Source organism: Xenorhabdus sp. PR6a (assembly GCF_028599065.1).
In the GTDB taxonomy this organism is placed as follows: domain Bacteria; phylum Pseudomonadota; class Gammaproteobacteria; order Enterobacterales; family Enterobacteriaceae; genus Xenorhabdus; species Xenorhabdus doucetiae.
Window position 1 is genome coordinate 1 of sequence record NZ_JAQRFJ010000004.1, and the last position, 115,058, is coordinate 115,058.

The window sequence follows — 115,058 nt, forward strand, 5'->3', positions numbered from 1 at the left end:
TAAAAAGTGATAATCCACTTTTCTATTGTTACCAAGCGATTAAGGTATCCTATGAATCGTTTTTAGGCTGTAGGATACCTATAGGATACCGTAGGCAAGTATTTTAGGTTATTTCTGGGTATTTATACAGTGATCGGATATTTTATAATTAGCTGAAAATTAACAATAAGTATAAATGAGTAGAAAGTTATACCCAGCCTCATAATCGCTTGGTCGCTGGTTCAAGTCCAGCAGGGGCCACCAGAATTATCAAGGGGTTGCATCAAAAGTGCGACCCCTTATTTTTTTCTAGGATACCTTCTGCTTCCCTAATCACCACTTGAATCCTCCTAATACCGGATTCAAGCATGAACCTGATTAATAACTAACGTTATCATTAATAAGCTTTTTATCACCCATATTACAAAATGTATATTCAGGCGATAAATAACGGCGGAAATTAATATTACCCGCCTAATTTCAAATCAGCAGAATAAATGGCTTTCGTCTTGCGAGCTGCAATTTGCAGTTTATAAGGTATAGCAGTATTGTAAGAATTTATTTAAACTATTTTGCGTAACATCACTATCTTACAATCTATCTCGTTTCATCTAATAAGAGAAAAATAATGAAAACTTCACATAAGCTATTAATCAGTCTGGCTTGCGTTGTCACGCTCGCGGGTTGTGCCCGTAACGTCCCCATATTAACTCCCCAAACCACTATCATGACCCAAAACTCCCTACCTTCCGTGAAAAAAGCGATTTTGGAAGCGGGTAAGAAACGTAAATGGATAATGGCAGAAGTCTCTCCCGGCGTTATTGATGGCTTCCTGAAAAATCGGGAACATGACGTCAAAATACGTATCAACTATACCGCCAAGACCTACTCTATCAATTATGTCAACAGCCATAACCTAAGAGAAAATAACGGAAAAATTCACCGTAACTATAACCGTTGGGTCAATAACTTGGATAGAGATATTCAGTTAAATTTGGCCCTACTGGCTAATCAATAAACATCCATGTTAAAGCCTATCCCGATAAATAAAACATCCTGACGTGGCGGGATAGGCTTTAGTTTGTCAATATACTTTCTGGCTATATGCTACCTATCGGATATATGGATATATGACCTCACCCTATAATTATGACAAAGATGAACTCAGTGCACTTGAGGCGATTACAGAGGCTCAACGCATTGCTTTTGCCCCTATGCTATTTCAAACTGCAATTGGGCTACGCGATTGCGGGATTCTATCTTTTTTGGATAAAAACCATAAAAATGGTGCAACCAAAGATGAGATTTGCAGAAATTCCGAGTTAGACAGCTACGGTGTGGGTATTTTGCTGGATATGGGATTGAGTGGAAGAATAATCATTCAACAAGGCGACCATTATTTCATCAGCAAGATCGGGCATTATTTGCTACATGACAAGATGACCCGCGTCAATATGGATTTCACTCAAGACGTTTGTTATCAAGGGCTATTTCACCTGAAAGAGTCTCTTTTGAAAAAGAAGCCTGCCGGACTAAAAGTGTTCGGTGAGTGGCCAACGATTTATCCTGCCCTAAGCCAATTACCTGAACCTGCAAAAACAAGTTGGTTTTCATTTGACCATTTTTATTCTGACGCTGCCTTTAGTGCAGCGTTGAAAACCGTTTTTTCCATGAATCCTAAAGTGATCTATGATGTCGGTGGCAATACCGGAAAATGGGCATTGCGCTGTTGCCAATATGACAGTAAAGTCAGCGTCACTATTCTGGATTTACCCCAGCAAATAAAATTGGCTGAAGAAAATATACGCTGTCAGGGTATGGCTGATCGTATTTTTGGTTATCCTGTTGACATGTTATCGGATAACAATTTACCTACAGAAGCAGATATTTGGTGGATGAGCCAATTCCTGGATTGTTTTTCTGACACACAAATTATAGGCATTTTACGCAAGATCTCCGCAGCCATGAAACCTGATGCACGAATTTGCATCATGGAACTGTTTTGGGATTGCCAGCCTTTTGAAGCAGCAGCTTATAGCCTCAATGCGACCTCGCTTTATTTTACTTGTATGGCAAATGGTAATAGTCGTTTTTACGGCATTGATGATTTTACCCAATTCCTTAATAAGGCTGGATTGGTAATAGAAAACCAAATTGATCAGTTAGGACTGGGTCATACATTACTGATCTGCAAGAAGCAGTAACGAATGGTATTTTATGAAATTGACATTGGATATTACAGACTGGCAAGCCATCGCCCCAGGGCTTTCTCTTACTGAAGAGTGGAAAGAATGGTCTGCGACATTACCCGCCACGATTGATAAATCACGGCCATTAGAAAAATGTGCCCAATTACCGATGATGACAGCCCGCCGTTTAAGCTCCGGCAGTCGTCTTGCCGTGGACTGTGGTTTAAGCATCCTGCGTCGCAACCAAGTCGATGCCATTGTCTATACCAGTCGCCATGGCGAGTTGGAGCGCAATTACCAGATACTGCAAAATCTGGCGCAACAAGAGAGTGTTTCGCCAACCAATTTTGCCATGTCAGTTCATAACTCCTCTGTCGGAAATTTAACCATTGTCGCTAAAGCGCCTCTGGTTTCCTCTTCCGTTTCAGCAGGTATTGACAGTTTCCAGCAAGGGTTGTTTGAAGCCTTGACATTGCTCCATGCAGGTCATCATAAGGTCTTATTTGTCGATTTTGAGGGTGAACTCCCCCGCTTTTATCACAATGTCATCGATGCCAATACCTCAACCTATCCATTTGCGGTAGCTCTGCTGTTGGCACAAGGCTCTGGGTTGAGCTGTACAAAACAGTCCTCCATAGAAACCGAACCCAGTCTTCCTCAAAGCCTCCAGTTTCTTCATGGCTGGTTACGAGGTGAACAAAGTTTCATTGTCTCAGGGGATCATTGTCAGTGGAACTGGAGCCGATAAGATGATGAAAAGGATTTCAGCCAATATTATTTCAGCCAATATTACTGGGCGCATTAACTGGCTCTGGCGTCTGCTCATGACCGGATTTTGTTTTGCCCTGTTTGGTATAGGTGGGTTACTACTCTCCCTGATTTGGTTTAATTTATTGCTGATTTTTCAACGCAATGAAGACAAGCGTTGCCATCTTGCACGTCATAGCATTTCATTCAGTTTTCGTCTGTTCCTCTTTCTGACCCGAAAATTAGGTGTACTGGATTACCATTTCAGGGGATTGGATAAACTCCGTGTGGATAAAGGTTGTTTGATTGTTGCTAATCACCCAACCTTGCTGGATTACGTTATTCTGGCATCGAAACTGCCCGATGTGGATTGTATCGTAAAAGCAGCATTGCTGCGTAACCCTTTTGTCAGCGGCGCAATCCGTTCAGCACGTTACCTGATCAACCGTGATGCAGAAACTTTGCTGCCTGTCTGCCGCGAGCGACTGGTTTCCGGTCACAATATCCTGATTTTTCCAGAAGGCACGCGCACAACGCCCGGCCATCCCATTTCACTGCAACGAGGTGCCGCCAATATCGCCGTGCGATGTGAGTGCGATTTACGGATCATCCATATTACTTGCAGCCAAAAGATGCTGGATAAAAAAAGCAAGTGGTATCAAATCCCACCGAAAAAACCCGTTTATACGATTACTATTGGTGATCAACTCACCAATGCAGATTTTGCGGTTGATACAGAAAACGGGCACGCCGTCGCTGCCCGCCAACTCAATCGCCAGCTTACTCAATTACTAACACCGTCAAACTAATAGATATCGGATACGATGATGCAAGAGTTATATATTGAAATAAAACAATTGATTATAGACACCCTGAATCTGGAAGATCTTACCCCTGCGGAGATTGAGACCGATGCCCCCCTGTTTGGTGACGGCTTAGGCTTAGATTCAATCGATGCTCTGGAGCTGGGGCTGGCAGTAAAAAATTGCTATGGCATCGTACTCTCCTCTGAAAGCGAAGAGATGCGTCAACACTTCACTTCTGTCGCTACACTGGCCGCTTACATCCAATCACAGCAAGCATAAGAGCAGGTGCCATCATGGAAAAACAAAAGATTTTTCAGGAAGTTTCTCAGTTATTGGTTCAGTTATTTGAACTGTCTGCCGAAGATATTACGCCTGAATCACGACTCTATGAAGATCTGGAACTCGATAGTATTGATGCTGTTGATATGGTTGTCCATTTACAGAAGAAAACCGGACGCAAAATCAAACCGGAAGCATTCAAGTCTGTCCGTACCGTACAGGATGTCGTGGATGCGGTAGAACAGTTGTTGAAAGAACAATAATCAGCCATAAACCATCAGCAAAACAAACAGCAAACATTTGGGTAGTTAATTGAAGTTATTGATTTTATTGCTCCGCATTGCCAATACCGTCATGTTAATCGCCTGGCCTTTCTTGGTCTTCGCGATGGTTAACTACGGTCAATTTCATGCCATGTTAATTGTCATTATTCTGTTTTTTGTTTTGCGACTATGGTTAAGCAAACATCAGACTCACAATCAGCCGAAAACCGGCTGGATATTGCCCATAGCAGGGATAATCTTGGGGCTGGCCAGTTTATTCCTGCGCAATCATCAACTTCTTATGTACTATCCCGTGGTTGTTAATGCTGTTCTGCTGATCCTGTTTAGCAGCTCTTTGCGTTATGGGCCACCTGTCATTGAAAGGATGGCGCGGATCAAAGAGCCTGATTTACCCCCAGAAGGCGTTATCTATACACGTAAAGTGACTTACCTCTGGTGCCTGTTCTTTATGTTCAATGGCACAGTCGCACTTGGAACTTGCCTGTATAGCGATATGACGTTGTGGACGTTGTGGAACGGAATAGTGAGTTACCTATTAATTGGGTTGCTCATTTCCATTGAATGGCTGGTACGCCAACGGGTAAAAAAATGATAAAAGCACGATCAATCTCCCAATGGCTATCGGAAGACAATTGCCCCAACAGGCGAGTCAGTTGGGGGGATCATACGATCGATCATACTATCAGCCTGAATAAACTTCGGCAGGATGTCACCGCGTTATATCTACGCCTGCAAAACCTGCACGCAGCTTCCCGCTGGGCCTTGTGTTTTAATGACAGCTATGACTTCTGTGTCGCGCTGCTGGCAACATTACATGCGGGTAAGATCCCGGTGATTCCGGGTCATTGCCGCGAAGCGCAATTGCAGGAACAACAACCGCTGTTTGATGGTGTATTGACGGATCTGCCGCTGACCTTGTCCTGCCCTTGCTGGCAGGTCACATCCTCTAATCCAGAGAGTGATGCGACAGAAAAAGCCCCAGCTAACATCATATTGCCAGCTATACCGCCTGATGCCACTTTAGTGATGTTCACGTCTGGTTCAACGGGCGTTCCTCAACAAATCCTTAAATCCGTGGCAGCCATGGATCTTGAATCCCAATGGCTGGCTGCTCTGTGGGGCGATAAGCTGCAATCCTGCGTTGTCAGATCCTCGGTCAGCCACCAGCATTTGTATGGTTTGACTTTCCGCATCTGGTTGCCCATGTCACTGGGGTTACCATTTGATCGCAAAATGGTGGAATTTCCCGAACAACTGACCCATAGCCCGCGCTGTGCCCTGATCAGTAGCCCCGCCTTTCTGCAACGGCTTGATGACAAACTTCCCGCCCCGGATTGCACTTTTGTCGTCTCGGCGGGTGGACCTTTGCATTTTGCCTATGCACAACGAGCAACGCGGTGGCTCAATACGCCTCCTCATGAAATTTATGGCTGTACCGAAACGGGCATCATGGCCTGGCGAAGCCGTAAAACGGACAACGCGATCTGGACGACATTTGCAGGTGTTTCATTTCAGGAGGATGCCCAAAAGCGTGTACGTGTTTCTTCGCCTCTACTGCCTGATCCCGCTGGCCTGACACTGGACGATCAGTTGGTCTTCGATGACCAAGGGAATTTTGCCTTATTGGGGCGTCGGGACCGTCTGGTGAAAATTGAAGAAAAGCGCATTTCCCTGTCAGAAATCGAACGCCGCCTGTGTGAAGTTTCTGGGATCACCGACGCTGCTGTATTGCCGATTAATCGGGGTAAACGCAATCACATTGGGGCGGTCGTCGTGTTAGAGCATGAAACCTACCAACATTATCAGCAGCAAGGCATTCGCGAGCTGGCAAAAGCGTGGCGTCACCAGTTAAAGCCTTGGCTGGAACCTGTCGCATTACCGCGTTATTGGCGAGTCGTCGAAACCATCCCCTTGAATGCCCAAAGCAAGCGCTCATGGCCTGCATTACAGGAGCTATTTAATGAAACCCATTGAAATTCACCGCGAGCAACCTGCTCAACATGAAGCCATGATACAACTGTATTTAGACCCCGCTTTGGATTGGTTCCGGGGGCATTTTCCCGTGCAACCCCTTCTGCCGGGCGTAGCTCAAATCGATTGGGTCATGCACTATGCCCAAACCTTGCTGGCACCGGGCTGGTCTTTTTCTTCGATTGAAATGGTGAAATTCCAGTTTCCCCTGCAACCCGGTAACACACTGTTATTGAAAATCAACTGGGATGAAAAAAAACACCTGCTGACCTTCCATTATGACCTGGCTCCCCAAAATGGCAGCGAAGGCCAGACTGCAAGCCAAGGAAAGATAAAGTTATGTCGTTGAGCGTGAATACAATTACGCCCTGCGTGGTGATTCCTTGTTATAACCACGGCAAAACCCTGCCTGCGGTATTGGAAAGGTTATCCCCTTATCATCTCCACTGTTTTATCGTGGATGATGGCAGTGAGCCAGAAACTCAACATCGCCTTGAAGATTTAGCAAAATCCACGCCTGATGTCACACTTATCCGCCTTGAACATAATCAGGGTAAAGGGGGAGCCGTCATGGCAGGAATGCAGGCAGCCGCGGATTTAGGGTATGGCCATGCTTTACAAGTTGATGCCGATGGCCAGCATTGTCTTGAAGATATTCCCCTGTTTTTGGCAAAGGCACAGCAGTATCCCGATCACTTAATTTCCGGCAACCCGAAATATGATGTTTCCGTGCCCAAATCCCGCCTTTATGGACGCTATATCACCCATTTTTGGGTTTGGATAGAAACGCTTTCTTTCTCTCTCAAAGACAGTATGTGTGGTTTTCGTGTTTATCCCTTGGCTCCTACGCTGCAACTGTTGGCGAATAAAGAGGTTGGCCGTCGCATGGATTTTGATATCGAGATCATGGTGCGGCTCTATTGGCAGGGAACAGAAAGTCAATTTGTGCCGACAAAAGTCACTTATCCTGAAAATGGCCTGTCTCATTTCGATGCCTTGAAAGATAACCTCAGTATCTCATGGATGCACACTCGCCTGTTTTTCGGCATGTTGCCACGCATTCCTTCATTATTATGGCGCAAGAAATTAGGGCGTAATCACCGTCATTGGTCAGATATTCAGGAACGCAAGGGGTTGACCGGCATGAAGTTCATGCTGGCAGTTTATCGATGGTTCGGACGCAAGCCCTTTGAGTGTCTGCTTTACCCTGTTGTTGGCTATTTCTGGGCAACCGGTGGATCACAGCGGCTGGCATCTCGTCAATACCTTGAACGGCTGAAACAGACCTTGCAGCACAAGGGCATCGCTATCCCAAAACACCTTAATAGTTATCGCCACTATCTGCGTTTTGGCAGAGCCATGCTGGATAAAATCGCAAGCTGGCGGGGGGACTTAATATGGGGAGAAAATATTTCGTTTGCACAGGGAGCAGAACAAACGCTTTTAGATGGCGATGCAAGCGGGAAACTGTTGTTGGTTTCACATTTGGGGGATATCGAAGTCTGCCGGGCACTGGCTCAACGAGCGGGTAAACAGACGATCAATGCACTGGTTTTTACTGAACATGCTCAACGGTTCAAACAGATCATTGAAGAAGTCTCACCACAGGCGGGGATCAATTTATTGCCGGTAACGGATGTCGGGGCTGATACCGCCATCCTGTTGAAAGAAAAAATTGATGCCGGCGAATGGGTAGCCATTGTCGGTGATCGGGTTGCCGTTAATCTTTCGCGAGCCAACACCCAGCGCGTTGTATGGAGTCAATTTCTCGGTCATCCGGCGCCCTTTCCGCAAGGGCCGTTTATCCTCGCTTCGGTGTTGCGTTGCCCGGTGCTGTTGATGTTCGCTCTCCGGCAAAATAACAAATTCAAAATTTATTGTGAGCACTTTGCCAATCCGCTGGAACTGCCACGTCAACAAAGAGAACAGGCGTTGCAGCAAGCGGTGGATCGCTACGCTTCCCGATTGGAACATTATGCCCTGCAATCCCCGCTTGATTGGTTTAATTTTTTCGATTTTTGGCAATTGCCATCTGCCCGGACAAATAAGGAATAAAAAATGCTGACTGACCCTCGTTTTACTGCTGAGGTTGAATTAACTGTGCCATTTCATGATGCTGATCCCATGGGCGTGGTGTGGCATGGAAATTACTTCCGCTATTTCGAAATTGCCCGCGAAGCCCTGATGAACCAGGTCAATTATGGTTATCGAGAAATGAGTGAATCCGGCTATGTTTGGCCGGTCGTTGACGCCAAAATCAAATACCGTGCCTCAGTGTTCTTTGAACAAAAAATACGTATCAGAGCCACCATTGAAGAGTTTGAGAATCGCCTAAAAATTGCTTATCAGGTTTTTGATGCCGCAAGCGGAGAAAAAACAACCACAGGCTATACCATTCAGGTCGCTGTTTCTAAAGAAACACGGGAAATGAGCTTTGTCAGCCCAGACATGCTATTTGAACGCCTGGGGGTCAAACCGTGAAAAAATGGCGCTGGATACTGCTGTTTCTGACAGCCTGTTTTATGACCATCAATAACGTGGCACAGGCCATTACCCTTGAGGCATTACAACAACGGTTTGCTCACCAGCCTGTCGTACGAGCACATTTCACACAAGTGCGACACATCCAAGGTATGCCTCAACCCCTGACTTCCAACGGTGAAATGCTGGTTTCACAATATAAAGGGCTATGGTGGCATCAGCAAAAACCGTTCCCATTGACATTGGTACTGGATGATAACCGTATGGTGCAGGTGATGTCGGGGCAAACACCACAAATCATCACCGCCGATTCCAATCCACAACTGTTTCAGTTCAACCATTTGATGCGGGCACTGTTTCAGGCCGATCGCGCTGTACTGGAGGAAAATTTCAACATCGAATTCAATGACTTCGGGCAGGAAAAATGGCGCCTGGTACTGACACCCAAAACGTCTCCCCTGGATAAACTGTTCACGGCGATTACGCTGAACGGTCAGGCTAACCTTGATGCTATTTTACTGACGGATCGCCAAGGTGATCGTACCGAGCTTGCTTTTACCCAACACCAATTAACGCCAGAGACGCTGAGTCATGAAGAAGAGCAACGCTTCACATTCTGAGCCACGTCTGCTGGCACTATTCTGGCTGCTAATATGCGCTATCTTGATGGTATTAATGGCAGTCCTGTTGCCCCAATCCCGTCTTTCCACCAGTGTACTGGCATTATTACCGGCACAAAGTGCGGGAAACATGCCACCCGCCTTGCAAGAAGAGTTCATGCAACGTCTTGATCGCCAATTGGTGTGGATGGTGAGTCCGGGGAAAAAAGAGGATAGCGCGCCCGCCCAATATTGGCTGACGCATTTGCAAAAAGCACCGTTTCTGACCCATGTCAAAGGGCCAATGACGGCAGAACAGCAACAGGCATGGGGGCGTTTTTACTATGAACACCGTAATGCGATGCTCGATCCTGCTACCCGTGCCAGACTGGCAGATGACGGCCATCAGCAAGCAAACTGGGTTTTGTCTCAGGTTTATTCTGCATTTTCCGGCGTCAGCGGGCAGGAGCTGAATAATGATCCCTTGATGCTGGTCAGAGGCTCACAACTGGCACTGCAACAGACATCCAGCCAATTGCGGCTCCAGAACGGCTGGTTAGTGGCCAAAGATCAAGCCGGAAGAAGCTGGTATTTACTTCACGGAGAGTTAAAAAACGCGTCCTTTGATATGCAGCAAGGGCATCACGCTGTCACTGAATTGAATAAGTTGCAGCAAGCGCTGAAAGCCCAATTCCCTGACGCCGAAGTGATTTCACGGGGAACCCTGTTTTACAGTGATTACGCGACCCAGCAGGCAAAACACGATATTTCAACCTTGGGCAGCGCCACCGTGCTGGGTGTCTTACTACTTATCTACGGGGTTTTTCGCTCCCTGAAACCATTGTTGCTGTGTGTGCTATCCATCAGTATTGGCGCGCTGGCAGGCACGGTGGTGACGTTGGGGATCTTTGGCGAACTTCATTTCATGACGCTGGTGATGAGTCTCAGTATCATCGGTATTTCCGCGGACTACGCCATTTACTATCTCACCGAACGCATGGTACATGGTCAGGAAGTGACGCCGTGGCAGAGTATGCGGAAGGTTTTGCCAGCCTTATTGATGGCATTGGTAACCACCGTCATTGCCTATCTCATCATGATGTTTGCCCCCTTCCCCGGCTTACGCCAGTTGGCGGTGTTCGCGGCGGCGGGTTTGACCGCTTCCTGCCTGACCGTCGTCTGTTGGTATCCCCGACTGGCTAAAACCCTGCCAGTGCGCCCTGTCCCCGCCATGATCATATTACTGCGTTGGCTGGTGTTATGGCGGCACAACCGGCGGTTTTATATCGGCCTGCCTGCCGTGCTGGCGATTTTTGCACTACTGGGCATGTTCCGTTTGCAAGTCAATGATGACATTGCCCAATTACAGGCGCTGCCACAGGATATCCATCAACAGGAAAAACGCATTGCTGCACTCACCGGACAACGAAGCGATCAAAAATGGTTCGTTATTTACGGCGATGACGCAGAAAAAACGTTGCAACGACTGGAATCCTTTATTCCTGAATTAGAGGCAGAAAAACAGCAAGGCCATATTAGCCATTATCAACGCTTCCCGCTCTCTTCTGTTGTTCAGCAAAACAGAGATCTTGAGCTGATCAAAGCCGCTACCCCCAATGTCATGGCTTGCCTGACAGAAGCCGGGCTGGCAATCAAGCAGCCGGATCTCCACCCCATGACCGTCACGCCAAATGACTGGCTCAACAGTGTGGTCAGTGAAGGCTGGCGTTTGATGTGGATAACCCTGCCAAATGGTCACAGTGGCGTCCTGCTGCCTGTTAACGGCGTTAAAAACAGTGTCCTGATGCGCCAGTTGGCAGAAAAACAGCAAGGCGTCAGTTGGGTTGATCGCAAGCTGGCTTTCGATGAGATGTTTCAATTTTACCGAACCCTGCTTGGCGGGTTGCTGGCAGCTTCTATTGTACTGATCGCCATCAGTTACCTCGTGCGACTCGGCTTGCGTCGCGGAACCATCAGTTTATTGCCGTCCCTGCTATCCCTTGGCTGTGGGCTGGCGGTGCTCGGTTTCAGTGGTCATAGCCTGAACTTATTTTCCATATTGGCTCTGGTTCTGGTGCTTGGTATTGGCATCAACTACAGCCTGTTTTTCAGCAATCCCCGTGGTACGCCGCTGACTTCACTCCTGGCGATCAGCGTGGCAATGTGTACAACATTGCTCACACTGGGCATGTTGATCTTCAGTAGCACCCAGGCCATCAGTAGCTTTGGCATTGTGTTATGCAGCGGGATCTTTACCGCTTTCCTGCTATCCCCACTGGCCATGCCTGAGCGCCAAAAAAGGAAAAAGCAATCATGATACGGTTATTCATCCTGTCCCTGACCTGCCTGCTGGCGGCTTGTACACACTCTCCGCAAGAGGGCACCCCCAGTGCGTGGCTGAAACCGGGTGTACGGGTTTCATTGCCGGAACCGACAATAACGCCGGTGATTAATGAACAGCAACTGTTAACCGCTACCGTAAAAGGCAAACAACAATCGTTGATTGTGCTGCTTAACGCCAATGAACAACACCTGTCGCTGGCCGGACTCTCTTCACTGGGTATCCGGTTGTTCAAATTGGATTACGACAAACAGGGTATTCATACCGAACAGTCCCTTGTCGTGCCGGAACTTCCTCCCGCCAATCAAGTTTTGGCCGATATTATGCTCAGTTATTGGCCTGTTTCGGCTTGGCAGAGTCGGCTACCCGATGGCTGGACACTTAGGGACAGTGATAATCTCCGCCAGCTACATGACAAAAATGGGAAATTGATCGCAGAAATTCATTATGATGCCCCAAATGGCAAACGACGCCCGACTCGCGTCCAGCAATTCATTTTTGGTTATGACATCGCCATTCAGCATTTGGAAGAGTAAAACATGATTTATATTTCTGCCGTAGGTATGCTCAATGCCTTGGGCGATAACGTGGATGACATTGCGCAGAATCTCGTGCTCGGTCAAGCCCCCGGCATGTATGAGCGCTCTGGCTGGTTACAACCTGACAAAACCTGCTGTCTGGGAGGCGTTGACGCTGAATTGCCCGCCATGCCTGACATGCTGTCTGAACACAACAGCCGCAATAATCGGTTGTTACTGGCTGCCTTGATGCAAATAAAACCACAAGTGGACGAAGCCATCGCCCGTCATGGTCGGGAGCGCATCGCCGTGATCATGGGCACCAGTACATCTGGCCTTGATGAGGGTGATCAACATGTCAGCCGCACGGTCTACCAGCAATCACATGGGTCTTACCACGATTACCACTACTACCAGCAGGAATTGGGTGATCCTTCCCGCTTCCTTGCCCGTTACCTTGCTATTGAGGGGCCTGCATTTACCCTCTCTACCGCCTGTTCATCCAGTTCACGGGCGATTATCAGCGGTCAACGCCTGATTGAAATGGGTCTGGTGGATGCCGCCATTGTGGGGGGGGCGGACACATTAAGCCGGATGCCAATCAATGGCTTCGATAGCCTTGAATCCCTGTCCCCAACCTTGTGTGAACCCTTTTGTCAGGATCGCCAAGGCATCACCATCGGAGAAGCCTCCACCTTGCTGCTACTAACGCGAGAACCTCAACCGATAGCCTTACTTGGTGTGGGAGAATCCAGTGACGCATGGCATATGTCAGCCCCGCATCCTGAAGGGAGAGGAGCCATTGCAGCGATCAATATGGCCTTGAAAAAGGCCGGGATCTCGCCGGCAGAGATAGGTTATATCAACCTGCACGGAACCGGCACAAAATTGAATGACCAGATGGAGTCGATCGTCATCAATCAGATTTTTGGTGAAAATACCCCATGCAGTTCGACCAAGTATTTAACCGGTCATACTCTGGGAGCCGCAGGTGCCTGTGAAGCTGGGCTTTGCTGGTTACTGCTGACACGTCACTTACCGCTGCCTGCCCAGGATTTTACCCGCTCAGGCATTGATATCGCCCTGCCGGCTTGTGGTTTGCTGACCCAATCACAACCACTGGAAAAACCGATTGTCATGTCAAATTCTTTTGCCTTTGGTGGAAACAATACCAGCCTGATATTGGGAGTGGCTTAATGCCTGACTATTTACCCGTGGATCGTTATCTTCCCCATGAAGCACCGATGGTGTTACTGGAACACGTGATCAACGTATCCGACAACCATGTTCATTGTCAGGTCACCGTCAGCCAAGACGGTGTGCTATCCCCCTTTCTCAATCAGGATGGTCACCTGCCGGGTTGGTTTGCCATTGAAATGATGGCTCAGGCCATTGGTGTCTGGTCCGGCTGGCACCGAAAAGCAAGAAAAGAAGCAGATTCCGCATTAGGCATGTTACTGGGCGGACGTGCAGTACGCTGCCAAGTGCCTGCTTTCACACAAGGCAGCGTACTGGATATTCAGATGAATTTATTACTGCAAGATGAAAAATTTGGCAGTTTTGAAGGTGAAATCAGTTGTTATGGCACTGTACTGGTGACAGGCCGCCTGAACACCTACCAACCTAACAAAACAGAACTCATACAATTAATAAATAAACAGGATGGAGTAGCATAATGCGTTCAGTTCTCGTGACCGGTGCCAGCAAAGGGATAGGCAGGGCGATTGCCTGCCGACTGGCGGAGGAGGGTTTTACGGTCGTCGTGCATTATCACCGCGATACCAAAGGCGCGAAAGAGACACTGGAACACATTCAGTCAAACGGAGGCAGTGGCCGTATACTGAATTTTGATGTTTCAGATCGCGCCACCTGCCGTGCAATGCTGGAAAAAGACATCGAAACCCACGGTGCTTACTATGGCATCGTCTGCAATGCTGGGATCGCCAGAGATGGGGCTTTCCCAGCTCTGGAAGGCGATGACTGGGATAGTGTCATTCATACCAATTTAGATGGCTTCTACAATGTTATCCATCCCTGCATCATGCCGATGATCGGCCTGCGTCAGGGAGGGCGTATCATCACGTTATCCTCCGTATCGGGTTTGATGGGCAACCGTGGACAAGTCAATTACAGCGCCGCTAAAGCCGGTATTATCGGGGCAACAAAAGCGCTGGCCATCGAATTAGCGAAAAGAAAAATCACGGTGAACTGTATTGCCCCCGGCCTGATTGGGACAGATATGATTCAAATGGAAGAAGCCGCGTTGAAAGAAGCGATGAATATGATCCCAATGAAACGCATGGGACAAGTGGATGAAGTGGCGGGTCTTGCCAGTTATTTGATGTCTGATATTGCGGGATATGTCACTCGTCAGGTCATCTCAATCAACGGAGGGATGCTATGAGCCATAATGCGACATTCCATCAGGAAAGGCCCCGCAGGGTAGTGATTACCGGCATGGGTGGCATTACCGCATTGGGACAGGATTGGCTATCGGTTTCCGCGGGATTGAAAGCGGGGATCAACGCCGTTCAACAGATGCCGGCATGGGCTGAATATGACGGGCTAAACACCCATCTCGGCGCACCCGTCACGGATTTTATTTTACCCGAACACTATACCCGCAAGCGCATTCGCTCCATGGGACGGGTTTCCCTGATGTCAACACGCGCCACAGAGCTGGCCCTGGAGATGGCAGGTTTGCTTGGTGATCCCATACTGACCAACGGAGAAACCGGCATTGCCTATGGCTCTTCGACAGGCAGTACCAAGCCCGTCAGCGAATTTGCAACCATGCTGACGGAAAAGCACACCAATAACATTACGGGCACGACTTATGTGCAGATGATGCCGCATACCACTGCCGTTAACACCGGCCTGTTCTTTGGCCTGCGTGGCCGGGTGATCCCCACCTCAAGTGCTTGCACATCCGGTAGCCAGGCGATTGGTTATGCGTGGGAAGCTATCCGTCATGGCTATCAAACCGTCATGGTGGCAGGCGGAGCCGAAGAATTGTGTCCATCCGAAGCAGCCGTGTTTGATACGCTATTCGCCACCAGCCAGAAAAATGCAGCCCCCAAAACCACACCGTCTCCGTTTGATGTTCATCGCGACGGGTTGGTGATTGGTGAAGGTGCGGGGACATTGATCCTCGAAGAACTGGAACACGCCAAAGCGCGGGGTGCCAAAATTTATGGTGAAATCATCGGATTTGCCACTAACTGTGACGCTTCCCATATCACCCAGCCAAAATCCGAAACGATGCAAATATGCATTGAAATGGCGCTGAAATCCGCGGGCTTACAGCCAGCCGATATCGGTTACATCAGTGCCCACGGTACTGCCACCGATCGGGGGGATGTGGCAGAGAGCCACGCCACCGCCAATATTTTTGGCAACCAAACACCTATCTCTTCACTGAAAAGCTATTTCGGCCATACCCTGGGAGCTTGTGGCGCCCTTGAGGCATGGTTAAGCCTGGAAATGATGAATGCAGGCTGGTTTGCCCCGACTATCAATCTCAACCAGATTGATCCCGCTTGTGGTGAGTTAGATTATATTATCCACCAGCCTCGTAACATCCAAACCGAGTTTATCCAAAGCAATAACTTTGCTTTTGGTGGGATCAATACTTCGATTGTGATCCGGCGTTGGGCTTAGTTTTAGTGCGTTAAGACCGCTGACAAAGCACCGGTTCAAAATCGGCGCTTTGTCAGGCTTATTATCCATTTTGGTAGCGACATGAGCCTCCAAACCATTTGTCGAAACCTCATCGTCATCGTTCCTTTATATTCCCTTTTTCCATAAATCTTTTCACTCATGAGTATCAGTTTTTCTCGTTGTATCTCTTTGTAAGAAAGGGCTATAGTCCGCACCACTCAAGGTTATTGAGTCACTGACCTACTGCTTAAATCACCAAGATATATGCCAGTCCTGGCCTATATCATGACCGCCATTCGGCAAGATCTTGATGAGAAGCAGCGCATATCTGGTTAATTTTTTTATGTGGAGACGACAGTAGTGAAACTGCTGCGCAACAATGACAGTGCATTTGTACCTGTCGCTGGCTTAACTGTTTTTGCCATTGCTTCTGGTTACCTCATGAGCTTAATTCCTTTGTCGATGGCAAGTTTCCGCATTGATACCGCTTATGCCAGTTGGTTAGCCAGTGCTTATTATGTCGGTTTACTGATAGGTTCTATGATGATTGAGCCTGTTATTGCCAAGATAGGTCACCGTCTGTCATTTATTGTTTTTTTATTGCTTTTATCAGTGACCGTTATTGCATTGCCGTTTTTTCCCAATAAAGAAATTTGGTTACTGGTGCGGTGTATGGCTGGCGTGGCGGTTGCCGGCGTTTTTGTCGTGGTCGAATCTTGGTTGTTGATTGGCGATAATCCCAAAGAACGCGCCAAACGCCTGAGCTTTTATATGACTTCTCTTTACGGTGGAACAACTTTAGGCCAGTTATTGATTGGGCCTGTCGGCACTCAGGGGATGATCCCTTTTATGGTGATTTCGGCACTGCTGTTTGTCGCTATTTTACCGCCATTATTCGTGCATCATGGGCAGCCTCCTGCACTCCGTCATCAAAGTATGTCGCTGAGAAAAATCACCGCATTCAGTAAACCGGCGATCGTTGGCTGCATGACGTCGGGTATTGTTATGGGCACTATCTATGGTCTGATGCCTTTATCACTCAGCCAAAGTCATTTCAGTACTGATCAAGTGGGTGTCTTGATGGCAGCCATTATTCTGGGCGGAATGGTGATACAACCGATTATCAGCAAGCTGTCCGTCATCATGAGCAAAATATTCCTATTGGCAATGGTCTCATTACTGGGTGTCTTCGCCATAGGAATCATGTATCTCTTTGAACATTATATTGTCATGATCGTGGCACTGGCTCTTTTGGGGATGTCGTCCTTTGCGTTGTACCCCATTGCTATCACCCTGGCTTGTGACAAGCTGGCTGCGTCCTATATTGTCGCGGCAAGCCAGGTCATGTTGCTAAGTTACAGTATCGGTTCCGCCATGGGCCCGCTGGTAGCCGGGCATTTTATGCTACAACATTACTTTAAAGTTCAGCACAATGGATTGATGAGTTTCTTTTTTATTGTCTTATTGGCAACTGCGCTTTATATGCTGCTGGCGAGCTTGCAGCGCAAAGGCCGTGTATTGGCAAGTTAGCTACGAAGTCATATTAAAAGAGTTTGTATGAAGCTTGCCCCCCAATCTTCACCCATCCAGTAACAACGCAAGTACACTTTGAAAACCTCAGAATATTAAGTTCTGTGGTTTTCTTAATAATGAATAGCGAAACTATTTAAAAACTATTTAAAAACTATTTAGTAAAAATGATAATAATAAAATTTAATGCGTGTGAAAAATAAATAAAATTAAACTAATGGAATGTTTTGTAAACATCCGATTAGAACTGGGTAAATCAATGATATAATGGATCCCTTGACATACCCGTTACCTTTCAAGTAGCAGCTTTGCTGTCTTGTTTTTATTTTATTGAGCTTAAGCATTAATGAATCATTTACAACCACCTACTTCTTCAGGAATGAAGTTATTTGCTGATCTTATCGGAAAACGTGTAACTCCCGGTGAACACTGGCACTCTTCCAGCAATCGCACCAAATTTGCCCTGCGCAGTCTCCTGACCCCCGTTTCTACCTTGAAACTGTTGAATGGCCTTGCCAGAACGCCTCGCTATTTGGATATCTTGAAAAAACAACCCAGTTTGCCTTGCAAATTACATCGCCCATACTTAAGCATTAATTTCAAGCGCAAGCAGATCGTTGGTGCCCTGAATGAGCACTATCAATTATTATTCAAACAATTAGAACCTACTGTTATTAGTCGGATCTTTGATATTCAGGCTTATTTACTAGCAACCCTTCAAGGGAAAAATGAAACATTTCTGATATATCTTGATTCGCTGGACAATCTGAATAAAGAAGGTGAACTCTCTTTATATATTACCACGGCGGAAAATGTCATTCTGGCCAAATGTGCATTTACGTTATTAACGATTGATGGCAAACAAACACTCTTTATCGGTGTACTGCAAGGGCCAGCAAAAGGAGATAATGCGCTAGAGATTATCCGCCATGCGACGAAAGAGTGTTATGGGTTATTTCCCAAGCGCCTGTTGATTGAGGCAATTTGTCGTTTTGCCGAGCATATGCATTGCGAGCAGATCTTAGCGGTCAGTAACGAAACGCATATCTACCGTAGCATTCGTTATTGGCATAAAAAGAAAAATCAGATGGTAGCCGATTATAACGCTTTCTGGGAATCGCTAAGCGGCGTCAGAAAGGAAAATAATGATTTCCATTTGCCATCATTCATAGAAAGAAAATCTTTGGATGATATCCCCAGTAAAAAACGCGCCGAATATCGCCGCCGCTATCAATTACTGGGTGATCTGGAAAACAATATTAAGGCCTCCCTTTCCGCCGCCTGATTTCCAGCCAAACAAAAAAGAAGACCCATCGGGTACTCAACGTGGCTTCGTCGTTAACCATATAAGATGCGTTTTAATGGCGGGCCATTCATTAAGGAGGATGCTATAAACACAAGTATCCCTTATCGAACCCTCTTTGCCGCGCAAGTGATGACGCAAAATACCGTCCAGTTTAGCGCCCAATCGTTCAATCGCTTTGCGGCTTTGGTGATTTAAAAAATGGGTACGCAGTTCCACCGCAACGCATTCCAATTCTTCAAACGCATGTTAAAACTTAATTCCGTCACTTTTATTTAGCATCATGGAAGAAGGGATTTACATAAAAATAACAATCCTGAAAGCAATCATCAATAAGTGACCGTTCTATCCTCAATAGATCTTCCATTAAGGTGTCATTGATGCGTTATTCCATGACATTTGTCACAATCAATTAACAAAGTAGTTCCAATAATGCCGGAACTGTCTAAATTTGATAATCATCTCATCCGACCACTTGGTTGTTTGTTTTTGGGCTTCCAACTATTTGATGGAGAATGCAATGAGCAATTACCCCCACCTGCTTACACCGCTGGATTTGGGCTTTACCACACTAAAAAACCGTGTATTGATGGGTTCAATGCACACAGGGCTTGAAGAATATCCTGACGGTGCCCAACGTTTAGCTCAATTTTATGCCGAACGGGCGGCGGGCGGCGTCGCATTGATTGTGACCGGCGGTATCGCACCAAATCCGCAAGGCGTGGTTGCAGCAGGGGCAAGCATCTTAAATAGTGAAGCTCAACTGCCGCACCACAAACTCATTACCGATGCAGTACATCAGGCTGGAGGGAAAATTGCTTTGCAAATCCTGCATGCCGGACGTTACAGCTACCAGAAAAATGCCGTCGCACCTTCGGCGATCCAAGCGCCGATTAATCCCTTTATGCCCAGAGAAATGTCTGAAGAAGATATCCAGCAAACAATCCGGGATTTTGCCCGCTGTGCCCAACTTGCCCAGCAAGCAGGCTATGATGGAGTGGAAATCATGGGGTCAGAAGGTTATCTCATTAACCAGTTTCTGGTCACGCGCACTAATCAGCGGCAGGATAAGTGGGGTGGAACTTTCGAAAACCGCATGCGCTTTGCTGTCGACATTGTCAACGCCGTCCGCGCCATCACAGGCGAGCGTTTTATCCTTGTCTACCGCCTTTCCATGCTGGATTTAGTGGAAGAGGGTTCTAACTGGCAAGAGGTCGAACAACTGGCTCTGGCGATTGAAAAAGCCGGCGCATCGATCATCAATACCGGTATTGGCTGGCATGAAGCCCGTATTCCAACCATTGCCACGATGGTGCCCAGAGCCGGATTCAGTTGGGTCACGCAAAAATTGATGGGAAAAGTCAGCATCCCTTTAATTACCACCAACCGCATTAACGATCCCCAAGTTGCTGAACAAGTGCTCAGTGAAGGCTACGCCGATATGGTTTCCATGGCACGGCCGCTTCTCGCTGATGCCGAATTTGTCCTGAAAGCCGAACAAAACCGCGCCGATGAAATCAATACCTGTATAGGTTGCAACCAAGCCTGTCTGGACAAAGTTTTTGTCGGCAAGCTGGCATCTTGTCTGGTCAATCCACGCGCCTGCCATGAAACCGAATTCATTGCTGCCCCGGTAAAAATTCCCAAAACTATCGCGGTGATCGGTGCAGGACCGGCGGGATTATCCTTTGCCGTCACCGCCGCCAGCCGGGGGCACCATGTCACGCTGTTTGAACGGGAAAATCAAATCGGCGGGCAATTTAATATCGCCAAGCAAATTCCCGGCAAAGAAGAATTTCATGAAACCTTACGCTATTTTTCCCGCCAATTGGCCTTAAACGGCGTTGAAGTTCGCCTCAACCAGACGGCAACGGCTGACCAGCTTGCAGCGTTTGATGAAGTTGTTCTCGCAACCGGCATCACACCACGCATTCCCAATATCGACGGCATTGAACATGAAAAGGTGCTGACTTACCTTGATGTCTTAAAACACAAGCGGCCGGTCGGCAAACGTATTGCCATTATCGGCGCGGGCGGTATTGGTTTCGATACCGCGGAGTACCTGAGCCAAAGCGGGCAAAGCACCAGCTTGAGCAGCCATGCGTTTAGTCATGAGTGGGGCATTGACCGGACCATCAGGCATCGGGGAGGACTACAGCCAGAAGGCGCGCAGGCCGAACGTTCCCCCCACAAGATTTATCTGCTGCAACGCAAGGACTCCAAGGTCGGGGAGGGTCTGGGAAAAACCACGGGATGGGTGCATAAGGCCAGCCTGTTAATGCGGGGCGTTACAATGTTAAACCGCGTGCAATACGTGAAGATTGATGATCAGGGATTACATATCCGCCGTGGCGATGAACAACAATGCCTTGACGTGGATAATGTGATTATTTGTGCCGGACAGGAACCATTGAAAGCCCTCTTCCCACCGTTACAGGCAATGGGAAAAAGTGTGCATATCATTGGCGGGGCAGATATCGCCGCCGAATTAGATGCCCGCCGTGCCATCGCTCAGGGAACCCGTTTGGCGCTTAAATTGTAAAGCAAGAACGGTGATAATTTATACTCAATTCATTATCACCGTTCCCACTTATAATTGGATTAACGTTGTGTCAATTGATCCGCGGCTATACGAGTCTCTTGTGCCTGACAAGCAGCGGCGGTAAACAGGACATCAGTGGAAGAGTTTAACGCAGTTTCAACAGAATCCTGTATTACACCGATAATCATCCCTACTGCAACAACCTGCATGGCAATTTCATTGGAAATACCAAACATGCTACATCCCAATGGAATCAATAATAAAGAACCGCCTACAACACCTGAAGTTCCACATGCGGCAACCGCAGACACTACGCTCAATAAAACTGCTGTTGGTAGATCAATATTGATACCTAATGTATTCACAGCGGCTAATGTCAATACGGTAATGGTAACAGCTGCTCCACCCATATTGATAATCGCTCCTAAAGGAATAGAAATAGAATAAGTGTCTTCATTTAAATTCATGCGACGGCACATTGCCATATTCACAGGAATATTGGCGGCTGAACTACGGGTAAAGAACGCGGTTATCCCACTTTCACGCAAACAATAAAAAACCAGAGGATAAGGATTGCGCTTAATCATCCAAAAAACAATCAAAGGATTAACGACTAACGCGACAAAAATCATACAACCCAGCAATACCAACAACAATTGTACATAGCTTAATAAAGCATGAAATCCTGTCGTAGCAATAGTTGCAGATATCAGTCCAAAGATGCCAATAGGAGCAAAACGAATAATCACACGTAAGACCTGTGTCACCGCTTCGGCCAAATCCTGAACCATAGACTTCGTTGACTCCTTTCCATGACGTAAAGCAATACCCAACCCCGTTGACCATGCCAAGATACCAATATAGTTAGCATTCAGTAATGCATCAATAGGATTGGCAACTACATTAAGTAGTACTCCTTTCAGGACTTCAATAATATCTTCTGGTGGTGATATTTTCATATTATTAACCACCAACTGTAATGTTGATGGGAACAATATACTACCAGCAACGGCTACACACGCCGCTAAAAATGTTCCAATGATGTAAAGGAATAAGATCGGGCGAACACTACTTTTCTGACCTGTTTTATGATTTGCAATTGAAGACATAACTAACAACCACACTAAAACAGGTGCGGCTGCCTTCAAAGCACCAATAAAAAGTGTTCCTAATATCCCAACTGGCTTAGCTACAGAAGGCGCCAGCCATGCCAGCAATATCCCCAATATTAATCCGATAGATATTTGTTTTACCAGGCTTCCTTGTACAAGGAGCTGCACAAAATATCGCACAAAGCCTTTTTGTTGTTTTTTCATAGCCTATCCATTTGGTATTTTGGCTCATCGAGCCTGATGTTTTTGTGTTTGCTTTCCCAACAAGGGAAATTAAGAGAACTGCAAAGATTATTCATTGCAATATACAGAAAAATCAACAATTGATAACAATTTGATTACATTTATGTGATCGAAAGCAATAAACACGGGTTATTTATCTGATATAAACGGAATAGGGTGGATTTTCATTATTAATCAATGGGTAATGGAAAATTTAACTGGCAATATACGTAAATTCACTCCATACAAATGATAAATAGCGCATTAATGCTATTTAATAAAATCTCATCAAACGATTAATTAACAGATATATCTCAATGAACTCACTTTTACATTGAGGTAAGTGTTCAATTACCCAACAAAATTTCCTGTCTGGATTCTGTCGATTTTGTTAAAGTGTGCCAGTCGATCTTTAGGCCATCTTGAAGGGATTTCGAGATCATTTTATGACAACTGATATTAATAACTTTATGCTTACAAAGTATTTAATAGAAACTAACCATAAATGACCATAAAAGTAAGATGTCATCCTTAATCCGCGTTTTAGGAACATTTGATGGAAATTGTAACAGACCTTATTTATGCACTCTGGCACCAAGATTACGAAACACTGGCTAATCCGTCGTTGGTATGGGCTATCTACATGCTGCTGTTTATTATCCTGTTTCTGGAAAATGGGGTATTACCTGCGGCTTTTTTACCGGGCGACAGCCTACTGATATTAGTCGGTGTCCTCATTGCAAAAGAGGCCATGAGTTTTCCTGCAACCTTAGTCATTCTCACCGCCGGAGCTAGCCTCGGCTGCTGGATCGGCTACCTTCAGGGAAGGTGGCTTGGCAATACGAAGTTAGTTCAGGGCTGGTTATCACATCTTCCCGCACACTATCATCAACGCGCACATCGCTTATTCCATCGTCATGGTTTATCTGCCTTGCTGATCGGCCGTTTCCTTGCGTTTATCAGAACCTTACTACCCACACTGGCGGGTCTTGCTGGGCTGAACAGCGGGCGCTTTCAACTCTTCAATTGGCTTAGTGGGTTCCTGTGGGTCGTTATTCTCACCACCTTAGGTTATGCGCTAGGTAAAAGCCCGCTGTTTTGCCAGTATGAAGAATACCTGATGAACTTTTTGGTTCTGTTGCCTGTTGGTCTGTTATTCATTGGGTTAATTGGCAGCCTGACGGTTATTTGGCGTAAAAAGCGCACGAATAAACCCCTGTCATAACACTTTAATTTTTCTCTGATTTCCCTGTGGTATTGTCGTAAAAGAGACCACAGGGCATCACTCTCTTCGTTCATCTGACCTTGCCCATTAAAATATATCGTGACAATTTTTCATCAATTCAACCTTTCCTCTCCTGATAAAAGCGTCTATGTTTGAAATTCATCCATCGTATATTTAAGGAGACTGGCAATGCCACAGAAGAAAAGCTCTGACGATCTACGGGCTGAATTACAATCCCTTGCCGATACGCTAGAAGAAGTCCTTAATAACGCCAGTGACAAGCCAAAGGCAGAACTGGAAAAGTTACGCAACAAAGCAGAAAAAACGCTGAAAGAGGCGCGTGTTACGCTCAGTGAAGCCAGTGATAAGCTGGTCGATCAAACCAAAGAAATTGCCGGCCATGCGGATAATTATGTGCATGAAAATCCGTGGACGGGTGTCGGTATCGGTGCCGCCATTGGTGTGGTATTGGGCGTTCTGCTTGCAAGGCGCTAACATGACTCAATTCCCCCACGCGAAAGGCCCTGGCAAAGGGCTGTTTGATACGGTACGGCAAATAGCCGCAATAATTGTTCATATGGTTGAAACCCGTCTCCAACTCGCTGCGGTTGAGTTGGAGGAGGGAGCAGCAACCCTGATAAAACTGCTACTGCTGGTAGGATTAACGCTATTATTCGCGGGTTTTGGCCTGATGTGCCTGTTGGTGCTGATATTCTGGACCATCGAACCAGCCTATCGCATTGTGGCAATCGCCATCACGACCGGCATATTACTGCTCCTTGCCGTATTGGGTGCAATCTGGACAAGAAGAAAAGCCGGAAACTTGACCTTTCTCAACGCAACCCGAGAGCAATTGAACATCGACCGTAAAATGCTGGAGGATGATCAGCATGAATAAGTCGGGGCATTATCAGCGAAAACGGCGCAAACAACAGTTATTAAAAGAGATCCAGCAACAACGCCAGTTGCTTTCTGCCTATAGCCAGAGTTGGCTTGAAGTCACACAACCGTATGATAAAGGCTGGCAAGCCCTCACCGCTTTCAAGCCTTATGTCGCCATAGGCGCTGGCCTTGCCTTGCTTTATGGATTACGTCACCCCAAGAGGTTTTATCGCTGGTCACGTCGTATGATCAGCATTCTGGGGATCGTGAAAATTGTCCGCAATACGCTATATACAAATTAATCATAAAAATACCCCTGAACATAAACCTTTCAAAAAAACTGCATGAAATTGTTAATATTCCTTACTATCAACCCATAAGGCCTCTCTTTAGAATACGTCCCATCCGATAACGATGAACAAATCGTACTATTTAGTCCATTCTTGGGCGATAAAACCTAAACAAACAGCTTACTTATCGCTACCTGCGATATTTGAGGAAACAATCATGAAAAAATTTGAAGATAGCGGCCTGCTGGTTGCCCGTATTTTAATCTCCGTGCTTTTCATTATCGCCGGATATGGAAAATTAGGTGATGCTTACTCGGGAACACAGGCATTTATGGAAGCAATGAAAGTGCCGGGCATTCTACTGCCACTGACTATTTTACTGGAACTGGGGGGCGGGCTTGCGGTGATGTTCGGCCTGCTGACCCGTACCACGGCGGTGTTTACTTTTATTTTCTGTATCCTGACCGCACTGCTGTTCCACAGCGATTTTTCAAATGACATGAACCTGACCATGTTCCTGAAAAACTTCTCTATCGGCGCAGGCTACTTGCTGCTGGCGATGATGGGGCCGGGAAGATTTAGTCTTGACCATGTATTGAAGAAAAATTGGTAATTGCTTTTCCTTTGCTAGCCCCTGTTTATCCGGCAGGGGCTTTTACATTATTTCTTCGCAAACAATTTAGGGATTTCACGCAAGCACCAAGACTTGGCTTCTCCCATGCTGTCACGCCGCCATGCCATGATAATGCTGGTTTCATGGCTATATTCCGAACCAATCACCCGCAAGCGACCTTCGGCAATATCGTGTTCCACCATAGGATATGGCATGGTTGCCACGCCCAATCCGGCCAACAGCGCCCGACGTTTATCTTCCAGTGAACTCACGGTTAAACGCGGTTGTTTGTCCAATAATTGTACCGTCAACACCGGACGCTCTCTGGCCGTATCCGCCACAGCAATGCCACGATATTTTACCCGTGTGGCATCAGACAAGGGTTCCGGTTCATCATGGATGGGGTGCGTTACACTAGCAACATAGACATTATTAATGGAATAAAGCACCCGCGAATTTATTTCGGCGCAAGCCCTGAAATGAAGATCCGGGGCAATTACAATATCAGCCTGTCCCGTTTCCAAACGTTCCCAAGCCCCTGCCAGCACTTCCGTCACTAATGAAAGTTGGGTACTCGACTTAGCCGCCAATTTATCCACCAGCGGAAAAAGCGATGTGATCGGGAACAGCGCTTCACACACAATCGTCAGGTGGGTTTCCCAACCGCGGGCAAGCGCTTCGGCATCTGCGGTTAATTTATCCGCCGCTTCAAGCAGTAAGCGCCCTCGCTCCAGTAGCATCCGGCCAACATTAGTAAATTTCGTGCGATGACCAGAGCGATCAAACAATACGACATCCAATTCTTCTTCCAATTTCTGCATGGTATAACTCAGTGCAGAAGGAACCCGACCCAACTCATCCGCTGCGGCGGCAAAACTTCCCCGCCGGTCTATCGCATCCATGACCCGCAGGGATTCCAAAGTAAGCGCACGTTCTTTGCCCATATTTTTCTCAATCAGGAATTTTGAATATAGTCACCAGATTAACTGGCTAACATTTCAACGTCCAGATAATTAAGATCGAGGGTCATAGATCTATGGTTAAAAAGAGATAACAGGCATGATAATAACGAGAACAGCAAATCAATGCGGAAAAGCGGATTATGGCTGGCTACAGGCTCGCTATACTTTTTCATTTGGTCACTATTTTGACCCAAAATTTTTGAACTACCGAGCGCTGCGGGTGCTTAATCAGGAAGTTTTAGCCCCCAAAGCCGAATTCCAACCCAAATCTTACCCTCATGTTGATGTCCTGAATATTATCTTGCAAGGAGAAGCCCAATATCGGGACAGTGAAGGCAATCACGTTCATGCACGGCAGGGGGATTGCTTGCTGTTTTCTGCCCGTCAGGGAATTCGTTACAGTGAGCACAATACCAGTGACACGATGCCACTGACTCGGCTGCAACTCTGGCTCAATGCCTGTCCTCAGCAAGAAACACAGCCATTACAGCGCAAGGTACTGCCAGATAAGCCGCTCACATTACTGGCTTCTCCGACGTCAGAAAACAATAGCATGTCTCTGCGTCAGCAAGTCTGGATAAGCTATCTCGTACTTAATCCCCATAGCAGCCAGATTTTGGCTTTACGCGGCAAACATGCTTACCTGCAATCCATTAGCGGAAACGCAATCACTGCGGGTCACAAAAACAACAACGTAAAAATAAAATGCGGGGATGGGGTATTTATTCAGGAAGAGCAAAAAGTGATATTACAAGCGGAAACGCCATTTCGCGGATTATTGATTGATTTGGCGGATTAATGCCTTTTTCGCCTAATTCCTTTTACTGCCAAACCGTTTGCTGCCAAATAAAAAGAAATAAGCCCTATAAAGCCATCTGCTCTATAGGGCTAAATTTGTGAAGTTGACCGATAAGCCGGGTTCTGTCTTGGACAGCCATTCATCTAGGCCAGCACTTGCGCACTGGCTCAAGCAACCTACCCGGGTTCGGTACGGGCCGTACCCTATGAACCCCTATTTGGTCTTGCTCCGGGTGGAGTTTACCGTGCCACGAACTGTTACCAATCGCGCGGTGCGCTCTTACCGCACCCTTTCACCCTTACCTGATCCCAAATTTGTTTTTGCAAACAAAACCGGGCCATCGGCGGTTTGCTCTCTGTTGCACTGGTCGTAGGCTTTCACCTCCCAGACGTTATCTGGCACCCTGCCCTATGGAGCCCGGACTTTCCTCCCCTTTACGTCTCCCGAAAGAGCAATAAAGCAGCGACTGTCTGGTCAACTCCGGCGCGGATTATAAGAGGTTTACTATCCAATGTATAGGTGTTTTAAGCGTCTTCTTCAATTTGATCCAAGGCCGTGTTTTGATCGAGCGACTGGTTTTTATCGAGAGAATAACGATACAGGGCATTTTTCTTTACGCCGTGGATCTCTGCCGCCAATGCCGCCGCTTTTTTCAATGGCAATTCCTTTTGCAGCACGGCCAATGTCCGCAAGGCTTCCGGTGGCAAGCTATCCTCGGCGGGTTTACGATACCCTTCCACAATCAGCACCATTTCGCCCCGACGGCGGGTTTCATCTTCCCTGACCCATGCCAGCAGTTCACCTGCGGGCATCCCTTGAATCGATTCCCACGTCTTGGTCAATTCCCGCGCCAACACAACATAGCGATCGGTGCCCCACACTGTGACAATATCTTCTAAACTGTCCAACAGGCGATGTGTTGATTCGTAGAAAATCAGCGTTCGAGGCTCTTGTGCCAATTCACGCAAGGTATCCTGACGTCCCTTACTTTTAGCAGGCAAAAAACCTTCATAACAAAAGCGATCGGAAGGCAAGCCGGCAGCAGACAGTGCGGTGATTGCCGCACAAGGGCCGGGCAATGGAACCACATTGATACCGGCTTCACGGCAACGGCGAACCAAGTGATAACCCGGATCGTTGATCAACGGTGTCCCCGCATCAGACACCAATGCGATGCTTGCCCCTTGTTCGAGTTTCGTAAGCAATTGATCTGCTTTCTGCTGTTCATTATGATCGTGAAGTGCGAACATGCGCGCATTAATGGCAAAATGTTGAAGCAACAAGCCAGTGTGTCGCGTATCTTCTGCTGCAATCAGATCGACATGTTTAAGCACTTCAAGAGCGCGCTGAGTCATATCCCCCAAATTTCCAATAGGGGTTGGCACAACATACAGCGTGGATGTCGTAACCACTGCTCGATTGGTTTGATTCATTGTTTCATCCGAATGACCGATTTAAAATTGAGCATCTTTGAAAAAAACATCACTGGATACAGTATGCTTCCCTCAATTTTTGTGCATTTCAAAACTGGTTTAATCTATACAGCACTGCTGTCAGCTATGATTATTGCAGGGTGTACCATGCCCAAACAGCAAGGGCAACCCACTTCTGCGCCTCAGGATAATATCAGCGCAGAGATTAACCGCTACCAGGCCATTATTGACGCAGCACACAATCAACCCTCGTTGGCGGTTATCCGTGCTTATATCGCACTGGAATCTTACGCAACAAACGACGCTGCCCGTCAAAAAAACCTCGATGAGACCTGGCAATTACTGACACAACTCTCCCCACAGCAAATGAGTGAATTGGTGATTAATGCCAATGAATACACGTTGCAGGGCTGGCTTGATTTACTCAATATCTATCAGTCTAATAAACAGCAGTCTAATAAACAGGATCTCGATAAGCTGCGTCTGGCAATCCATGACTGGCAAATCCGTTATCCCAACAATCCTGCTGCCCACCGTTTACCTGCTGCCCTGCAACAAATGCTGCAAGCAGGCAAAGACAGCCATGCGACCATTGGGTTATTTTTGCCTTTGAACGGTCAGGCGAAAATATTTGGTGACGCGATTCGTCAAGGTTTCCTTGATGCACAAAAAGGATTACCAAAACCGGCGTTACCCAACCCATCGCTACCAAATCCCTCGTTGCCAGAATCATCATTGCCAACCAATGCGACCGATACAAATGAAGCGCTTAACGCCGAGCCATCGGCCAACCCCGAAAATACCGAGATTAATGATACCGCTATCAACGTTCAGACAGTAAAAGTCTACGATACCAGTAGCCAGCCACTGACCGAACTACTGGAACAGGCTAAACAAGATGGTGTTACTTTGGTTGTTGGGCCATTACTGAAACCCAATGTGGAACAGTTGGCTCAAATTGAAACGCCATTAAATATTCTGGCGCTCAATGAACTCGATACACCGCAAAGACAGCCGAATATTTGTTATTTCTCACTCTCTCCAGAGGATGAGGCGAAAAATGCGGCCATACATATCTGGCAACAGCAAAAGAGTAACCCCTTGGTGTTGATCCCTCGCACTGAACTAGGCACCCGAGTTGCCAACGCCTTTGCGCAAGAATGGCAAACATTGGGGGGACAGACGGTATTGCAACAGACTTTTGGCACGCCGAATGAAATGCGGCAATCCATGAATCGTGGCATTGGCATTCGCTTGTCTGGTACGCCAGTGATTGCCGCCAGTTCAGCCACAGGCCCTGTCGATGCCGTTTACATTGTCGCAACAGCAGATGAACTGACAATCATCAAACCCATGATCGATATGGCAATCAGCACCCGTAAAAAACCCACTCTCTACGCCAGTTCGCGCAGTAATAAATCTGGCTCAGGCCCTGATTTCCGCCTGGAGATGGATGGTATGCAATTTAGCGACATCCCATTGCTAACCGGTATCAATGTGCCATTAATGCAGCAAGCAGCCCAAAAATTTGCCAATGATTATTCTCTGATGCGCCTCTATGCCATGGGCATTGATGCATGGTCACTGGCCAATCAATTTACGCAAATGCAGCAAGAGACGGGATTCCACCTGAACGGTGCTTCAGGAGAGCTATCCGTGGTGGATAACTGCACTATCTTGCGTCAGTTGCCTTGGATGCAATTCAATCATGCCCGCATCACTCTCGACAATCGTACTGACAAGGCGAATGGCGCTGACAATACCAATAATCCAGAAGGTACCGATAACACAGAAAATACCGACGGCATTGATATTAATAATACAGGGCAAGGGGATAATCCCGATGAGGTGAATCATTCTCTGTGATTATTCTCTATGCTTAAAAGTATCATGCTTAAAAGTATCATGATCAAAAGTATCATGATCAAAAATATCATGGTCATTTCAGGATGAAAAAACCAACGAACAACCATTATGCGCTGGGGCGCCATTATGAGCATCAGGCTAAACTGTTTTTGCAAAAACAGGGGCTTGTCTTCGTTGCTGAGAATGTGAAAATTCGTGGCGGGGAAATCGATCTGATTATGCGTGATAGACAAACATGGGTCTTTGTTGAAGTCCGTTTCCGCCGGAATGCCCAATATGGTGGAGCCATTGCTACAATTACCCAAAGTAAGCGCAGAAAGCTCTTGTATACAGCAGCTGTCTGGCTGTCCCAACGCAATGAATGCCTGGAAACGGCACCATGCCGCTTCGATGTTTGTGTCATAACAGGACAGAAATTTGAATGGCTGAAAAACGCCTTCACGCTGAATGAGCGCCTATTTCGCTAGGTGCTCAATTTTCTCGCTAACTCAATAATTCCAATATACATAGGTCATAACGTGCTGGATAGAATTAAAGTCTGCTTTACAGAAAGTATTCAAACTCAAATTGCAGCAGCAGAAGCATTACCCGATGCCATATCACGCGCAGCAATGATGATGGTGCAATCACTGCTGAACGGCAACAAAATTCTTTGCTGTGGTAACGGTGGATCTGCCGCAACCGCACAACGTTTTGCCGCCAGCATGATCAATCGCTTTGAAACCGATCGGCCAAGCCTGCCTGCTCTGTCGTTGAATGCTGATAATGTAGTCGTCACTGCTATCGCCAATAGTAAACAGCCTGACGAAATCTACGCCAAGCAAGTCAGGGCATTGGGACATACCGGAGACGTCCTGCTTGCCATTTCGACCCATGGCAACAGTCGGGATATCATCAAAGCGGTGGAAGCAGCAGTCACACGTGATATGACGATTGTCGCGCTGACAGGCTATGATGGCGGTGAACTGGCAGGTTTACTTGGCCCTCAGGATGTTGAGATACGCATTCCCTCACATCACAGCGTCAGGATCCAAGAAGTTCATATGTTGACGATCAACTGCCTGTGCGACTTAATCGACAACACGTTATTCCCTCATCAGGATGAATAAGGAGCCAACTTATGCGGTTATTTTCTCTATTATTGGTCTTTTTCAGTGCAATGCTATTGCAAGGGTGTATTGGTGCCGCCGTCGTAGGTTCCGCTGCGATTGCCACAAAAGCCGGCTCAGATCCGCGAACTGTCGGGCAACAAGTTGACGATACCACGCTGGAAGCGCGTATCAGCAATGCCATCAGTAAAGATCCACACATTAAGGCTCAAGCCCGTGTGGTCGTGACGGTGTATCAAGGCAAAGTGCTTTTAACGGGGCAAAGCCCGAATACGGCTCTGGCTGAACGGGCAAAACAGATTGCTGCAAAAGTTGAAGGCACCGAGGTGGTCTATAATGAGATCCGTCGGGGCAATCCCGTCACATTAGCCACGGCCTCCGCGGATACTTGGCTGACGACCAAAGTACGCTCCCAAATTTTAACCAGTGATGCCGTGAAATCATCCAGCATCAAAGTGGTGACAGAAGATGGTGAAGTCTTTTTGTTTGGCATCGTCACACAACAAGAGGGGGCTGCCGCTGCGAAAATCGCCAGCGAAACCAGCGGCGTAAAACGTGTCACCACCGCATTTACCTATCTCAACTGAAAATCATCAAGGCGGCACGAATCCATGCCGCTTTTTATTTGCTGCGATTAAGACTTCCCCCTCCAATCATAAAAAACCTGAATTTAATCAATATTTAAAATCAATAAATGAGAGCAAAAAATCACATTTATTTGTATTTTATTGATTTTATTTAAACTTTGTTCACAATGTACCGATTAATTACCCATCAATACATTAGATAATTACAAATGAAAAACAACAAGGAATCTCTGTACCTGCAAGAACTGATCTACCTGCGGGAATTGGCGCAGCAGGTAGCACTGACATCACCCCATCTGACGGGGTTTCTGGATACGCCCCGTGACCCCGATATTGAACGTCTCTTTGAAGCGTTTGCGCTGCTGGTTTCTAACTTACGGGATAAGCTGGAGGATGATTTTCCCGAAATCACCCACGGTATTCTGTCCCGCATCTGGCCGTTAGCCTTAAGTCCCATCCCGCCCACCACCATCATGCAGTTTTATCCCACTGACGGGGAGCATCAGGGCACCGCCGATATTCCGGCCGGCACGCCGGTTTCCGCTGAGGTTAACGGGCAGTTGCTCACCTTTAAAACCTGCCGACCTTTGCATATCGAACCCCTTATTGTGCGGGACAGAGCGGTGAATAAAACTGGCACCCACAGTGAGATCGTGCTGACGCTTTGCCAGACAGGCGCCGCATCTTCCGTCTGGCAAAGCGGGCCACTCACTTTTTTCCTCGGCACAGACAGCGAACGGGCGGCGCAATTAAGCCTGTGGCTGGATAATCATATCTGTGAGATGAGCCTGAGAACCCAGGGAGAACACCGAAAACTGCGTGATTTCCCTTATGGCTGGCATAACCTGTTCGATACCCCTATCCTGCCGACGGAAAATCGCACCTATACCGGCCTGCAATTACTGCTGGAATATGATGCGCTACCCCAGCTGTATAACTTTATGACGGTGGATATCCGCGACAGTTGCCGTGAAGTCCCGTTAAATGCCGACGGCACCTTTGAACTGGTTTTTCGTTTTGAAGGTGAGTTGCCGCTGGATCATGTCGACGATGCCTTTACACTTGGCTGTGTGCCGGCCATTCATCTGGAAACCCTGACCAGCCTTCCCCTGCCGCTGAGTGAGGAGGAGGATCGTTATCCCCTGCCCCTTGCTGAGTCCGTCCAGTTGTTTCGCCTGCGCGATATCCAGGTAGCCAGGCAACCCGATGAAGGGCAGCCGCGTGGTGCACCTTACCGCTATCTGCCCATTGACCAGTTTACGCCGTCAGCCCCCTGGCTGGCGGAAGAGGGAGAGCCTGGTACATTCTACTATCTGCTCCAGAGTGAGCGTGATTTACTGGGCAGGCTCACGTACCGGCTGCATTTTTTTGACCTGGCCGGCAAACCGGCTGAGCGCTTGCCCCTCCTCACCGTCACCGGTAATTTTTGGGGTTACTATGAACAGGCAATGACGCTGGGAGCAGGCACTATTACCGTAACGCAGGAAGGTTCCCCAGCCCATCTCAGCGTGCACAATATGATTCCGGTTTTAACCGATTACCCACCCCTGTTACAGGGCAATGCCGGCTGGCCGCTGCTCTCCTCCCTCGCCAGCCCGCCGGTGTTGTTATTTGCCACCGACAGCCTGAAAAATGTCCTCCGCCTGTTTGACCCTTACGCCGATCTCAACCGCCCATTGAGCCGTCAGATCCATCAGCACATTGACGGCATTGTCCATGTGGAAGAGCGCCTGACCGACCGCCTGAAACGCGGCAAACCGGTTCGCGGGCATTTAGTGTCAATCACGCTTAACCCCGACTGTTACCGCAATCAGGGGGAAATGTACCGCTTCTGCCGGTTAATCCATGAAGCCATGGCGTGCTTTGTCAACCAATCCACCTTCGTCAGGCTGGAGGTTTATACCTCAGACAACAGCGGCGTCTTGTGGGCATTTAAGGAAGTCTACGGAACACGCAGAGATATGTAAGCCATCAAACCATCATAATAAGGAGTACAACAAACCATGATGAAAAATCTCACCGACCGGCTACCTGCCGCCAAAAGTGGGTTACGGTTTACGTTTCAGGTCGCGGGGTTGCCCGAAAACACGTTCAGCGTGGGGGAGTTTTCCTTGCAGGAAGGGGTATCGGAGTTGTTTACCCTGAACCTGACACTGGTCAAAACTCATGCCCTGAATCCGTTCAGGCCGTTAGACGAGGTGGATTTAACCGCCTTACTGATGCAGGAAGCGGTACTGCAAATCTTTCACGGGGAACAGGTGCAGCGCAAAATCACCGGCATTATCTCCCACGCCGACTGGGCCGGCACCGACGGCAATAAAACTCTGTATAGTATGACCGTGCGCCCCGCCCTCTGGCGGTTGACGCTCAATCAGGAGAGCCGGATTTTCCATCAACAAAATGTGCCTGCCATCTTAAATAGTTTGCTGAAAAAACACCGGGTACGGGCAGATTCGAAGCTCTATGATCTCCATCAGGATCGCGAATACGTCACCCAGAAACGGGAATCCGATTATGGGTTTTTCAGCCGGCTGGCGGCCGAAGAGGGTATCAGTTTCTGGTTTGAGGATGAAACGCTGTTTTTCAGCGACAGCCATCTGGGGATGACCGCCGGCCTGCCACTGACCTACAGCCCGCAGCCGGAAACCACCCACGGGACAGATACGATTTATCAGGTGCGATTAGGCGTCGGGATGAGCCCGCAACGCAGTCTCCACAAAGACTTTAACTACGACAACCCGCGTTATCACCTCTCCCATATGACCAGCAGTGAAGGCTTTCGCGATTTCGGCAGCCAGACGCCTTATACCGTGTTTGAAAGCTACGGGCGTTTTCAGAAAGATGCCGCCGCCAAACCGTTTCTCAAATACCGCCATGAAGCACTGGATAACCAAAAAAAGACCGGCAGCGGCAACAGTAACTGCATCAAACTGATGCCGGGCAAAATCTTTGAGATTAAAAATCACCCGCATACGCCCCTGAATGCCCGCTGGCAGATTGTCGGTATCAGCCACCACGGCCGCTGCCCACAGGCGCTGGGTGATAACCGCGGTGATGGCACCACGCTGACCAACCAGTTCAGCTTTATTGACGGTCTGGCTGACTGGCGTCCGCCGTTCCATTACAAGCCACTGGCCGATGGCGATGAAACGGCAATAGTGGTCGGGCCTGACGGGGAAGAAATCTTCGTCAATAAGGACGGTGCCATCAAAGTGCATTTCCACTGGAACCGCTATGACCAGCCGGATGACGGCGCTTCCTGCTGGGTTCGCGTCGCACAGGGCTGGAACGGCAACGGCTTTGGCTTTATGGCGATACCCCGTATCGGGCAGGAAGTCATTATCTCTTACCTCAACGGCGATATTGACCGCCCGATTGTCACCGGCTGTGTCTACAACGGCCTGAACCGTCCGCCGCTGGATTTACCGGCCGAGAAAACCCGCACCACCTTCAAGACCAAAACCCATAAAGGCAAAGGCTTTAACGAACTGCGCTTTGAGGATGCGAAAGGCAGTGAAGAGGTTTATCTCCACGGCCAGAAAGATTTTACGGCTCATATCGAAAACGATGCCCTCTGGCATATCAAACACGACCAGAAACAACGTATCGATAACAACCGTTATCACGACATCCGTGCCGATGACCATTATCAGGTGGCCGGCTCACGCAAAATCACCACTGAAGGCGATGTTTCCCACCGGATTGCCGGCAGCCAGCATACCCAGACCGGTGATGCCACCGTGATTGACAGCGGGCAGGAAATTCACCTGAAAAGCGGCGGCAAAGTGGTGCTGGAAGCGGCATCCGAAATTACGCTGAAAGTCGGTGGCAGTTTTCTGAAAGTGACACCGGGTGGGATCTTGTCTTCGCCGATAAGTGTCGGACAGGGTTCGGCAGGCAGTGGTCGAGAGCTTTCTTTGCTACTACCAGAAGGGGTAGAACCGTTGCCGGAGGTCAAATTTGCCGCCAAACCGGCCTGTGCCATTCTCGCACAGCAAGAAGAAAACTGGATTATCACGGGAGCAGAAGAAGCATGATGGAATATACGGATTGGAAAACATGGCTGTCACACCAAGACAGGGGCGATTGTTATTTTTTGGTCAACAGTCTGGCAAACCCCAACCCTGTTCAGCTTTTTTACGCCAATGACTGGATTGAAGAAGCGTTCCCACTCTACAGCGGCACCCCGATGAACGACCTGCTGGCACAAAGCCCGTGGCTGATTAAACCCAAAGCAAAGTGTTTACCGGAACTGGCTTTACTGCTGGATAAACACGAATTCAGCGATGCCAGTTGGGGTTGGGGATACCGCAGCACATTACCCTGGTCATTCCAGTTAGAACACTGGCGTTTGCATCAGCAAGTATTGCTGCGTGGCCGTGTCGTGGTTTTACGTTTGATGGATAACCGTATTTTCACGCCCCTGCTGCCTGCCCTGCAACCGGGTGACTGACGTGAACTCTTAACTCCGGTCAATGAACTGATGATAGATACGCCTGCCCCGTGTTGCTATTACCGGCCAGAAAATTGCCTTCAGGAACTGGCAGAGAATTTATTTGTGTTGGGTGATCACTTGATTGAAGCCCGTTACTCAACCAATACAACCCTCAATAATCTGGCTTATACCTTAAGTTGCCAACTTTGGGAAAATAATGCTGACCTGGCACTCAAACTGGATGAACCGGAAGGGCAATTGCAGAGCAACCTTGTGGCTTGGCTGAAACAGGCGAGAGATGAAAAACATAGCCTGAACAAACTCACTGTTGAACACTTTATTACAGATAACCAACAGATTGCACTGAACAAAAAAATTTAAGTTTAATTAAGGAAGAAAAGAATGAGTCAGTTAGAACCGACGGATTGCATTGATTGCCAAAAGATACTGAAACACTGGGTTGAATTTCAGCTGGTGGATGAACAGGGAGAACCGCTGGCAGGGATGCCTTATAAGTTGAAAAGTATGGGGAATAAAAAAGATATCCGTACAGGTGTTACTAATGGTGAGGGACTATTGCGAGAGGAAAACCTACCACCAACACCAATGAGACTTTGGATTGACGCACAGAAACTCACTGATGAAATGGAATTTAGACCCTTAAGAACAGCACGTGGGCCGCTAGGTTCAAAAGTAAAACCCAAAGCCAGAACACAAGGCCATTTCTATCGCTATATTAAAATTGGGGATCTTTGTGATAAAGCTCCCAAAATTGATGAATGGAATGAAGAAGAACTTCCCAAATATCACTTTCCAGATAGTAAATTCCTCGGATTTAAAGCCGCATTTGTTGATACTCGTTGGGTATTGGAAGTTTGTCCTTTCCGGGTTTGGATTCTGTTATTGCACCATCAAAAAGAGTATTCACTGGTGAATGCATATAATCAGGGGCTAATGTCAGTATTGGTTTATGCCAATGCAGAAGATAATGGTAATAAGGAAACAAAAGAATACAGTGGTTCTATCTTTCATTTCTTTAAAGAGCAACTTCTCGACTTATCCCGTTTACCTAACAGAATTGAAAAAAAGGATTTTCAGCCCATTGTGTATGATGCACCTTTCCGCGAACGTTATACCCGTGTTGAATTTATAGATACTGGCGATAATTTAGATACACAAATGTTTTATATCGCGAATAACAAGGATTTGATTATCAGTTGGCGAGGTACGGCTAGTTTGACTGATGCTGTTATCACTGACTTAAATTTTAAACCGACTAAACTACCCAGTGATTTCATTGGAAAAGGTAGGGTGCATGATGGTTTTTGGAAAGCTTTTTGGGCTGGGGTAGAAAAAACAACCACAGAAAGTAATAGTGTTTTTAATGAGATAGAAAAAATAATCGAAGGGAGAAAAGTCTTTATTTGTGGTCATAGCTTAGGTGGTGCACTGGCATTAATTCATAGCGTACAATTAAAAGAATACAATCCATGTTTATATACCTATGGCATGCCCAGAGTGTTCACTTATAGTGCAATAATGGAAATTCAGGACATCATTCATTATCGCCATATAAATCGAAATGATTTAGTTCCTGGTGTACCTTTCGAAAAAGATATGAATAATTATTACTTTGAAAATGGTTGGGATTCCATGGGATATGCTATAGAAGCATTGAGTCTTCCACAGTCTGCCATAGTAACATCTCTGTTGCCAATCACAATGGGTTTGACACCCGCAGCAATGGTAACTACTAGACTTGATAAAATAAAAACAAATGATTTATTTTTACATCAAGGAAAAACCGTCCATTTATATAAAGGAGAGGTTATATACGGCTCCACTGCAAATCTTATTTCTCCAATAAACACCCAAAAAAAAATAGAATTTAATTTCTATTTAGTTCCATCATTATTACCAAACGATTCTGCAATCGAAAATTTCTTTCCAAATCATAAACAACCCAATAAATCAAACTCAAATAATATACTTCATCATTTTAGTGGGGTTTATATGGATTTTATAAAAGAAAAGCTCGTTTCATTATGCATTCCTGAGAACAACATACTTTATAAGGAAAAGATGCGAAATTTTAAAGATAAGATAAATAAACAAAGAAATGAATTGAAAGAGGAGTATTTAAATTATCAATATTTTTTAAAACTAGAGCAACAAATTGGCTCGCGACTATCTTTTAGTCAAAAAAATGAGTCAGGGAAGCGGGCGATTGCTTATTTTGCATACAACGAAAAATTTAATAAGAGTTAATTGATATGAATAAAGTAAAGTTTATTTTTATTACTACAATTACTCCATTCTTATCAGGATGTGGCGAGGTAATCGATTCTCAAATCGATAAATATTTTCCAATTAACCCACAATACAATGGTCAATATGTTATAATATCAAGTTTTTCTTCACATAATACTGAGCCAAGAATTTTGGCGGAGTATTTTTCTAGCAAATGTTCAACAATACAATTAGATTCAGACTTCCTTCCTAACGGAAGGAAATATAGAACAAGAGAGATTAAATGGGACATAAAACCTAATAAAAATGATAAATTAGAAACAAAAATCCCTATTAATGGAAGGGGGTGGTGTGACTGGAAGCTAAGTACAATTAAAATAGGACTTGAGTATAATGAAAAAAAAATTATTGATAAAAACATTCAGATTAGCACAGGAGAAATGGCCGTATTTCATATAAAAAACACAGAAGACAAAAAAAATAAAAAAACCAATCAAGATAAACCAAATAACACTATAAACTATACTTCTATACTTTATCCCGTTCATGAAGAAGTTAAAGGGAAATATAAAAGAATATTTTTTATTAAACCCAATGGAGAAGGAGGCTCAACAATTTTTCTATCAAAAAAAATGAATGGATATATTTACTACAATCCAAAATTAGATGAATCAAAAATCACTAAAATTATTATACCTAGAGGCGGAGAACCATCCAGAGTTGAATACCCAGATGGTAAAATAGACTTAAACAGAGACTCTATTGATTATTGGAAAATAAATAACACATCTCAATGGGAGTCAAAATAAGTATTATTTAAGCAACCCATTAAACATCAAGAACTGTGATAATAATATCGCAGTTACTTTTAAGAAATATCATCGTAAACATCACAAAAAGCATTTTTGATACTGGGATATTAACATGATTACCATGACAACGGAGAGATAAACATGGAAAATAAAGCCGTGATTCTTTTAAACGATGCCACCGGTCACGGTGGCAGGGTGCTTTAATCCAGTCAAAATATGTTCACTGCTCCTCTCACTGGAATGCCGTTAAAATCAAAGAGGGGAAAATTCAGGGCGGTGTTTACTCTTTCGAATTATTCAGTTTTGTCAACCGCCCTTGTGAAAAATGGCACCGAACCGTTTTTGATATAGCCAGTAAGGAAATCTCATAATGAAAAGAAAAAGCTTGGCCATATTACTCACCATAAGCCTAATCCTGCTGATATTCGCGGGATATGCTTATATATACATTACAGAGCTTGCTAAAGCGTTTGGATATTCTGAAAACCGTGTAGTGAACTATAAACCAATTGTTCGTCACAGTGAGCCACTTCCATATAACAGATGGGAGTTTCAGTTCGTTACTCCAAAATATTTTTACGCCAGCATCAGTTTTGTCCAGTTTTGGGATGAAGATAACTATGTTGTACAAAAATTTATGCCTGACGGTGCCAATTCAGATTATGACAGCGTGGACAGATGGGATAAAAAAGCGGGGGGATTTAGCAGTGCCGTCAAAAATCATGGAGAAGCCCTGCCTCAAGCATTAGTGGTTTGCTGGGATTCGGTCATTGATCAAAAAACCTACCAGACACAATTTATTTTTACACCAGAAGTTAGAAAGCTGATGAGGGAGCCAGCCATCTATCCCGGCTATGAAAACCAACCGCCTGATTACCGATACAAGATGTTTATTGGCCTGGCACCGGGAGGAACTACCCGCGCGTGGCTGCGAGGCATTGATAAAAACAACGGGAATAATATCTTAGTGGCCATTGGTGAATCAGTTTCCGGCGATAAAATGACTGTATGTCAAGACAAAACAAACCATCCTGATGGCTATGGTGAATATTCTGAGGAAATAAAAGCCTTTATTAAAGGAAAAACCTATCCCTATGGTGAATGGTAATGGAAGTAACAATATGGCAAATAAAGCCGTTATTCTTTTAAACGATGCCACCGGTCACGGTGGCAGGGTGCTTTAATCCAGTCAAAATATGTTCACTGCTCCTCTCACTGGAATGCCGTTAAAATCAAAGAGGGGAAAATTCAGGGCGGTGTTTACTCTTTCGAATTATTCAGGTTTGTCAACCGCCCTTGTGAAAAATGGCACCGAACCGTTTTTGATATAGCCAGTAAGGAAATCTCATAATGAAAAGAAAAAGCTTAATACCACTGCTGGGTTTTGGACTGAATAGACATGTCAATGAAGATGATACTGTTCCTTCTGTCCCCTTCAATAAGGATATGGACAACATTGTATTTCAGGCAGGCCTGGAATAACCTGGAGTGACAGTCGAAGTCATGACGACATCAGGAATAAGAGAGTTTTTGTTACTAAATCCCTTTACAAGTAGCAGTGTAATATTTTCAAAGTATATTAAATCACATAGCAACAATGATGATCCCTTTTTACATCATGGTAAATTAGTTTACTTTTATGTTCTCCCTGATTCGGAGTCAAAACTTTATTGACTTCCGGAAGTAAATGAAAAAACCAGAAAAGAGACTAAAGAATTTATTGAACAACAGACAAAAGTCGCTCAATATAGAGAGCAAGAGATACGTTCATTTTTTCAGGGTGATGAAAACCCTACAGGTAAACGTGGGACAGGCCTTTTTGACCATAGCAGCGCCTTATATGCGAGTTATATTGACAAACGATTACAGGAATTATGTGCCCTGCCTCCTGATAAAAAACTGCAAAGGAAGCCGAAAGATTTATCATTTTTTGAAAGTGAACCGCATTCGATTGGTGCCGTATTTCAAAGAAAAAAAATCAGAGAATATTATTTTCTGAGGGAAATAGACAATCAATTGGCAATAACATTAGAAGTGACTAAAAACGATGAAAAAGGCCCAATGGCCTTACAACGTTATGCTGAGAAACGATAAAGGAAAATAAGAGGATAATAATGAAATCAACATGCAGATTATTAACAATATTACCACTTACTCTGTGTTTAACAGGATGTGAGTTTATATCCAATGCTATTTCAAGCTACTGGCAAACTTATAATGATAAATCTGAACCATTTTCACCGCCTGAAAATAATCAATGGATCACAGTTGAAGGTGTTATCCCTCCGAAGACCACTCCTATATTGACGAGAAGATATATCTCAAATAAATGTCTGTCTACCCACAATACTGCTGGAGGAACACTTTATCATACTCCCAGGCATAGAGGGGATGACGTTAATGTTTCAGTAAACCCCACAACTGGTTATTTTAAGGAAAAAATACCTCTTCAAGGAGGGGGTTGGTGTCAATGGAAAATTAATACCATCTCTGTGTCTATTATTTACACCGAAGTTAATCATTTAATAAAAGATGCTGTACCCTATACCGGAACAGGTATAAAAGCTTTTATCAACGGGGCAGAGAAACCTAAAAAAATGAAAGAATTTTTAAATATCATAGACTATAAGCCAACTATTTATCCTTTTTTAAGAAGAGATTATGAGGATGGCGATAAAATAGGATTATATGGTAAAAGTGGTGGATTAACGTACTTTGGATTAAGGTTGACTCCTGGAAATGAATGGAAAATCAGCTATATGCCTACTTTAGATGAATCAAAAATGCCAAAAATCATTATCTCAGAGAATACTGAACCTAACGCATATCCCAGAGCAAAGGCAAGAGTTGAATATCCAGATGGGAAAGTAGATTTAGATAGTGATTATATTGAATATTGGAAAATAAATAATACATCTCAATGGGAGTCAAAATAAATATTATTGAATTAAAACGGTCGTGTATTCAACCTGTTAATACATGTTAAATATAATATTCACGTTCAATGAAAGTACCGATGACCTTATCATGCATTTCCGGTGATTTTGAATAACCCAGCGTCTTTCTGTTGAGCCGTTTAAGTCGGTTGCGCAATGTTAAATTCTCCCGCTCAATACATTGAGTGAAAGTCTTTCCAACAAGATGCTGGTTTTAGGGTAAAAGATTGTACGCCTTGAAATTATCGGTACACCAGAAAACAATATTAAATGAAGCGAGTTTTTTGACGTATTCAACTTGCTGACAAAACCGACATTTCACTTCAACTGTCGCCATTTCATTTCCCCACAAAATGGCTATTACACACCCAAATCAACGAGTTGAATACACAACCCAATTTCCAGTGGTAAATCGGTTAGCGTGCCTACACACTTACCATTAAAGGCTAACTCAGGTGCTAACATTTTGATCGCCGTATATTGAGTACATTTGTCATAAAAGATTTTTGGCGTGCAATCAGCGCGAAAGTATCCTGCCTCAATATTTTTCGGCATTGCTGACACCAACTCACGATCATTGCGAGCCAATATGAAATCGGGTGCAGAGCACCCGTCGGCATAACTGCCTTTCATTATTCTAAGTCCTTATGAGTTGGGCCTTGGAAGTAAATTTCGCTAATATGGCAGCTACGGGGTTGAGAAAGAACAAACTGTATAGTTTTCCAGATTGAACTGCCATTCAGCAATTGCTGCCCCATTGTTTTATGATCATCTAGTACTTCATCAAAGCCATTAACTTCGAAATCTGGAGGGTAAATGCCAGTTACCCGAATATTGTCTTTGCTTAATTGATGGGAAATATTTTGGCAAAAACCACTCATAGCATGTTTGGCAGCAAAAAATGTAGGATGAGCGATAGATCGGGTAAAGTGTGAAATACCGCAGACTGATACCATAGCAATAATATCGGAGCCTTGTGATTTACGCAGACTCGGCAATAACGCTTTCGTCAATAATATAGAACCAGTTGCCCCCGAATTTATAGTACTGATAATATCCGCATCGCTGTCTTCATCACTCAGATGACCTTCCAGCCATTGAGCTGCGTTCAGAATCAGGATATCGACAGGCAAGCCATCTTGTAGCAACTGCTTAGCAAAAACATTCACCGACTGTGCATCACTGATATCACATTGATAACTTCTTGCTATACCACCTTCACTGCGAATTATATTGCAAGTGGCTTCGGCACTGGCTAATTGGCGAGCACAGAGGTCAACATGAGCACCTTCACGCGCCAACCAAACAGAGATGGCTTGTCCAAAGTCACGGCCACCACCGGTTACCACGACCCGCTTACCTTTCAAGCTATTCGACATAGTGTTAACTTTCCTTATATCAGTTATAAACCTGGATGAGAAACTGTTGCACTACCGGTTACATTTCCTTGATAAATTTCATTGATGATGTAATCTGAGGCATATACCGCCCATTCTTCGGGAGAAATATAGTTTTGATGCTTATCGGGTAAACACACTGACAACATATGGGTGTTAATACCATTACCTGGATCAAGTGCTACAGCGCGTATACCAGCAGGTAAATCACCATTCAGAGATCCAATAATGCCTTCTACTGCAAACTTACTGGCACAATACGGCCCTAACCCCCAAGCAGGTGAACGCCCCCAACCAGAGCTAATGGCAATAAATACCCCCTCGTTGCGCTCAAGCATAGCTGGTAAGAACGCCAGAGCTGTATTGACAACCCCCAGTGCATTGACATCCATCACTCTAGCCCATTCTTTTACGGGAATTTTCCAAGCTGGCATGCGTTCATGAATAACACCTGCATTTGCGATGACAATATCAACGGGTTCACCTTCATTAGCCAGATCTGCAAATTTCTTCATTTCGCCGGGATTAGTGACCGATGCTTCAGATAGGACAAATCCATCTGGCGTTTCTGATGTCATATCAGTTGAGGGAGTACAGCCAAATACCTGATGGCCTCTTGCCACTAAGGCATAGCTCAGCATTTTCCCCAAGCCACGCGATACGCCAGTAATGGCGATTTTTAATGGCTTTTTAGTACAGTTAGTTTCAGCTCGATCAGTTCCATTACTACTCATGTGCTTCACCTCTTATTCGAAATTTAATGGATGCCGGGAAAGAGAGTCACCGTTTGTTCCGGCGTTAAATCTGCTATTTCTCCGCCCCAAAGATCTGTTGGCCAACTAGCATGAATAACCGAACTTTCAACTAAAGAATGCTCACGGACAAATAAAAACGGTACTTGGCAAAGTATCGCTGCCTGAGCATCCGCATGAGTATCACCAAAAAACACCGTTTGCTCTGGTACACACTGATATTGTGTCAAAAAACTGCGAATGGCCTGCGATTTTACCACTGGAGATCCCACAATCTGCTTAAAATAATGACAAAGCCCAACTCGATTTAAGATGGTTTTAATCTCTATTTCTTTACCGCCACTAATAACAAAACACATTATTCCAGCAGCAGTCAGTTTTTCCAATAATGCTTTGGCTCCATTAACAGATAAAGACAAAATATAATGTTCTTTCAGGTAGTTTTCATATCTCTGAATTCGATAATTAATAAAATGACCTTTTGTTACTCCACCGGGGTCGTGTATTCAACCCTTTGATTTAGATGTATAATAGCTATTTTGTGGGGAAATGAAATAGCGACAGTTGAAGTGAAATGTCGGTTTTGTCAGCAAGTTGAATACGTCAAAAAACTCGCTTCATTTAATATTGTTTTCTGGTGTACCGATAATTTCAAGGCGTACAATCTTTTACCCCAAAACCAGCATCTTGTTGGAAAGACTTTCACTCAACGTATTGAGCGGGAGAATTTAACATTGCGCAACCGACTTAAACGGCTCAACAGAAAGACGTTGGGTTATTCAAAATCACCGGAAATGCATGATAAGGTCATCGGTGCTTTCATTGAACGTGAATGTTCTATTTAACCTGAGCTTCGCTTAAGAAGGGAACTAAAGTGCCTGAGGCACGATCAAAGTTTTTTGCTAAAGAAAACAAAATCGTGGAGACCCTCAGGCATGTCTAATTTAGAAGAACTTTACTGCTGCGTCGATGACTTTTGCCAAAAATTTATCCCTCTCTGGCATCAACAGCTCATTGAAAATGGATTACGTAAACGGAATCGCGAAGCGTCCCTTTCTCTCAGCGAAGTCATGATGATCCTCATTTTATTCCATAAGAGCCATTATCGCGATTTCAAAACGTTTTATATTGAACATGTAAAACAATATCTTATCACTGATTTTCCCGGATTAGTCAGCTATACCCGCATGCTCACCCTGAAGAAAAGGGCACTGATCTCTTTATGCGCTTTTCTGTCGTCACGTAAGGCGACAACCCAAGGAATTGCTTTTATTGATTCCACCAAAATTGCCGTTTGTCATAACCTACGTATTCCCCGTCATCGGGTATTTGAAGGCATGGCGCAACGAGGCAAAACCAGTACCGGCTGGTTTTATGGCTTTAAACTTCATCTGGTTATCAATGATTGCGGGGAACTTTTGGCTGTGAAATTAACTGCTGGAAACCAAGATGATCGTCACCCTGTCAAAGCCTTGGCAAAAGGGCTAACGGGATGTTGATATGGCGATAAAGGGTATTTATCACAGGCTTTATGCGATGAATTGGAAGCGGAAGGCGTTACGTTAATCACGAATGTTCGTCGCAATATGAAAGCCAAAGCGTTATCGCTCTGGGATAGGCTAATGTTAAGAAGGCGATTTTTGATAGAAACGGTCATTGATCAGCTCAAAAATATTTCTCAGATCGAGCATTCAAGACATCGCAGTCAACTCGGTTTTCTACTGGAAATCGCCGCAGGCCTCATTGCGTATACATTCCAACCTAAAAAACCGAGTTTGAATTTACGGAATAATGATATCGCTATTCTTAAACGAAGCTGAGGTTATTTAATATGCATTAACAGGTTGAATACAAGACCCATGATTACCATGACAACGGAGAGATAAACATGGCAAATAAAGCCGTTATTCTTTTAAACGATGCCACCGATCACGGTGGTAAAGTGATCACCGCTATTGGCGGTTATACCTATCAGGGCGTGTCGGTTGCCGGCGAAGGTGATTTGGTCACTTGCCCGAAATGCGAGGGAACGTATCCGATTATCGAAGGGAGTGAATCGTTGAAGTCGCATGGCACGCCTATTGCGCTGGAAGGGATGCAAACCGCCTGTGGCGCTAAGCTGATTGCTAGCCAGAAAGATTTTCTGGCTTAAACAGGACGAATATCTGCCTTATTTTCGATAAGGCGGAGAAACGCAAATTGAGTGTGGCTGCATCGTCGGGAGAAAAAAGGGCTTATCGCCCCTCCCATCGCAAATCATTTTGTTTCAAATAATTCACTCCCCCCATTAACTGCATTTGCCGTAAAATCCATTGTTGACGTTGCAGTACATATCTGGAGGGAGCATTGACTTTATAGCGATGCGGGTTCGGCAGCACCGCAGCGAGCAATGCAGATTCAGGAGCCGTCAATTGACTGGCAGATTTGTCAAAATAACGCTGGGCGGCTTCCTCAACGCCAAAAATGCCATCGCCAAACTCAACAATATTAAGATAGACCGTCAAAATACGTTGCTTTGACCACAGTAATTCCAACACGGTGGTCATTCCTGCCTCTAGTCCCTTTCTTATCCAACTACGCCCTTCCCAGAGAAATAAATTTTTGCTGGTTTGCTGGGAAATGGTTGACGCCCCCCGCATTCGCTTCTGATATTTTTTGTTATATGCCATAGCCGTTTCGATAGCATCAAAATCAAACCCCCAATGTTTTGGGAATTTTTGATCTTCTGCTGCCATAACCGCTAATGCTATATAAGGTGAAATTTGATTCTGATCCACCCATGAGGAATGAGAAACATAAGAGAAATTAATTGACGCTAAGGCGACAATTTGTCTCTCAATCATTATCATGGAAAATGGCACTGGCAGAAATGAAAACGCAATGACAGAAACAAACCACAGAACTGTGATCGATACGACAATTCTTTTCAGACAGCGCCACAATATTGAAAAAGGATCCCTCATCCGTTTACTCAATCATTTCCAATATTTTTCTCACCAATTTATCGATTCCCTGTTCCGCTTGAGCCAAAGATTCTGCCAGCATATAAGCAGGTGTTGTTACAATTTTGTTTTCAAAATCAATAACAATGTCATCAACTGGGCACTCAATATGTATCGCCCCCATGCGCTCTATTTGAGCCACTGTTTCTGGATCATTACCGATGGTGACTTTTATCGGTTTGCCTAATATTTTTGGTACCATCACCGGGGAGATGCACATAAACCCCATCGGTTTACCTTGTTGGTGCATACCTTGCACCACACTTAATAATTCCTTATTTATTTCACAATCTGATCCTTTGAATGCGAAATTACATAAATTTTTGGCCGCGCCAAAACCACCCGGAATAATTAACGCGTCCAACTCATTGATATTAACTTTGGATAAAGGCTGTATATTTCCCCGTGTTATGCGGGCTGATTCTTCCATCATGTGGCGGCTTTCTGGTTTTTCTTCACCATTAAGGTGATTAATAACATGATGTTGCACCTCGTCAGGCGAAAAAAAAGACACTTTAGCACCAAGACGGCTTAAAGAGAGCATAGTCAGAACAGATTCGTGAATTTCACTTCCGTCGTACACGCCACACCCATTCAATATAACAGCAACCGATTTCATATTTCTCTCCATTTGTAGTAGATTAATGCTTAACCCCTTAGAGGGTTAAACACCAATCTTCATCACAGATTTTAATGAATCTTGTAACAAAAATTCTTATCTTTGCTATGTTGGTACTTGTGTTCTGTGTGAAAGAATTCTTTAATTGCTCGCATCGAAAATAAACTATAGATAAGCGGGTAAACAAGTTTCCCTGGTGTTGGCGCAGTATTAGCGCACCCCAACTTCGGTTGGGGTTATTTTTTTGTAACGCCTGACAACCAGTTTCTCAATATTTCTGTATCCTTCTTCCACTCCAACTTTAACTCATCCACCCATTCCTGAACATTGTCCCACCACGCTGGTAAATCCGGTGACTGAATCTGTTGCGCCAATTGCTGCAAATGGCGTAATCCGACTGAACCCGCCGCCCCTTTAATCTTATGCGCTTCTTCCGTGATCCCTTTTTGATCTCTGGCCGTCATATTGGAGTCCAGCAAAGCAAGGTAATTCGGCATCATGGTTTCAAAAATAGTCAGGTTGTCAGCAATCATTTTTGACCCGACCAGCTCGATATATTGGTTAAGCATCTCCATATCCAGCCGCTCCTCACCCTGATTTACATTATCAACCTCCGGTAAGGCGTTTTCAGATTCAGACCCTTTGCCCCAATACCCTTCTATCACGGCAGTCAATTCTTTGACGGATAAAGGCTTATTGAGCACCCCATCCATACCTGCATCAAGGTATTCTTTTTTATCTTTTAATACATTCGCCGTCAGCGCTATCAAAGGCGGCAAGGATTGAGGAGCGTAACGCTGATGCAATTGACGGGCGATATCCAGCCCCGTCATATCCGGCAATTGGATATCCAGTAATACTAAGTCATATTCATCAGGATCAAACATGGTCAGTGCATCATGACCATTCATGGCGACATCCACACTGTTGCCCAATTTCTCCAGTACAGAACGGGCCACAATGACGTTCAATTCAATATCTTCTACCAGTAAAATGTTAAGTGCCGGTAACGGCATCGTCTCTTGTTCTGCCCTCCCTTCGGGCTGTTCATCAATGGCAGGGGCAACGACAGACAAAGTGAAACAAGAACCTTTGCCTAACGTACTTTTCACCACAATGTCTCCTCCCATACTTTGAGCAAGACGCTTCGAAACAGCAAGGCCAATCCCCGTTCCGGTGGCAGGACGCCCACCCGCACTGTCTTTAACCTGGTAATACATGGCGAAGATTTTTTCCAGCTCGTCAGCAGGAATACCAATGCCGGAGTCCGTCACTTCAAATAATAAACGCTCTCCTTCTTCACGCCAGATACGCACCTTAATGTCGCCTTTAGGGGTAAATTTCACGGCATTGCTAATCAGGTTCCACAAGATTTGCCGCAAACGGGTTCCATCGGTCAGCACTTTGGCGGGTAATGGCAGCTCTGGTTCCAAAACAAACTGAATCCCTTTCGGCTGAGCCAATAAACCTGAAATGTTCTCCAAATCTGTCATGAACCCCGTGAAATCAATCGGTTGGTTATCAAGTTGGATTTTACGGCGCTCAATTTTGTCTAATTCAATGATATCATTAAAAATATTACCCAAAGTAATCGCGCTGACATGGATCGTTTCCAGGTATTTACCTTGCTCTGGGGTTAAGTCGGTATCCAGCAAGATTCGGCTTAAGCCCACGATGCCATTTAAAGGCGTACGAAGCTCATGGCTAATCGTGGAGATAAAAGTCGTCTTATCCCGGCTGGCGTTCTCCAGCGCATCCTGATAGCGCTTACGCTCCGTAATATCGCGCCCAAATCCCATTAATCCATGTCGTTTTCCAACGCGATCATAAAAAGGCACTTTTCTGAGTTCAAAACAGGCTTTGCGCCCATCGGGATAAACTAACCATTGCTCATAAGTCAGGGAGACATTGTGGCGAAAGACTTTTTCGTCGGTTTCCATCACCTTACTGGCAATTTCTTTATCGTAAACTTCCGTTGGTGTCAGGCCAATGAGCTGTTTTTCACTTTTGCCGGTCAGCAACTCCATCGCCCTGTTACAGCCGGAAAATTCATTATCTTCATTGCGGTAATAAACTAAGTCTGGGGAGGCATCGAGAAATGAACGTAAGAGTACGGATTGCTGTTCAAGCTCAATCTGGGTTTTTTCACGGTGTTCCATTTCCAATTTAAGTTTATCCAGCAAAATCAAATGGGCTTTTTCTGCCTTTTCCCTGTCACTGATTTCCTGATTCAATTGCGCAATGTTTTCTTTGAGTTGTTGGTTTAATGTCGCATCACGCTGACGCATTTCTTCAAGTTTTGCAACCAGGCTCGATAAGCGTTGGCGGGACTCTTCAAGTTGCTCGACGACGATGGAGAGAAAATAGACCGCCCAAGGGGTGATTAACAGACCAAAAAAGATAGAGCGGATTAAATCAATCCGCTGCACTTCTCCATGCAGTACGAATGTCACCGCCATCTGCATCGCCATCGCAAGGATCACCAATACCGATGCAAGTAATATCGAAAAGCGCACCAGCCCCAGTTTCATCATCAAATCGACATAATATTGGGCAAGCCCCCGAATGAGTTTCATAACCGCTCCCAGTAAAATTATTCCCAGTCAAAGTCACCAGATTGAATCATAACGCAAAAAAATCCCAACTTCGTTAAGGGATATCACTTTTAATTTCCCACAAAGAATAAAATTCCAAATAATCAGAATAATTATGCATCCAGATTTCAATCATTCTTTTTTAGATGTAAAAACAACCAATCGCATTCTCTTAGAAACCGAATAATATGCAATATAAATCCAACTTATAATGAAATGTCAGTTTAAAATATCGCAAATAATACGTTTTAAAGCATATATAAAATAGATAATGTGGTGATTTTAGTGATATAACTCACATCATTTAAGGAAAATGATCTTGGTCACAAAATCAAAAAAATCGCCATTTACTCATTAAAATCAACAAAATAATGAGAAAATATCGACAAAAAACCCGATTTAACACTATTTGACCTACTTTACTTTTACCGTTAAGTTGGGAATTCACTGAAAATCACCCGTCAGAGAATTGTCTGACTCATATTTATGCAGTGACAACCGATGACACAACATCATTTTGATTTACCGCTTGTTAATGCCAATAAAACAAGTGGCGTTTTGCTGAGGGCGCAAATTAGACGCCTGTAGAAATAAATAGATCTCTACACCATCTCGCGAATGAATGTGAGAGTCAGACAGAAAGTCGGACAGAACCTGGGGAGCTTTACAATGTTGTATGATAGATTGCAGGAAAAAGATAACTGTGGCTTTGGATTAATCGCACATATTGAAGGAGATCCAAGCCACAAGGTGGTGCGCACCGCCATACACGCGCTGGCTCGGATGCAGCATCGCGGTGCGATTCTGGCAGATGGAAAAACCGGGGATGGCTGTGGTTTGTTGATGCAAAAACCAGACCGTTTCTTTCAAATGATCGCCAACGAGCAGTCATGGCGGCTCGCCAAAAATTATGCTGTCGGCATGTTGTTTCTCAGTCAGGATGCCAAAATCGCCCAATCATGTCGTGATATTATCGAACAAGAATTACAACATGAAACCCTGTCCATTGTGGGTTGGCGGGAAGTACCTCTCAACCGCGATGTCTTAGGTGAGATTGCCTTATCCAGCCTTCCCCGTATTGAGCAAGTTTTTATCAACGCACCGGCCGGATGGCGGGCGCAAGATCTGGAACGCCGCCTGTTCGTTTCCCGCCGCCGCATCGAAAAACTCATCACCGATAACGATTTTTATATTTGCAGCCTGTCCAATCTGGTCACGATTTATAAAGGGCTGTGCATGGCGGCGGATTTACCGCGTTTCTACCCCGATTTAGCCGATTTGCGCATGGAATCTGCTATCTGCTTGTTCCATCAGCGCTTTTCAACCAATACGGTGCCCCGCTGGCCGCTGGCACAGCCCTTTCGTTATCTGGCTCACAATGGGGAAATCAATACTATTACGGGAAACCGTGAGTGGGCCAAGGCACGAGCCTATAAGTTTCGCACCCCCCTTATCCCTGATTTACAGACTGCTGCGCCATTTGTGAATGAAACGGGGTCTGATTCCAGTTCGCTGGATAATATGCTGGAGCTGTTCCTCAATGGAGGGATGGATTTGATCCGCGCAATGCGTTTGCTCGTTCCTCCGGCATGGCAAAATAATCCGGATATGGATGAGGATCTGCGGGCGTTTTTCGATTTTAATTCCATGCACATGGAACCTTGGGATGGACCGGCCGGCATCGTGATTTCCGACGGGCGCTATGCCGCCTGTAATCTGGATCGTAATGGCCTGCGCCCTGCCCGTTATGTGATCACCAAAGATAAGCTGATTACCTGTGCTTCCGAAGTCGGTATTTGGGATTACCAGCCTGATGAAGTTGTCGAGAAAGGCCGTGTTGGGCCGGGTGAATTAATGGTCATCGATACCTATGAGGGACGTATTCTCCACTCGGCTGAAACGGATAATGATTTAAAAAGCCGCCATCCTTATAAAGAATGGCTGGAGAAAAATGTTAAGCGTTTGATCCCATTTGAAGCGTTGCCGGAAGAAAAGGTCGGGCAACGGGATTTGGATGATCGCTTGTTGGCGACTTATCACAAACAGTTTGCCTACAGTAATGAAGAGTTGGATCAAATCATCCGTACCCTCGGCGAAAATGGCCAAGAAGCGACAGGTTCAATGGGCGATGATACGCCACTGGCCGTGCTTTCCAGCCGCCCGCGCATTATCTACGACTATTTTCGCCAGCAATTCGCCCAGGTCACCAATCCGCCCATCGATCCCTTGCGTGAAGCCCATGTTATGTCTCTGGCGACGCGCATTGGACGAGAGATGAATGTGTTTTGTGAAGCAGAGGGGCAGGCTCATCGGCTGTGTTTTGGATCGCCGGTTCTGCTCTATTCTGATTTTGTACAACTGACAACCCATCAGGAGTCCTATTATCGTGCTGAACGCTTGGATTTGACCTTCAATCCGCAGGAAACCACGCTGAAACAGGCTGTTCTGGCTTTATGTGAAAGTGCAGAAGAGCTCGCCCGCCATGGTGCCGTATTGCTGGTGCTGTCCGATCGCAATATTGCACCGGAAAACGTGCCCATTCCTGCGCCTATGGCGGTCGGGGCGATCCAACACTGTTTGGTGGAGAAAAACCTGCGCTGTGATACCAATTTGATCGTCGAAACCGCCGGTGCACGTGATCCCCATCATTTTGCGGTCTTGATCGGTTTTGGCGCCACCGCGGTTTACCCTTATCTCGCCTATGAATCACTGGGAAAAATGGTGGATGACGGCATCATCAATACACCCTATGCCCGCGTTATGCTGAATTATCGCAATGGCATTAATAAGGGGCTGTATAAGATTATGTCAAAAATGGGCATCTCCACTATTTCCTCTTATCGCTGCTCTAAATTGTTTGAAGCCGTCGGTTTACATCCCGATGTGACAAATATCTGCTTTAATGGCGTCGTCAGTCGTATTAGCGGGGCAGATTTCAGCGATTTTGAACAAGATCTGCGTAATCTAGCCAAACGGGCATGGCTGCATCGCCACGCCATCGATCAAGGGGGACTGCTGAAATATGTGCATCATGGGGAATATCACGCTTATAACCCCGATGTTGTCAGAACCTTGCAAGCCGCCGTTCACAGTGGCAATTACCGTGATTACCTGAAATATGCCGAACTGGTTAATGGGCGTCCCATCGCAACACTGCGTGACCTGCTGACCCTTGCGCCTAAAGATGCGCTCATCAGCATTGACGATGTTGAGCCGGCAGAAGCCCTGTTTACGCGTTTTGATACCGCCGCCATGTCAATCGGCGCACTCAGCCCTGAGGCTCATGAGGCGCTGGCAGAAGCGATGAATACGCTGGGCGGTTTTTCCAACTCTGGTGAAGGGGGGGAAGATCCTGCACGTTATCATACCAAGAAAGTCTCCCGCATTAAGCAAGTCGCCTCCGGCCGGTTTGGGGTAACGCCAGCGTACTTAGCCAGTGCCGATGTGATCCAGATAAAGGTTGCTCAAGGCGCAAAACCTGGGGAGGGTGGTCAATTGCCGGGAGATAAAGTCACGCCTTATATTGCCAAACTGCGTTACTCTGTCCCCGGTGTAACCCTGATTTCTCCGCCGCCACATCACGATATTTATTCAATTGAAGATCTGGCTCAGTTGATTTTCGATCTTAAACAAGTGAATCCGAAGGCGTTGATCTCGGTCAAACTGGTTTCCGAACCCGGTGTAGGCACCATTGCTACAGGTGTTGCCAAAGCCTATGCCGACCTGATCACCATTGCCGGTTATGATGGTGGAACAGGGGCAAGTCCGCTGTCTTCGGTTAAATACGCAGGTTGCCCATGGGAATTGGGGCTCGTGGAAACCCAACAAGCACTGGTTGCCAATGGGCTGCGCCATAAAATCCGCCTTCAGGTTGATGGGGGGTTGAAAACTGGGCTGGATATCATCAAGGCGGCTATTTTAGGTGCCGAAAGTTTCGGTTTTGGTACAGGCCCAATGGTAGCTCTCGGCTGTAAATATCTGCGGATCTGTCATTTAAATAACTGCGCGACTGGTGTTGCGACGCAAGACGAAAAGCTGCGCCAATCTCATTATCACGGCCTGCCGGAACGCGTCATACATTATTTCCGCTTTATTGCACAGGAAACACGCGAGTTGATGGCGCAATTAGGGGTGAAAAAACTGACTGACCTGATTGGCCGGACAGACTTGCTGGCAATCCTTGAGGGAATTTCGGCCAAGCAAAGCAAGCTCAATCTTGAGCCTTTGCTGGAAACCGCAGAGCCTCACACGGGTAAAGCGCTGCATTGCACAGAAGGTAATCCTCCTTTTGACCAGGGTACGCTGAATAAACTCATCGTCGCCCAAGCAATGCCTTATGTGGAAAACGCACAAAGCAAGACCTTCTATTTTGATATCCAAAATACGGATCGCTCTGTGGGTGCCGCTCTCTCCGGTGAGATTGCGGCTCGGTATGGTGATCAGGGGCGGGCAGCCGATCCTATCAAACTGAATTTCAATGGCACCGCAGGGCAAAGTTTTGGCGTCTGGAATGCGGCAGGTGTCGAACTGACTTTAATCGGCGATGCCAATGATTATGTCGGTAAGGGGATGGCTGGCGGCTGTATTACTCTCCTTCCTCCCGTCGGTTCGGCCTTCAAAAGTCACGAAGCCACGATTATTGGCAATACCTGCCTTTATGGTGCAACAGGCGGGAAACTCTTTGCGGCCGGACATGCCGGCGAACGTTTCGCCGTGCGTAATTCAGGTGCTATCACTGTTATTGAAGGGATCGGCGACAATGGCTGTGAATACATGACCGGTGGCATCGTCTGTGTGCTGGGCAGCACTGGCGTCAATTTTGGCGCCGGTATGACAGGGGGGTTTGCTTATGTACTTGATGAATTTGATGACTTCCGCAAGCGCGTCAATCCAGAACTGGTGGAAGTGCTCTCAATGGAGACCCTTGCCATTCATAAAGAACATCTGCGCGGATTAATCACCGAACATGTGCGCCTGACCAACTCTCAACACGGTGAAGGCATCCTGGAAAATTGGTCTCAGTGGGTCAATAAATTCGCGCTGGTTAAACCTAAATCCAGTGATGTCAGTGCATTGTTAGGGCACCGTAGTCGTTCTTCGGCAGAATTGCGGGTTCAGGCACAGTAAGGAGTGAATAATGAGTCAGAATGTTTATCAATTTATCGACTTACAGCGCGTCGATCCACCGAAAAAATCATTGAAAATCAGGAAAATAGAGTTTGTCGAGATTTATGAACCCTTTTCTGAAATTCAGGCACAGGCACAAGCCGATCGCTGCCTCTCTTGTGGTAACCCCTATTGTGAATGGAAGTGCCCTGTACATAACTATATTCCGAATTGGCTGAAACTTGCCAATGAAGGGCGCATCATCGAAGCAGCAGAGTTATCACACCAGACCAACAGCTTACCAGAGGTCTGCGGGCGGGTCTGTCCGCAAGATCGTCTGTGTGAAGGAGCTTGTACCCTGAATGACGACTTTGGTGCTGTTACCATCGGCAATATTGAGCGCTACATTAACGACACCGCTATCGCGATGGGCTGGAAACCGGATATGTCGCATGTCACCCCGACAGGTAAACGTGTCGCGGTGGTTGGCGCAGGGCCAGCAGGGCTGGCATGTGCAGATGTGCTGACCCGTAACGGTGTACACGTGGTGGTTTATGATCGTCACCCCGAAATTGGCGGCTTGCTCACATTTGGTATTCCCGCCTTTAAATTGGAAAAAGAGGTGATGATCCGCCGTCGTGAAATGTTTTCCGGGATGGGAATTGAATTCCGTCTAAATACAGAGATAGGCCAAGACATCACGCTGGCCGAACTCAACAAAGAATTTGATGCTGTCTTTCTTGGCGTTGGCACCTATCAATCCATCCATGGTGGGCTGGAGAATGAAAACGCTGACGGGGTATATGACGCCTTACCTTTTCTCATCGCCAACACCCGTCATTTGATGGATTACCCTTCTCTGCCTGAACAGCCTTATATTGATATGAAGGGTAAACGTATTTTGGTACTGGGGGGGGGTGATACCGCAATGGACTGCGTCCGTACTTCAATTCGTCAGGGTGCAAGACATGTTATCTGCGCCTATCGGCGGGATGAAGAAAATATGCCAGGCTCCCGCCGTGAAGTAAAAAATGCGAAAGAAGAGGGTGTCGAGTTTCGCTTTAACCTCCAGCCAATGCGCATTGAAATTAACAGTGCAGGGCAAGTTTGTGGTGTCAGGGTGGTAAAAACCCAACTGGGTGGCGTAGATGAAAATGGCCGTCGTCAGGCTGAAATCGTGCAAGGTTCCGAGTTTTTGCTAGAAGCCGATGCGGTGATCATGGCATTTGGTTTCAAACCTCACACGATGAGCTGGCTGGATGAACATCAAGTCAAGCTCGATCAAAAGGGCCGCATTATCGCGCCTGAATCCAGTAACCTGCCTTTCCAAACCAGTAATCCTAAGATCTTCGCCGGTGGGGACGCTGTACGTGGTTCCGACTTAGTCGTGACCGCCATTGATGAAGGCAGAAAAGCGGCTTTCAGTATTCTCGATTATCTTGAAGTGTAATCTTAAGGTGTAATCTTCAATTCCTTTCCCTAATGACTTCTCCGGCTCTTTAGCCGGGGAAGATCTCAAAAATAAAAATACCATCATTTTTTTATTTTCTTTTACTACCAGATTAGTTGTAATTTTGGAATTTATGCGACTATTCTTATACCTTAAAGTTAAATATATCGATTTAATCGCCCATTCATTATAGCAGAACAGCAATAGTGCAATACCGTAATACAACGCTAAGGTTTCTTTTTTTCGGAAAGAAAATGACTTAGCGGAACTGATTAAATAGATGTGAAATAAAAAAACATTAAAGTGATAATAACAGGCAGAAACATATGCGCTTACCCATACAGATACTTTTCTTCTTTTTCATTTCCTTGATAAATTTTCCCTCACTTGCCAGATTTTCTACGCCTGAAAAAATTATTCAGCAAGTTCAGGAAAGAGGAGTCAATTCTGTGGTGGCTGAAATAAATGCAGAATATGAGCAGGACAAAATTCTCCATGATATTTCGACCGGTGATAAACAATGGCTACAAGTTGCCTTTAAACTCTCCCCGAATATCCATCCAGCGTTTTCTCAGAAAATCATTAATGCTTTATCGATTGCTTTAGTTGAAAACCCTGTAGAGGTATTAGCATTGACAAAAACACACCGCTCACTCTCATTCTCTGATATCTGCAATATGCCTCCAACGATCACGAGGCCGAGTCAACAGAGAGCATTTGCCAAGAAAATGATAGATAGCCTAAAACTGGCGGAAAAAACAAATAAAGGAGAAGATCGATATAATATCGAATCCTGTATATGGGCATTTGAGAAAGCGCATAGTATTTACTTGTAGTATTAATAATCACACTATTATTATATTAATAACTTATTATATTAATAACTTAATGTATTAATAACGTATAATATTATTAACTTGTAATATCATTAATCACTTACAGTATTAATTGGCGGTTATAAAAACTGTACTAAAAAATAGAGGAGATTCACTATCTCCTCTATTTTTGTTCCTAACAAGCCTCTTCGTATTTCAAGCCGCAGCCTCGCCGGATGCAACCTGAAATCTATTCGGTATGAGCTTTGAGCAATTATTTTACGACGCGCAAGGTTGGGCGACCTTTTGGCGGTTGAGGTGGCTCGTCATCTGGCGAATCCGTATCGTGAAATGTTTTTCTATCATGCTGACGATTATGGATACGCACCAGATTGTCTGCTGTCGATGTATCCGTTTCTTCTGATTCAGAATTATCTGCGTCATAGGCAAGTTCTGGCTCAAACATCATTCCTGCGCCATTTTCACGGGCATAAACCGCAATCACAGCCGCCATCGGAACATTGACTTGACGGGCAATACCACCAAATCGGGCATTGAACCTCACTTCATCGTTCGTCAATTGCAAATTGCCAACCGCTCTCGGCGAGATATTCAAAATAATTTGCCCATTTTGTGCATATTCCAGCGGGACATTAACGCCATAAAAGTTAATATCCACAACAATATGCGGGGTCATGTCATTATCCAACAGCCATTCATAATGTGCCCGCAACAAATAGGGGCGCCGTGGAGACATTTGAGTCATCTCCATATATTAACTCCGTGATTGTAAACGCATTTCACGTTCGGCTTCCGTCAGTGAAGCCAAGAATGCGTCGCGTTCAAACACACGCTGCATATAGATTTGAAGCTCCTTCGCACCTGGGCCTGACAGCTCAACACCCAGGACAGGCAAACGCCACAGCAGCGGAGACAAATAACAATCCACCAGACTGAATTCTTCACTCATGAAGAACGGCATTTCTCTGAAAATCGGCCCAATGGCCAATAATTCTTCAGCAAGCTGTTTACGTGCAGCATTCGCTTCCTGCACACTTCCTTCCTGAATTTTGTACATCAGGGAATACCAGTCTTTTTCAATTCTATGCATCATCAGGCGGCTGGAACCACGTGCGACAGGATACACAGGCATGAGTGGCGGATGCGGGAAACGCTCATCCAGATATTCCATAATGATACGAGAATCATACAGGGTCAGCTCACGATCGACGAGAGTAGGAACCGACTGGTAAGGATTCAAATCAATCAAATCCTGAGGTAAGTTACCTGCTTCAACGTGTTCAATCTCTACGCTGACCCCTTTTTCCGCCAGTACAATTCGCACTTGATGGCTAAAAATGTCGGTCGGGCCGGAAAACAGAGTCATTACCGAACGTTTGTTGGCAGCGACAGCCATGAAAACCTCCAAGTTTATCTAAACAAAGGAACGAACAGCCCTTCAACAAACAGCGGCTATTCTCGCTCATATTCTCATCCTGTTTCGCACTTATTATCCGAGGTTATCCCCTTTATCTTCCGGTTTTACCTCTGCCAAATCAGGCAAATTCATGGATAAGGCAAAAAATTGTTATTAGTCTACCAGATTTTGCACATTTTGTGGGGAAGTACATTGAGAATTAATGATGAAATATTAGAGTCTGGGAATTTATTTCCCAATTATGCTACTTTTTTGCCAAAAATAGAGCGTTATCGAAGAGTGAAAAAGTTGAAGGAATAAAAAACCCGCCATAAAAATGACGGGTTTTTAACTTTAACCCACTGCCACAATTGCGGCAATAAATTAACGTTTGGAGAACTGCGGACGACGACGTGCTTTGCGCAGACCCACTTTTTTACGTTCAACTTCACGAGCATCGCGAGTCACGAAGCCAGCTTTGCGAAGTTCAGAACGCAGAGTCTCGTCATAAGCCATCAGTGCACGGGTGATACCGTGACGGATTGCGCCTGCCTGACCAGAAATACCACCACCTTTAACAGTGATGTACAGATCCAGTTTGTTCATCATATCAACCAGCTCTAGTGGCTGACGAACAACCATGCGCGCAGTTTCACGACCGAAGTAAACTTCGAGGCTGCGTTGGTTGATGACGATGTTACCGCTACCTGGCTTAATGAAGACACGAGCGGAAGAGCTTTTGCGGCGACCAGTGCCGTAGTATTGATTTTCAGCCATTGCCTATAATCCCGATTAAATGTCCAGAACTTGTGGTTGCTGTGCCGCGTGGTTGTGCTCGCTGCCCGCGTAAACTTTCAGTTTACGGTACATTGCACGACCCAGTGGCCCTTTTGGCAGCATGCCTTTAACCGCGATTTCAATGACACGCTCAGGACGGCGGGCAATCATCTCTTCAAAGGTCGCTTGCTTGATACCACCGATGTGGCCAGTGTGGTGATAATAGATTTTGTCAGCACGTTTGTTGCCGGTTACAGCAACCTTCTCTGCGTTAACAATAATGATGTAATCACCAGTATCAACGTGCGGAGTGTATTCCGCTTTGTGCTTGCCGCGCAGGCGACGAGCGATTTCAGTTGCAAGACGGCCTAAAGTTTTGCCATCTGCATCAACAACATACCAGTCGCGTTTTACGGTTTCTGGTTTAGCTGTAAAAGTTTTCATTAAAGCTTACCCAATTATAAGTTACACGTTGGTGAACACTCGATGTTCAGAAACTGTTTTGAGGTTCACACGACTCATGTCCAGCAAACCTACCCCTTCGAATAGCCTATGCCGGCACTAATGCAAGTTTTTTGGGAAATAAAAAATCCTGCTCGTAACGTGGGGTCGCAAGATTATAGAGAACTCATCATAAAAAATCGACCCCAAATTCAATAATTATCCTATTGATAAAGAAATCAGGGTAAATGTGGGAGTTTCAGGTATTCCTCACTTTGCATCTCTTGCAATCGAGACAGGCAACGTTGATATTCAAACGTCAATAATTCACCTTGATAAACCTGATCCATCGGTGCGGCAGCATTGATGATGAGTTTCACTTGGCGTTCATAGAATTCATCCACCAGTGCGATAAAACGCCGCGCCGCATTTTCATTCAATCCCGTCATCACGGGCATATCATGCAAAAAAACCGAATGGTAAATTTTCGACAAGGCAATATAGTCCACTTGGCTGCGGGGATCTTCGCACAGTGTTTTGAAATGGATGGCCAACACCCCATCAACACAACGGATTGCCGGCATGTCACGATGATTAATTTCCAATACCGGATTCGGCTCGCCTTCCCGCCCGGCCAAACGTTGGAACATGCTCCGCATCGCCTGCCGATTTTTTTCTGACAATGGCGTCAAATAGAGATGAGCCTGAGTCAGTGTCCGTAAGCGATAATCGATACCGGCATCCACATTCATCACACCGCAATATTGTTTGATCTGCTCAATGGCAGGCAGAAACCGCGCACGCTGCAATCCATTTCGGTATAGCTCGTCCGGTGGAATGTTGGAGGTTGCTACCAAGGCAATTCCCCGGGCAAACAGAGCCTCCAGCAAGGTGCCGAGGATCATGGCATCCGTAATGTCAGAGACAAAAAACTCATCGAAACAGAGGATATCGGTCTGCGCCTTGAAACCCTCCGCGATGCTCTCCAAAGGGTCCTCCTGTCCTTGCAACGTAGTCAGTTCTTCATGTACCCGCAACATAAAACGGTGAAAATGGAGACGCAGTTTTCGTTCAGTCGGCAAACTTTGATAAAACATATCCATCAACCACGTTTTTCCACGGCCAACACCTCCCCACATATAAAGCCCTTGAACAGGGCGGCATTGCTCAAGGGCTTGCCGACCAAACAACTTACCCAATATGCCTTTCAGTCCACTGGCTTGCGGAGTCGGGCAGGGTCGGGCATGGATGAGTTCACGATGGATAATATCAAGACGTTCAACCGTATTGCGTTGTACTTCGTCAGGTTGATACTGACCATCAGACAGTGCTAATTGATAGAGTGATGAGGGGGTTATCGGTGACATGAAAGTAAAAATCCTTAAAATTTTTTATTCGAATTACCTATGCTGACGATTTTTTAACGACGAATTTTTGACTACCGGCTTTGGCAAAGCTGTATAAAATATATCTATTATACTCCGCGTACTTGGGGATATATTTATTCTCCCTCCCGTCGCGAGGGAGAATAAGGCAGCCTCTGTTTTACACAATTTTGCCCAATGCAACTTGAAGTTTATTAGGTACAGATAGCAAATAAATTAAATAATAATCAATATTCCACTCTGACTAAATTAACGGTTATAGTGGTCATCATGATACCGAGAGTCTATCCCGATCGTTGTAGTATATGGGATAAGGTTCTAGAACATTGCAGAATAATGATGTGACTAAAGGAGTTGCCATGACTTGGGAATATGCACTGATCGGATTAATCATTGGTTTTATCGTCGGCGCGCTGGCTGTCCGCTTTGGCAGCTCAAAACTACGCCAACAAAATGCGCTACAGACCGAGTTGGAGAAAAATCGGGCTGAATTGGAAGAATACCGCAAAGAGCTGGTCAGCCATTTCGCCCGCAGCGCTGAATTACTTGACAATATGGCGCGCGATTATCGTCAGTTGTATCAGCATATGGCGAAAAGTTCTAATGAATTGATGCCCAACATGCCGGTACAGGATAATCCTTTCAATTATCGTCTGACCGAATCCGACGCCGAAACAAATAAAGTGACGACTGACATGCCCCCGCGGGATTATTCTGAGGGTGCATCTGGCTTATTCCGTCCTATTCAAGATAAATAACGCATAAACTTTGCCGTGGTAACCACTGCTGCCACGGCACGGTGTAGTGCCTTTCATTCAATAGAAAAAGTTTTGTTTTTTATTTTTAATTCACGTAAATACCTGTAAAGAAGCGCATTGAAACGACTTTATTAGTGAACTTTGCTGAATCATTGGTAGTCATAACAGCATCGAAACAATTAGGCTTAGGTATTAAGAGAACGTATTCATGAAAAGAAAAAATACATTGCTCAGTGCACTCGCTATTAGTATCGGACTGTCTTTAGCTTCAGTTCCAATGGTAAGTCATGCAGCCTTACCTGCTGCAATGGCCACTCAAGGATCACCCAGCCTCGCCCCCATGCTAGAAAAAGTGCTGCCTTCTGTTGTCACTGTTCATGTTTCGGGTACAGAAGTGCAAAGCCAACAGCTTCAATTACCCGATGATTTCCAGTTCTTCTTCGGACCTGCTTTTCCGCCACAAGAACCCAGAAAGCGTCCATTCACAGGCTTAGGCTCTGGGGTGATTATTGACGCCCAAAAAGGTTATGTTTTGACCAACAGCCATGTTATCAATAATGCAAGTAAAATCAGCATTCAATTAAACGATGGCCGTAAATACTCCGCAAAGCTCATTGGGCTTGATCCCCAAACCGACATTGCCCTTTTACAATTGAAAGATGCCAAGAACCTGACGGCTATCAAGTTCGCGGATTCTGACCAACTGCGCGTTGGCGATTACGCGATAGCCATCGGTAACCCATTTGGCATAGGGCAAACCGTCACCTCTGGGATCATTTCCGCCCTTGGCCGCAGCGGTCTGAATCTGGAAGGTTTGGAAAACTTTATCCAGACCGATGCTTCCATTAACCGGGGTAACTCCGGTGGTGCATTGATTAACCTGCAAGGCGAGTTGATCGGGATTAACACCGCCATTGTTGCACCAAGCGGGGGTAACGTCGGTATCGGGTTTGCTATCCCAAGTAATATGGCGAAGGCTCTTTCCGCCCAGCTTATTGCCCACGGCGAAGTCAAACGCGGCATACTCGGTATCAAGGGAACCGAAATGACAGCAGATATCGCCCAGGCACTCAATGTTGAAGCGCAGCAAGGGGCATTCGTCAGTGAAGTTATTCCTAAATCTGCCGCCGCTAAAGCAGGGATCAAACCCGGCGATGTCCTGATTTCCTTTGATGGCAAGAAAATCAGCAGTTTTTCTGAACTCCGGGCGAAAGTGGGTACAACCGCTCCAGGCAAAGAGATCAAAATTGGTCTGCTGCGTAAAGGAAAACCCCTTGAAGTCACCGTCATTCTGGATAACAGTGAAGGTGAGTCAACCAAGGCAGAAAAACTGAGTATCGCCCTGCAAGGCGCCACCCTGAGCAATGCCACCATAAACAGAACCCAAGGCATCAAAGTGGACTCGATTATCCAGAATTCACCGGCTGCCCTATCGGGTTTACAGAAAGATGACTTAATTGTGGGTGCCAACAATGTGCGTGTAAGAAATATCAGTGAATTACGCAAGATCACCGAAGAGAAGCCTTCTGTTATCGCCCTGAATGTCTTACGTGGTGACGACAATGTTTATCTATTACTGCGTAATTAATTGATGGATGGATGAAGAGTATCGTATCTACGACAGACACAGTATGATGCTGTGTCTGTCCACTTCTGTGCTATCCTTCCTTCAATCACTTACTACTGAATAATGTCATGCTGATCAAGTTATTGCGCGCTATACTCATAGGCTTATTGATTGCAGCTATTTTGCTGGTTGCTATACCTTCCCTGCGTCCCAATGGCTTAAAGGATTTCCTGAGCGGCAACAACAGCGATAAAATATCCAGTTTCAGCAAAGCCGTCCGCCGGGCTGCTCCCGCCGTGGTCAATATTTATAGCAGCAGCATGGGCAGTTTTTCCCATGAAAGCCGGGAACTCCTTCCCTTGGGTTCCGGTGTCATTATGAGTGAACAGGGCTATATTCTCACTAACAGACATGTCATCAATAAAGCAGGCTCCATTATTGTTGCGTTGCAAGATGGGCGCTTTTATGAAGCACTGTTAGTCGGTTCGGATGGCCCAACGGATTTGGCCGTCTTAAAAATTAATGCCACAAACCTTCCCTTGATCCCAATTAATCCTAAACGTATGGCTCATGTGGGGGATATCGTGTTGGCTATCGGTAATCCATACAATTTGGGACAAACCATCACGCAAGGCATTATCAGTGCAACCGGGCGCGTTGGCCTTAGTCCGACACGTCGCCAGAATTTCCTGCAAACAGATGCGTCAATTAATCAAGGTAACTCCGGTGGTGCTTTGGTCAATACACTAGGGGAATTAGTGGGTATCAATACGTTGACGTTCGATAAGTCAGAGTTTGGTTCAACACCGGAAGGATTGGGGTTTGCCATTCCAACGAAACTGGCGACAACCATTATGCAGAAATTGATCCGTGATGGCCGGGTTATCAGGGGATATATCGGTATCACCGCCAGAGAGTTACCCTATATTCGCTCATCAGGCAGTCATATCAATCAAATCCAAGGGTTACGTGTTTTTCAGGTTGCTCCAAACGGTCCTGCTGAAAAAGCGGGTATCAAAGTGGGAGATATCATTACCAGCGTTAATCACCAGCCAGCAATCTCACCCGTCGAAACGATGGATCGCGTCGCGGAAATTCGTCCGGGCAGTGTCGTACCTGTCACTGTATTACGCGATGGCGCCTCCCTCACACTTAACGTCACCATTGATGAGTTTGATGGTTACTAATCCTCGCCCATGTTGGGCGAGGCGATTTCGTTTAGCCAGTCGTCTTAATGCGCTCTATATTTGCCCCAAGACCACGCAGCTTATCTTCAATATGCTCATAACCCCGGTCAATATGATAAATACGGTCTACGACTGTTGTTCCTTCCGCAATGCAACCCGCCAAGACTAAACTGGCAGAAGCCCGCAAATCCGTCGCCATGACCTGAGCACCCGATAATTGTTCAACGCCATGACACAGTACGGTATTGCTTTCAATTTCCGCCCTGGCTCCCATGCGAATCAACTCAGGGATATGCATGAAGCGATTTTCAAAAATGGTTTCGGTGATCATACCTGCGCCATCCGCGACCATATTCAATAGGCTGAATTGTGCCTGCATATCCGTTGGGAAACCCGGATGTGGAGCCGTGCGGAATGTCACTGCTTTCGGCCGCTGGCCGTGCATATCAAGGCTAATCCAGTCTTCTCCCACATTGATATCTGCCCCCGCTTCACGCAGTTTAGCTAAAACCGCATCCAGGGTATCGGGTTTCGCGTGACGACAAATCACCTTGCCACGCGAAATTGCCGCCGCGATCAAGAAGGTGCCGGTTTCGATACGATCAGGCAGTATACGATGAACACCGCCCCCTAAACGCTCGACTCCCTCAATCACAATGCGATCGGAGCCAGCTCCCCTGATTTTCGCGCCCAACGTATTGAGGAAATTAGCCGTATCTTCAATTTCTGGCTCACGCGCGGCATTTTCAATGGTGGTTGTGCCTTCTGCTAATGTGGCCGCCGTCATGATCGTCACCGTTGCCCCAACACTGACTTTATCCATCACAATGCTGGCACCTTTTAAGCGGCCATTTACCGTGGCTTTGACATAGCCCTCGTCCAGCTCGATTTTTGCACCAAGCTGCTCCAACCCAGAAATATGAAGATCAACCGGACGCGCGCCAATGGCGCAACCGCCGGGCAAAGAGACCTGCCCCCGACCGAAACGCGCTACCAACGGCCCCAATGCCCAGATGGACGCGCGCATTGTTTTGACCAGTTCATAAGGGGCACAATATTCGTTGACCCCACTGGCATCAATAAAAACAGAACCGTTACGTTCTACTTTGGTTCCCAAACGATTGAGCAGTTTGATCGTGGTGTCAATGTCTTTCAATTCAGGCACATTCTGTAATTCAACCGGCTCTTCTGCCAGTAGTGCCGCGAACATAATTGGTAATGCGGCATTTTTTGCCCCGGAAATCGCCACTTCTCCCGACAAGCAGGTAGGCCCTTTCACACGAAATTTATCCATCTGTTATGATCCTATTATTTAATTCAAAGTGTGCTGTCCGCGGCGAGGCAAACAGCCTCAAAACCCTTGAAGTTTGCGGTCACGCTGCCACTGTGCAGGGGTATAAGCCTTGATTGATAACGCATGAATACGGTTATCCGCGATATATTCCATCAGAGGAGCATAAACTGTTTGCTGTTGTTTAACGCGGCTCAGTCCATCAAAAAGGGCACCAACGACAATAACCTGAAAATGACTGCCATCACCGCTAACGATAACTTCATCAAGTGCCAAATTTTCCATCAGCACTTTTTTAATTTCATCAATATCCATAAATTGCTCACATTCGTCGTTAGAAAATATTAGAAAATAATAGTAGACGCCTATCCTAATGGAATCCAGCCGACTCTTAAACCAAGAAAAACGCCCCTGCAAGCGAATGGCTTACAGGGGCGTGGATTAGCAAAAAAAGAATTATGCCTTGGGCTGATTATCGTCAAAACATGTTTGCAATCCATATAACGTTATCAACGTGCCCAAGCGCTCACTCACCCCTGAAAAAGTCAGTATCCTGCCACGTTGCTGACATTCCCCTTTGAATTGGACAAACAGGGCCAACCCGGTGGAATCCACATACTTAAGTTGAGAAACATCAATATTGTCGATGTCTTCCAGAGCACGCTCTTTTTGTTGCCAAAGGGGAAGCAAACTATCACGATCCAATGTGCCTTGCAGAAACAATGTGTTACCGCCCTTTTCCCAACTCACCGTTTCCTGATTGATTTTTTCTTTACTCATCATGCCGTTATCAAGAGTATCTTTTTCCATGTCACTTTTTCTTTTCTAAAGTGATCGGGGCTTTCGCGCTGATAAGCAATTGTTCAGTCAGGCCATCAATGCCTTTCTGACGCAGGATATCTACCCACTCATTCTGCTTGGTCGTGATCATACTCACGCCTTCCGCGATCATGTCGTAAGCCTGCCAATAACCCGTTTTGCTGTTTTTACGCCATTGGAAATCCAAACGCACTGGCGGTTGCCCGTTGGGATCCGTAATCGTGACACGAATAGCCACTATTGTTTTATCACCTAATGGTTGTTCTGGGGCAATCTGGTAGTTTTGCCCATGATACATCGCCAAAGCCTGACCATATGCCTGTTCCAGATAGGATTCAAACGCTTTGAAATAAGCGTCACGCTGCTCAGGTGTGGCTTGTTTGTAGTAAGGCCCCAGAACCAGTGCGCCGGCATATTTTATTTGCACATAAGGCAGCAATTCTTGACGCACAATCTGGCGCAAGAGGTCTGGATTGGCTTGAATCTGCGACTGCTTATCCTTCAAATGGGTAAATGTTTTTTCTGCTGCATCTTTCATCAATGCGTAAGGATTGGTTTGATCTGTCGCGCTGGCCAATGGCGCAACCACCAGCAACGCAATCATAAGAAATCGCTTGAACATAAGTATTATTTCTCCTAAGCAGTGGATTGCCGGTTAGTGTGTTTGTTCAGGTGCCAGAGCGGATTTTTCCTGAGTTCCGCTACTGTTTACGCTACTACTTTTATACAAGAACTGGCCAATCAAGTCTTCAAGTACCATCGCGGGCTTGGTGTCTTCAACACGATCGCCATCTTTCAACATGGCCGTTCCTAAATCAGGGTCATCAAACCCGATATTGAGCGCAATATATTGCTCTCCCAACAACCCTGACGTTCGGATAGAGAGCGAACTGGTATTGGGAATATTGTCGTACTGCGTGAAAATATCTAATTCAACTTGTGGCGTATAGGTTTTGTGATCCAGCCAGATTTTCTCCACACGGCCAATCACTACTCCGCCGACTTTCACCGGTGAACGGACTTTCAGTCCACCGATATTGTCAAATGCAGCATAGACACGATACATTGGCTGACTGCCGAAAGATTGGATATTTGCCACTTTGAGGCATAAAAAAATGATTGCCGCCAACGCAATCAAGACAAAAGCCCCAACCCAAATTTCATTTTTCTTGCTTTGCATCGACTTAGTTCCCAAACATCAGTGCTGTCAGCACAAAATCCAAACCCAATACCGCCAACGACGCATGAACTACTGTGCGCGTCGTCGCCCTGCTGATCCCTTCCGATGTTGGGATAGCGTCATAACCATTGAACAGTGCAATCCACGTTACCGTAATCGCAAAAACCACACTCTTGAGAAAACAGTTGAGCAAATCTTTTTGCCATTCCACCGCGGCTTGCATCGACGACCAGAAAAAGCCACCATCAATGCCTTTCCAATCAACACCGACCATTGCGCCGCCCAAAATCCCCACAGCAACAAAGATCAGGGAGAGCAAAGGCATACTGATAAAACCCGCCCAGAAGCGGGGAGCAACGACCCGGCGCAGCGGGTCAACCGCCATCATTTCCAGACTGGAAATCTGTTCAGTGGCTTTCATCAAACCAATTTCTGCGGTCAGCGCTGATCCCGCCCGCCCCGCAAACAAAAGTGCGGTTACCACTGGCCCCAACTCACGCAGCAAGGATAACGCCACCATCATACCGAGGCTACCTTCCGCACTAAATGTGGTCAAAACCAGATAGCCTTGCAAGGCCAACACCATGCCAATAAACAGCCCTGAAACCACAATGATCAACAGTGATTGAACACCGACGCTATAAAGTTGCTGGCGCAATAGCGTCCATTGTTTGGCAGGTTCAGGTTTACCAACGATGGCATTGAACAGCATAAAGCCCGCACGACCGAATGAAGCCGTCACCTCAATCGTGCGCCGGCCCATTGCCGCTAATGCCCGTGTTAACATCAACATTCCATCATCCTAATAACTCAGTTTTGTAATCCCCGGCCGGGAAACGGAAAGGCACAGGCCCGTCAGCAATCCCATCAAGAAATTGCCGTACCCGCTGATCCTGATTCGTTCTCAACTGATCTGGCGTACCTTCTGCGATCACTTTCCGTTCGGCCACAATATAAGCATAATCGGCAATGCTCAGGACTTCCGGTACATCGTGGGAAACGACGACACACGTCACCCCCAACGCATGATTCAGTTCATCGATCAGTTTCACCAAAACGCCCATCGTGATGGGGTCTTGGCCGACAAAAGGTTCATCAAACATGATTAAATCGGGATCGAGAGCAATCGCCCTGGCTAATGCCGCTCGCCTTGCCATGCCGCCAGAGAGTTCCGATGGCATCAAGTGCGCAGCACCACGCAATCCCACCGCTTCCAGCTTCATCATCACCGTGGTGTGAATCAACGCTTCAGGCAGTTGGGTATGCTCACGCAGGGGAAAAGCCACATTGTCAAAGACATTCAGGTCGGTAAACAAAGCACCTGACTGAAATAACATGCTCATTTTCTTGCGGGCAGCATAAAGGCGTGGGCGGGACAATGCCGGAATATTATCGCCATCAAACCAAATCTCACCGCGTTCCGGACGAATTTGCCCTCCAATCAAGCGCAGCAAGGTGGTTTTCCCGATACCAGAAGGTCCCATGATGGCGGTAATTTTTCCTTTCGGAACAGTCAGATTAATATCAGCAAAAATCGGGCGTTGGCCTCGGGTGAAATACATACCGCAGATCTCAATAAGATTTGCTGTTTGTTGACTCATTATTAGAAGCCCCTAACCGTTAATAGAACTGTCTTCATGACTGTATTTAAATAATTAATAATGCATACTACAAAAAATTGCCTAATTTGCGTTAGCGAAGTTGTGACAAATTTTACTTTTTATCGCTTGATCGTCAGAATGTATAAGTCTAGCTGAATAAACGTTCCATGTTTAAAAATCAACCATTATTAGCATTATGCTCGGAATAAAACTGATTTAAGGGACACGCCATGTTTCTGACTATTGTACTGCTCATTACCGGGTTGATTTTACTGGTGTATGGTTCCGATAGATTAGTTTATGGTGCGGCGGTTTTTGCCCGCACCATGAAAATCCCCCCTTTTATTGTCGGCTTGGTCATTATGGGAATCGGAACCTCGTTGCCAGAACTGATGGTGTCTGTCACCGCAATTTTAGACGGGCAGCCGGACATGGCCGTGGGCAATGCCATTGGTTCCAATATTACTAATCTGCTGCTCATTACGGGGGCAGCAGCGTTTATCAGGCCAATCAGGGTAAAATCAGAAATTCTGCGGCAAGAAGTGCCCCTGATGTTGGCGATCACCGCATTTGCAGGGTATTTACTGTCCAATGGATACCTGAGCCGATTGGATGGTATTCTTTTGGTGCTTTCCGCCCTCTTTTTCATCTCACTGATGATAAAGATGACGACTTTCTCCCAAAATAGTCGTGTTGATAGCTATACCCAAGAACGAAATTCAGAATTGCCTGTCGAAGGCAACAAAGGAATTGCACTGCTTTGGGTTGTTTTGGGGTTAATGATTCTCCCCATTTCCACCCGTATGGTGATTGACAATGCAACCGTGATTGCACGTATTTATGGTGTCAGTGAACTGGTGATTGGCCTGACAATTCTTGCCGTGGGAACCAGCTTGCCTGAGCTTGCCACCGCCATTGCCGCCGCCATAAAAGGCGAGAACGACATGGCAATGGGCAATATCGTTGGTTCAAATGTATTCAATGTGACCCTTGTCTTGGGGGTTCCCGCCATCCTTTCCCCCAGTGTCTTTTCACCTGAGGCATTTTCGCGAGATTTTTGGGTCATGATGGCGGCGAGTGTACTATTCACAGTCTTTTGTCTGGGAAGAAAGCATCGATTGAACCGATTGAACGGCATCTTGTTACTGGGCTGTTTTATCGCGTATTTTGTCGTACTTTTTGTTTCTAATTATTACGGTACTGAGTAATTGCCAATTGAATGGGAAAAGAGTGGGAAGTCAACATGCCTAAGATCGATTTTCAGCAAGCAGGTAAGGAAGTATTACAGAGTGAACTCGAAGGGCTGGCCGGCCTGGAGCAATATATTAATGACGATTTCAGCCAAGCCTGTGAATTAATGTTTGCCTGTGAAGGAAAAGTCATTGTGATGGGGATGGGCAAATCCGGTCACATTGGGCGAAAAATCGCGGCAACATTTGCCAGTACCGGCACACCTTCTTTCTTTGTTCATCCCGGCGAAGCCAGTCATGGCGATCTCGGCATGGTAACGGCCAAAGACATCGTGCTGGCGATTTCCAATTCAGGTGAATCAAATGAAATTCTGGCGTTAATTCCTGTTCTCAAGCGACAGAACGTCCCGCTCATCTGCATGACAAATAATCGCGACAGCAACATGGGTAAAGCCGCAGATATCCACTTGTGCATCAAAGTCCCACAAGAAGCCTGCCCATTGGGACTGGCACCCACCACCAGCACCACCGCAACACTTGTCATGGGAGATGCCTTGGCCGTTGCGCTTTTGCAGGCTCGTGGCTTTACTGCCGAAGATTTCGCGCTTTCCCATCCCGGTGGGGCATTGGGACGCAAACTTCTGCTACTGGCCAGCGATTTAATGACCATCGGTGATGACATTCCCCATGTTCCCCACACCGCGACGCTGCGCGAAGCGTTGGTGGAAATCACCCGCAAAAAATTGGGCATGACAGTGATCTGTGATGATGACATGCAGATCCGCGGTATTTTTACCGATGGTGATTTGCGCCGTGTTTTCGATATGGGTATCGATTTAAACCATGCAAACATCTCTGATGTCATGACCGCCGGTGGCATCCGTATCAAACCCAATGCACTGGCGGTTGATGCCTTGAACCTGATGCAATCGCGCCACATCACCTCACTACTGGTCACAGAAGGTGACAAATTACTGGGTGTGCTCCACATGCACGATCTTTTGCAGGCCGGCGTCGTGTAAGGCAAGTAAACTGATATAAATAAGCATGATATCAATCTTAAGAGAATGTCTTAATGAGTCAAAAAGAGTATCTGGACACCTGTTATGGTCCAGTCAATAAAGCAATTATCGAAAAAGCCCGTCAAATCCGTCTGCTGATTTGTGATGTTGATGGCGTGATGTCTGACGGGCTTATCTATATGGGCAATGAAGGCGAAGAGCTGAAAGCCTTTAACGTTCGTGATGGTTATGGCATCCGTTGTTTAATCACCTCAGGTATTGAGGTTGCCATTATTACCGGCCGCAAAGCAAAACTGCTGGAAAATCGGGCAGAAACTCTGGGTATTACACATCTTTACCAAGGACAAAACGATAAGGTTTTGGCGTATAAGGAACTGTTGGATAAACTAGCGTTGCAACCAGAACACGTCGCTTATATAGGTGACGATCTTATTGACTGGCCTGTCATGGCACAAGTGGGGTTATCGGTTGCCGTTGCTGATGCCCATCCATTGCTGTTGCCAAAAGCAGATTATGTGACTCAGATTGCCGGCGGTCGTGGTGCAGTCAGGGAACTGTGTGATTTGGTGCTCTTCGCGCAAAATAAGCTCGAAAGTGCCAAAGGGTTATCCATATAAATTAAAACTGAAAAAAGAATGAGTAAAATTCAATCCTGGCTGATCACAATACTGGCACTGATCGCGCTTGCGCTGATTGGCTGGAATTTATCGAATGTCAATGATGATACTTCATCAGCGATTGTGGATGATGGTTATCCGACTTATCAAACACAGGAAGCCGTGACTTTTGTCTATGATCCGGCAGGAAAACTGACTTATAAACTGGTCGCTGATGATGTTAAAAACTATACAGAAACCAAACTGACCTGGTTTACTAACCCCGTATTGACCACATTTGACCCAAATGGCGCCCCCGGAACCCCGATAGCGACATGGACAGTACGCGCCAACAAAGCCAAACTGACCCATGATCAGATGCTTTACCTGTATGGGGATGTCCAAGTGGATAGCTTGACCGATGCGTCACAATTGCAGCGGATCACAACAGACAATGCGACCGTTAATCTCACCACACAAGATGTCGCATCCGATGACCGCGTGACGCTTATCGGTGTCGGATTGAAATCTGTTGGCATGAAAATGCGCGGCAATCTGCGAAATAAAACTGCTGAATTGATTGAAAAGGTGACCACTCAATATGAGATTCCACATGAACAACCTAATCCGTAATACCGTTATTGCCAGTACACTTTTTGCCGTCAGCCTGCCTGTACTGGCCTTGAAAGAGGATACCAAAAAGCCCATTACCATCGACTCAGCAAGACAATCTTTGGATTTAACGGGAAACATTGCCACCTTTACGGATAATGTGATCGTAAAACAAGGCTCTATTGACATTCGTGCAGACAAAGTCGTGGTGACCCGCCCTGAGGGGGATTCCAACAAGACCGTTATCGAGGCTTACGGTAATCCGGCCACGTTTTATCAATTGCAAGATGATGGCAAACCCCTCACCGGTCATGCTGCAAAAATGTGCTATGAGATGGACAAAGAGCTGGTCACGCTAACCGGTGATGCCTATCTTGAACAGCTAGACAGCAATATCAAAGGCGATAAGATCACTTATCTCGTCCCAACACAACAGATGGAAGCCTTTAGTGATAAAGGTAAACATGTCACCACCGTCCTGTTACCTGCCCAGCTACAGGAAAAAGGCTCAGGTGTTCACGGCGCTGATGCTCAGAAAAAGGGTAAATAACGACTGATGGCAATACTAAATGCAGAAAATCTGGCGAAAGCCTATAAAGGCCGCAAGGTCGTTGAGAATGTCAGCCTAAACGTGAAATCAGGGGAGATCGTTGGCTTACTTGGCCCCAATGGAGCAGGTAAAACCACCACTTTCTATATGGTCGTCGGCATTGTTCCACGTGATGCCGGCGCTATCACCATTGATGAAGAAGATATCAGTCTGCTGCCCCTGCATGAGCGTGCACGCCGTGGGATAGGTTACTTGCCTCAGGAAGCCTCTATCTTCCGGCGCTTAAGTGTCTTCGACAATTTGATGGCAGTACTGGAGATCCGCAAGGATTTGACCCAAGAGCAGCGAAAAGCACGTGCCGAAGAGTTGATGGAAGAATTTCACATCTCTCACCTGCGTGACAACCTTGGGCAATCCCTTTCCGGTGGTGAACGCCGTCGGGTGGAGATAGCCCGTGCTCTGGCTGCCAACCCAAAATTCATCCTGTTGGATGAACCTTTTGCCGGCGTTGACCCCATTTCCGTACTGGATATTAAAAAGATCATCCAACACCTGCGGGATTACGGTTTGGGTGTCCTGATTACTGACCACAATGTCCGTGAAACCCTGGATGTCTGCGAACGAGCCTATATCGTTAGCCAAGGTCATTTGATTGCTCACGGTACTCCGGATGACATCCTGAATAACGAGCAAGTCAAACGCGTCTATTTGGGCGAAGGTTTCCGTCTTTAACGGTTATCCTGCTATCAGGCGCGATTCAAGGAACCATTCAGGCGAGATTAAGGAGAAAGTGGTAACGCTATGAAGCAAAGTTTGCAACTCAGGCTCAGTCAACAATTGACGATGACGCCACAACTCCAGCAAGCCATCCGTTTGTTGCAGCTCTCTACGCTTGAGCTTCAACAGGAGATTCAGCAGGCTTTGGAAACTAACCCGCTGCTTGAACAAGATGATCTGCATCAGGAAGTGGAGAATCAGGCGCCTGATGGCGAAACGGAAGTCATGGATAGCCGGGAAGCGCTTGAACAGCGGGAGATGCCTGAAGAGCTGCCACTGGATACCAGTTGGGATGAAATTTACACCGCTGGCACGCCTTCAGGCACTGGCAGTGATTATAGCGCGGAGGATTTCCCCGTCTATCAGGGAGAAACCACCCAAACACTGCAAGATTACCTGATGTGGCAGGCAGGATTAACGCCATTTACTGAAACGGACGCGGCCATTGCCACGTCAATCATTGACGCCATTGATGATACTGGCTACCTGACCCTTTCCATTGAAGAGATCCTTGCCAGTATAGGTGATGATGAGCTGACGTCGGCAGAGGTTGAAACCGTTCTCAAGCGAATACAACATTTCGATCCGATTGGAGTTGCCGCCCGTGACTTACGTGAATGCTTGCTTATCCAGCTCACCCTACTACCGCCAGAAACACCTCACCTGGATGATGCCAGACTGATTGTCAGCAAATACCTTGAACGACTGGGTAACCGGGACTTCCGTCATTTATTACGTCAGAGCAAATTAAAAGAGAGTGCGTTGAAAGGGGCTATTGATATCATTCAGTCACTGGAGCCAAAGCCGGGTTTGATAGTCAATACCGGTGAATCCGAGTATGTTATTCCCGATGTATTGGTACAGAAAGAAAATGCAAACTGGCAAGTCAGGCTAAATACCGATAGCATCCCCCGCCTGCGCATCAACCAACACTACGCAGCACTGGGGCAACGGGCCAACAATGAAAGTGACAGTTTGTTCATACGCAATAATTTACAAGAGGCCAAGTGGCTGATCAAAAGCCTCGAAAGCCGCAATGAAACACTGTTGAAAGTTGCAGGCTGCATTGTTGAACGGCAACAAGATTTTTTTGAATATGGTGAGGAACACATGAAACCACTGGTACTGGCTGATATCGCCTATCAGGTTGACATGCATGAGTCCACCATTTCCCGTGTGACAACCCAGAAGTATCTGTATAGTCCACGCGGGATCGTTGAACTTAAATATTTTTTCTCCAGCCACGTCAATACGGATAGCGGAGGTGAAGCCTCTTCTACCGCCATACGTGCGCTGGTGAAAAAACTGGTCGCGGCAGAAAACCCGGCCAAGCCACTGAGTGACAGTAAATTGACCAGCATACTTGCTGAACAAGGTATTCAAGTGGCACGCCGGACTGTCGCAAAATATAGAGAGTCGTTATCCATCCCGCCTTCAAACCAACGTAAAAAACTGGTTTGAACCACACAGAGAAGGAAAACACTATGCAACTCAATGTTACAGGTCACAATATTGAAATCACAGATGCACTTCGCAACGTCGTGAACACCAAATGCGGCAAATTGGATCAATATTTCGATAAAATTAACCTCATCCAGGTCATTCTCCGAGTGGAAAAAGTGCAAAGAATCGCTGAAGCCACGGTGTATGTTAATGGAGGTGAGTTGCATGCAACCTCAGAACATGAAGACATGTATGCGGCAATTGATGCACTCGTCGATAAGCTGGCGCGTCAATTGACCAAACACAAAAGTAAATTGAGACAACATTAATCGCTTTCAGGCAACGGGGCCGTCATAAAATGATCACTGTTCTCTCTATAACACTTTCTATAGCACCGACTACGCGCTATAGATTCGTTTTAGCGCAGTGAATCCATACCAGATGCCTTATCAGGCATCTGGTATAACAAGGCCCTAAGTGAATAAAGAAATGAACAACGAAACAGATTTACCACTAAGCTCGGTGCTTTCACCCGAATGTACACGCAACAACGTCCCTTGTTCGAGCAAAAAGCGCGCCTTAGAGATTATCAGTGAGCTGGCATCAAAACAGCTCGGAGTGCCGGAAAACACCGTATTCGAAGCGATTCTTTCCCGCGAAAAAGTCGGCACAACCGGCATTGGCAACGGGGTTGCCATTCCTCACGGCAAATTGGATAAAGAGTGTTCGGACAATGCCGTTGGGGTCTTTTTGCATCTGGAACACCCCATTACCTTTGATGCTATCGATAATCAACCTGTTGACTTGCTGTTTGCTTTATTGGTGCCATCAGACCAGTGTCAAACCCATTTACACTCACTATCATTGATTGCAAAGCGCCTTGCAGATAAAAATCTCTGCCGTCGTCTGCGTTCCGCGCAGAGTGATGAGGAACTGTATAAAATCATTACTGAATAAATAGCGATTATAATTATAAACATTTAGGGGGAGTCACCTCATGGTGCTGATGATAGTCAGTGGTCGTTCAGGTTCTGGGAAATCCGTTGCCCTGCGTGCGCTGGAAGACATGGGCTTCTATTGCGTGGATAACCTACCCGTGGTGTTGTTGCCAGAATTGGCAAACACACTGGCCGATCGTGATATTTCGGCGGCGGTTAGCATTGATGTCAGAAATATGCCGGAGTCGCCAGAAATTTTTGAAGAAGCGCTGACACGATTGCCGGACAGTTTTTCGCCACAATTACTGTTTCTTGATGCAGATCGTAATACCCTGATCCGTCGCTACAGCGACACACGCCGTTTACACCCGCTATCCAGCAAAAACTTGTCACTGGAAAGCGCCATTGACCAAGAGAGCGATTTGCTCGAACCGCTGCGCTCACGTGCTGATTTGATCATTGATACCTCTGAAATGTCCGTTCATGAACTGGCAGAAATGCTCAGGACGCGCTTATTGGGCAAACGGGAAAGGGAATTGACTATGGTGTTCGAATCCTTTGGTTTCAAACATGGCATTCCGATTGATGCAGACTACGTTTTCGATGTGCGATTCCTGCCAAACCCGCACTGGGACCCGAAACTGCGCCCCATGACCGGTTTGGATCGCCCGGTGGCCGCGTTTTTGGATCGTCATACTGAGGTACATAATTTTATTTACCAGACCCGTAGCTACCTTGAACTTTGGCTCCCCATGCTGGAAACCAACAATCGCAGCTATCTGACTGTCGCGATTGGTTGCACCGGCGGTAAACACCGTTCCGTTTATGTGGCAGAACAACTGGCCGATTATTTCCGTTCCCGTGGCAAAAACGTGCAGTCGCGTCACCGCACACTGGAAAAACGCAAATAAGATGAATCGCGCAAGCCATGACCGTCAAGCAACGACTTGAAATTAAAAACCGGCTCGGCATGCACGCCCGGCCTGCGATGAAACTCTATGATCTGGTACAACAGTTTCAATCAGAAGTGATTCTGCGTAACAGCAGTCACTTACAGGCCGAAGCCCGTAGCGTCATTGCCATGCTGATGCTGGATTCCGAACAAGGCAGCCATATTGATGTTGAGGTCAGCGGGCCGGATGAACAGCAAGCGCTGGCCGCGATTATCAAACTTTTCAACGCTGGGTTTGATGAGGAATAATCGCGCATATACCCAATAGGTCTCAAATATACCACTGACAATTTCACTGCCTAAAAACTCGTCCTCTCTTACCCGCATAAACCAATCCCGATTTACTCGAGCTGAGTGGCTGGACATTTTTGAGCAACAGAAAAAATTCCCACTGACTGTCCGGAAGTTCTTGACCGCTACGGAATAGAGTCAAACGGTGGTGATTCTGCCATCCTTATTTTTGCCTGAATTCCCGTGCAAATTCCGCCGATAGGCCGATATTCCACCAAAACCAGACAAAAATTGGATTTAATTGGCTAATTAATTTCACTGATGAATATGTACAATTATAGGCCTAATACCTCCTGTAAATTCAGCACCATTCCGATATCTGATGGATAACAACATAAGTTAAATTTAATGAAAAATAACAAGGAATCGCTGTACCTGCAAGAACGCGCTTACCTGCGGGAGCTGGCGCAGCGCGTAGCGAAAGCGTCACCCCATTTAACGGATTTTCTGGTCACCGCCCATGATCCGGATATTCAGCGCCTCTTTGAAGCTTTTGCGCTACTGATCGCCCGCTTACGGGACAAGCTGGAGGATAATTTTCCCGAAATTACCCACGGCATTCTGTCCCGTATCTGGCCGTTAGTGTTATGTCCGATTCCACCCACCACGATAGTGCAATTTTTCCCCACTGATGGCGAGCATCAGGGCGCTGCGGATATCCCAAAGGCACTTCCGTTTCTGCGCAGGTGGACGGGCAGTTACTCAGTTTCAAAACCTGCCGCCCTTTGCATATTGAACCTTTGGTTGTGCGGGATCGCTCGGTGAAAAAAACCGGCACCCACAGCGAAATTATCCTGACCCTTTGCCAGACGGGCAGTGTTTCACCGGTCTGGCAAAGCGGGACGCTCTCTTTTTTCCTCGGTACGGATACCGAACGTGCGGCACAGCTCAGCCTGTGGCTGGATCAGCATATCTGTGAAATGCGCCTGAGGACACAGGGTGAACAACGCAGGCTGAACTGCTTTCCTTATGGCTGGCATGATTTACTGGATAATCCCATCCTGCCGATGAAAAAAAGCCCCTATACCGGCCTGCAAACGCTGGTGGAATATTATGCACTGCCCCAGCTTTACCATTTTATGACGGTGGATATCAGTGACAGTTGCCGGACAGTACCATTAAATCCCGACGGCACTTTTGAGCTGATTTTTCGTTTTGAAGGCGAACTGCCGCTGGATGAGGTTGGTGATGCTTTTATGCTGGGCTGTGTGCCGGCCATTCATCTGGAAAACCGGTTCAGCCCGCCCATTCCGCTGAGTGCCGGAAATAACGCTTATCCCCTGCCGCTGGGCGAGGCGGTAAAACTGTTCCGGTTACGGGATATTCAGGCGGTTCAGCAGCCCGAAGAGGATGCACAACGGGGCACGCCTTACCGCTATCTGCCGATAGAGCAGTTTACGCCCGCCGCGGATCTGCTGGCCGGGGAAGAGCCGGATTATTTTTATTACCAGCTTCGTACCGAGCGTGATTTGCTGGATCGTATTCAGCACTCGTTGCATTTTTTTGACCTGACGGGCAAACCGGCTCGCAACTTGCCTGAACTCACTGTCGCCTGCGATTTTACCGGCTACCACGAACCCGCAATGGCACTGGCACAGGGCGCTATAGCAAAATAGGATGAATATCATGAACGGGTTAACGGCGGCCAAAAGCGGATTACGCTTTACATTTCAGATAGCGGGCCTGCCTGAAACCACCTTCGCCGTGGGCGAGTTTTCCCTTCAGGAAGGGTTATCTGAACTGTTTACCCTCAATCTGACGCTGGTTCAGTCTCTGCCTGAAAACCCCTTTAAGCCAAAGCCGGAAATCGATTTAACCGCCCTATTAATGCAGGAGGCGGTGTTGCAGGTGTTTAACGGCACAACGCAGCAACGCAAAATTACCGGCATCGTCTCCCATGCGGACTGGGCAGGCACCGACGGCAATAAAACGCTTTATACCGTGACGGTTCGGCCTGCGCTCTGGCGCCTGACGCTCAATCAGGAGAGCCGGATTTTCCATCAGCAGAATGTGCCTGCCATCCTGAACAGCCTGTTGAAAAAGCATAAAGTCCGCGCTGATTCGAAACTCTACGATCCCCATCAGGACCGGGAATATGTGACCCAGAAGCGGGAATCGGACTATGGGTTTTTCAGCCGATTGGCCGCAGAAGAAGGCATCAGCTTCTGGTTTGAGGATGAAACAGCGTTTTTCAGCGACAGCCATCTGGGAATGACCGCGGGGCTGCCGCTGCTTTACCAGCCCCAGCCGGAAACCGCACATGGGACAGATACGATTTATCAGGTGCGGCTGGGCGTCGGGATGAGTCCGCAACGCAGTTTTCATAAAGACTTCAACCCGGAGAACCCGCGCTATCACCTCTCCCATATGCAGAGCAGCGAAGGTTTCCGCGATTTCGGCAGCCAAGCCCCCTATACCGTATTTGAAAGTTACGGGCGTTTTCAGAAAGATGCCGCCGCCAAACCGTTTCTCAAATACCGCCATGAAGCGCTGGATAACCAGAAAAAGACCGGCAGCGGCCACAGTAACTGCATCAAACTGATGCCGGGCAAAATTTTTGAGATAAAAAGTCATCCACACAAACCGCTGAATGCCCGCTGGCAGGTGGTCGGTATCAGCCACCACGGGCGCTGCCCGCAGGCGCTGGGCGATAACCGTGGTGAGGGCACCACCCTCAGCAACCATTTCAGTTTTATCGACGGCCTTGCCGACTGGCGTCCGCCTTTCCACTACAAACCGCTGGCCGATGGCGATGAGACAGCAATGGTAGTCGGGCCGGAAGGGGAGGAAATTTTCGTCAATAAAGATGGCGCAATTAAGGTTCATTTCCACTGGAACCGCTATGACCCGCCGGATGATGGCGCTTCCTGCTGGGTTCGCGTCGCACAGGGCTGGAACGGCAACGGCTTCGGTTTTATGGCGATCCCGCGTATCGGGCAGGAAGTGATTATTTCCTATCTCAACGGGGATATTGACCGGCCAATCGTCACCGGCTGTGTCTACAACGGCCTGAACCGCCCACCGTTAGACTTACCTGCCCAGAAAACCCGCACCACCTTCAAGACTAAAACCCATAAAGGCAGGGGCTTTAACGAACTGCGCTTTGAGGATGCGAAAGGCAGTGAAGAAGTCTACATCCACGGCCAGAAAGATTTTACCGCCCATATTGAAAACGATGCTTACTGGCATATCAAACATGACCAGAAGAGCCGTATCGATAACAACCGTTACCACGATATCCGCGCCGATGACCATCATCAGGTGGCCGGTTCACGCAAAATCACCACTGAAGGCGATGTCTCCCACCGGATTGCCGGCAGCCAGCATATCCAAACTGGTGATGCCTCGGTAATTGACAGCGGGCAGGAAATCCACCTGAAAAGCGGCGGTAAAGTGGTGCTGGAAGCGGCGGCAGAAATCACCCTGAAAGTGGGCGGCAGTTTTCTGAAACTGACACCGGGCGGGATTTTGTCTTCACCGATAAGTGTCGGGCAGGGTTCAGCGGGTAGCGGGCGCGGGATTTCACTGCAACTGCCGGAGGGCGTGGAGCCATTGCCGGAAGTGGAATTCCCGGCTCACCCATATTGCCCTGAACTGGCACAGCAGGATGCTAGCCCGGTGATTAAACCAGCCAAAAAGAAATAATCATGAAAATGGAAGACATAATGATCGAAACGCCAACAAGCTGGCAGGCATGGTTGAGTGAATCCAATGATGCGCCGGTGTTTTTTATCCTCAACTCGCTGGCAACACCCAATCCGGTCGAACATTTTTACCGGAATGACTGGGTGGAGCAGGCATTTCCGCTTTATAGCGGTACACCGATGCGCAAGATGCTGAAACAAAGCCCGTGGCTGGTACAGGCTAAACCCCGCCAGTTATCCCAAATAGGCATGATGTTAGATCGCCATGCCATCAGTGACAATAGCTGGGGCTGGGCTTACCGCAGCCGCGAATCGTGGCAGGAACAGCTTGCCCACTGGCAACGGCGGCAACTGGTGATGATGGACGGCGAACAGGTACTGTTCCGTATCATGGACAGCCGGGTCTTTGGCGCGATGGTGCCCGCCTTCACGCCCAGTGACTGGTCACTGATGCTGACGCCCGTCACGGAACTGATGATCGATATCCCGCAGCCGATACGGTTTTATCGTCCCGAAGCCTGCGGAGAAGGTAACAGTGAAATTCCCTTTATTTTAGGAGAACACCTGCTGGCAGTCTGGCTACGTTCTCCCTACGGACTGAAAGTGTTAATCAGTTCACTTTATTGTGATTTATGGGAAAACCACGGTGATATAGCGAAACAACTGGATCAACCCAAGGGCAGTCTGGAATCACAAATAGAGCAGTGGCTGCGACAAAAACTAGAAGCAGGTCAGTATGTTGAAAAAATCTCCAGTCAGGATTATCTATTGGCGATGGAACAAGAAAAATAACAGGAGCGGTTAATTATGAGTAACGAAAATTCGATTTATTGTCATGATTGTCAAAAGGTATTGAAACACTGGGTAGAAATTCAATTAGTAGATGAACATAACAAACCCGTCGTAAATATGCCCTATACTCTTCACAATCGCCGTGATGTCCGCAAGGGAATGACTGATGGCAATGGCTTAATCCGTGAAGAAAGTCTGACAGCTATTCCCTTAATGTTAGAAATAGCTGCTCAGCCTTTAACCGATGAAATGGAACAGCGGCCACTAAGGATAAAACGCGGAGAAGAACACTCTACTGTCAGGCCAGAAACTGAATCTGCCGGGCACCTTTACCGTTATGTGACTATTGGGGAATTGATAGATAGAATGCCAAATATTGAAGGATGGGAAGAAGAAAAACTACCTGCCTATCATTTCCCTGAACGTTCAATAGTAGGAATCAGTATTGAAGAAATGGACTCCCGTCATATAATAGAAGTTTGCCCATTCCGGGCTTGGTCGTTGTTATTGCATCACCAAAGAGATTATTCTTTGATTAATGCTTATAATCAGGGATTGATGGCTGTTTTAGTTTATGCGGATCTACTGAAAACTGGAGATGATGAAAATAAAAAGGGTATAGGTTCTATCTCGCACTTTTTTACAACGCAGCTCTTAGATTTATCACATATACCTAATCGTATTGAAGATAACCAATTTGAACCAATTGTCTATGATGTTCCTTTCAAAGATCGCTATACTCATGTGGAATTCATTGATACTGAAGACAATTTGGATACCCAGATGTTTTATGTAGCAAACAAAACCGAGTTAATTATTAGTTGGCGTGGAACAGCCAGTGGGACAGATGTTTTGACTGACCTTAAATTTAAACCAAGATGGCTTAGTGAAAATGATTTTGTTTCAAAAGGAAAAGTTCATAGTGGTTTTTGGAATGCATTTATGGAGGTAAATCATAAAACTGCATTATTCGATGTTGATAATGATAAACAAGAGATGCCTGTACTAAATGGCATAAAAGAATTAGCTTTAGGGAAAAAGCTATTTATCTGTGGTCATAGTCTAGGAGGTGCATTAGCATTCCTTCATAGTTCTCAATTAAGATATTACAATCCTTGCCTATATACATATGGTATGCCTAGAGTATTTACTTATAGTGCGATAGAGGAAATTGGAAATTTCATCCATTATAGACATGTCAATAAAAATGATCCTGTCCCACGTCTACCATTTGAAAAAGACATGGATAATTATTTATTTAAATTAGGATTAGATAATTTAGGGTATTCATCAGAAATAAAATCAACTATAATGCCATCCGAACTTGACTCCTTATACAAAACAAAGTCAGAAGAATTATATTTACATCATGGTAGAGTCATACATTTCCATGATATGCACCACATTGAGCCAGTATCCGAAAATACAATAAATTTTATTGCCGTTGGCAATCTCAAAAGAGATATATTCAATTTTTATTCAGCCCCTCATTTATTACCATATGATGAATCAAGCCTATATTATTACCCTGATAATGCACAACCTATAAATGCACACGGAATAACTCCACTAGCTCATCTTAGTGGCAACTACATTAAGAGGATAAAAAATAAACTAATAGAATTATGCATTCCTGAACAGAATAGAATTTATAAAGAACACATGGATGATTTTAAAAAGAAGAAAGATGGCGATAACATGCGAATAGGGAAACATTCACTATCGTATCCGTATTTCATAAAGTTAGAAAAAGAATTAGAAAAATGCTTATTTTCCAATAAGAAAAGTGAGGTGGAGCAACGTGCCATCAATATTTATACACATCATGTAAAGATCAAATAAGGGATAAAACATGAATAGAATAAAAATATTAACTATTATTATGTTATCTTTACCTCTGATTGGATGTGATGGGGTTTTAGATGAAAAACTGGATAAATATTCGCCAATCAATCCACAAAATGGAGGCCAATTTATTATGGTATCCAATATCTCTCCATCATATACTAAAACTCATATTACTGCTAAGTACATATCCGATAAATGTACCAGAACGCATTATAATTCAAGTTTTCGTCCTACTGGAAAAGACAGGAGAACAAGAGAAATTAAATGGGATTTATCAGATCAAAATGGTCAAAGATTTGAAACAAAAATTCCTCTTGGTGGAGGTGGTTGGTGTCAATGGGAATTGAGTGAAATCAACATTGGGCTTGCTTATACTCAGCATCCTCTTGCGACAAAAGATACAAACTTTTATGTAAGTGCTATATTAACTGTTTTTATAAATGATGTCACTATAAACCCAAATTATAAAGAAAAATATGAATATAACAATATAAATTACTCTCCTGTTTTCCATACAGTCTATAATAATTCTATAAATTTCCCTTCAATTATATTTTCATCACCACAAAATAAATACAAATATCGCTTATGGATAAAAAAAGGAAATAATGGCTATATTAATTACAATCCAAAAGTAGATAAATTAAAAATCATAAAAAAAACATATGAAAAAGGAGAGTATATTATTGAACATCAAAATATAGAAATAAAAAACAGAACAAATATCGATTCTGATAAAATAGATAAAATGATCACTCCCGAAAAATAGTAGGAGCGCATAGGGAAATTCTCTTTTATTATTTGGCTCATTCTAAATTAAAAAAGGATGAGCCTTCCAGTATGGAAAAGGTTAACATGACAAATAGAAATATTATTTTTGGGGCATTGGTTATATTATCCACTAATGCTTATGCCTCTGAATGGTCTATTGATATTGGTTGTTTTACTTCCAGTGGTAAAAAACCAATAAACATAAAGTTATCTGATATGTATTTCAAAAAAGATAATGCCAGACTTGGTTATGTTAAGTATGAAAATTCCCATATGGCTATACCAATTGCTTTGGTTAAGGAATATTCTGAAATATTAGCTGAGGATAGGCCATATCAGTATACAACTGTATGGAATGAAATGATTCAAGGAAAATTTAATGGTTCGTATACGGTTATTTCACAGGGAGCAAGATACTATGGTCTTACATATATAAATACAAGAGGAAAACAAGTAGATTTTGAGGAAAATTTGTCTGCTTATGACGCAGAAAGAAAAGATTGTATTTGGAAATAACGACCTTATTTAAATTTTTATGTAATCGCTATTTCATGTTAAATGTGACCGCTTAGGCGGTCATTCTGAAATAAGAACGAGAAAAACAATCGACCCATGAAATTTCTCTATAATAAAGGCGCATTATCCTCCCTGCTTGCTGTGTTTTTCATACAAGGATGCGCGAGCGGATCATTCTCTCCACCGATTAATGGCGAGCATATTCATTTTACGGCAACGCTGCCTGATGAATTGGATGCCTTACCCATTTCAGCCATGTATCGTTCTAAAATTTGCCGTAAAGAACGCCGAACCGCGAATATGAAGTCCTATTCTGTGCCGGGTTTTTATCATACCACCTACCCGCTATCCATCGGTCATTCAAATCAAGTTGAGATCAATGTCCCTAAAGAAGGGGGAGGGAAGTGTGATTGGAAACTGAGTAATATCACTTTTGAAGTGAAGCTGAAAGATACATCAACAATTGCGCCTCTTATTGAAAAAAACTTTGGATTTGATACGACATTTGTTATTGATGGTAATGCTCCACAAGTATTCGATGGTGGATATATAAAAAAAACAGGTGATTTAAATGAAGAAATTACTCTATTTCCTTTACTAAGTGAGTCGTTTTTAGTGGGGAGGGGGAAATCATTTAACTTGGTAGGAAAATATGATGTTATGACCTATAAGATGGTTAATGGCAGAAAAATTCATCTTAGTGTCTTATATGAAAAGAATTTTTTAACTCACTGGCAGGGAAGAAAATATAAGGGCGCTGATACATCACTGACTTATCCTGATGGAACAATAATATACAATGGTGATGTAATACCAGACTTTGATAAATTAATGCGTATTCTTGAATCAAGAAACAGCAAACAGACTAAGATGTAGTCATTCAGTCTTAATCTGACAAGCGCCCACTTTGATTTAGTGCCTGTCAGATTAAGCTATAAGGAAAGCACAGAGTGAGATCACGAATGTTATTTAATCAGTATTAATCCATTCGACCCACGAGTTTCGCCATATCCACTGCCATTGATCATTCACCTTTTTTGGTGATAACAGATTTTGACAATAGCAAAAAACAAGTCATTAAAACTGACAAAAGATAAAAAAACCTTCATATATCCTGCCTGTAAACCCTTCTCCAGCTATAAAAACAATCGGCTCAAACCATTAATCCAGTTAATCATACTGACTATTTATAAATAGCATCAGATTAATAATAAATGTTAGCTTTCAATAAGTTAACCATGTGAAATATATTAATAAAAAACTTATCATCAAGGGGAGTTTACGTACCGTGCATTGCACACATCAATCCTAAACTGGAGATTTACTTCATGCGTTTTAATAAAACTACACTGGCTATCCTTCTTGGTCTGGGTCTGTTTCAAGGTGTTGCCCAAGCAGCACCTGTGCTCTCTTTAGATAACACCCACGCAGAAAGCATCGCAGCAACCAATAACGCTTGGGTTGAAATCAATGCCACCACTTTCGAAAATAATATCCACACATTGCAAAAAAAACTGAACAAAGGCACCAAAATGTGTGCGGTTCTGAAAGGTGATGCTTATGGTCACGGGCTTGGCCTGTTGATGCCATCCATCATCAAAACTGGCGTGCCTTGCGTCGGGATCACCAGTAATGAAGAAGCGCGTATCGTGCGTGAAAGCGGCTTTAAAGGGCAACTGATACGTGTCCGCACGGCAGACATCGCTGAAATCGAAAGCACACTGGGCTATGAGATGGAAGAGATGATAGGCGATCTGGATCATGCTAAAGCCATTGATGCGCTGGCCAAAAAACACGGTAAAGAAATTCACGTCCATCTGATGCTGAACACCGGTCTTATGAGCCGCAATGGATTGGAAATGAAAACGGAGCAAGGTAAACAAGAAGCGCTGGAAATCACTCAGTTGCCTAACCTGAAACTGGTCGGCATGATGAGCCACCATGCGTTCACCGGTATGGATGCCATCCGTGACAGTATTAAAAATTTCCAGGAACAAACTGCCTGGTTGATCAAAACAGCCGATCTGAAAAGAGATGAAATCACGCTGCACGCATCAAGCTCTTTTGCCTCACTTAGCATTCCTGAAGCTCAATTCGACATGGCTCGCGTTGGCAGTGCGCTGTACGGCATTCTGACCACCAGCCACCCAGAATTCAAGCCATTGATTGAAGTGAAAACCCGTGTGGCTTCGGTGAAACCTTACCCTAAAGGTAATGGTGTCGGTTACGACAACACTTTCATTCTGAAACGGGATTCCAGGCTCGCTAACTTACCGGTGGGTTTCTCTGATGGCTTTAGCTCTACCCTGTCAAACAAAGCCTATGTCCTGATCAACGGTCACCGTGCTCCCATTGTCGGCAGCGTTTCCATGAACACCGTGATGGTCGATGTCACCGATCTGCCAGACGTGAAGAGTGGTGATGAAGTGGTTATTTTCGGTAAACAAGGCAGTGATGAAATCACTCAGTCTGATATTCAGAAGTGGGGCGGCATGCACGTTGTTGAGTTTTCTTCCATTTGGGGAGAAACCAACCCACGCATCGTCGTGACCACAGATAAATAATCCACGCCCCAAAATGATGGCAGATTGTTCTTTTCCTCCCTCTGGATAAGCTTTGTTTCATTAGCAATGCAAAACAGTTCGTGATCATGATCTCTTTATTTTCACGACAGAACAGCCTAATATCAGTTAAATTACTTTGAAAATAACACCCCTCTCCTTGCGACGCGGGGTGTTATTTTGTATTGAGTCTAATTTGGAGTGTGGTATGACAAAACCTAAAATTATTATCAATGAATTGGATGCCGAACGCTTAGATTCTCTGTTGGAGCAATCTGCATTTGCCAATACTCGCATCGCTGATGCCTTGAATGAAGAATTGGATCGTGCCGAAATCGTGGCTCCGGCAAATATTCCAGCCGATGTTGTCACGATGAACAGTGAAATCCGCTTTATTGATCTGGGCAGCCATGAAGAACGTGTCCGTACACTGGTTTATCCCGCTGCCCTGCAAGACAGCACCCAACATCTGTCCGTCATGGCACCTTTGGGTGCGGCGCTTTTGGGTCTGCGGGTCAATGATGAAATAACGTGGCAATTGCCAAACGGTGAAACAACCCGACTAAAAGTATTGGAAATACTGTACCAACCCGAAGCCGCAGGGGAGTATCACCGCTAATTCTCAGCCAGCTCAGTGACACCGAACTGGCGGCTGTTGATTGAGTATCCCTATTGACCGGCGATACTCATTTCCGGCAGCAACACCGAACCACACTGAATATTGCTGCGTGTTTCGATATCATTGCCGATTGTCACCATATTTGCCCACATCTCTTTCAAATTACCGGCAATGGTGATCTCACTGACCGGATATTGGATCTCGCCATTCTCGACCCAAAAACCGGATGCGCCGCGGGAATAATCCCCTGTCACCGCACTCACGCCCTGCCCCATCAGCTCGGTAACGAGCAAGCCCGTGCCCATTTCACGCAGCAGGCCGGCAAAATCCAGCCCCTGCCCGGCAATGCGCCAGTTATGAATGCCGCCTGCATGACCGGTGTTCACCATGCCCAACTTACGGGCAGAATAGGAAGTCAGCAGCCAAGTCTGCAAAATCCCTTCTTTAACAATGTCACGTGAGGTGGTACGCACACCTTCGCTGTCAAAAGGCGTTGAAGCCAATCCACGCAACAAATGAGGCTGTTCTTCAATCGTCAGCCATGAAGGCAAAATCGGTTGGCCCAGACTATCCAGCAAGAAAGAAGATTTACGATAAATGCTGCTACCGCTGATCGCACCCACCAAATGACCGAACAACCCCGTCGCCACTTCTGCCGAAAAAATAACCGGCGCTTTCATCGTGGATAACTTACGTGCCCCCAAACGGGAAAGTGTACGGCGGGCGCACTCCTGCCCCACCCACTCCGGTGATTGCAGCTCGTCAAAATGGCGACCGAGGGTATAGGCATAATCGCGTTCCATATTGCCATCTTGCTCGGCAATGACACAGCTCGACATAGAATGGCGGCTTGAACAGTAGCTTTGCAGCATGCCATGACTGTTACCAAATACCCGAATACCATAATGGCTGTTGAAACTGCCGCCTTCCGTATTGGTAATGCGCTCATCTGCCTGCAACGATGCCTGTTCCGCACGGGCTGCCAACTCAATGGCCTTATCGGCATCCAGATCAGCGGGATGGAAAAGATCTAACTCCGGGGCTTCAAACGCCAATAATTCTTTATCGGCTGGGCCGGCATAAGGATCGGGGGAGGTATAACGCGCAATATCAATAGCAGCCTGTACCGTGCGGGCAATCGCCTCTGGGCTAAGGTCTGTTGAGGAAGCGCTTCCCTTGCGCTGCTGGTGATAAACCGTGATCCCCAGTGCGCCATCGCTGTTAAACTCAACATTTTCGACTTCACTAAAACGGGTGCTGACACTAATTCCCGTCGTTTTATTGACGGCGACTTCCGCCGCATCACAACCGGCTTTTGCTAATTCCAGAGCATGGGCAACCGCATCTTCCAGTTGCTTACGCTGCTGTGCGATTTGTTGATTGGTAACTATCATTAATTAACCGTAATCCAATGAATTAAAGGGAGAATTCGTCAGAAAAAATGCCTGCTTCCGGTTCGTGATACGAATGCCGGGTGGTAATCAGACAATTTTCCCAGTTACAATACGCAATATTAGGATGTTAACACCCACCGGACGATAGGTCATGCTGCAAAACGTACCTTATCCGGCCTTTTTAGAAGGAAAACAATTATGGCAAAGCAGCCTGAAGATTGGCTCGACAATTATCCTGCTGAAGAGGAAGAAGAAGAGATAATCTGGGTCAGTAAAAGTGAAATCAAGCGGGATGCGGAAATACTGAAAAAGTTGGGCGCAGAACTGGTTGAACTCAGTAAAAACCAACTGGAGCGAATCCCACTGGATGAAGATTTACTGGCCGCCATTACGCTGGCGCAGAAAATCAAACGGGAAGGACGTCGCCGTCAATTGCAATTAATTGGTAAATTATTACGTGCCCGCGATCCTGAGCCGATCACCACGGCATTGGATAAACTGAAAAACCGTCACAACCAGCAAGTCGTTATTTTGCATAAACTGGAAGAACTGCGTGACAAACTGCTCGACAGTGATGCTGCTTTTGAAGAAGTTATTGCACTGTATCCACATACTGATCGCCAGCAACTGCGCGCATTGGTGCGTAATGCGAAAAAGGAGAAGGCAGCCAATAAGCCACCTAAATCCTACCGGCAGATTTTCCAATATCTGAAAGAACTCTCAGAATCCGCTTAATCCTCCTATACCGCCATTTCATTAAGAACTGGCGGTCATTTCCCACTATTCCTTCCTTTTCATGATATTAGCTGGATGAAGTTAACATTCTGGGTTAAATGTTATGGGTTGGTAACAAAAATAAGATAACTTTATGCTTTAATTATTTTCATTCTATTTCCCGACATTCACTCAGCATTTGTCTTATATCCCCGCCCGCATTGGGCGAGGATATAAGGCGTAAAACGCGACAGCGGCTTAATCTGGGGTCGCCTGACTCTCCACATACGCCTTTAACGTTTCAATTGTTGCACCGCCAGCAGTGCAAGCGAAGTATGAACGTGACCACAAGGCGGAGCTTTTACTCTGTCTTGTAAGGTGTGTGTTTTGTAGTCGCAACATGCGAGATGAAACAGCGTTCAAATTATTAACTATGACGCTGATTGAAAGTTTGGGGGGATATGAGATCAGCAAATGAACATGCTCTTGTTCGCCGTCCATTTCAATAAGCTGACACTCCAATTTTACGCAAGCAGATTCAAACGCCTCTTTCAACTGCTCAATCATGACACCCGTAAAAATCTTTCTTCGATATTTCGTTGTGAACACCAGATGTACAACTAGTTTGCTCACACTATGCCTTTATCCAACACAAGAACAAGCTGACTTTTTAATGGCTCAGTTTGGTGCTGTGCGTTTTGCGTATAACAAAGCTTTACATTTAAAGTCCCATATGTACCGCAAGCAGGGTGTCACACTGAACCCTAAGAAAGACATAAAACCCCTACTTGCGGCTGCCAGGAAATCATTCAGCCAGTGCGACAACCGCCAGAAAACAGCAATTAATGGAATAAGGAGCCAGAAACACGGACTTCAAAAAACATAGCCTTCACGCGTATGCCAGCCAAGGCGACGAACCTGCTTTTTCGTCATGTCATGGTCTGGTAACGCGTGATGACCTTATTCATTCTATTTGCTCAAGAAAAGCGCCCCAAAAATTATCAGGCCGTTCCGCCGACGGTCAGGCTATCCAGTTTCAGGGTCGGTTGCCCAACACCTACCGGCACGCTTTGGCCTTCCTTGCCACAGACACCGACCCCTTTGTCGAGCGCCAAATCATTGCCCACCATGGAAATTTGCTGCATGGCTTCAATACCAGAACCAATCAGGGTCGCCCCTTTGACTGGCCTGGTGATTTTGCCGTTTTCAATTAAATAGGCTTCGGACGTCGAGAAAACAAATTTACCCGAGGTGATATCCACCTGACCCCCACCGAAATTCGGTGCGTACAGCCCTCGATCCACACTGGCGATAATCTCTTCTGGCGTGGAACTCCCTGCCAGCATGTAGGTATTGGTCATCCGTGGCATCGGCAGGTGGGCATAGGATTCACGGCGGCCGTTGCCGGTCGGCGCCACACCCATCAGGCGGGCATTGAGTTTATCCTGCATGTAGCCTTTCAAAATGCCATTTTCAATCAGCACGTTGTATTGCCCCGGTACCCCTTCATCATCAATGGCCAGTGAGCCACGGCGCCCTGCAAGGGTGCCGTCATCAACCACGGTACACAGTTCTGATGCCACTTTTTGTCCAATCTGACCTGCGAAAACAGAGGTACCGCGACGGTTAAAGTCCCCTTCCAGACCATGCCCGACCGCTTCATGCAGCAGCACGCCCGGCCAGCCGGCACCCAATACCACAGGCATGGTGCCCGCAGGGGCGGCAACCGCCGACAAGTTGATCAGTGCCATGCGTACCGCTTCGCGCGCAAACTGCTCAGCCAGAACCTGACCATCTTCGGTACGCAGGAAATAGTCGTAGCCATGACGAGCACCACCACCACTGCCGCCACGCTCACGCTTACCCCCTTCTTCCACTAATACACTGACAGAAAGGCGTACCAGTGGACGGATGTCCGCTGCCAATGTACCGTCCGTCGCCGCGACCAGGACTTGTTCATAAACACCCGTCAGGCTGGCATTGACTTCCTGTACACGAGGATCTTCCGCGCGTGCAATGTGATCCACCCGATGCAACAACGCAATTTTTTCTTCCCGACTCATACTCTGCAAAGGATCAACGGTCGGATAAAGTGCCTGATACGCCACTGCACCTAACGTATGCGCAATGCCATTACCCGCTTCCCGCACAATGCTGCGCGCAGCCTGGGCGCTTTGCTGTAACGCATTCAATGTGATTTGATCTGCGTAAGCAAAACCCGTTTTTTCTCCACTGACCGCGCGCACGCCGACCCCCTGATCGATATTATAGGAGCCATCTTTGATGATGCGGTCTTCCAGTACCCATGTTTCATGATAACTGGATTGGAAATAGAGATCGGCATAGTCCAGACGACGTTCCGCCAATTGACCCAGTACAGAAAATAAGTCTTGATGATTCAAATTATTAGCAGTCAGCAAACATTCACTGACATAAGTTAAACTCATATTGATTACTCTTTTACTTTAATTTGTATTCTTTTTTATCAAAGAAGTCAGTTGTGGACGGAAGCGATTGTGTTTCACCACTTTGATCTGCTCACGCATGTGAATCAAACTATCCCGACGGATATTAAGCTGCAATGCGCTGACGGTCAGAGCATTTTTCTTGATAATTTCTCCCCAACCACTCACCGCCATGGTGTGTCCCCAGGTTCTGCGCGTACCGTGTACGCCAACTTGTGCCGGTGCCAAAATAATACATTGGTTCTCGATGGCACGGGCTCTCAGCAATGGCTCCCAATGCGCCTTACCGGTCAAGCGGGTGAAAGCAGCGGGGACAGAAATCAGTTCCGCACCCTGTTCACGCAAGGCCTGAAACAGTCCCGGAAAACGCAGATCATAGCAGATCGTCATCCCCAAGCGCCCCACGGGGGTATCAACCACGGTGATATGTTCCCCACGCTGGTAGATAGCGGATTCATTATAGGCACCGTGTTCATCGTTGATATTGACATCAAACATGTGGATTTTATCGTAACGGGCTTGAATTTCTCCTTGATCATCAAATAACAGACTACTGCTTGTGATACGAGTGGGATCTTCCCGGCTGACCATCGGCATAGAGCCAATCAGCAGCCAAATGCCGTAACGTTGTGCTATCTCGCTCACGGCCTGCTGCATTGGCCCGCTTCCTTGCGTTTCTGCCTGTGCGCGGTAGGTATCAGCATCAGCGAACAACAGCGCATTTTCTGGTGTCAGAACCAGTTTTATGCTTTCTGGCAGTTGCTTAATCTGTTGCTCAATCTGCGCTAAATTGTGTTTAACATTCGTCCCACTGCATAATTGTAAAAGTGCAACATTGACGTTTCTCATGGCCCTTTATTCTCCTTAAGCTGACGTAAAACTTCATCAATTTTAGGCTGTTCGAGGCTGCCCGTTAACCGATAGCGAATCACCGATATCTTGTGCCATAAGGGTCTTAGTGCTTTTGTTGCGGCAAAAATTGCCGCTCCAGCCACAGGGTTGACCGCAAAGGCCGCCGCAACGCCCACCGTTGTCGAAATCTCCGGCGTGATGACCAGTTCCATGCTAATCTGGCGCTTAACTAAATCTGTCTTCCCTGCCGCATTGATGTCCGCCGCCAATCCATCGATGAGAAAGTTATCGGTATACATGACACCCTTTTTTATCGTTGCGTCACCACGAATGGAATCAAAATTGAAATCATTACTGAATGTGTCACTGAAATCCAACTGTAATTTACGCAACAACGCATCAAAACTGATGAGCCTTAATAATTGCCCGGCTCTGCCCCCGCCCAGCTTAGCGATGGCACCTTTTTTCATGTCTGCGGTCAGCGTTCCATTCAGTGTTTTGAGATCAGGCTGCCACGGGACATTTTGCCAGTTCAAATTAAAATCAAATTTGAAAGGCGCATCCACAATCGGCACGATAAAACCCAGATAAGCGGCCATATCGTCGAATTTTTCGCCTGATAACTGCCCTTTAATATAGCTATAGTTTCCGGTACGGTTTTCTCTGGTATTGCTTTCATACCAACGGCCAGAGAGTGTCAACTGTCCAACACTGTTCGCCACTTGCCCGTGGGTCAAAACCAGAGAATCCCCTTCCGGCATAATCGAGCCAGAGACTTTGCCGAGTTTTAATCCGCCAACCCAGCACTCTGCGCATTTGACATCTAATACAGGCCAACTGTTCAAAGCATAATGCGGTGCAGGAGCCTTATCTGACGCTGGTTTTTTGTCATCCATCGCCGAATTTGTCGCAAGCCGGGGATCATAATAAAGATAATCAATGGATGCCTGCATCGGTTTATTCTTTTGAATCAAAAGATGACCATTAATCTCTTTCCCCTTTGCACTCACTTGGATTGCACCATTTTGTTGAACAATATTGAATGTGAGTTGATTCCAGCGCTGTCCAGCCAGATCCAATGAAGGCAATGAAATTTCAAATACATTTGGCAACAGCCACGCTTTACCCTCCGATGATTTCCAACGCAGAGGAGCAAGCAGTGCCAATAACTTTTCACCATCAATGGCCGGTAAGTTTAGCGCCAACAACGATGTTTTCGGCAGAGCAGGCAGCCCATCGCCATCGGTAGAAAAAATACCCCGTTGCAATCTGGCGTGCGTTTCTTCCAGCCTCCACTGCGTATTGAACGCATACCGCTTACCCATTAATCCGTTGACCCGAAGTTGGTTGATATCCCCTTCGGCATGGAGATTAATCTTATTCCATTGCCTCAGCGATTCTGTGTCCAGCGTGGGTAATTTACTGTTCAGACGTGATAAATCTGCATTAAGCGCAACACGATATTGCAGGCCTTTTTTTGCCGGTAACTCATTTGCCGATGACTGATCAGAAGGCAGCAGAATATTCACATCTCCCTGCCAGTTCAGCGTGCCAGATAGCGTGTTCCGGATCTCCACAGGAAGTTCCGGTAATGCTTTTGCCGCCCAATGTGCATCCAGTTTCACATCGACCTGATAATGTTTTGCCAAGTCTTGGGTAGAAAATTTCAGCGATAAGGGATTGCCCAGCCAATTAGCGGATAATGCTTCACTGTTTAACTGACCATTATCAAAGCGAAATTTGCCATTAAGGTGCGCCATCTTACTGTTCAATGGCTTAATAAACAGATGCGTATCTTTCAGCGCGACTTCTCCGCTCGCTGCAATGTCTCCATGCTGCAAGGGGATGTTCAGGTGGAGCTTACCCTCTACCCGACCATCAAGCTGTAAATTCTCTAACGCGCGACCAATCGTATCCGCCATCGGACTTTGATTGAAGTAATGATGGATACTCTTCCCATCCCCAAATAATGCCGCATCAATAAACAACTTATGCTTGCCATAATCGGGGATCACTGCCGATACTTGAGTCGCCTTTACTTTTCCCAAATGCGCGTTCTGTGCCAGCATCCACAACCCGTTATTCTGGAAATTCAGATCAATATTCAAATTAAACAGCGCCGGCCAATTGGGTTGGTATTGAAAGGTTGCCTGGCTTACGGGCACAAGCACCTGAAATTGACCGTTGTTCTGTTTAAACGGGAAATCATGAGGGTCACCGCGAAAAACCAACGTCGCATTATCGACCTTTCCCTTAATCAAGGAAGCAGTCAAATAATCTGTCAGAGATTCCCCCATCAGGGTTCTGGGAAAATAGCGCCATGCTTCACCCAGATCATGAGCCCGAATCCCAGCTAACATAGCCAAAACAGGGGGTTGGTTGTGAGGTTTCTGGTAATGGAAATTCCCATTGATCCAGAGCGACCTGGCCTGCAAATCCAGCCCTTGACTCCACACCTCCATGCCATTTTGCCCCTTTCTCCAGGCGATCTGCCCTTCGCTGCGGGCAATATCCAGCGGAGCCTGAAACATATTGCCATAGTCAATGGTACTGTTTTTCAATGCAAAATTGACATTTCCCCACTGCTTATTACCCGCTAACTTGCCACTGAAATGGCTGATTGAAGGCAGTTCTTTCCAATGTAACCAGCTGACATCCCGCCATTTCAGGCGAACGCCCATCTCATCGGGGAGCGCGGGGGTGATATCGAGGGCAAAGTGATCGATCATGCCTTTCGGCTGTCGGTGCTGCCAATCCTTGACAGTCTCTGATGTCACAAAAGCGGGTGTCATAAAAGAAAGTGTCGGCAATATTCCGTTCAAATATTCAAGCCGGATATTTTCGGCTCGAATACGCCAGTGATCGTTACCCTGATATTCGTGGGACTGCTTGACATACAGGGTCGAGAGCTTGCCCTCTGGCCACGGTTGATCGTCAGTTTTCAGGCTGGCCAGATTGGGGACTTCAAACAACCACCCTTCGCCCTGACGGCGCATCTGCACCAGAAAATCACTCACGGCAAGTTGATGTTTTTCATTGCCGACGTGCCAGTTGACGCCACCGTGCCTGAGCTGCAAACGCCCGCTATCAATTCGCCCTTCCTTCAAGGTAATCCAACTGGCTAAGCTGAAATGGGCATTCTCCAAGCCGGTGTTGTCCTTTAACCAACGACTTAACCACAGCCGCATATCGATATCATCAGCCTGCAAATAAACCGTGCCGTTATCCAGCATTCCGTTGCTATCTTTCAGGTCAAATTTCACCTGCACAACCCCTTCTTGCCCATTAATCGAAGAGAGGTTGACGCTGCCTTGTGCCCGATGGCGGTTATCTTGATTCAGCCACGTTAATTGCGGCAATCGCAGATCGGCTTTTTCACCCGATGGGGTCAAAAAGGTTAAGCGGCTGTCATGCAGGTCAAAATGATTGAGTTGTTCGAGAAACAGCGTCGAAAGGCTATCTGGCTGAGAAAGCCGATTTTCGCCGCCTTCGCTAAACAACGCTTTATTGTAATTGACCTGAAGCTGGTAAAAAGAGAGATCACGAAAATGCCAGCGCCGTTGTAACAGGGAACGCCAGACATCCAAAGCAAGGGTGATCTTTTTAGCATGAATATCGACATCTTCCGTTTTCGCACTGATATCACGAATTTCCAGACGGGGGCCAAACGTTTCCCAATGACCGTTGATATCCCCCATCTTGACAGGAATGCCCGTCACGTCAGCCATTTTTTCGGCTAATTGCTGACGATATTCATTGATATGTGGCAGGAAAAAACGTAACCCGCTGACAAGCAAAGCCACAATGATAATGACTATTGCGGCTGTCGCTAATAATATCCCCGGCAGTCGCTTCACGCATTTCTCCTTGGTTGTCAGCGCTATTGCTCTACATCATAATAACGTCAAATTGCTCCTGGCTGTAACGCTGCTCTGTCTGCACTTTGACCTGTTTACCTACAAAAATTTCGACTTCTGCCAATGCGTGGGATTCATCCCCTTTCAGGACTTCGCTGACAGTGGGAGAGGCATAAACCAGAAAACGATCCGCATCAATGGCACGATTGACACGGACAATTTCACGCAAGATTTCATAACAGACGGTTTCGACGGATTTTACCGTGCCGCGTCCCTGACACGTTGGGCAATGATCACACAGAATATGTTCGATACTTTCCCGTGTGCGCTTGCGCGTCATCTCAACCAATCCCAGTTGTGAAAAACCATTGATGGTTGTTTTCACCCGATCTTTGCTTAATGCCTGTTCGAGGGAAGCCAAAACACGGCGACGGTGTTCTCCATTACCCATGTCAATAAAATCAATGATAATGATGCCGCCCAGATTACGCAGCCTTAACTGCCGGGCGATCGCCTGTGTGGCTTCGATATTGGTATTAAAGATAGTCTCTTCTAAATTGCGATGCCCAACAAAAGCACCGGTATTAATATCGATGGTCGTCATGGCTTCCGTCTGATCAATAATCAGATAGCCACCTGACTTTAATTCTACTTTACGTTCCAGCGCCCGCTGAATTTCACGTTCCACGTCATACAGATCGAAGATCGGCTGATTTCCCTGATAATATTCCAGTTTCGCGTTCATCTCAGGAATATATTCATCAATAAATTCCTGTAATTGGACAAACGTCTGGCGGGAATCAACGCGAATGCGGTCGAGGGAAGCGCCAACAAAATCGCGCAAAACACGCTGCGCCAGTGCCAATTCCCCATAAACCTTGTTTTTGGTGATATTGCGTTTTTTACGTTCAATCACCTTACTCCACAGACGCTTCAAAAATGCTGCATCCTGTGCCAGCTCTTCGCTTCCCACCCCTTCAGCCGCCGTGCGGATAATAAAACCGCCATGCTCATCACAATACGCCATGACGATGCTTTTCAGGCGTTCACGCTCTTCTTCGCTCTCAATACGTTGTGAAACACCCACATGGGATGCCCCCGGCATAAACACCAAATAACGTGACGGTAAGGTGATATCCGTTGTCAGACGGGCACCTTTGGTTCCCAGCGGATCTTTTACGACCTGAACCAGTAAATCCTGCCCCTGACGCACCAATTCGCCAATGTCTCTGACATGGAAATTTTTCCGCTCTTCACCCGCAATACATTCCGTATGCGGCACAATATCCGAAGCATGCAAAAAAGCGGCTTTCTCCAGCCCGATATCCACAAAGGCCGCCTGCATACCAGGCAGAACCCGGCTCACACGCCCTTTGTAAATGTTCCCGACAATGCCTCTTTTAGCTTCCCGTTCAATATGCACTTCTTGCAAGATACCGCCGTCAATATAAGCAACCCGCGTTTCGGATGGTGTTACATTGACTAATAACTCTGCTGTCATGAATAATCCTTCCCATCTGCTAACGCTAAAAACCGTGTGATTAATTCATGGGTTTCCACCAGTGGCAAGCCGACAACAGCGTGGTAACTGCCATTAATTTTTCTGACAAAACAACCGCCTTTACCTTGAATGCCATAAGCGCCGGCTTTATCCATTGGCTCCCCAGTGGCGATATATTCCTGTATTTCCGGTTGGGATAACTGGCGGAATATCACATCCGTAATGACTATCTCGCTCAAGGTATGTTGACTGCTCGATAAAGCAACAGCCGTCATCACTTGATGGCACTGACCTGACAAAGCATTAAGCACTTTTGCAGCGTGTTGCTGATCGCGTGGTTTCTCTAAGATACGGTTATTCAAGACAACAATGGTATCCGCCCCCAGAACGGGGTGATCGTGTGGCGCAATGGCGACGCCGGCTCGCGCTTTTTCTCTGGCCAGCCGGGTAACATATTGCTGTGGAGACTCCCCTTCACGCCATTTTTCTTCGACCTGAGGTGCCAGGATTTCAAAGTTAAAATCCAACAATTCCACCAGCTCACGCCGTCTTGGTGAGCCAGAAGCTAAGTAAATGGTTTTCATCGTGAATAATCCTTAGGAATCTATCTCATCAGCTATTTTTTGTTAGGAGACTACGTTAACGAATTGAAAATTGACGACGGATTTTCCGCATTAATAGGAATAGCCAAGGCCAGAGAATACCATTAACCACCCCATTCCAGAACACTTCCGGATGAAAGAGGGGTTTTAGTAGCAAAGCATGGACCAGAAAAACGCAGAGGTTCATCAATGTTGAAAGCCCCACCACAACCAGCGCTTGCTGCCAAAGCGCCATATTGCGGATAAGCTGGAATTTGAAAGCAACCAGAAAGCTGATAAGGCTAAATGCCAGGGCATGTGCGCCCAAAATACTGCCGTGCAACAGGTCAGTAATCATTCCCAAGACAAAGCCTGTACCTACGCTGACGCGATGAGGAAGCGCCAGCAACCAGTAAATTAAGCACAGCATCAATAAAGTGGGCCGAAACATAAAGAATTGCTCCGGCCACGGCATAATCTGTAGCACGATTGCAATCAGGAAAGATAACCAAATGACCCAAAGTCCTTGGCTATGGTATTGACTCATTGATGATTTCCTGTAGCGGGTGATGACGGTTTCGATATCGGTTTTTCCGCTGATGTTTCTTTTTCTACGGATTTGGGTGCCGGCAATTGCGGTATCTCATTTGATGGGTTTGGCAACACCTGTGGTAACATCTGCATCAAACGTTCATTGGCCGCCCGATAGACTTCCGAAGGGGGTAACGGTTCCGACGGATTATTATCAGCCCCCCATAATAGCAGTAAATAGCGCAAGCGCCGCAATTCCGCCAATGGACGGGCATGAATGACCGCATGGGCCCGCTGGTTATCAATTTTGACAGCAGAAACAACAGCCACAGGATAACCTTCAGGAAAACGCCCCCCCAATCCCGATGTCACCAATACATCACCGACGCGGATATCAGTATCACTTGGCAAAGGTTCTAGCAGAAGATCATCCGTACACCCTGCCCCATTCGCGATAACCCGAATATCATTGCGCAAAACCTGCACTGGAATGGCGTGAGAGGGATCGCAAATCAGCAATATCCGGCTGCTCAACTGACTCACGGCAGTAACCTGCCCCACCACACCCCGATCACTGATAACCGGCTGCCCTTCATACACTCCCTCTTTCGCCCCTTTATCAATGACAATTTGTTCCCGATAGGGGTCCATCCCTCCGGAAATCACCTGCGATACCATCATGTGTTCATCATTACGCAGAGGCGACCCCAGTAATTCACGTAAACGGGAGTTTTCTTGTTTCAGTTGCCCCAACAGCAACAATTTACTGTCCTGTAACCGCAATTCGTTACGCAGGGTTCTATTTTCCAGCTCAAGATGATTACGGCTGGCAAGGGATTCTGAGATGCCATCCAAAAACTGGCGTGGTCCGTTGGCAAGAAAGTAAAAAGGACTCACAGCCGTATCCATGTAGCTACGGACTTTATTGAAAACACCAAGGCGGCTGTCTACCACAACCAAAATAATGGCAATAATGATAGCAAAAAAGAGTCGTAGTTGCAGAGAAGGCCCTCTGCTGAAAATCGGCTTCATAAATGGCGTATTATCGGGCTGTGTTATCTTATAAAGGGTAAAACCCCGCAACGGTCAGCAAGGAGGCTGCGATAAAGCTTATCCACCTCCCAGCTCGCAGAGTGACTTTCAGTCTTCGCTGAACAGATCGCCGCCGTGCATGTCGATCATCTCCAGTGCCTTGCCACCACCACGGGCAACACAGGTCAGTGGATCTTCAGCAACAATAACAGGAATGCCGGTTTCTTCCATCAACAAACGGTCAAGATTACGCAATAACGCGCCACCGCCCGTCAGCACCATGCCGCGCTCAGAAATATCAGAGGCCAATTCTGGTGGACACTGTTCCAAAGCAACCATCACCGCACTTACAATCCCCGTTAAGGGTTCTTGCAGTGCTTCAAGAATTTCATTGGAATTCAGCGTAAAACTGCGCGGGACACCTTCCGCAAGGTTACGGCCACGCACTTCAATTTCCCGTACTTCATCCGTGGGATAGGCAGAACCAATTTCATGCTTGATGCGCTCTGCCGTTGCTTCCCCAATCAGGGAGCCATAATTGCGGCGCACGTAATTGATGATAGCTTCATCAAAACGGTCACCACCAATACGTACCGAAGAAGAATAAACCACGCCATTCAGGGAGATAACCGCCACTTCCGTGGTTCCCCCACCAATATCAACCACCATTGAACCCGTTGCTTCGGAAACGGGCAAACCTGCGCCGATGGCGGCTGCCATGGGTTCTTCAATCAAAAAGACTTCCCTGGCGCCTGCGCTTTGGGCAGATTCACGAATGGCACGACGCTCAACTTGGGTCGCACCAACAGGCACACAGACCAACACGCGCGGACTTGGGCGCATGAAACTGTTGTTGTGAACCTGTTTGATAAAATGCTGTAGCATCTTTTCGGTAACATAAAAATCAGCAATGACCCCATCCTTCATGGGACGGATAGCGGCGATATTACCCGGCGTACGTCCCAGCATCTGCTTTGCTTCCAGCCCTACTGCTGCAACACTTTTTGGTGAACCAGCCCTGTCTTGACGAATGGCAACGACAGAAGGTTGATCCAATACTATTCCTTGGCCTTTGACATAAATAAGGGTATTGGCAGTACCCAAGTCAATGGACAAATCGTTGGAAAACATGCCACGAAATTTCTTTAACATAACGAAAGGATAATCCTGCAAGCCGGGGACGGAGATTGTCCGTCTACTCTACCAACCACATGAAGCAGCGACAAGGCGCATAATTAACTACTTTTACTACTTCAATAAAAGTGGCTACGTTATTCACATCAGAAATACGGTATTCTACGTTACTTTTCTCTAACGGAGCAGAAAAAAACTGCATAAAAATGGGTTAATTTCACCGATAATCTCATCACTGCCCCCCAAAATCAGCCAATACACAAAAAAAACACATTTGTCGTACATATTGAGATACGGCCACCCCGCTTTTCAAGCCTCATGCTGCCTTGCACCATTTCAGTCAGCTCAACCAAGTTCCAACGCGGGATGGAGTGCATTAATTATAAAAGCAATAGATGAATTTAGTGAGATTAGGAATAATAGTTGAAATCCTATATATTATTATCTTTTCCAATGCCATCCTGAACAAAAATAAGTAACCACCGTTTTACCACCCTCTATCACAATATTATTGCCTGCCCATTTCAGTACGTCAGATTTTATCTATATTGTGGTGAAGAAATTTGTGGTGAAGAAATTTGTGGTGAAAAAATATTGTAGTAAAAAAATATTGTGGTGAAGAAATGGTGGTGATGCCAGACACAAACAGGTAATGATATCAGCTAGATACCTATCAAGAGAGAGTTATCATGAAAGCCTTATTACTGGAACAACACGAAACATTATCAGCATCTGTTCAAGATATTGATGCGTCTCAATTGCCATCGGGTAATGTGGTCATTGATATTCATTGGTCAACACTCAATTATAAAGATGCTCTTGCGATTACGGGCAAGGGGAAGATTATCCGCCAATTTCCCATGGTGCCCGGGATCGATTTTTCGGGTGTTGTCCATCATTGTGAAGATCCCCGTTTTCACGTCGGGCAACATGTTTTGCTAACGGGCTGGGGGGTGGGAGAAACACACTGGGGGGGACTGGCAGAACAAGCGCGGGTATCGGGTGAATGGCTGACCCCCTTGCCGCACGCATTAACGCCCCGACAAGCCATGATCATCGGCACGGCGGGCTTTACTGCCATGTTATGTGTCATGGCGCTGGAACAAGGGGGGGTAACGCCTGACAGTGGAGAGATTGCCGTGACGGGCGCCAGTGGCGGTGTTGGCAGCACGGCAATCACCTTGCTGTCACAACTGGGCTATTCCGTGACCGCGATTAGCAGCAAACCCGACAGTCGAGATTACCTGCTCTCACTGGGGGCAAATACGGTTTTGCCTGCCGGTGACTTCAACCAACCATCACGCCCGCTGGAAAAACAGCGTTGGGCAGGTGTGATAGATACGGTTGGCGGCGTAACATTGGCAACATTGCTGGCCCAAATCCATTACAACGGCACGGTGGCGGCCTGTGGCATGGCCAGTGACAGCCAGCTTCCCACCAGTGTGATGCCGTTTATCCTGCGTAATGTTCGCTTGCAGGGTGTGGAATCTGTGACGGTTCCGGCCGCAAAACGCCCTGCCATTTGGCAGCGATTGCAGAAGCTGCTGCCGGAAGCCTTTTATCAGCACACCGCCAATGAAATCACACTCGAGCAAGTTATCGAATACGCCAATAAATTGATAAACAATCAAATTACGGGCAGAACTCTTGTGAAGATGCGCTGATAAGACCAGTATTTTGCTGCTAAATGCCACGATATGTTTATAATGTCGGGCTTTATCGCCAAATTTACAATTCTAGATATCAGAAAGAGATGACAAACCGTTAACATCGAGTTATCTTGGTCGATTGTTGACAGATTGCCGGAGATACCCGCACAATGGCAGATAAGTTTCGCATTTTACTCTTGAATGGCCCCAACCTGAACCTGTTGGGAACGCGAGAGCCAGAGACCTACGGCAAGTTAACGCTTGATGACATCGTTAACAGACTGTCAAAACAAGCTCACCAATCGGGAGCTGAATTATCCCATCTGCAATCCAACGCAGAATCTGAATTAATTGAGAGAATTCATTCAGCGCGAGGCAATACGGATTTTATTTTAATTAACCCTGCGGCATACACGCATACCAGCGTGGCATTGCGCGACGCACTTCTGGCGGTCGATATCCCATTTATTGAGATTCACCTTTCCAACGTGCACGCCCGCGAACCATTCCGCCACCACTCATATCTTTCCGATATTGCAGTCGGCGTAATCTGCGGGTTGGGAGCGGATGGTTATCGTTTCGCATTACAGGCAGCGGTCAACCGCTTGTCAACATCCAACTAATTGACTGAAAAAGTACGGAACCACACTCATGGATATTCGTAAGATAAAAAAATTGATCGAGCTGGTTGAAGAATCTGGCATTTCTGAACTGGAAATTTCTGAAGGTGAAGAGTCAGTACGCATCAGCCGGACAACGGTAGCCACGGCAATCCCTGTGACCCAGCAATATATTTCTGCACCTGCCCAGCAGCCAGTGCATGCCGCAGCGCCCGCAGCACCCGCCATCGCTGACAGATCGGCTGAAATCAGCGGTCACATCGTTCGCTCCCCAATGGTGGGAACGTTCTACCGTTCACCCAGCCCAGATGCGAAACCTTTCATCGAAGTCGGCCAGCATGTGAATCAGGGCGAAACCCTGTGTATCGTTGAAGCCATGAAAATGATGAACCAGATCGAAGCTGACAAAACAGGTGTCGTGAAAGCGATTCTGGCTCAAGACGGTCAACCGGTTGAATTCGACGAGCCATTGGTCGTCATCGAATAACGAGGCGCACCCCATGCTTGAAAAAATTGTCATTGCTAACCGCGGTGAAATTGCACTGCGTATCCTGAGAGCCTGTAAAGAACTTGGGATCAAAACCGTAGCGGTGCACTCTGCGGCAGATCGTGACCTGAAGCACGTCCTGCTGGCGGATGAAACCGTCTGCATCGGCCCTGCTGCCTCGGCAAAAAGTTACCTGAATATTCCTGCCATTATCTCTGCGGCGGAAATCACTTGTGCGCAGGCCATCCATCCCGGTTATGGCTTCCTGTCTGAAAATGCCGACTTTGCCGAACAAGTCGAGCGTTCCGGCTTTATTTTCATCGGCCCGAAAGCAGAGACTATCCGTTTGATGGGCGATAAAGTTTCCGCTATCAGCGCGATGAAAAAAGCGGGTGTTCCTTGCGTTCCCGGCTCTGATGGCCCATTGGGTGACGATGCCGAGAAAAACAAAGTCATTGCCAACCGCATCGGTTATCCGGTGATCATCAAGGCATCCGGCGGCGGCGGCGGTCGTGGTATGCGCGTTGTCCGCAGCGACAAAGATCTGGAACAATCCATCGCCATGACCCGCGCAGAAGCCAAAGCCGCGTTCAACAACGACATGGTCTACATGGAGAAATTCCTTGAGAACCCACGTCACGTTGAAATTCAGGTTTTGGCTGATGGTCAGGGTAATGCGCTCTATCTGGCTGAACGTGACTGCTCCATGCAGCGCCGCCACCAGAAAGTGGTGGAAGAAGCGCCGGCACCGGGCATTTCACCAGAGCTGCGCCGCAGCATCGGTGAGCGCTGTGCCAATGCCTGTCTCGAAATCGGCTATCGCGGAGCGGGTACCTTTGAGTTTCTGTACGAAAACGACGAATTCTACTTTATTGAGATGAATACCCGTATTCAGGTTGAACATCCCGTGACTGAAATGATCACCGGCGTTGACTTGATTAAGGAACAGTTACGTATTGCCTCTGGCCTGCCGCTGTCCATCAAACAGGAAGACATCGAAATCAACGGTCATGCGATCGAATGCCGTATCAATGCGGAAGATCCGAAAACCTTCCTGCCAAGCCCGGGCAAGATCACTCATTTCCACTCGCCGGGTGGGTTTGGAGTGCGTTGGGAATCCCATATCTATGCAGGCTATACCGTACCGCCTTACTATGATTCGATGATCGGTAAATTGATCACTTACGGCGAAACCCGTGACGTGGCCATTGCCCGCATGAAGAATGCACTGGCTGAATTGATCATTGATGGCATCAAGACCAATATCGACCTGCAACTGGCCATCATGAATGACGAGAACTTCCAGCAAGGTGGCACCAATATCCACTATCTGGAGAAGAAACTGGGCTTGCAGGATAAGTAAGTCTTCTTTCTAACGTTCAGGCAGCATTGCCTAAAATCAATAAAATCCCATCTTTTACCGGTGGGATTTTTTATTTAATCCGCGTTCAAAAACACCCGATAAATATTTAAATGAATATGGACATACTGACTTCCAAAATAACAACTTAACCAAAAGACAAAATACATACGACCTTTTAAAAAATATTATTTCATTGAAAATCAAGACAGTATTCTGATTTAATTCTTATTTCCACAACACATTTTTCCCCTGAATAAATCCGCGCATTACCGTACAATTCCCTCCCATATTGTTTCATGTAAATTACTCGGAGAACGGATGGACGGACGATTTGTTCAATCCAACAAAGAAGCACGCTGGGCAATATTCCTGACATTGGCTTATCTCGTTGGTTGGCTTCTGTGTGCTTATCTACCCAGTGATGCCATCGGCATAACCGGGCTGCCCCGCTGGTTTGAACTGGCTTGCCTGCTGCTACCCATCTTATTTATCATCCTTTGCGGGTTGATGGTGAAGTACCTGTTCAAGGATATTCCGCTGGAGGATGGTGCGCTGGAGGATCGTACACTGGAGAATAGTGATGCAAAGTGAAGTGATTCTGCCGCTCGTGGGATATCTGGCATTAGTTTTCATGCTCTCAATCTATGCTTATCGCCGCCGGCAAACCGGTGAATTCCTGAATGAGTATTTTCTCGGCAACCGTTCCATGGGCGGTTTCGTACTGGCCATGACCATTACCGCCACCTATATCAGTGCCAGCTCATTTATTGGCGGCCCCGGTGCCGCGTATAAGTATGGTATCGGTTGGGTGCTGTTATCACTGATCCAACTGCCTGCGATCTGGCTCTCACTGAGCGTATTGGGGAAAAAATTTGCTATCCTCGCCCGCCGTTACAATGCAGTCACACTCAATGACATGCTCTATGCCCGCTACCAGAGCCGCTTTCTGGTCTGGTTTGCCAGCATAAGCCTGTTGGTCGCTTTTGTCGGTGCAATGACCGTGCAATTCATTGGCGGGGCACGTTTGCTGGAAACCGCAGCGGGTATCCCTTACGATACGGGGTTACTGATTTTTGGTGTGTCAATTGCCCTCTATACCGCATTTGGCGGTTTTAGGGCCAGTGTCCTCAATGACGCCCTGCAAGGGCTGGTGATGCTGCTGGGAACAGTGTTATTGCTGGCAGGCATTATCTACAAAGCCGGCGGGATATCAGCGGCAGTAACTACCCTGCGCACCATCGATCCCAATCTGGTTTCGCCTTATGGTGCCGATAATATCCTCTCTGGGCCATTTATGGCGTCTTTTTGGGTCTTGGTCTGCTTTGGTGTTGTCGGGCTGCCACACACCGCTGTACGCTGCATCTCGTATAAAGACAGCAAGGCGGTTCACCGTGGTATTGTGCTTGGCACCCTCATCATGGCATTCCTGATGTTCGGTATGCACCTTGCGGGTGCCCTTGGCCGGGCCATCATTCCTGACCTGACCATCCCCGACCAAGTGATCCCAACCTTGATGATCACCGTACTGCCTCCTGTTGCCGCCGGGATTTTTCTGGCCGCACCCATGGCGGCGATTATGTCCACCATTAATGCCCAACTGCTACAATCTTCGGCCACTATCGTCAAGGATCTCTATTTAAACCTGTACCCACAACAGATCAGCCAAGAGAAAAAACTTTCACGCCTCTCCAGCTACTCCACCCTGTTTTTAGGCGCATTATTACTGCTGGCAGCCTGGCGTCCACCGGAGATGATTATCTGGCTGAACCTGCTGGCATTTGGTGGGCTGCAAGCCGTTTTCCTCTGGCCGCTGGTTCTGGGGTTATATTGGGAAAAAGCCAATGCCCAAGGGGCGATTAGCTCAATGCTGACCGGTGCGGCAAGTTATACTTTGCTGGCGACGTTCAATCTCCAGCTTCTGGGTTTCCATCCCATCGTGCCATCACTATTGTTAAGTTTACTGGCATTTTGGCTAGGGAATAGGATGGGGAATAAACGCACACAACAAGCTGCTGTTTCTCAATAATTGCGGCGCGATTTAATTTTATACAACAACGTCATTCACAAAACGAGAATTTTTATGCCTTGGATACAATTAAGATTAAACACCACGGGACAACAAGCGGAAGCCTTGGGCGATGAGCTGATGGAAAGTGGCGCTGTCTCGGTCACCTTTCAGGATAGCCATGATACCCCCATTTTTGAGCCTCTGCCGGGCGAGACCCGTTTATGGGGCGATACTGATGTCATTGGCCTGTATGACGCTGAAATGGATATGAAAGCGGTTGTCAGCCAATTGGAGCAGGTTCCCCAACTGGGCACAGGCTTTATCCACAAAATTGAACAACTGGAAGACAAAGATTGGGAGCGTGAATGGATGGACAACTTCCACCCGATGCGCTTCGGTCAACGTCTGTGGATTTGCCCTAGCTGGCGCGAAGTGCCCGAACCAGACGCCGTCAATGTCATGCTAGATCCCGGTCTGGCATTCGGGACAGGCACTCATCCAACCACCTCCCTTTGCCTGCAATGGTTAGATGGCCTTGACCTCACCGATAAAACCGTGATCGACTTCGGCTGCGGTTCAGGCATCCTGGCTATCGCCGCCCTGAAACTGGGGGCGAAACACGCTATCGGTATTGATATCGACCCACAAGCCATTCAAGCCAGCCGGGATAATGCTGAACGCAACGGTGTCTCTGACCAATTAACGCTCTACTTATCTAAAGACCAACCTAAAGACCTCGAATGCGATATCGTGATCGCCAATATCTTGGCGGGTCCACTGCGTGAACTTGCCCCTGTTATCGGTTCACTGCCGAAATCGGGTGGATTATTGGGCTTGTCCGGTGTTCTGGCCAGCCAGGCGGAAGGCGTTGCCCAAGCCTATGACAATGAATTTATTGTCGATCCGATAGTTGAACAAGAAGAATGGTGCCGTATCACAGGGATTAAAAAATAATCACCTGATACCTATTGCAAAGCGAGATTATCCACTAAAATGATCAGCTGAGAGGCTAATTGGTGGTAATCCGCTCTCTTTGTGATTAGAAATATAAGTAATAATAAATTTCATCAATAACATGTAACTACATGTTATTTAAGGGTAATTAAACAACTCAGAGAAAATCAACTGGAAAAAAACCGTTATAAATATCGATTCGCTCAAAGTTTGGCCTTTCATATCTTGTGAAAAATGCGTAATATACGCGCCCTTAGTCACAGTTGACCACTCTTTCTTCGTCTATGCGTATCGGACAATACCAGTTGAAAAACTGTCTTATTGCGGCTCCTATGGCAGGCATAACAGATCGCCCGTTTCGATCTCTTTGCTACCACATGGGTGCAGGAATGGCAGTCTCAGAAATGCTTTCTTCCAATCCTCAAGTTTGGAAGACGGATAAATCCCGGCTGCGTATGGTTCATAGCGACGAACCCGGCGTGCGTTCTGTACAAATTGCCGGTAGTGATCCCGATGATATGGCGGCGGCAGCGAAAATTAACGTTGCCAATGGCGCTCAAATCATCGATATCAATATGGGGTGTCCAGCTAAGAAGGTGAATCGTAAGCTGGCAGGTTCTGCATTACTGCGTTATCCAGAACTGGTTGAAAAAATCCTTTCTGCGGTAGTCAATGCAGTGGATGTTCCTGTCACTTTGAAGATCCGCACAGGGTGGTCACCGGAAGAGCGTAACTGTGTAGAAATTGCCCAATTGGCCGAGCGTTGCGGTATTCAGGCTCTTACGATACATGGCAGGACACGATCTTGCCTGTTTAATGGTGAGGCCGAGTACGACAACATTCGGACAGTTAAGCAGACTGTTGCCATACCAATTATTGCCAATGGTGACATTACTGACCCGCTAAAAGCCAGAGCAGTGCTTGAATACACTGGGGCTGATGCCCTAATGATAGGCCGTGCTGCTCAGGGAAGACCCTGGATCTTTCGGGAAATCCAGCACTATCTGGAAACAGGAGAATTGCTGCCACCGATGCCCCTTGGCGACGTGCAGCGTTTAATGAGTGAGCATATGCGAGAACTGCATGATTTTTACGGTCAAGGCAAAGGAGTTCGTATTGCTCGCAAGCATGTATCTTGGTATCTCAAGGAACATGCCCCTGCTGACCAGTTTCGGCGCACATTCAACGCCATTGAGGATGCCAGCGAACAGCTGGAGGCGTTGGAGGCATACTTCGAAAATTTTTGCGTAAATAAAGAAAAGAGCTGACAGAACTATGTTCGAACAACGCGTAAATTCTGATGTACTAACCGTTGCTACTGTAAATTCACAAGATCAGGTAACACAAAAACCTCTGCGTGATTCAGTTAAACAAGCACTGAAGAACTATTTTGCTCAACTGAACGGTCAAGACGTTAATGACCTGTATGAGCTGGTACTGGCTGAAGTAGAACAGCCACTGTTGGACATGGTGATGCAATACACCCGTGGCAACCAGACTCGCGCAGCACTGATGATGGGCATCAACCGTGGTACTCTGCGTAAGAAACTGAAAAAATACGGCATGAACTGATCCTAGTCCAGTAATATGTTGTTAAAGAAGCACTTTCTCATTTGGGGAAGTGCTTTTTTTGTTTAGGATTACCCCACCGATTACCCCACATAAAAATCCTCAACATAAAGACACGTTGCAAAGCATAAGTACCAGAAAGAAAAATAAAGATGTTTAAAATCGAGGTGTATTCATAGCAATAGAGGGTTGCGAAGCATTTCGTAATAACATCACCGATAGTGCCACCCCACCACCGCCAATAATATTCTGTGAGCAATGAAATGAGGTGACTATTTCCCTGATGTTTTTCTGGCATTAGAATGATTATTTTGATGATTTATCGCGAACTTTACGTTCAATAAAATTACCGTTCATATCAAAATAACGGCTAGGCCAGATTTCAGAGGGATGCATTTCGAGATAGTTAGCAATTATCCATTCGCCTTTCGGCCACGGTCTGCTGAGAGTATTTGCCAGTGTAGATGAACTGAGTCCTGCTTCACGAGAAACAGCCGCTAAGGTTGTACCGCGCTTACGTAATGCAGCAATAATATCGGCTTGATGCCAGTCATTTCTAACGTTATTCATTCCTGCTACCCCTTCCATTAATTAAAATTGATGGTGGCGATTCAGACAGGGTTTGCAATACCGGGAGCTATCGTCCGGCGAGGCCGAAGCCTCCCCCGCCTGAACCGCCATAGAAAAGGCGAACGCAGGCACACTGGTAGAAACATCCTACCAGTGGATAGCTCTACAGGGTTGCAAATCCCTGACCATCGGATTTTGCCGATGGCGGGGCTACTTTAACTGATTGGTTTATCTGGTTCAATAAGCGAATCAGTATAAACGCTTAACTTTTTGCGTTATATGCTGTCCAGATGAGATCTGGTACCTTGCTACTTTGAGTTCAAGCAAATATGATAGTCGGTTTCATGTCCTGAGATATTCGACAAGCATTTTGATAACAAGGACTTAAAGATGAATACGAACAGTGATTTAGATTTGACTAAATTATCTAAAGAGGAATTGATTGAATGCTATGGGAAGTATAAAAATTCAGCAATAACTCACCGTTTATGGTGTCTTGCACATCCTGAAATTCCGATAAACTTTTCTTCTGAATTTGTAAAATTGATAGAAAAATGCGAAAAATTACTCGAATTAAATAGTAATGGTACTTTATCACCAAATATTATCTTAGATGCCTTGATAGATTCAATCTACTCAGATTGCCGGGGTTTGTTCTGTGAAAACGAGAAAAACTCAAAAAATTATACGTTACAGAATTGTTTAAAAATAGCTAATATAAACAATGCAGTAATTCAGATTAATGAAATTATAGATAAAAAGGAGTTCAGTGACGAAGTTGTCAGAAATTACTCTTTCAGGGAATGGGTGAAATTCGTTACGGATAAATCAATAGCTCACAAAGATAATCTAACTGAAGATCAAAGACAAAAGATAAATTATAAATGTAAGTTCTTAAACGACAGTACAAATTTATTAGAATTTCTATACTATCTTATCCAAATTCATATAGTTTACGAAAAGGTTGTAATGCACTTCGGTGAAATCGAATTATATAAATACAATTTGTCTAAAAATTAAATCTGGAATTTAAAACACTCGGTTCCTCAAGGCGAGTGCTCGTAAGAATATATTTTGAATAATTCGCTTAAATTAAGAATTAATTAGCACACAAACAAAGCTATGCTGACTATTTTTAGTTCAAATTGGATTGTATTACATGCAAATTAAGTTCAAAAAAATTCATGCTCTCACCCTATCCCTATAGGGTTTCTATATTCAGAGGCTTTATCGTCCGCCTTGATATGGAACCTGCTAATACTCATGCTTTGTATCATATGTACAACCACTCGATGTGTAACTGCATAACTATATTGCGATATACCCACTTCTCGATTATAGAAGACTGTCAAATAAACTAGAGACTAATCCCAAAAACGTGTGCAATATCTAACCTTTTGAACATTTGATTTCACTAATTCCTATACTGCACAGGTATTAAAAAATCAATCTGTTATCTAAATTCCATCAAATCTATTCAATCTCTGCCGCTGTTCCTCACTCAATCTAAACGCAAACTCTTCATGCTCACTCTGCCATGTGCCAAAGCTCATCAGGAACGCTATTGCAGGGTCAATCTTGTTCGCAGACTTCTTCTTGTTTGGTTTGATATTGGCGTTCGCGTCGGTTTCCATCACCACATTGGACATTGCCCATGCGAGCACCGGATCGCCGTTGTGACGAATGACTTTGCGATTCACAAATACCTCAGCCGATTTAGCCACCGGGCTAAAGC

Annotated in this window: 111 protein-coding genes, 1 other RNA gene and 6 pseudogenes; 81 read left to right on the forward strand and 37 right to left on the reverse strand. The window is 46.2% G+C overall.

The window, feature by feature from the left end; all coding sequences use genetic code 11:
• Positions 1–607 precede the first annotated feature (607 nt).
• From PSI15_RS01820 to PSI15_RS01915, 20 genes are all read left to right on the forward strand, one after another.
• Positions 608–997 (forward strand): hypothetical protein, encoded by a 390-nt coding sequence (locus PSI15_RS01820; protein WP_045972701.1) that lies wholly within the window; start codon positions 608–610, stop codon positions 995–997.
• Between the two features lie 112 nt (positions 998–1,109).
• Positions 1,110–2,183 (forward strand): methyltransferase, encoded by a 1,074-nt coding sequence (locus PSI15_RS01825; protein WP_273582056.1) that lies wholly within the window; start codon positions 1,110–1,112, stop codon positions 2,181–2,183.
• A gap of 13 nt (positions 2,184–2,196) precedes the next feature.
• Positions 2,197–2,916 carry a beta-ketoacyl synthase chain length factor gene (locus tag PSI15_RS01830; protein ID WP_273582057.1) on the forward strand — a complete coding sequence of 240 codons (720 nt, stop codon included), beginning with the start codon at positions 2,197–2,199 and terminating at the stop codon, positions 2,914–2,916.
• A gap of 1 nt (position 2,917) precedes the next feature.
• On the forward strand, positions 2,918–3,724 hold the full coding sequence (locus tag PSI15_RS01835) for a lysophospholipid acyltransferase family protein (RefSeq protein WP_443256063.1): 807 nt from the start codon (positions 2,918–2,920) through the stop codon (positions 3,722–3,724).
• An 18-nt stretch (positions 3,725–3,742) separates the two neighbouring features.
• A complete protein-coding gene (locus PSI15_RS01840; protein WP_273582139.1) occupies positions 3,743–4,000 on the forward strand; it encodes a phosphopantetheine-binding protein in 258 nt (85 codons plus the stop codon).
• A 14-nt stretch (positions 4,001–4,014) separates the two neighbouring features.
• Entirely contained in the window at positions 4,015–4,263 is a 249-nt protein-coding gene (locus tag PSI15_RS01845) for an acyl carrier protein (RefSeq protein ID WP_071827286.1), read from the forward strand.
• Between the two features lie 49 nt (positions 4,264–4,312).
• Entirely contained in the window at positions 4,313–4,876 is a 564-nt protein-coding gene (locus PSI15_RS01850) for a hypothetical protein (protein ID WP_045972714.1), read from the forward strand.
• Positions 4,873–6,258 carry an AMP-binding protein gene (locus tag PSI15_RS01855; protein WP_273582058.1) on the forward strand — a complete coding sequence of 462 codons (1,386 nt, stop codon included), beginning with the start codon at positions 4,873–4,875 and terminating at the stop codon, positions 6,256–6,258. Before PSI15_RS01850 ends, PSI15_RS01855 begins: the two co-directional genes overlap by 4 nt.
• Positions 6,245–6,604, forward strand: a complete 360-nt coding sequence (locus tag PSI15_RS01860) for an ApeI family dehydratase (protein ID WP_273582059.1) — start codon at positions 6,245–6,247, stop codon at positions 6,602–6,604. Before PSI15_RS01855 ends, PSI15_RS01860 begins: the two co-directional genes overlap by 14 nt.
• Entirely contained in the window at positions 6,595–8,310 is a 1,716-nt protein-coding gene (locus PSI15_RS01865; RefSeq protein ID WP_273582060.1) for a glycosyltransferase family 2 protein, read from the forward strand. The genes PSI15_RS01860 and PSI15_RS01865 overlap by 10 nt, the downstream gene beginning before the upstream one ends.
• 3 nt (positions 8,311–8,313) lie before the next feature.
• Entirely contained in the window at positions 8,314–8,736 is a 423-nt protein-coding gene (locus PSI15_RS01870) for an acyl-CoA thioesterase (protein ID WP_273582061.1), read from the forward strand.
• A 41-nt stretch (positions 8,737–8,777) separates the two neighbouring features.
• Complete coding sequence (locus PSI15_RS01875) at positions 8,778–9,356, forward strand: LolA family protein (protein ID WP_273582140.1); 579 nt, start codon at positions 8,778–8,780, stop codon at positions 9,354–9,356.
• Positions 9,328–11,652 (forward strand): MMPL family transporter, encoded by a 2,325-nt coding sequence (locus PSI15_RS01880; RefSeq protein ID WP_273582062.1) that lies wholly within the window; start codon positions 9,328–9,330, stop codon positions 11,650–11,652. The genes PSI15_RS01875 and PSI15_RS01880 overlap by 29 nt, the downstream gene beginning before the upstream one ends.
• Positions 11,649–12,212, forward strand: coding sequence for a DUF3261 domain-containing protein (locus tag PSI15_RS01885; RefSeq protein ID WP_273582063.1), 564 nt, complete (start codon positions 11,649–11,651; stop codon positions 12,210–12,212). Before PSI15_RS01880 ends, PSI15_RS01885 begins: the two co-directional genes overlap by 4 nt.
• Before the next feature lie 3 nt (positions 12,213–12,215).
• Positions 12,216–13,391 (forward strand): beta-ketoacyl-[acyl-carrier-protein] synthase family protein, encoded by a 1,176-nt coding sequence (locus tag PSI15_RS01890; protein WP_273582064.1) that lies wholly within the window; start codon positions 12,216–12,218, stop codon positions 13,389–13,391.
• Positions 13,391–13,870: a hotdog family protein gene (locus tag PSI15_RS01895; protein WP_273582065.1), complete on the forward strand. Its 480-nt coding sequence runs from the start codon at positions 13,391–13,393 to the stop codon at positions 13,868–13,870. The genes PSI15_RS01890 and PSI15_RS01895 overlap by 1 nt, the downstream gene beginning before the upstream one ends.
• Positions 13,867–14,598 (forward strand): 3-ketoacyl-ACP reductase FabG2, encoded by a 732-nt coding sequence (locus PSI15_RS01900; protein ID WP_273582141.1) that lies wholly within the window; start codon positions 13,867–13,869, stop codon positions 14,596–14,598. Before PSI15_RS01895 ends, PSI15_RS01900 begins: the two co-directional genes overlap by 4 nt.
• Positions 14,595–15,854 carry a beta-ketoacyl-ACP synthase gene (locus tag PSI15_RS01905; protein ID WP_273582066.1) on the forward strand — a complete coding sequence of 420 codons (1,260 nt, stop codon included), beginning with the start codon at positions 14,595–14,597 and terminating at the stop codon, positions 15,852–15,854. Before PSI15_RS01900 ends, PSI15_RS01905 begins: the two co-directional genes overlap by 4 nt.
• 360 nt (positions 15,855–16,214) lie before the next feature.
• Positions 16,215–17,384, forward strand: a complete 1,170-nt coding sequence (locus PSI15_RS01910; RefSeq protein ID WP_273582067.1) for an MFS transporter — start codon at positions 16,215–16,217, stop codon at positions 17,382–17,384.
• Positions 17,385–17,730: 346 nt separating this feature from the next.
• Positions 17,731–18,669, forward strand: coding sequence for a VirK/YbjX family protein (locus tag PSI15_RS01915; protein ID WP_273582068.1), 939 nt, complete (start codon positions 17,731–17,733; stop codon positions 18,667–18,669).
• 36 nt (positions 18,670–18,705) lie between these two features.
• Here the strand turns inward: PSI15_RS01915 and PSI15_RS01920 are convergent.
• A pseudogene (locus PSI15_RS01920) lies at positions 18,706–18,936 on the reverse strand (GNAT family N-acetyltransferase); the annotation flags it as partial.
• A 271-nt stretch (positions 18,937–19,207) separates the two neighbouring features.
• Between PSI15_RS01920 and PSI15_RS01925 the strand changes: the two are divergent.
• Entirely contained in the window at positions 19,208–21,229 is a 2,022-nt protein-coding gene (locus PSI15_RS01925; RefSeq protein ID WP_273582069.1) for an NADPH-dependent 2,4-dienoyl-CoA reductase, read from the forward strand.
• Between the two features lie 59 nt (positions 21,230–21,288).
• On the opposite strand, the gene sstT is transcribed toward PSI15_RS01925, so the two are convergent.
• Positions 21,289–22,545: a serine/threonine transporter SstT gene (sstT, locus tag PSI15_RS01930; RefSeq protein WP_273582070.1), complete on the reverse strand. Its 1,257-nt coding sequence runs from the start codon at positions 22,543–22,545 to the stop codon at positions 21,289–21,291.
• A 574-nt stretch (positions 22,546–23,119) separates the two neighbouring features.
• Between sstT and PSI15_RS01935 the strand changes: the two genes are divergently transcribed.
• The 5 genes from PSI15_RS01935 (at position 23,120) to PSI15_RS01955 (ending at position 25,573) form a co-directional block, all read left to right on the forward strand.
• Positions 23,120–23,788: a DedA family protein gene (locus PSI15_RS01935; protein ID WP_273582071.1), complete on the forward strand. Its 669-nt coding sequence runs from the start codon at positions 23,120–23,122 to the stop codon at positions 23,786–23,788.
• A 189-nt stretch (positions 23,789–23,977) separates the two neighbouring features.
• Positions 23,978–24,283, forward strand: a complete 306-nt coding sequence (locus PSI15_RS01940) for a DUF883 family protein (protein ID WP_273582072.1) — start codon at positions 23,978–23,980, stop codon at positions 24,281–24,283.
• A gap of 1 nt (position 24,284) precedes the next feature.
• Positions 24,285–24,686, forward strand: coding sequence for a phage holin family protein (locus PSI15_RS01945; protein ID WP_273582073.1), 402 nt, complete (start codon positions 24,285–24,287; stop codon positions 24,684–24,686).
• Positions 24,679–24,972: a YqjK-like family protein gene (locus PSI15_RS01950; RefSeq protein WP_273582074.1), complete on the forward strand. Its 294-nt coding sequence runs from the start codon at positions 24,679–24,681 to the stop codon at positions 24,970–24,972. Before PSI15_RS01945 ends, PSI15_RS01950 begins: the two co-directional genes overlap by 8 nt.
• A 205-nt stretch (positions 24,973–25,177) precedes the next feature.
• A complete protein-coding gene (locus PSI15_RS01955) occupies positions 25,178–25,573 on the forward strand; it encodes a DoxX family protein (protein ID WP_273582075.1) in 396 nt (131 codons plus the stop codon).
• Between the two features lie 47 nt (positions 25,574–25,620).
• Here the strand turns inward: PSI15_RS01955 and PSI15_RS01960 are convergent, their stop codons facing one another.
• Positions 25,621–26,517, reverse strand: coding sequence for a LysR family transcriptional regulator (locus PSI15_RS01960; RefSeq protein ID WP_273582076.1), 897 nt, complete (start codon positions 26,515–26,517; stop codon positions 25,621–25,623).
• A gap of 115 nt (positions 26,518–26,632) precedes the next feature.
• Between PSI15_RS01960 and PSI15_RS01965 the strand changes: the two genes are divergently transcribed.
• Positions 26,633–27,334 (forward strand): pirin family protein, encoded by a 702-nt coding sequence (locus PSI15_RS01965; protein WP_273582077.1) that lies wholly within the window; start codon positions 26,633–26,635, stop codon positions 27,332–27,334.
• Between the two features lie 95 nt (positions 27,335–27,429).
• On the opposite strand, the gene rnpB is transcribed toward PSI15_RS01965, so the two are convergent.
• Both rnpB and rsmI read right to left on the reverse strand, forming a co-directional pair.
• Positions 27,430–27,816: RNase P RNA component class A (rnpB, locus tag PSI15_RS01970), an RNA gene on the reverse strand.
• A gap of 42 nt (positions 27,817–27,858) precedes the next feature.
• Positions 27,859–28,767, reverse strand: coding sequence for a 16S rRNA (cytidine(1402)-2'-O)-methyltransferase (gene rsmI, locus PSI15_RS01975; RefSeq protein WP_273582078.1), 909 nt, complete (start codon positions 28,765–28,767; stop codon positions 27,859–27,861).
• 63 nt (positions 28,768–28,830) lie between these two features.
• On the opposite strand from rsmI, the gene PSI15_RS01980 reads away from it, so the two are divergent.
• The 13 genes from PSI15_RS01980 to PSI15_RS02040 all read left to right on the forward strand — a co-directional run bounded on the left by PSI15_RS01980 (position 28,831) and on the right by PSI15_RS02040 (position 42,762).
• Positions 28,831–30,633, forward strand: coding sequence for a penicillin-binding protein activator (locus tag PSI15_RS01980; RefSeq protein ID WP_273582079.1), 1,803 nt, complete (start codon positions 28,831–28,833; stop codon positions 30,631–30,633).
• 83 nt (positions 30,634–30,716) lie between these two features.
• Entirely contained in the window at positions 30,717–31,100 is a 384-nt protein-coding gene (locus PSI15_RS01985) for a YraN family protein (protein ID WP_273582080.1), read from the forward strand.
• 51 nt (positions 31,101–31,151) lie between these two features.
• Positions 31,152–31,742, forward strand: coding sequence for a DnaA initiator-associating protein DiaA (gene diaA / locus PSI15_RS01990; protein WP_273552405.1), 591 nt, complete (start codon positions 31,152–31,154; stop codon positions 31,740–31,742).
• An 11-nt stretch (positions 31,743–31,753) separates the two neighbouring features.
• Positions 31,754–32,329 (forward strand): division/outer membrane stress-associated lipid-binding lipoprotein, encoded by a 576-nt coding sequence (dolP, locus tag PSI15_RS01995; RefSeq protein WP_273582081.1) that lies wholly within the window; start codon positions 31,754–31,756, stop codon positions 32,327–32,329.
• Positions 32,330–32,538: 209 nt separating this feature from the next.
• On the forward strand, positions 32,539–34,296 hold the full coding sequence (locus PSI15_RS02000; RefSeq protein ID WP_273582082.1) for a type VI secretion system baseplate subunit TssF: 1,758 nt from the start codon (positions 32,539–32,541) through the stop codon (positions 34,294–34,296).
• 36 nt (positions 34,297–34,332) lie between these two features.
• The gene (locus PSI15_RS02005) at positions 34,333–36,366 is read left to right on the forward strand and encodes a type VI secretion system Vgr family protein (RefSeq protein ID WP_273582083.1); all 2,034 of its coding nucleotides are present in this window, start codon (positions 34,333–34,335) and stop codon (positions 36,364–36,366) included.
• On the forward strand, positions 36,363–36,782 hold the full coding sequence (locus tag PSI15_RS02010; RefSeq protein ID WP_273582084.1) for a DUF4123 domain-containing protein: 420 nt from the start codon (positions 36,363–36,365) through the stop codon (positions 36,780–36,782). The genes PSI15_RS02005 and PSI15_RS02010 overlap by 4 nt, the downstream gene beginning before the upstream one ends.
• 30 nt (positions 36,783–36,812) lie before the next feature.
• On the forward strand, positions 36,813–37,145 hold the full coding sequence (locus PSI15_RS02015; RefSeq protein ID WP_273582085.1) for a hypothetical protein: 333 nt from the start codon (positions 36,813–36,815) through the stop codon (positions 37,143–37,145).
• Between the two features lie 21 nt (positions 37,146–37,166).
• A complete protein-coding gene (locus tag PSI15_RS02020) occupies positions 37,167–39,032 on the forward strand; it encodes a lipase family protein (protein WP_273582086.1) in 1,866 nt (621 codons plus the stop codon).
• 5 nt (positions 39,033–39,037) lie between these two features.
• Positions 39,038–39,823: a hypothetical protein gene (locus tag PSI15_RS02025; protein ID WP_273582087.1), complete on the forward strand. Its 786-nt coding sequence runs from the start codon at positions 39,038–39,040 to the stop codon at positions 39,821–39,823.
• Positions 39,824–40,196: 373 nt separating this feature from the next.
• Entirely contained in the window at positions 40,197–40,934 is a 738-nt protein-coding gene (locus tag PSI15_RS02030; protein ID WP_273582088.1) for a DUF2931 family protein, read from the forward strand.
• A 242-nt stretch (positions 40,935–41,176) separates the two neighbouring features.
• Positions 41,177–41,308: a hypothetical protein gene (locus PSI15_RS02035; RefSeq protein WP_273582089.1), complete on the forward strand. Its 132-nt coding sequence runs from the start codon at positions 41,177–41,179 to the stop codon at positions 41,306–41,308.
• A 632-nt stretch (positions 41,309–41,940) separates the two neighbouring features.
• Positions 41,941–42,762: a hypothetical protein gene (locus PSI15_RS02040; RefSeq protein WP_273582090.1), complete on the forward strand. Its 822-nt coding sequence runs from the start codon at positions 41,941–41,943 to the stop codon at positions 42,760–42,762.
• A 46-nt stretch (positions 42,763–42,808) separates the two neighbouring features.
• Here the strand turns inward: PSI15_RS02040 and PSI15_RS02045 are convergent.
• From PSI15_RS02045 to PSI15_RS02065, 5 genes and pseudogenes are all read right to left on the reverse strand, one after another.
• Positions 42,809–43,042, reverse strand: a pseudogene (locus tag PSI15_RS02045) (IS1 family transposase); the annotation flags it as partial.
• A gap of 80 nt (positions 43,043–43,122) precedes the next feature.
• Positions 43,123–43,395 carry a hypothetical protein gene (locus PSI15_RS02050; RefSeq protein WP_273582091.1) on the reverse strand — a complete coding sequence of 91 codons (273 nt, stop codon included), beginning with the start codon at positions 43,393–43,395 and terminating at the stop codon, positions 43,123–43,125.
• Positions 43,395–44,141 carry an SDR family oxidoreductase gene (locus tag PSI15_RS02055; protein WP_273582092.1) on the reverse strand — a complete coding sequence of 249 codons (747 nt, stop codon included), beginning with the start codon at positions 44,139–44,141 and terminating at the stop codon, positions 43,395–43,397. The genes PSI15_RS02050 and PSI15_RS02055 overlap by 1 nt, the downstream gene beginning before the upstream one ends.
• A gap of 23 nt (positions 44,142–44,164) precedes the next feature.
• Positions 44,165–44,893 (reverse strand): SDR family oxidoreductase, encoded by a 729-nt coding sequence (locus PSI15_RS02060; RefSeq protein WP_273582093.1) that lies wholly within the window; start codon positions 44,891–44,893, stop codon positions 44,165–44,167.
• 23 nt (positions 44,894–44,916) lie between these two features.
• On the reverse strand, positions 44,917–45,417 hold the full coding sequence (locus PSI15_RS02065) for an HAD family hydrolase (protein WP_337928436.1): 501 nt from the start codon (positions 45,415–45,417) through the stop codon (positions 44,917–44,919).
• Between the two features lie 105 nt (positions 45,418–45,522).
• On the opposite strand from PSI15_RS02065, the pseudogene PSI15_RS02070 reads away from it, so the two are divergent.
• From PSI15_RS02070 to PSI15_RS02080, 3 genes and pseudogenes are all read left to right on the forward strand, one after another.
• A pseudogene (locus tag PSI15_RS02070) lies at positions 45,523–45,756 on the forward strand (IS1 family transposase); the annotation flags it as partial.
• Between the two features lie 90 nt (positions 45,757–45,846).
• Positions 45,847–46,731, forward strand: a pseudogene (locus PSI15_RS02075) (IS982 family transposase).
• Between the two features lie 68 nt (positions 46,732–46,799).
• Entirely contained in the window at positions 46,800–47,063 is a 264-nt protein-coding gene (locus tag PSI15_RS02080; RefSeq protein ID WP_273582094.1) for a PAAR domain-containing protein, read from the forward strand.
• 82 nt (positions 47,064–47,145) lie between these two features.
• Here PSI15_RS02080 and mtgA read toward each other — a convergent pair whose 3' ends face one another.
• The 3 genes from mtgA to arcB form a co-directional block, all read right to left on the reverse strand.
• A complete protein-coding gene (gene mtgA, locus PSI15_RS02085) occupies positions 47,146–47,874 on the reverse strand; it encodes a monofunctional biosynthetic peptidoglycan transglycosylase (RefSeq protein ID WP_273582095.1) in 729 nt (242 codons plus the stop codon).
• A 4-nt stretch (positions 47,875–47,878) separates the two neighbouring features.
• Positions 47,879–48,532 carry an isoprenoid biosynthesis glyoxalase ElbB gene (elbB, locus tag PSI15_RS02090; protein ID WP_273582096.1) on the reverse strand — a complete coding sequence of 218 codons (654 nt, stop codon included), beginning with the start codon at positions 48,530–48,532 and terminating at the stop codon, positions 47,879–47,881.
• A gap of 236 nt (positions 48,533–48,768) precedes the next feature.
• A complete protein-coding gene (gene arcB / locus PSI15_RS02095) occupies positions 48,769–51,108 on the reverse strand; it encodes an aerobic respiration two-component sensor histidine kinase ArcB (RefSeq protein WP_273582097.1) in 2,340 nt (779 codons plus the stop codon).
• 687 nt (positions 51,109–51,795) lie between these two features.
• On the opposite strand from arcB, the gene gltB reads away from it, so the two are divergent.
• From gltB to PSI15_RS02110, 3 genes are all read left to right on the forward strand, one after another.
• Positions 51,796–56,253, forward strand: a complete 4,458-nt coding sequence (gene gltB, locus PSI15_RS02100; protein WP_273582098.1) for a glutamate synthase large subunit — start codon at positions 51,796–51,798, stop codon at positions 56,251–56,253.
• A 10-nt stretch (positions 56,254–56,263) separates the two neighbouring features.
• Positions 56,264–57,682 carry a glutamate synthase small subunit gene (locus PSI15_RS02105; protein ID WP_273582099.1) on the forward strand — a complete coding sequence of 473 codons (1,419 nt, stop codon included), beginning with the start codon at positions 56,264–56,266 and terminating at the stop codon, positions 57,680–57,682.
• A 452-nt stretch (positions 57,683–58,134) separates the two neighbouring features.
• Complete coding sequence (locus PSI15_RS02110; protein ID WP_273582100.1) at positions 58,135–58,518, forward strand: hypothetical protein; 384 nt, start codon at positions 58,135–58,137, stop codon at positions 58,516–58,518.
• A gap of 253 nt (positions 58,519–58,771) precedes the next feature.
• Here the strand turns inward: PSI15_RS02110 and sspB are convergent, their stop codons facing one another.
• The 5 genes from sspB to zapE form a co-directional block, all read right to left on the reverse strand.
• On the reverse strand, positions 58,772–59,269 hold the full coding sequence (gene sspB / locus PSI15_RS02115) for a ClpXP protease specificity-enhancing factor (RefSeq protein WP_273582101.1): 498 nt from the start codon (positions 59,267–59,269) through the stop codon (positions 58,772–58,774).
• Positions 59,270–59,272: 3 nt separating this feature from the next.
• The gene (sspA, locus tag PSI15_RS02120; protein ID WP_273582102.1) at positions 59,273–59,914 is read right to left on the reverse strand and encodes a stringent starvation protein SspA; all 642 of its coding nucleotides are present in this window, start codon (positions 59,912–59,914) and stop codon (positions 59,273–59,275) included.
• Between the two features lie 384 nt (positions 59,915–60,298).
• A complete protein-coding gene (gene rpsI, locus PSI15_RS02125; RefSeq protein WP_045972783.1) occupies positions 60,299–60,691 on the reverse strand; it encodes a 30S ribosomal protein S9 in 393 nt (130 codons plus the stop codon).
• A gap of 15 nt (positions 60,692–60,706) precedes the next feature.
• Complete coding sequence (rplM, locus tag PSI15_RS02130) at positions 60,707–61,135, reverse strand: 50S ribosomal protein L13 (RefSeq protein WP_038259580.1); 429 nt, start codon at positions 61,133–61,135, stop codon at positions 60,707–60,709.
• 236 nt (positions 61,136–61,371) lie between these two features.
• Positions 61,372–62,499, reverse strand: a complete 1,128-nt coding sequence (gene zapE / locus PSI15_RS02135; protein ID WP_273582103.1) for a cell division protein ZapE — start codon at positions 62,497–62,499, stop codon at positions 61,372–61,374.
• A gap of 377 nt (positions 62,500–62,876) precedes the next feature.
• Between zapE and zapG the strand changes: the two genes are divergently transcribed.
• The 3 genes from zapG to degS all read left to right on the forward strand — a co-directional run bounded on the left by zapG (position 62,877) and on the right by degS (position 66,029).
• Positions 62,877–63,275 (forward strand): Z-ring associated protein ZapG, encoded by a 399-nt coding sequence (gene zapG / locus PSI15_RS02140; RefSeq protein WP_273582104.1) that lies wholly within the window; start codon positions 62,877–62,879, stop codon positions 63,273–63,275.
• Between the two features lie 208 nt (positions 63,276–63,483).
• Entirely contained in the window at positions 63,484–64,863 is a 1,380-nt protein-coding gene (locus PSI15_RS02145) for a Do family serine endopeptidase (protein WP_273582105.1), read from the forward strand.
• A 107-nt stretch (positions 64,864–64,970) separates the two neighbouring features.
• Positions 64,971–66,029: an outer membrane-stress sensor serine endopeptidase DegS gene (gene degS, locus PSI15_RS02150; protein ID WP_045972792.1), complete on the forward strand. Its 1,059-nt coding sequence runs from the start codon at positions 64,971–64,973 to the stop codon at positions 66,027–66,029.
• 31 nt (positions 66,030–66,060) lie between these two features.
• Here the strand turns inward: degS and murA are convergent, their stop codons facing one another.
• The 7 genes from murA to mlaF form a co-directional block, all read right to left on the reverse strand.
• Complete coding sequence (murA, locus tag PSI15_RS02155; protein ID WP_273582106.1) at positions 66,061–67,323, reverse strand: UDP-N-acetylglucosamine 1-carboxyvinyltransferase; 1,263 nt, start codon at positions 67,321–67,323, stop codon at positions 66,061–66,063.
• Positions 67,324–67,380: 57 nt separating this feature from the next.
• Positions 67,381–67,635 (reverse strand): BolA family iron metabolism protein IbaG, encoded by a 255-nt coding sequence (gene ibaG, locus PSI15_RS02160; RefSeq protein ID WP_045972796.1) that lies wholly within the window; start codon positions 67,633–67,635, stop codon positions 67,381–67,383.
• A 141-nt stretch (positions 67,636–67,776) separates the two neighbouring features.
• Entirely contained in the window at positions 67,777–68,130 is a 354-nt protein-coding gene (gene mlaB / locus PSI15_RS02165; protein WP_273582107.1) for a lipid asymmetry maintenance protein MlaB, read from the reverse strand.
• A 1-nt stretch (position 68,131) separates the two neighbouring features.
• Entirely contained in the window at positions 68,132–68,761 is a 630-nt protein-coding gene (gene mlaC / locus PSI15_RS02170; protein ID WP_273582108.1) for a phospholipid-binding protein MlaC, read from the reverse strand.
• Positions 68,762–68,794: 33 nt separating this feature from the next.
• The gene (gene mlaD / locus PSI15_RS02175; RefSeq protein ID WP_273582109.1) at positions 68,795–69,319 is read right to left on the reverse strand and encodes an outer membrane lipid asymmetry maintenance protein MlaD; all 525 of its coding nucleotides are present in this window, start codon (positions 69,317–69,319) and stop codon (positions 68,795–68,797) included.
• A gap of 4 nt (positions 69,320–69,323) precedes the next feature.
• Positions 69,324–70,106 carry a lipid asymmetry maintenance ABC transporter permease subunit MlaE gene (gene mlaE, locus PSI15_RS02180; protein WP_273582143.1) on the reverse strand — a complete coding sequence of 261 codons (783 nt, stop codon included), beginning with the start codon at positions 70,104–70,106 and terminating at the stop codon, positions 69,324–69,326.
• Positions 70,107–70,116: 10 nt separating this feature from the next.
• Positions 70,117–70,920: a phospholipid ABC transporter ATP-binding protein MlaF gene (gene mlaF, locus PSI15_RS02185; protein ID WP_045972804.1), complete on the reverse strand. Its 804-nt coding sequence runs from the start codon at positions 70,918–70,920 to the stop codon at positions 70,117–70,119.
• 230 nt (positions 70,921–71,150) lie between these two features.
• On the opposite strand from mlaF, the gene PSI15_RS02190 reads away from it, so the two are divergent.
• The 20 genes and pseudogenes from PSI15_RS02190 to rnk all read left to right on the forward strand — a co-directional run bounded on the left by PSI15_RS02190 (position 71,151) and on the right by rnk (position 90,042).
• Entirely contained in the window at positions 71,151–72,128 is a 978-nt protein-coding gene (locus PSI15_RS02190; RefSeq protein WP_273582110.1) for a calcium/sodium antiporter, read from the forward strand.
• A gap of 35 nt (positions 72,129–72,163) precedes the next feature.
• On the forward strand, positions 72,164–73,132 hold the full coding sequence (kdsD, locus tag PSI15_RS02195) for an arabinose-5-phosphate isomerase KdsD (protein WP_273582111.1): 969 nt from the start codon (positions 72,164–72,166) through the stop codon (positions 73,130–73,132).
• Positions 73,133–73,185: 53 nt separating this feature from the next.
• A complete protein-coding gene (kdsC, locus tag PSI15_RS02200; RefSeq protein ID WP_273582112.1) occupies positions 73,186–73,749 on the forward strand; it encodes a 3-deoxy-manno-octulosonate-8-phosphatase KdsC in 564 nt (187 codons plus the stop codon).
• Positions 73,750–73,767: 18 nt separating this feature from the next.
• A complete protein-coding gene (lptC, locus tag PSI15_RS02205) occupies positions 73,768–74,361 on the forward strand; it encodes an LPS export ABC transporter periplasmic protein LptC (RefSeq protein ID WP_045972810.1) in 594 nt (197 codons plus the stop codon).
• Positions 74,342–74,890, forward strand: a complete 549-nt coding sequence (gene lptA / locus PSI15_RS02210) for a lipopolysaccharide ABC transporter substrate-binding protein LptA (RefSeq protein WP_273582113.1) — start codon at positions 74,342–74,344, stop codon at positions 74,888–74,890. Before lptC ends, lptA begins: the two co-directional genes overlap by 20 nt.
• A gap of 6 nt (positions 74,891–74,896) precedes the next feature.
• Complete coding sequence (gene lptB / locus PSI15_RS02215; RefSeq protein WP_045972814.1) at positions 74,897–75,622, forward strand: LPS export ABC transporter ATP-binding protein; 726 nt, start codon at positions 74,897–74,899, stop codon at positions 75,620–75,622.
• 69 nt (positions 75,623–75,691) lie between these two features.
• Positions 75,692–77,128: an RNA polymerase factor sigma-54 gene (gene rpoN / locus PSI15_RS02220; RefSeq protein ID WP_273582114.1), complete on the forward strand. Its 1,437-nt coding sequence runs from the start codon at positions 75,692–75,694 to the stop codon at positions 77,126–77,128.
• 23 nt (positions 77,129–77,151) lie between these two features.
• The gene (gene hpf / locus PSI15_RS02225) at positions 77,152–77,439 is read left to right on the forward strand and encodes a ribosome hibernation promoting factor (protein WP_045972818.1); all 288 of its coding nucleotides are present in this window, start codon (positions 77,152–77,154) and stop codon (positions 77,437–77,439) included.
• A 160-nt stretch (positions 77,440–77,599) separates the two neighbouring features.
• The gene (gene ptsN / locus PSI15_RS02230; protein ID WP_045972820.1) at positions 77,600–78,067 is read left to right on the forward strand and encodes a PTS IIA-like nitrogen regulatory protein PtsN; all 468 of its coding nucleotides are present in this window, start codon (positions 77,600–77,602) and stop codon (positions 78,065–78,067) included.
• 40 nt (positions 78,068–78,107) lie between these two features.
• Entirely contained in the window at positions 78,108–78,959 is an 852-nt protein-coding gene (rapZ, locus tag PSI15_RS02235; protein WP_045972822.1) for an RNase adapter RapZ, read from the forward strand.
• 17 nt (positions 78,960–78,976) lie between these two features.
• Positions 78,977–79,249 (forward strand): PTS phosphocarrier protein NPr, encoded by a 273-nt coding sequence (gene npr / locus PSI15_RS02240; RefSeq protein ID WP_045972824.1) that lies wholly within the window; start codon positions 78,977–78,979, stop codon positions 79,247–79,249.
• Positions 79,250–79,639: 390 nt separating this feature from the next.
• Positions 79,640–80,907 (forward strand): annotated as a pseudogene (locus PSI15_RS02245) (type VI secretion system baseplate subunit TssF).
• Between the two features lies 1 nt (position 80,908).
• On the forward strand, positions 80,909–82,936 hold the full coding sequence (locus PSI15_RS02250; RefSeq protein WP_273582115.1) for a type VI secretion system Vgr family protein: 2,028 nt from the start codon (positions 80,909–80,911) through the stop codon (positions 82,934–82,936).
• Between the two features lie 2 nt (positions 82,937–82,938).
• Positions 82,939–83,727 carry a DUF4123 domain-containing protein gene (locus PSI15_RS02255; RefSeq protein ID WP_273582116.1) on the forward strand — a complete coding sequence of 263 codons (789 nt, stop codon included), beginning with the start codon at positions 82,939–82,941 and terminating at the stop codon, positions 83,725–83,727.
• A gap of 15 nt (positions 83,728–83,742) precedes the next feature.
• Positions 83,743–85,569, forward strand: coding sequence for a lipase family protein (locus tag PSI15_RS02260; protein WP_273582117.1), 1,827 nt, complete (start codon positions 83,743–83,745; stop codon positions 85,567–85,569).
• Between the two features lie 10 nt (positions 85,570–85,579).
• Complete coding sequence (locus tag PSI15_RS02265) at positions 85,580–86,344, forward strand: hypothetical protein (protein WP_273582118.1); 765 nt, start codon at positions 85,580–85,582, stop codon at positions 86,342–86,344.
• 86 nt (positions 86,345–86,430) lie between these two features.
• On the forward strand, positions 86,431–86,862 hold the full coding sequence (locus PSI15_RS02270) for a hypothetical protein (RefSeq protein WP_273582119.1): 432 nt from the start codon (positions 86,431–86,433) through the stop codon (positions 86,860–86,862).
• A 96-nt stretch (positions 86,863–86,958) separates the two neighbouring features.
• A complete protein-coding gene (locus PSI15_RS02275; protein ID WP_273582120.1) occupies positions 86,959–87,738 on the forward strand; it encodes a hypothetical protein in 780 nt (259 codons plus the stop codon).
• Between the two features lie 452 nt (positions 87,739–88,190).
• Complete coding sequence (alr, locus tag PSI15_RS02280; RefSeq protein ID WP_273582121.1) at positions 88,191–89,426, forward strand: alanine racemase; 1,236 nt, start codon at positions 88,191–88,193, stop codon at positions 89,424–89,426.
• 205 nt (positions 89,427–89,631) lie between these two features.
• On the forward strand, positions 89,632–90,042 hold the full coding sequence (gene rnk, locus PSI15_RS02285; RefSeq protein ID WP_273582122.1) for a nucleoside diphosphate kinase regulator: 411 nt from the start codon (positions 89,632–89,634) through the stop codon (positions 90,040–90,042).
• Between the two features lie 50 nt (positions 90,043–90,092).
• Here the strand turns inward: rnk and pmbA are convergent, their stop codons facing one another.
• Entirely contained in the window at positions 90,093–91,436 is a 1,344-nt protein-coding gene (gene pmbA / locus PSI15_RS02290) for a metalloprotease PmbA (protein WP_273582123.1), read from the reverse strand.
• Between the two features lie 198 nt (positions 91,437–91,634).
• On the opposite strand from pmbA, the gene yjgA reads away from it, so the two are divergent.
• Entirely contained in the window at positions 91,635–92,171 is a 537-nt protein-coding gene (gene yjgA / locus PSI15_RS02295; RefSeq protein ID WP_273582124.1) for a ribosome biogenesis factor YjgA, read from the forward strand.
• 237 nt (positions 92,172–92,408) lie between these two features.
• On the opposite strand, the gene tnpA is transcribed toward yjgA, so the two are convergent.
• Entirely contained in the window at positions 92,409–92,783 is a 375-nt protein-coding gene (gene tnpA, locus PSI15_RS02300) for an IS200/IS605 family transposase (RefSeq protein ID WP_273582125.1), read from the reverse strand.
• A 40-nt stretch (positions 92,784–92,823) separates the two neighbouring features.
• Between tnpA and PSI15_RS02305 the strand changes: the two are divergent.
• Positions 92,824–92,958: pseudogene (locus tag PSI15_RS02305) on the forward strand (helix-turn-helix domain-containing protein); the annotation flags it as partial.
• Between the two features lie 193 nt (positions 92,959–93,151).
• On the opposite strand, the gene tldD reads toward PSI15_RS02305, so the two are convergent.
• From tldD to mreB, 8 genes are all read right to left on the reverse strand, one after another.
• Positions 93,152–94,597, reverse strand: a complete 1,446-nt coding sequence (gene tldD / locus PSI15_RS02310; RefSeq protein ID WP_273582126.1) for a metalloprotease TldD — start codon at positions 94,595–94,597, stop codon at positions 93,152–93,154.
• 18 nt (positions 94,598–94,615) lie between these two features.
• Positions 94,616–95,464 carry a deaminated glutathione amidase gene (nit1, locus tag PSI15_RS02315; RefSeq protein ID WP_273582127.1) on the reverse strand — a complete coding sequence of 283 codons (849 nt, stop codon included), beginning with the start codon at positions 95,462–95,464 and terminating at the stop codon, positions 94,616–94,618.
• On the reverse strand, positions 95,461–99,324 hold the full coding sequence (yhdP, locus tag PSI15_RS02320; protein WP_273582128.1) for an AsmA2 domain-containing protein YhdP: 3,864 nt from the start codon (positions 99,322–99,324) through the stop codon (positions 95,461–95,463). Before yhdP ends, nit1 begins: the two co-directional genes overlap by 4 nt.
• Positions 99,325–99,355: 31 nt before the next feature.
• A complete protein-coding gene (gene rng / locus PSI15_RS02325) occupies positions 99,356–100,825 on the reverse strand; it encodes a ribonuclease G (RefSeq protein WP_045972853.1) in 1,470 nt (489 codons plus the stop codon).
• Positions 100,822–101,409, reverse strand: a complete 588-nt coding sequence (locus tag PSI15_RS02330; RefSeq protein WP_045972855.1) for a Maf family protein — start codon at positions 101,407–101,409, stop codon at positions 100,822–100,824. The genes rng and PSI15_RS02330 overlap by 4 nt, the downstream gene beginning before the upstream one ends.
• Before the next feature lie 55 nt (positions 101,410–101,464).
• A complete protein-coding gene (mreD, locus tag PSI15_RS02335) occupies positions 101,465–101,953 on the reverse strand; it encodes a rod shape-determining protein MreD (protein ID WP_045972857.1) in 489 nt (162 codons plus the stop codon).
• A complete protein-coding gene (gene mreC / locus PSI15_RS02340) occupies positions 101,950–102,969 on the reverse strand; it encodes a rod shape-determining protein MreC (protein ID WP_045973751.1) in 1,020 nt (339 codons plus the stop codon). The genes mreD and mreC overlap by 4 nt, the downstream gene beginning before the upstream one ends.
• A 108-nt stretch (positions 102,970–103,077) precedes the next feature.
• On the reverse strand, positions 103,078–104,121 hold the full coding sequence (gene mreB / locus PSI15_RS02345; RefSeq protein WP_010847922.1) for a rod shape-determining protein MreB: 1,044 nt from the start codon (positions 104,119–104,121) through the stop codon (positions 103,078–103,080).
• A gap of 671 nt (positions 104,122–104,792) precedes the next feature.
• Here mreB and acuI point away from each other — a divergent pair.
• The 9 genes from acuI (at position 104,793) to fis (ending at position 112,756) form a co-directional block, all read left to right on the forward strand.
• Positions 104,793–105,767, forward strand: coding sequence for an acrylyl-CoA reductase (NADPH) (acuI, locus tag PSI15_RS02350; RefSeq protein ID WP_273582129.1), 975 nt, complete (start codon positions 104,793–104,795; stop codon positions 105,765–105,767).
• Between the two features lie 155 nt (positions 105,768–105,922).
• Positions 105,923–106,375: a type II 3-dehydroquinate dehydratase gene (gene aroQ / locus PSI15_RS02355; RefSeq protein WP_273582130.1), complete on the forward strand. Its 453-nt coding sequence runs from the start codon at positions 105,923–105,925 to the stop codon at positions 106,373–106,375.
• Positions 106,376–106,403: 28 nt separating this feature from the next.
• Positions 106,404–106,859 carry an acetyl-CoA carboxylase biotin carboxyl carrier protein gene (gene accB, locus PSI15_RS02360; protein ID WP_045972860.1) on the forward strand — a complete coding sequence of 152 codons (456 nt, stop codon included), beginning with the start codon at positions 106,404–106,406 and terminating at the stop codon, positions 106,857–106,859.
• Between the two features lie 13 nt (positions 106,860–106,872).
• Positions 106,873–108,222 carry an acetyl-CoA carboxylase biotin carboxylase subunit gene (accC, locus tag PSI15_RS02365; protein ID WP_273582131.1) on the forward strand — a complete coding sequence of 450 codons (1,350 nt, stop codon included), beginning with the start codon at positions 106,873–106,875 and terminating at the stop codon, positions 108,220–108,222.
• A gap of 318 nt (positions 108,223–108,540) precedes the next feature.
• Positions 108,541–108,813 carry a YhdT family protein gene (locus tag PSI15_RS02370; RefSeq protein WP_273582132.1) on the forward strand — a complete coding sequence of 91 codons (273 nt, stop codon included), beginning with the start codon at positions 108,541–108,543 and terminating at the stop codon, positions 108,811–108,813.
• A complete protein-coding gene (gene panF, locus PSI15_RS02375; RefSeq protein ID WP_273582133.1) occupies positions 108,803–110,248 on the forward strand; it encodes a sodium/pantothenate symporter in 1,446 nt (481 codons plus the stop codon). Before PSI15_RS02370 ends, panF begins: the two co-directional genes overlap by 11 nt.
• A 54-nt stretch (positions 110,249–110,302) precedes the next feature.
• Positions 110,303–111,184, forward strand: a complete 882-nt coding sequence (gene prmA, locus PSI15_RS02380; protein WP_273582134.1) for a 50S ribosomal protein L11 methyltransferase — start codon at positions 110,303–110,305, stop codon at positions 111,182–111,184.
• A gap of 284 nt (positions 111,185–111,468) precedes the next feature.
• Positions 111,469–112,452 carry a tRNA dihydrouridine synthase DusB gene (gene dusB / locus PSI15_RS02385; protein WP_071827287.1) on the forward strand — a complete coding sequence of 328 codons (984 nt, stop codon included), beginning with the start codon at positions 111,469–111,471 and terminating at the stop codon, positions 112,450–112,452.
• Between the two features lie 7 nt (positions 112,453–112,459).
• Complete coding sequence (gene fis / locus PSI15_RS02390; protein WP_010847912.1) at positions 112,460–112,756, forward strand: DNA-binding transcriptional regulator Fis; 297 nt, start codon at positions 112,460–112,462, stop codon at positions 112,754–112,756.
• A 303-nt stretch (positions 112,757–113,059) separates the two neighbouring features.
• Here the strand turns inward: fis and PSI15_RS02395 are convergent, their stop codons facing one another.
• Positions 113,060–113,323 (reverse strand): helix-turn-helix domain-containing protein, encoded by a 264-nt coding sequence (locus PSI15_RS02395; protein WP_273582135.1) that lies wholly within the window; start codon positions 113,321–113,323, stop codon positions 113,060–113,062.
• A gap of 390 nt (positions 113,324–113,713) precedes the next feature.
• Between PSI15_RS02395 and PSI15_RS02400 the strand changes: the two genes are divergently transcribed.
• A complete protein-coding gene (locus tag PSI15_RS02400) occupies positions 113,714–114,343 on the forward strand; it encodes a hypothetical protein (protein WP_273582136.1) in 630 nt (209 codons plus the stop codon).
• A gap of 437 nt (positions 114,344–114,780) precedes the next feature.
• On the opposite strand, the gene PSI15_RS02405 is transcribed toward PSI15_RS02400, so the two are convergent.
• On the reverse strand, positions 114,781–115,058 hold a 278-nt coding region (locus tag PSI15_RS02405), incomplete at its 5' end, for a terminase TerL endonuclease subunit (protein WP_273582137.1).

What these genes read in the sequence shown, in the direction of transcription:
- PSI15_RS01820 (WP_045972701.1), top strand. Translation starts at nt 608, where the DNA reads ATGAAAACTTCACATAAGCTATTAATCAGTCTGGCTTGCGTTGTCACG.
- PSI15_RS01825 (WP_273582056.1), top strand. Translation starts at nt 1,110, where the DNA reads ATGACCTCACCCTATAATTATGACAAAGATGAACTCAGTGCACTTGAG.
- PSI15_RS01830 (WP_273582057.1), top strand. Translation starts at nt 2,197, where the DNA reads ATGAAATTGACATTGGATATTACAGACTGGCAAGCCATCGCCCCAGGG.
- PSI15_RS01835 (WP_443256063.1), top strand. Translation starts at nt 2,918, where the DNA reads ATGATGAAAAGGATTTCAGCCAATATTATTTCAGCCAATATTACTGGG.
- PSI15_RS01840 (WP_273582139.1), top strand. Translation starts at nt 3,743, where the DNA reads ATGCAAGAGTTATATATTGAAATAAAACAATTGATTATAGACACCCTG.
- PSI15_RS01845 (WP_071827286.1), top strand. Translation starts at nt 4,015, where the DNA reads ATGGAAAAACAAAAGATTTTTCAGGAAGTTTCTCAGTTATTGGTTCAG.
- PSI15_RS01855 (WP_273582058.1), top strand. Translation starts at nt 4,873, where the DNA reads ATGATAAAAGCACGATCAATCTCCCAATGGCTATCGGAAGACAATTGC.
- PSI15_RS01860 (WP_273582059.1), top strand. Translation starts at nt 6,245, where the DNA reads ATGAAACCCATTGAAATTCACCGCGAGCAACCTGCTCAACATGAAGCC.
- PSI15_RS01865 (WP_273582060.1), top strand. Translation starts at nt 6,595, where the DNA reads ATGTCGTTGAGCGTGAATACAATTACGCCCTGCGTGGTGATTCCTTGT.
- PSI15_RS01870 (WP_273582061.1), top strand. Translation starts at nt 8,314, where the DNA reads ATGCTGACTGACCCTCGTTTTACTGCTGAGGTTGAATTAACTGTGCCA.
- PSI15_RS01875 (WP_273582140.1), top strand. Translation starts at nt 8,778, where the DNA reads ATGACCATCAATAACGTGGCACAGGCCATTACCCTTGAGGCATTACAA.
- PSI15_RS01880 (WP_273582062.1), top strand. Translation starts at nt 9,328, where the DNA reads ATGAAGAAGAGCAACGCTTCACATTCTGAGCCACGTCTGCTGGCACTA.
- PSI15_RS01885 (WP_273582063.1), top strand. Translation starts at nt 11,649, where the DNA reads ATGATACGGTTATTCATCCTGTCCCTGACCTGCCTGCTGGCGGCTTGT.
- PSI15_RS01890 (WP_273582064.1), top strand. Translation starts at nt 12,216, where the DNA reads ATGATTTATATTTCTGCCGTAGGTATGCTCAATGCCTTGGGCGATAAC.
- PSI15_RS01895 (WP_273582065.1), top strand. Translation starts at nt 13,391, where the DNA reads ATGCCTGACTATTTACCCGTGGATCGTTATCTTCCCCATGAAGCACCG.
- PSI15_RS01905 (WP_273582066.1), top strand. Translation starts at nt 14,595, where the DNA reads ATGAGCCATAATGCGACATTCCATCAGGAAAGGCCCCGCAGGGTAGTG.
- PSI15_RS01915 (WP_273582068.1), top strand. Translation starts at nt 17,731, where the DNA reads ATGAATCATTTACAACCACCTACTTCTTCAGGAATGAAGTTATTTGCT.
- PSI15_RS01925 (WP_273582069.1), top strand. Translation starts at nt 19,208, where the DNA reads ATGAGCAATTACCCCCACCTGCTTACACCGCTGGATTTGGGCTTTACC.
- sstT (WP_273582070.1), bottom strand. Translation starts at nt 22,545, where the DNA reads ATGAAAAAACAACAAAAAGGCTTTGTGCGATATTTTGTGCAGCTCCTT.
- PSI15_RS01935 (WP_273582071.1), top strand. Translation starts at nt 23,120, where the DNA reads ATGGAAATTGTAACAGACCTTATTTATGCACTCTGGCACCAAGATTAC.
- PSI15_RS01940 (WP_273582072.1), top strand. Translation starts at nt 23,978, where the DNA reads ATGCCACAGAAGAAAAGCTCTGACGATCTACGGGCTGAATTACAATCC.
- PSI15_RS01945 (WP_273582073.1), top strand. Translation starts at nt 24,285, where the DNA reads ATGACTCAATTCCCCCACGCGAAAGGCCCTGGCAAAGGGCTGTTTGAT.
- PSI15_RS01950 (WP_273582074.1), top strand. Translation starts at nt 24,679, where the DNA reads ATGAATAAGTCGGGGCATTATCAGCGAAAACGGCGCAAACAACAGTTA.
- PSI15_RS01955 (WP_273582075.1), top strand. Translation starts at nt 25,178, where the DNA reads ATGAAAAAATTTGAAGATAGCGGCCTGCTGGTTGCCCGTATTTTAATC.
- PSI15_RS01960 (WP_273582076.1), bottom strand. Translation starts at nt 26,517, where the DNA reads ATGGGCAAAGAACGTGCGCTTACTTTGGAATCCCTGCGGGTCATGGAT.
- PSI15_RS01965 (WP_273582077.1), top strand. Translation starts at nt 26,633, where the DNA reads ATGATAATAACGAGAACAGCAAATCAATGCGGAAAAGCGGATTATGGC.
- rsmI (WP_273582078.1), bottom strand. Translation starts at nt 28,767, where the DNA reads ATGAATCAAACCAATCGAGCAGTGGTTACGACATCCACGCTGTATGTT.
- PSI15_RS01980 (WP_273582079.1), top strand. Translation starts at nt 28,831, where the DNA reads ATGCTTCCCTCAATTTTTGTGCATTTCAAAACTGGTTTAATCTATACA.
- PSI15_RS01985 (WP_273582080.1), top strand. Translation starts at nt 30,717, where the DNA reads ATGAAAAAACCAACGAACAACCATTATGCGCTGGGGCGCCATTATGAG.
- dolP (WP_273582081.1), top strand. Translation starts at nt 31,754, where the DNA reads ATGCGGTTATTTTCTCTATTATTGGTCTTTTTCAGTGCAATGCTATTG.
- PSI15_RS02000 (WP_273582082.1), top strand. Translation starts at nt 32,539, where the DNA reads ATGAAAAACAACAAGGAATCTCTGTACCTGCAAGAACTGATCTACCTG.
- PSI15_RS02005 (WP_273582083.1), top strand. Translation starts at nt 34,333, where the DNA reads ATGATGAAAAATCTCACCGACCGGCTACCTGCCGCCAAAAGTGGGTTA.
- PSI15_RS02010 (WP_273582084.1), top strand. Translation starts at nt 36,363, where the DNA reads ATGATGGAATATACGGATTGGAAAACATGGCTGTCACACCAAGACAGG.
- PSI15_RS02015 (WP_273582085.1), top strand. Translation starts at nt 36,813, where the DNA reads ATGATAGATACGCCTGCCCCGTGTTGCTATTACCGGCCAGAAAATTGC.
- PSI15_RS02020 (WP_273582086.1), top strand. Translation starts at nt 37,167, where the DNA reads ATGAGTCAGTTAGAACCGACGGATTGCATTGATTGCCAAAAGATACTG.
- PSI15_RS02025 (WP_273582087.1), top strand. Translation starts at nt 39,038, where the DNA reads ATGAATAAAGTAAAGTTTATTTTTATTACTACAATTACTCCATTCTTA.
- PSI15_RS02030 (WP_273582088.1), top strand. Translation starts at nt 40,197, where the DNA reads ATGAAAAGAAAAAGCTTGGCCATATTACTCACCATAAGCCTAATCCTG.
- PSI15_RS02035 (WP_273582089.1), top strand. Translation starts at nt 41,177, where the DNA reads ATGAAAAGAAAAAGCTTAATACCACTGCTGGGTTTTGGACTGAATAGA.
- PSI15_RS02040 (WP_273582090.1), top strand. Translation starts at nt 41,941, where the DNA reads ATGAAATCAACATGCAGATTATTAACAATATTACCACTTACTCTGTGT.
- PSI15_RS02050 (WP_273582091.1), bottom strand. Translation starts at nt 43,395, where the DNA reads ATGAAAGGCAGTTATGCCGACGGGTGCTCTGCACCCGATTTCATATTG.
- PSI15_RS02055 (WP_273582092.1), bottom strand. Translation starts at nt 44,141, where the DNA reads ATGTCGAATAGCTTGAAAGGTAAGCGGGTCGTGGTAACCGGTGGTGGC.
- PSI15_RS02060 (WP_273582093.1), bottom strand. Translation starts at nt 44,893, where the DNA reads ATGAGTAGTAATGGAACTGATCGAGCTGAAACTAACTGTACTAAAAAG.
- PSI15_RS02080 (WP_273582094.1), top strand. Translation starts at nt 46,800, where the DNA reads ATGGCAAATAAAGCCGTTATTCTTTTAAACGATGCCACCGATCACGGT.
- mtgA (WP_273582095.1), bottom strand. Translation starts at nt 47,874, where the DNA reads ATGAGGGATCCTTTTTCAATATTGTGGCGCTGTCTGAAAAGAATTGTC.
- elbB (WP_273582096.1), bottom strand. Translation starts at nt 48,532, where the DNA reads ATGAAATCGGTTGCTGTTATATTGAATGGGTGTGGCGTGTACGACGGA.
- arcB (WP_273582097.1), bottom strand. Translation starts at nt 51,108, where the DNA reads ATGAAACTCATTCGGGGGCTTGCCCAATATTATGTCGATTTGATGATG.
- gltB (WP_273582098.1), top strand. Translation starts at nt 51,796, where the DNA reads ATGTTGTATGATAGATTGCAGGAAAAAGATAACTGTGGCTTTGGATTA.
- PSI15_RS02105 (WP_273582099.1), top strand. Translation starts at nt 56,264, where the DNA reads ATGAGTCAGAATGTTTATCAATTTATCGACTTACAGCGCGTCGATCCA.
- sspB (WP_273582101.1), bottom strand. Translation starts at nt 59,269, where the DNA reads ATGGAGATGACTCAAATGTCTCCACGGCGCCCCTATTTGTTGCGGGCA.
- sspA (WP_273582102.1), bottom strand. Translation starts at nt 59,914, where the DNA reads ATGGCTGTCGCTGCCAACAAACGTTCGGTAATGACTCTGTTTTCCGGC.
- rpsI (WP_045972783.1), bottom strand. Translation starts at nt 60,691, where the DNA reads ATGGCTGAAAATCAATACTACGGCACTGGTCGCCGCAAAAGCTCTTCC.
- rplM (WP_038259580.1), bottom strand. Translation starts at nt 61,135, where the DNA reads ATGAAAACTTTTACAGCTAAACCAGAAACCGTAAAACGCGACTGGTAT.
- zapE (WP_273582103.1), bottom strand. Translation starts at nt 62,499, where the DNA reads ATGTCACCGATAACCCCCTCATCACTCTATCAATTAGCACTGTCTGAT.
- zapG (WP_273582104.1), top strand. Translation starts at nt 62,877, where the DNA reads ATGACTTGGGAATATGCACTGATCGGATTAATCATTGGTTTTATCGTC.
- PSI15_RS02145 (WP_273582105.1), top strand. Translation starts at nt 63,484, where the DNA reads ATGAAAAGAAAAAATACATTGCTCAGTGCACTCGCTATTAGTATCGGA.
- degS (WP_045972792.1), top strand. Translation starts at nt 64,971, where the DNA reads ATGCTGATCAAGTTATTGCGCGCTATACTCATAGGCTTATTGATTGCA.
- murA (WP_273582106.1), bottom strand. Translation starts at nt 67,323, where the DNA reads ATGGATAAATTTCGTGTGAAAGGGCCTACCTGCTTGTCGGGAGAAGTG.
- ibaG (WP_045972796.1), bottom strand. Translation starts at nt 67,635, where the DNA reads ATGGATATTGATGAAATTAAAAAAGTGCTGATGGAAAATTTGGCACTT.
- mlaB (WP_273582107.1), bottom strand. Translation starts at nt 68,130, where the DNA reads ATGGAAAAAGATACTCTTGATAACGGCATGATGAGTAAAGAAAAAATC.
- mlaC (WP_273582108.1), bottom strand. Translation starts at nt 68,761, where the DNA reads ATGTTCAAGCGATTTCTTATGATTGCGTTGCTGGTGGTTGCGCCATTG.
- mlaD (WP_273582109.1), bottom strand. Translation starts at nt 69,319, where the DNA reads ATGCAAAGCAAGAAAAATGAAATTTGGGTTGGGGCTTTTGTCTTGATT.
- mlaE (WP_273582143.1), bottom strand. Translation starts at nt 70,106, where the DNA reads ATGTTAACACGGGCATTAGCGGCAATGGGCCGGCGCACGATTGAGGTG.
- mlaF (WP_045972804.1), bottom strand. Translation starts at nt 70,920, where the DNA reads ATGAGTCAACAAACAGCAAATCTTATTGAGATCTGCGGTATGTATTTC.
- PSI15_RS02190 (WP_273582110.1), top strand. Translation starts at nt 71,151, where the DNA reads ATGTTTCTGACTATTGTACTGCTCATTACCGGGTTGATTTTACTGGTG.
- kdsD (WP_273582111.1), top strand. Translation starts at nt 72,164, where the DNA reads ATGCCTAAGATCGATTTTCAGCAAGCAGGTAAGGAAGTATTACAGAGT.
- kdsC (WP_273582112.1), top strand. Translation starts at nt 73,186, where the DNA reads ATGAGTCAAAAAGAGTATCTGGACACCTGTTATGGTCCAGTCAATAAA.
- lptC (WP_045972810.1), top strand. Translation starts at nt 73,768, where the DNA reads ATGAGTAAAATTCAATCCTGGCTGATCACAATACTGGCACTGATCGCG.
- lptA (WP_273582113.1), top strand. Translation starts at nt 74,342, where the DNA reads ATGAACAACCTAATCCGTAATACCGTTATTGCCAGTACACTTTTTGCC.
- lptB (WP_045972814.1), top strand. Translation starts at nt 74,897, where the DNA reads ATGGCAATACTAAATGCAGAAAATCTGGCGAAAGCCTATAAAGGCCGC.
- rpoN (WP_273582114.1), top strand. Translation starts at nt 75,692, where the DNA reads ATGAAGCAAAGTTTGCAACTCAGGCTCAGTCAACAATTGACGATGACG.
- hpf (WP_045972818.1), top strand. Translation starts at nt 77,152, where the DNA reads ATGCAACTCAATGTTACAGGTCACAATATTGAAATCACAGATGCACTT.
- ptsN (WP_045972820.1), top strand. Translation starts at nt 77,600, where the DNA reads ATGAACAACGAAACAGATTTACCACTAAGCTCGGTGCTTTCACCCGAA.
- rapZ (WP_045972822.1), top strand. Translation starts at nt 78,108, where the DNA reads ATGGTGCTGATGATAGTCAGTGGTCGTTCAGGTTCTGGGAAATCCGTT.
- npr (WP_045972824.1), top strand. Translation starts at nt 78,977, where the DNA reads ATGACCGTCAAGCAACGACTTGAAATTAAAAACCGGCTCGGCATGCAC.
- PSI15_RS02250 (WP_273582115.1), top strand. Translation starts at nt 80,909, where the DNA reads ATGAATATCATGAACGGGTTAACGGCGGCCAAAAGCGGATTACGCTTT.
- PSI15_RS02255 (WP_273582116.1), top strand. Translation starts at nt 82,939, where the DNA reads ATGAAAATGGAAGACATAATGATCGAAACGCCAACAAGCTGGCAGGCA.
- PSI15_RS02260 (WP_273582117.1), top strand. Translation starts at nt 83,743, where the DNA reads ATGAGTAACGAAAATTCGATTTATTGTCATGATTGTCAAAAGGTATTG.
- PSI15_RS02265 (WP_273582118.1), top strand. Translation starts at nt 85,580, where the DNA reads ATGAATAGAATAAAAATATTAACTATTATTATGTTATCTTTACCTCTG.
- PSI15_RS02270 (WP_273582119.1), top strand. Translation starts at nt 86,431, where the DNA reads ATGACAAATAGAAATATTATTTTTGGGGCATTGGTTATATTATCCACT.
- PSI15_RS02275 (WP_273582120.1), top strand. Translation starts at nt 86,959, where the DNA reads ATGAAATTTCTCTATAATAAAGGCGCATTATCCTCCCTGCTTGCTGTG.
- alr (WP_273582121.1), top strand. Translation starts at nt 88,191, where the DNA reads ATGCGTTTTAATAAAACTACACTGGCTATCCTTCTTGGTCTGGGTCTG.
- rnk (WP_273582122.1), top strand. Translation starts at nt 89,632, where the DNA reads ATGACAAAACCTAAAATTATTATCAATGAATTGGATGCCGAACGCTTA.
- pmbA (WP_273582123.1), bottom strand. Translation starts at nt 91,436, where the DNA reads ATGATAGTTACCAATCAACAAATCGCACAGCAGCGTAAGCAACTGGAA.
- yjgA (WP_273582124.1), top strand. Translation starts at nt 91,635, where the DNA reads ATGGCAAAGCAGCCTGAAGATTGGCTCGACAATTATCCTGCTGAAGAG.
- tldD (WP_273582126.1), bottom strand. Translation starts at nt 94,597, where the DNA reads ATGAGTTTAACTTATGTCAGTGAATGTTTGCTGACTGCTAATAATTTG.
- nit1 (WP_273582127.1), bottom strand. Translation starts at nt 95,464, where the DNA reads ATGAGAAACGTCAATGTTGCACTTTTACAATTATGCAGTGGGACGAAT.
- rng (WP_045972853.1), bottom strand. Translation starts at nt 100,825, where the DNA reads ATGACAGCAGAGTTATTAGTCAATGTAACACCATCCGAAACGCGGGTT.
- PSI15_RS02330 (WP_045972855.1), bottom strand. Translation starts at nt 101,409, where the DNA reads ATGAAAACCATTTACTTAGCTTCTGGCTCACCAAGACGGCGTGAGCTG.
- mreD (WP_045972857.1), bottom strand. Translation starts at nt 101,953, where the DNA reads ATGAGTCAATACCATAGCCAAGGACTTTGGGTCATTTGGTTATCTTTC.
- mreC (WP_045973751.1), bottom strand. Translation starts at nt 102,969, where the DNA reads ATGAAGCCGATTTTCAGCAGAGGGCCTTCTCTGCAACTACGACTCTTT.
- mreB (WP_010847922.1), bottom strand. Translation starts at nt 104,121, where the DNA reads ATGTTAAAGAAATTTCGTGGCATGTTTTCCAACGATTTGTCCATTGAC.
- acuI (WP_273582129.1), top strand. Translation starts at nt 104,793, where the DNA reads ATGAAAGCCTTATTACTGGAACAACACGAAACATTATCAGCATCTGTT.
- aroQ (WP_273582130.1), top strand. Translation starts at nt 105,923, where the DNA reads ATGGCAGATAAGTTTCGCATTTTACTCTTGAATGGCCCCAACCTGAAC.
- accB (WP_045972860.1), top strand. Translation starts at nt 106,404, where the DNA reads ATGGATATTCGTAAGATAAAAAAATTGATCGAGCTGGTTGAAGAATCT.
- accC (WP_273582131.1), top strand. Translation starts at nt 106,873, where the DNA reads ATGCTTGAAAAAATTGTCATTGCTAACCGCGGTGAAATTGCACTGCGT.
- PSI15_RS02370 (WP_273582132.1), top strand. Translation starts at nt 108,541, where the DNA reads ATGGACGGACGATTTGTTCAATCCAACAAAGAAGCACGCTGGGCAATA.
- panF (WP_273582133.1), top strand. Translation starts at nt 108,803, where the DNA reads ATGCAAAGTGAAGTGATTCTGCCGCTCGTGGGATATCTGGCATTAGTT.
- prmA (WP_273582134.1), top strand. Translation starts at nt 110,303, where the DNA reads ATGCCTTGGATACAATTAAGATTAAACACCACGGGACAACAAGCGGAA.
- dusB (WP_071827287.1), top strand. Translation starts at nt 111,469, where the DNA reads ATGCGTATCGGACAATACCAGTTGAAAAACTGTCTTATTGCGGCTCCT.
- fis (WP_010847912.1), top strand. Translation starts at nt 112,460, where the DNA reads ATGTTCGAACAACGCGTAAATTCTGATGTACTAACCGTTGCTACTGTA.
- PSI15_RS02395 (WP_273582135.1), bottom strand. Translation starts at nt 113,323, where the DNA reads ATGAATAACGTTAGAAATGACTGGCATCAAGCCGATATTATTGCTGCA.
- PSI15_RS02400 (WP_273582136.1), top strand. Translation starts at nt 113,714, where the DNA reads ATGAATACGAACAGTGATTTAGATTTGACTAAATTATCTAAAGAGGAA.